This is a genomic window from Phreatobacter stygius (assembly GCF_005144885.1).
GTDB lineage: Bacteria > Pseudomonadota > Alphaproteobacteria > Rhizobiales > Phreatobacteraceae > Phreatobacter > Phreatobacter stygius.
The window spans coordinates 3,057,930-3,170,083 of sequence record NZ_CP039690.1 but is presented as its reverse complement, the minus strand read 5'-3'; the positions used below and the strand labels follow the sequence as shown (position 1 = coordinate 3,170,083).

The window sequence follows — 112,154 nt, the reverse complement described above, 5'->3', positions numbered from 1 at the left end:
CCATCCTCACCCGAGAGCATTCTGGAAGCACATGTCCGACGATCTGAAAGATTGGCAGCCCCGCCCGCGCCCGGTTCGCAACGTTCTGGATGGCCGTTACGTCCGGCTCGAACCGCTCGACGCCCGAAAGCACGGCGACGATCTGTTCGAAGCGTCTGATGTGCCGGATGCGGCCAGCCGCTTCGCCTATCTCTACGAGTCGCCGCCGGAGGACCGCACGTCCTTCCAGGCCTGGCTCGAACGGGTGGAGCGCAGCGAGGACCCGCTGTTTTTTGCGGTCATCGACAAGGCGTCCGGCAAGGCGGCCGGCCGACAGACATTGATGCGCATCGATCCGGCGTCGGGCTCCATCGAGATCGGCAATATCTACTGGGGGCCGTTGATGTCGCGCCGGCCGGCGGCAACCGAGGCCCAGTTCCTGTTCATGCAATATGCCTTCGAAGAGCTGGGCTACCGGCGCTACGAGTGGAAGTGCAACAACCGCAACGAACCGTCCAAGCGGGCGGCAAAACGGTTCGGCTTTCAACACGAGGGCCTGTTCCGCCAGCATCTCATCGTGAAGGGCGAGAACCGCGACACGGCCTGGTTTTCGATCATCGACAAGGAATGGCCGGCGCTTCGCCAGGCTTATGAAGCCTGGCTGGATCCGGCGAATTTCGACGCGGCCGGCCAGCAGAAGCGGCGGCTGGAGGACTGCCGCGTCTGAGCATGACAGCGCCGCCGGCGGCGGCAGGCGTGGTTCACCGCATCGGCAAAAGTGGTCCTGTGAAGGAACCCTTGGACGGTCTGAGATCGTGCGGAGCAGGTCTGCCCCGCACGGAGAGCCACCATGTTAAGCCGTCGCTCACTTCTCTCGATCGCAGCAGCTTCGGTGGCGGCGCCTGCCATCGCCCAGTCGACCAGAGACAAGACCTTGCGCTTCGTGCCGCAGGCGGGCCTGTCCTCGCTCGACCCGATCTGGACCACCGCCGCCGTCGTCCAGAACCACGGCTTTTACGTCTTCGACACGCTCTACGGGCTGGACGCCAGGTTCAACGTCATGCCCCAGATGGCGGCGGGACACAGCGTCTCCGACGACAAGCTGACCTGGACCGTGACGCTACGCGACGGCTTGATGTTCCACGACGGCGTGCCGGTCAGGGCCGTCGATTGCATTGCCAGCCTGAAGCGCTGGGCGGCCCGCGACGTGCTCGGCCAATTGCTCGCGGCATCGGTCGATGAATGGCTCGCCAAGGACGACAAGACCCTCGTCATCCGGCTCAGGCAGCCGTTCCCGCTGATGCTGTTCGCCTTGGCGAAACCCGCCACCAACGTGCCGTTCATCATGCCCGAGCGGCTGGCGATGACGGACCCCCTGAAACAGGTCACCGAGATGGTCGGCTCCGGGCCGTACCGCTTCCTGGCGCAAGATTTCGTGTCCGGCACCCGCGCGGCCTATGCGAAGTTCGCGGGCTACCGTCCGGCCCCGGGAAACCCTGAGCGAACCTCGGGCGGAAAGATCGCACATTTCGACCGGATCGAATGGACTGCCATGCCGGACAGCGCCACGGCGCTCGCGGCGCTGCAGACCGGCGAGATCGACTGGTGGGAGCAGGTGCTCGCCGATACGGTTCCGCTGTTGAAGCGAAACCGCAATATCACCCTCGGCGACGGCGATCCGAACGGCTATATCGGCGTCGTCAGGTTCAACAGTTCCCAGGCGCCCTTCAACAACGTCAAGCTGCGCGAAGCGGTGCTCAGGGCCGTCAACCAGGTCGACTATCTCGGCGCGATCACCAACAACGATCCGAGCGCCTACCAGACCTGCCACACGACCATTCCGTGCGGGACGCCCTATACCGCCACGCCGGCCAATCAAGCGATGTCCGACAAGCCGAATCTGGCCCGCGCCCGGGACCTGGTCAAGGCGTCGGGCTATAACGGCGAAAAGATCGTCATCCTGAACCCTGCCGACTTTCCGACGATCCGGCCGATGGGCCAGATCACCCATGACACATTGCTCAAGCTCGGCCTCAACTCGGAACTGCTCGAGACCGACTGGGGCACGGTGCTGCAGCGCCGCGGCAGCCGGGAACCGGCGGACAAGGGTGGCTGGAGCATTTTCCACACCTGGTTCCAGGCGGTCGGCAATACCTTGCCGCCGATGCTCAGCTACACCCGCGGCCAGGGCGCCGCCGGCTGGTTCGGCTGGTACGAAAGCAAGGCCGCCGAGGCGCTGAACCAGCAATGGCTGACGGCAGCCACCGAGGCGGAGCGGATCAGGCTGGCATTAGACATTCAGACTGTCGCGGCGCAAGAAGCGCCGGTCGTGCCGCTCGGCCTGTTCCGGATCCGCACGGCCTATCGCAACAGCATTACCGGCATGGTCGAGGGGGTCAGCCCGTTCCCGTGGGGCGTTCGTCGCACCTGACCGGTTCGGTCGTCGCCCGTCGCGGAGGAGCGCGATCGTACCCGATGCCGGGCGTCGGCTCTTCCCGGCCGATGGCTGTGCCGAAGGGCGGGTGAGCCACCGACATCGCCGATTACGCGGCTTTCGGCCGCTCTCATCCAGAACCGCCGACCCTGCGCCGTGGGAGCCCCGCGGCGCGCGCCGATCTTGACAGCTTGTTTTGTCTTGTGCGTATATCGCTCTTATGTGCGCTTAGTGCACATTTGACACGACGAGCCACGGACCCGCGATGCAGATCTATTTCCACGAGACGCTCGATCCGGTGCGCGCACTGGGCGCCCATAGCCGCTATCTCGACCAGCTCGGCGAGATCGTCCATCGCGAGGGCAATGCCGAGGGTTCGGCCGGCGGCGAACTGATCGCCATGTGGATTCCGATCTTCCTGACCGGGCACTGGCCGCAAATGGTGTCGTTCTGGCAGGGACCGGGCAGCTGGGCCGGCTTCGGCGCGCATTTCGACAGCCACCAGGACCTGTTCCACAAGCCGCTGGAGCGCTGGTATGGCGAACGCAGCGGCGGCTTCGACCGCGTGCTTGTCGGCACCGACTACACGCCGACACGCGAGGCGCTGATCGGCCGCGGCCAGCGTGCGCCGGTGGTGCTGCACCAGACCATCCGCCTCAAACCCGGCGGCGGCGCCGGCTACCTCGCCCGTCTCGGCGAGGCGCGTCAGGCGATCGGCACGGCCTATGGTTTCAGCTTGCTCGGCGCTTACGAGGTGGCCTTCCGAAATGGCGGCGAAGTCATCCTCGTCTGGTCGTTCCCCAATGTCCTGGCGCTGACCCGGGCCGAATCCCGGCCAGAGGATTTTCCGGAATGGGCAGCCTGGATCCGGCAATCGCGCGAGCATGAACAGGACCATGTCGGCGTGGTCATGCGGCCGACCGCCTGGTCCTTCGTGAAGTGACCTTGATCGACAAACCATCAGCAATCGATAGGGGAGATGATCCGATGAACAGGCGGACTCTGGTTGTCGGCGGCGGCCTCGCCGCCTTTGCGGGCGATGCCGCGGCGCAGCCGGCCCCGGCACGGCGCGCGCCGATCGTGCTGGTTCACGGCGCCTGGCATGGCGGCTGGTGCTGGTCGCGGGTCAAGCCACGGCTGGAGGCCGCCGGCCACCCGGTCAGCGCCCCGACGCTGACCGGGCTCGGCGAAAGGCGGCACCTGATATCGCGGTCGGTCGTGCTCGACACCCATATCCAGGATGTCGTGCAGCATATCGAAAACGAGGAGCTGAACGACGTCGTGCTGGTCGGCCACAGCTATGGCGGCTTCGTCGTCACCGGGGCCGTGGAGTTGCTGGGCAAGCGGGTGTCGCATCTCATCCTGCTCGACGCCTTCTTCCCGCTGAACGGCGAGACGGTGAACCAATATGCCGGCGAACAATCGACCATCGAACGCAACGCCAAGGCGGTCGCCGACCCGAACTGGAACATCCCGGCACTGACCGCGGCCGATTTCGGCGTGACCGACAAGACGGATGCCGCCTGGCTCGACGGCCGCATGAGTGCGCAGCCGTTCGGCACCTATGCCCAGCCGATCCGGATCGAGAAGGGCGTGGCTCACCTGCCGCGTCGTTCCTATATTTCCTGCGACGCCCCGGGCATGGTGTTTTTTGACGGGACGCGCGACCGGATCAAGGCCGACGGGTCATGGCGTTATGTCGGTTTGCAAGCCCCCCATGACGCCATGGTCACCCATCCGCAATTGCTGTCGGATACGCTCTTGCAACTGATCGGCTGAGGGCCGCACATGACACCGTCCCCGACACATCCCTCCGGACGCCGGCTGTCGCTGGCGCACCTGACCGTCATCGATGCCGGGCCGGTCGAACTGATCCGGGCGGCGGCGGCCGGCGGTTTCGACCATGTCGGCCTCAGGATCGTCGCGCCCACCGCATCCGACCGGATCGTGCCGGTCATCGGCGACGAAACGATGATCCGCGCCATCCTGGACGCGATGGCGGCAACCGGCGTCAGCATCCTCGACGTCGAGGCGATCTGGCTGACGCCGGACACCGACCCCGCCGCCTTTACGGCCATCGCCGAAACGGCGGCGCGGCTCGGCGCCACCCAGGTCCTGGCCATCGGTCATGATCCCGAGCCGAGCCGCCAGGTCGAGAATTTCGGCCGGCTGGCGGCGACCGCCCGCCAGCACGGGCTCGGCACCATGCTCGAATTCATTCCCTATTGCGTGGTCAACACGCTCGCCGCGGCCGAGGCCGTGGTCGATGCCGCGGTGGTTGCCGGCAGCGGCATCATGATCGACGCGCTGCATCTGCGGCGCTCGGGCGGCGGGCCCCAGGATCTCGCCGGCATTTCGCCCGATCGCCTGAGCTATATCCAGCTCTGCGACGCAAGGCGCGAGCCCCCCTTCCCGGACGACCTGCGCCGCGAGGCGCGGGGCGACCGGCTCTATCCGGGCGACGGCGAACTCGACATCGCCGGCCTGCTTGACGCGCTGCCGGCCGGCATCCCACTCAGTATCGAAGCGCCCGTCGCCGGCCATGCCGGACTTTCGGCGATGGAGCGCGCCCGGCTCTGCGGAGAACGCACCCGCGCCACGCTGGAAGCCCTCGGCCAGCGCTGAAATACCGCCGAGCGCGTCAGTCGACCCTCAGCCCAAGCTCGCGAATGAGCCCGCCCCAGCGGACCGTCTCGGAGGCGATCAGCGCGCCGAACTGCTGCGGCGTGCCACCGATCGGCTCGATGCCGAGCACGGCGAGTTTCTGGCGGACATCGGGCGCCTGAAGTGCGGCATTGATGGCGGCGTTCAGGCGGCCGACAAAGGCCGGGTCGGTGCCGGCCGGCGCCAGGATGCCGAACCAGCCGGTGACGTCGAAGCCGGGCCTGACCGCCTCCGCCACCGTCGGCACGTCGGGCAGGATGCTCGACCGCCTGGCTGTGCTGACCGCCAGCGCCCGGAGGTCGCCGGAACTCAACAGCCCGACGGCGCCCGAGAGTGTGTCGAACTGAAAATCGATGACATTGCCCATCAAGGCGACATTGGCCGGTCCGGAGCCCGGAAAATTGATGACGACGGCGTCGAAACCCACCTCCTTGCGCAGCAGCATGGCCGATAGCGCGGTCAAGGTGGCGCCGCCGCCGCCGGTGCCGAAATTGAGCTTGCCGGGATTGGCGCGCGCGGCCTCGAGCAGGTCCTGCAAGGTGCGATAGCGCGACTTGCCGTTGACCAGCACGACAATCGGCGACTCGGCGAGCGCGATGACCGGCGCGAAGTCCCTCTGGTTGTCGAAGCTCAGGTTGGGATAGAGCGCCGGCGCGCCGGCATGGCCGCTGGTCACCAGCAAGAGGTTGGCGCCGTCGGGCTGGGCTTTGGCCACTGTCGCCGCCGCCAGCGTGCCGCCGGCGCCGGAGCGGTTGACCACCACGAGGGTTTGCCCGGTCGTCTCGCGCAGCTTTTCGGCGATCACCCGGGCCAGCACGTCGGCCGGGCCGCCGGCGGCAAAACCGACATGGAGATTGATCGGCCGGTTCAGCAGCGGCGGCTGCGCCAGCGCCGCCACGGGCGCGAGAACGAGGCCCAGGAGAGCCGCAACTGTGGAGATGAAACGGGTCATGGCGGGGTTCCTCGTTGGTTTCTTGAGTCTGGTTTCTTGGTGGTCGGTTGTGGGTTTCGAGCTTCAGGTGTTTCGATTGAGAAACGGCATGAGCAGCGCCAGGACCTCGCCGGGCGCCTCCTCGGCCTGCAGATGGCCGGCATCGATCGGACCGCCCTCGACCTCGTCCGCCCAGCCCTGCCAGATATCGGCGAGCGTCTCGCCGCTTTGATGCCGGCCGGCTTCCCAGGTGACCAGCACCGGACAGCCAAGTTTTCGCCCCGCCGCGCGGTCGGCCTTGTCGTGGTCGAGGTCGATGGTCGCGGCGGCCCGGTAATCGTTCATCATGGCATGGCGCACCGCGTCGCGCCGGAACGCCGCACGATAGGCGGCGACCGCTTGCGGGCCGAGCCGGTCGCGGTAGCGTGTCATCTTCCGCAAGGTCCGGTCCAGGAAATCGTCGGGGTCGGCGCCGATGAACCGCTCGGGCAGGTCGAAGGCTTGGGCGAACAGGAACCAGTGCCAGGCACCCATGGCGAAGGCCATGTCGACCCGCTGCCAGACCTCGATGGTCGGCACGACGGTGAGCGAGGCAAAGGCCTTGACCCTTGCCGGATGGTCGAGCGCCAGCCGGTAGCCGACCCGGGCGCCGCGGTCATGCGCGACCACGGCATAACGGTCGAAGCCGAGATGGCTCATGACCGCCACCTGGTCGCGGGCCAGGGCGCGCTTGGCCATGCTGTCCGGGCCGGAGAGATGGATCGCGGCGGTGCTATCGCCATAACCGCGCAGGTCCGGCGCGACCACGGTGAACTCGCGTGCCAGCACGGGGGCGATCCGGTGCCAGGCCATATGGGTCTGCGGATAGCCATGCAGCAGCAGGACCGGTGGGCCGGAGCCCGCGACCGCCACCCGGATCGAGGCTTCGCCGGTCTCCACGGTCTGATAGGTGAAACCATCGAGCATCACGAACCTGCAAGCTCAGAGTTGCGGCGGCGGGCGATAGCCGCGCCGGCTGCCGGGCGTCAGCGCACCGAACTGCGGCCAGCGGATCGGCGCGCCGACATCGCCCATCAGCGCCTGCAGGTCGGCGAGCCGCCCGGCATCGGCGCGCACCGCGCGCGGCGGCACGCCGTGCTTCGCCGCATAGGCGGCGAGCGTTCCGACCGCCTCGCCAATGCTCCATTCGACCACATGGACGCGGTAGGCGCCGCTGGTGATGCGCGTGGTGCCGAGGTTCTTGCAGGCCGGCAGCAGGTTTTCGACGCGCACCGGAATGAGCGCGCCAAGCGGGATCTCGAAGGGATAGCTGTCGATGTCGACGGTATCGCGCGCCCGGCTGGTCGGCGGATGCAGGTCGATGCGATAGGCGCCGATGCCGACGCTGTCGAAGAAGGATTCGGCCGCTGTCGCGCCAGGCCGCGCGGCGACGCCGATATGCTGTTCCTTGACGGTGAACTCGGCCTTGATCCGCCGGCCCTCGCGGTAATAGACCTGCTTGGCGAGGCCATCGGATGTGCCGAGCACATCGCCGCGCAGGCGCAGGCCCGGATAGCCGTAACCCCGGTCGTGGCGGGGCGCCTCGGTCTGCATCCAAAACAGAAAGGCCAGGCTGAACTGGCGGCATTCCGCGAGCGCGGCGTCACGCGCCTCGGGCGAAACGCCAATGACCGGCTTCAGCCAGTAGTCCATCTGCGGCCAGTTCGCGAGCGTGATGTCGCTCGCATAGGCGCCCGGCTCGAAACTGCGCCGGCAGGCAATGCGACGCGCGTGCCAGAGGTCGAACAGATAGTCCTCGTCGCTGTCGCCGGCAAACAAGGCGCGGGTCAGCGGCTGATGGGTGACGTGATTGCTGACCGTCCAGTTGAACTGCCGGTTCGGCCAGAAATCGAGCTTCAGGTCGCGGAATTCGGCATAACGCTCCGGCCGCGCGATGGTGTGGTCCTCGCCGGGCAGGTGATCCATCGCGAAACACCAGGTCAGCGCCTGCTGGTCCATCGGATCGGCCACCGGAAGGGCATGCAGTTCGCCGGTCTCGGCGGCCGATTCGGCGCCAATGACATGTTCCACGCCAGCGAGTTCGAGCAATTCGCCGGTCTCGGTGGCATCGACCACCAGCAGGGCCTCGACATCGACGAGCGCACCGGTCTCGTGGTTGCGCAGCGTCAGGCCGGTGATGCGGTCGCCATCGAGATGGGCCGTCACCGCCGAATGCCGGCGCAACACCCTGAGCCGCCCCGAACTCTCGAACGGCGCCAGCATGTCGTCGATCACCCGGACCGCCACTTTCGGCTCGTGGCAGAGCGTGCCGACATTGCCCATGCCGGGATTGAACGGCACGCGGGCGCGGGCTTTCGCCGTAACCGGGTAATGGGTGAGGTAATAGTCGCGGATCAGCCGGCGGAAACGCGAATAGCTGCGCGAACCGACATCGAGCTCGACCCAGGGGTGTTCGTCCAGCGGCACGCCCTGGGCGGTCAGCTGGCCGCCGAGCCAGTCGAGCTCCTCGACCAGAATGACCCGGCGACCGAGGCGCGCCGCCGCAAGCGTCGCCGAAACGCCGCCGAGCCCGCCGCCGACAACAAGCACGTCCGTATGCATGAAACTGACCTCTGCTTCTCGCCGCCGGCTATCCTGCGCGGCGGTGCATTGTCGTCGCTTCCGCCATCATGCTAGAAGCTGCTTTGTGCGATATATATACAAACGTGCGCTCTACGCACAAGAGGAAATCCAATGACGACTGAGACCGACCTTGCGCCGGCGCCCGCCCTGTCGGGCCGGACGACCGTCCTGACCATTATCGGGCACCCCATTGCCCAGGTCCGCTCGCCAACCACGCTCAATCCGGAATTCCGCCGCAGCGGGGTCGACGCGGTTCTGGTGCCGGTCGATCTGGAACCGGCGGCGCTGCCCGACTTCATCAGAACCCTGCGCGGCTGGCGCAATGCGCCGGGCACGATCGTCACGGTGCCGCACAAGATGCCCTGCGCCAGCCTCGTCGACGACCTGACCGACCGGGCACGCCTGCTCGGCGCGGTCAACCTGATCCGGCGGCGGCCGGATGGCCGGCTCGCCGGTGACATGAGCGACGGCCCGGGATTTCTGAAGGCGCTCGCCGCTGGCGGTTTCGATCCGGCCGGCAAGAACGCCGTGGTGTTCGGCGCCGGCGCGGTCGGCCGGGCTCTGCTGCTCAGCCTCACCGAAGCCGGCGTGAGCCGCATCGCGTTCCATGAGCCCGATGATGCGCGCCGCGAAGCTCTCGCCGCGCTGGCGAAGGCCGCCGGTGTCGCCGACCGCCTCGGCACCGATGTCGGAGCGGATCTCGGCGCCTATCACCTGGCGATCAACGCGAGCCCGGTCGGCATGGGTGAGGACGGGCGCATGCCGTTCGATCCCACGAGCCTGCCGCGGGACGCGCTGGTTGCCGACGTCGTCACCGAGCCGGTCGAGACGCCGCTTCTGAAAGCGGCCCGCGCCCATGGCTGCCGGGTGCAGACCGGGCTTGCCATGTCGGATGCCCAGGTCGCCATGCAGATCGCCTTTTTCGACCTCGGCCGGGCCGGCTGAGCGGGTCGGTCAGGACGGCCGGGCGTCATGCCAATCGGTCGCGGCCTGGATCCGGCCGGCGGCCCGCAGCAGGAGCCGGTCGCCGCCGCGGCGCGCCATTATCTGAAGACCGATCGGCAAGCCATTGCCGGTCAGCCCGCAGGGCAGCGACACGGCGGGCAGCCCGGCGAGATTGGCCGGCGCAGTCAATTGCGGATGATCGAGAAAGCCGAGCGTCGAGAGCGACGACAGGTCCGGCGCCGGTCCCGGCGAGGTCGGCGTGATCAGGACGTCGACCCGATCGAAGGCCCGATCGAGCGCACCACCGAGTGCGGCGCGCATCGCACGCGCCGCGGCCGCCGTGACGCCGAGCCGGGCCGGCCCGTCATGAAGCCGGCTCTTCAGCGTCGCGCCGAACAGGCCCGGCCTGGCGTCCAGTTCGCCGCCGTGGATCGCCAGCGCCTCGTCCATGAGAATGGCGAAACAGGCGGCGTGATAGTCACCGAGCGGCGGCAAGGTGACCTCCTGGACGGATGCACCCAAGGTCTCGAACTGACCGATTGCCCGCGCGAAGGCGGAATGGGTCTCGCGGTCGAGCGGCAGCGTGGCGCCAAGCCAGGGCATCGGCAGGCCGATCCTGAGGCCCGCGCCGGGATCCGGCTCCAGGCGCCGTTCCGCCGCGACGGCTGGATCGGCCAGCACGGCGAACAGCAGCGCGGCATCCTCGGCCGATCGGGTGAACACGCCGCAATGGTCGAGCGAAGGCGCCAGCGGCTCGATGCCGTCGAGCGGGATCCGGCCATAAGACGGCTTGAAGCCGGTGACGCCACAGAACGAGGCCGGGCCGCGAATCGAACCGGCGCTGTCGGTCCCGAGCGCCGCCGGCACCAGGCCGGCCGCCACCGCGACGGCCGAACCGCTCGACGAGGCACCGGTCCAGCGCCTGGGGTTCCACGGATTCACACCCGGCAAGGGACGGTCGGGCTCGATCGTTCCGTAAGCCAGCTCATAGGTCGCGAGCTTGCCGACGATGATCGCCCCGGCCGCCCTCAGCCGCGCGCAGACGACGGCGTCGCGCGCCACGGCAAGGCCGGAACGCGCCAGCGAACCGCTGCGCGTCGGCTGCCCCTGGACGTCGATGATGTCCTTGATGCCGATGGCAATGCCGTGCAGCGGACCGACTGGCGCTCCGCTTCGCAGCCTCTGCCGTGCCGCCATCGCGGCTTGTCTCGCCGCACCCTCGTCCAGATGCACGAAGGCGCCGAGCTCTGGATCGCGCGCGCCGATGCGGGCGAGGCAGGCGTCGATGAGCTCGACCGGATCGAGCGCGCCGGCGGCGATCCGGCGCGCGGACTCGGCAAGGCCGAGATCGGCCACATTGTCGTCGTCGGCCTCGGCAGCTGTCATACCGGTCATTTGACGAAGACCAGCGACAGGCCGGGCACCAGGACGGTGACGGCGAGCACAGCCAGCATGATGGCGACGAACGGCATGACCGACCGGCAGATCAGGCCGAAACTCTCCTTGAAGGCGGCGGTCGCCACGATCAGGTTGATCGCCACCGGCGGCGCGACATAACCGACCTGCAGGTTGACGATGACGATGATCGCGAAGTGCACGGGGTCGAAGCCATAGGCCGCGCCGAGCGGCGCGATCAGGGGAGCGAAGATGACGATGGCCGAGCCCTCGTCCATCATGGCGCCGGCGATCAAGAGCAGGACATTGATGGCCAGGATCATCGCCCAGCGGTCATGGACGACGGTCTGGGCCATGTCGACCAGTGCCTTCGGCACGCCCTCATAATCGAGGATGACGTTGAGGCTGCCGGCGACCGCCAGCAGCGGCAGCATGTTGCCGAGCAGCTTGACGGTTTCGACCGCGATATCCCTGATGTCGCCGAGCCTCACCTCGCGATGGATGGCGAGCTCCACGAGCAGCGCATAGACAACCGACAAGGCTGCCGATTCAGTCACCGTGAAGCGGCCGGTATAGATGCCGCCGAGCAGGATCACCGGCATCAGGATGGCGGTGACCCCGGTCCTGGTCGCGGTCAGGAGCTCGCGCCAGTCGAACGGAGTCGTCTCACGCCGCCAGCCGATGACGACGGTGTAGAGGCAGAGCGCGCCGGTCAGCAGCAGGCCCGGTCCCCAGCCGGCCTTGAACAGGTCGGTGATCGAGACATTGGTGGTGATGCCATAGAGCACCATGAGGATGCTGGGCGGGATGATGATGCCGAGCGTGCCGCCGGCGCAGAGCACGCCGAGCGAATAGTTCTTGCCATAACCGTTGGCGAGCAGCGCCGGATACATCAGCGTGCCGATCGCCAGCATGGTCACCACCGACGAGCCGGAAATGGCCGAGAAGGCGGCCATGGCCAGCACGGTGGCAACGCCGAGGCCCCCGGGAATCCAGGACGTCAGCGCGACCATGACGCGCACCAGGCGGCCGACAATGCTGCCGCGCGACATCAGCACGCCGGCGAACATGAACATCGGGATCGACAGCAGAACCTCGCGGTCGACGGTGAACCAGAGGTCCTGGACGAGATATTCGACCGAACTGCCGCGGGCGAGGAAAGCGTGCACGAAGGCGACCGCCGCGGCGACGGTGAGGATGACGTTCTGGCGCAGCACCAGAAGGCCGAGAATGACGGCGGGAAGGGCCAGGGCCATCATGGCGTCGGCTCCTGTTCGACCGGACGCAGGACCGGCAGCAGGGCGAAGATCAGGTAGCGGATGCCGGCCGAGATGAACATCCAGGGCAGGACGACCTGAAACGGCCAGACCGGTACGCCGAGCGACAGCGCCTGCTCATTTTGCGCGTAGGTCTGGAGGACATAGAGCACCGACCAATAGGCAAAGGCCGCGCAGATGACGAAGGACAGGCCGTCGGCGATGCGTTCGATCGACGGCTCCAGGCGCGCCGGAAGCAATTTGTCGAGCAGGTTGACCCGCATGTGGGCGCCGGCTGCCGTGCACAGGCCGAAACCGATCAGACCGGCAATGGCGGTGGCATAGACCGCGGCGCGCAGCGCGCCGAACAGGCCTTGGCCGAACAGCTCACGGCCGACGACATCGGCGAACAGGATCGCCGCCACCGCCAGAAGAGCCGCGACCGCAATGGCGGATTCAAGCCAGAACAAGGCCGCGAGCATGCGGCGGGCCGTTGCGACCATGACGTCGCCCCCTCTAGATGACGTTGTCGATTGCCTGAGTGGTTTGCGGCGACGCGGCCGGTCAGGACCGGGTTGCCGCAAAATCGCGCCGGCCGCTCTGGACCACCTCGAAAAAGGCTGCCGACGGCGCGCCCAGACCGCCGACAAAGGCCTGCTGGCGCGCCGCGATGGCGCCGATCCAGCCCTGCCGCTCCTCCTGGCTCAAGGCGTGGATGCTGCCGCCGGTGCCGCGGAATTTTTCGGCCAGCGCCGTCTCCGACTGGTCGAACTCGCGGTTCAGCGTCTCGAGTGTCGGCAGGCCCGCCAGGATGGCGGCTTTGCGTGCCGCCGGCAGCTTGTTCCAGGCACCGAGGTTCACGATCACGCCGCTGAAATTGTAGCCGTGACGGGTCAGCGTGTAGTGCGGCGTGCTGACCGCGGCGGGCGAGGCGACATAAAAGGTGAAGGGCAGGTCGGCGCCCTCGACCAGGCCCTGTTCGAGCGCGGAAAACAATTCGCCGATCGGCAATTGCACGGGATTGGCGCCAAGGGTCGACCAGAAAAATTGCGAGGCCGGCGCGGGTGACGCCCGGATCTTGCGGCCGCGCACGTCGGCCGGCGATTTCACGGCGGTCCTGGTCGCCACATTGATCCAGCCGCCGGCGGCAAAGCCGATCAGGGCCAGGCCTTTCGCCTCCAGCAAGGGACGCAGCTTGTCGGCCAGGCGGTTGCGGATCACCCATTCCGCCTCGGCCTCGGATTCGAACAGGAAAGGTGTCAGCAGGACACCGGCCTCGGGCACGATGGCGCCGAGCGCGATCATCGAGATGACGCCGCCCTGCAGACGGCCGCGGGTGATCTGCTGCAGCGCCTCCTGCTCGCTGGAGACATATTGGAAAGCCGACTGGATCCCGCCCTGGCTGGCGGCGCCGATCTGCAGCGCGATGCGCTCGTGATGCTCGCGCAGGATGCCGGTCGGCGGCGCGGCGGAGGCGACCCGCCAGAGGTCCTGGGCCTGGGCCTCGAAGATGCCGGGGACCAGGGCGCCCGCCGCGCCGAGCACGGGCAGGGCGCGCATGATGTCGCGTCTCGATATCGGCATGGATCTTCTCCCGTCTGGACGGACGCTGCTTTGCCGCGTCTCATTGGTTTGAGCGCTTAGCGCTCATTTGTGCGTTATATAGCAAAATGGAATGTGCCGTCAAACGGACGCGGCGCGCTGACGATCCGGCCGAACTCGACTAGGGTCCGCCAGCCAGACGGCCGAAACGGTGGATTCGCCAGCACGAACGCGCCAAAGGGACAAGAATGGCCGAAGCCGACCAGAAGAAGAGCTATCGTTTCGTTTCAGGCTTTGCCCGTGGCCTGTCGGTCATCGAGGCCTTCGGGCCGACGGCCCGGCAATTGACGGTTGCCGATGTCGCCGTCAGGACCGGGCTCGACCGGGCGGTGGCCCGCCGGCTCCTGCTGACGCTGCAGGAGCTCGGCTTTGTCACGGTCGACCGGCGCAAATACGAACTGACGCCGCGCATCCTGCATCTCGGTTATTCCTATCTCGCCACAGTCGGGCTCGACGGCGCGACCCAGCCGTTCCTCGACAGACTGTCGCGCGAGATCGGCGACACGGTGTCGCTGTCGGTCCTGTCCGGCGACCGGGTCGTGTTCATCGCGCGCTCCGATGCCTTTGCCGGCCATGCCGAGGCGGGCCGCATCTCCTACACGATCACGCCGGGGATGACGGTGGCGGCTTACGCCTCGGCCTCCGGGCGCATGCTGTTGAGTGCGCTGCCGCCGGCGGACGCCCAGGCCATCCTGGCGCGCAGCGACCTGACACGCCTGACGCCGCATACCGAAACCGATCCGGCCCGGCTGGCCGCGCTGATCGCCGAGGCCCGCGCGCAGGGTTATGCCCTGAACGAGCAGGAGACCGAGCTCGATCTGCTCGGCGCCTCGGTGCTGGTGCGCAGCCGTTCCGGCCGCCCGGTCGCAGCACTCAACACGAGCTCCTATCTCGGCCGGATCGACAGGCAACGCATGGTCGCCGACGTCATCCCGAAACTGCAGGCCTGCGCCGAGCAGCTCACCGGCATCCTGCTCTAGGCGCCATCCCCGCCGCATCCGGCTTGCCCAAGCGGCGGCTCGCCCATTATGCAAGCAGCGGGGGCGGGCCGCGGTTCGCGCCCCGGGGGGCATCATGACGGACGGCGAAACACGGCAGAGTCAGACCTTCGTGACGGGGTTCGCCCGCGGCCTTTCGGTCATCGAGGCGTTCGGACCCGGCCACCGCAGCATGTCGGTCGCCGAGGTCGCCCAGCGCATCAAGCTCGATCGCGCGGTGACGCGCCGGCTGCTGCTGACGCTGACCGAGCTCGGCTTCGCCAAGGTCAATGGCAAGCAGTTCGAGCTGACCACCCGCGTGCTCCGGCTCGGTTATTCCTTCCTCGCCTCGGTTGGCCTTGGCGCGGCCTTGCAGCCCTATCTCGACGAGCTGTCGCGAACCATCGAAGAAACCGTTTCGATCTCGGTGCTCGACGAGGCCGAGGTGATTTTTGTCGCGCGCTCCGACATGCCCGGGCGCCGCATGGCCTATGTGATCACCATGGGCATGCGGCTGCCGGCCTTCACCGCCGCCTCGGGCCGGGTGCAGTTGGCGGCCCTGCCGCCCGGCGAGCTGGAAGCCCTGCTGGCGCGGAGCAAGGTGGAAAAGCTGACGCCGAGCACCGTCACCAGCCGCGCCGAGCTCTTGAAGATCATCACGGCGGCCGGCGCCGACGGTTATGCGATCAACCGGGAAGAGCTCGAGGAGGGCCTGATCGGTATTTCCGTGCCGGTGCGAAATCGCGGCGGACTGGTGGTCGCCTCCCTCAATGCCAGCGCCAGCGCGCTCAGGACATCGGACGAGCGGCTGCTCAACGAGATCCTGCCACGGCTGAAGGAGGGCGCGGCGCGCATGTCGGCCATGCTGCCCTAGTCGAAGGGCGGGCAGCAGCGATGAAACGCCTGCCGATCAGGCGCGAGCCACACCGGACGCCACACCGGCGCGCCGGCTGAAACTGTTCATGCGGAGAGATTTGGTGGAGCCAGGCGGGATCGAACCGCCGACCTCTTGAATGCCATTCAAGCGCTCTCCCAGCTGAGCTATGGCCCCACACGTCCCTGTCGGACGTTCGGGCGGATCTTGGGGTATCCGCCAGGAGGGCCCCGAGGAGGGCCCTAAGCAGCGCGGGCCAAGGCGGCTCGCGTTGCGGAGCGCGTGTCTCGCACATTTCCTCCGGCGCATCAAGCACCGTTCCGACGAATTTCACCAAGTCGGGAGGGGAACCGCCATGCGGCCCTCCAGGCCGTGGCCGAAGCGCTGCATCCACCGCGAAAACCCGCCATTTCCAGCCAATGGCGCGGTTTTCCACATTACGCAGCGTGAGCGAAACCTCTTCTTAATGGCGCGGCGGCTAGGGTTCCCCAGGGAACAGCATTGCCGAGCAAATCGCAGATTGGGGTGTCGATGGCAGCCGCCGCGACGATCATCGAGGAACTCGAACATGTCATTGCCCGCGGTCCGAGCGACCGGCGGGTCGAGACGCTGCGCAAGGTCACCGATCTCTTTCTCGGCGACGCCGCGCGTTATACCCAGACGCAGATCTCGCTGTTCGACAACGTCATCATGCGCCTGTCCGCGGCGATGGAAAAAGCCGTCCGCCAGGAGCTGTCCGAGCGCCTGGCACCGGTTGAGAACGCCCCGCCGACGGTGCTGCGCAGCCTTGCCCAGGACGACGAGATCGATGTCGCCCGGCCGATCCTGCTTTTGGCCGCCCAGCTCGACGACAGCCTGCTCGCCGATATCGCGGAGACCAAGAGCCAGGACCACATGCAGGCGATTGCCTGCCGCAAGAAGGTCTCGGAAGTGGTGACCGACGTGCTGGTCAAGCGTGGCAACGACAAGGTCGCGCTGACGGTCGCAGCCAATGAGGGCGCCGCCTTCTCCACCGAAGGCTATGGCGCCCTGGTGTCGCGTGCCAAGGACGACGACGTGCTCGCCGAATGCATTGGCCTGCGCAAGGACATTCCGCCCTATCTGTTCCGGGTGATCCTGGCGAGCGCCAAGGAGGGCGTCCAGGAGCGCCTGCTGGCCTCGACCGCCGCCAAGGACCGCGCCCAGGTGCGCACCGCGCTTGCCGGCATCGCCGACCGGATCGCGGTTGGCTCCGGCCCGGAGCGGCGCGACTATACCGCCATTCACCGGGCGATCGTCGGGCTGCACCACAAGGGCAAGCTCGGCGAGGCCGAGCTCAAGGCCTATGCCAAGCAGGACAAGTTCGAGGAAACGGTCTGTGCGCTGTCGGTGCTCTGCGGCGTGCCGGTCGACATGGTCGAACGGCTGTTCCTGGGCGAGCGCGCCGACCCGATCCTGATCCTGGCGCGCGCCGCCGGCCTGTCCTGGTCGGCGCTCAAACATGTGCTGAAAGTGCGTCCGAACGGCGCCAGCATGGCTCCCGCAGCGCTCGAACTGGCGCGCGAGAGCTATGACAAGCTGACCACCAACACGGCACTGCGCGTGTTGCGCTTCTGGCAGGTGCGCGGCAAGTCAGCCAAGATGCACTGACCACCGCACATGGTTCACCCGACGCCGCGGCATGGGCGGCGCGGCCGGCATCATTGCCGGAGATGGGTCGGTCAGTGCAGGCTGACGGTCTCGAGTTCGTTCTGCCAGGCATTGGCCACCGCCTCTTCGCGGCGGTCGGTCACCATGATCGGCGAACCATCGGCAGAAATCAGCGCGAACAGGTCGAGCCCCGGCGGCAGCGGCGGGGCCTGCGGAAACATCCGGGCCATATCGTCGGAGCGGATGGCTTTGACATAAGCGACCTTGGACAGGCCGATCTGGGCAAGCACTTCAGGGGTCATGATCGTATTCATGGTCAAACCTCCTCCATAGGCAGGTCGAACAAGGCTCAGTCGTGAGCCGCTATATCAATGCGCCGCACGATCCGTTCAGGCTCCGGGCGGGCAAGATCAACCGAGAGCAACCCGTTCTTCAGGTCTGCTCCCATCACTTCCATGCCATCCGCCAGCACGAAGACGCGCTGGAATTGCCGTGCCGCAATCCCCCGATGGATGAAGGTCCGACCCTCGCCGTCGTCCTGTTGACGGCCGCGAATGGTCAATTGGCTTTCTTCCACCGTCACATCGAGCTGATCGCGGGTGAAACCCGCAACAGCCAGGGTGATCCGAAGCCGGTCCGGCAGGCCCGCTTCCGCAGCGATCCGCTCGATATTGTAGGGCGGATAGCCGTCGGCTGCCTTGGTGACCCGATCGAGCACCCGCTCGAGCTGATCGAAACCGAGCAGAAACGGCGACGAGAGAGACGGCACACGCGACATGGTCGAGGTCCTCGACTGAGCGACATCGGCCGGGCCCCGAAGGCGCCCAGCGTCACGGAGCGTTCCGCGACCTCTGGAATATGGAGGTCGCGGCGAGCAGGTTCAAGATCGGCGCGGCGTGGGAGCCATCCGGTGGCAGGGCTGCAATCCTACAGCCGCTTGCCGCTGTCGGGATCGAACAGGTGCAGGTGATCGGCGGTCGCCATGACCGAGACCGGCGTGCCGGGGGCCAGCAGCGCCTTGCCCGGCAGCCGGGCGATGATCTCCAAACCGTTGCCGTCGAGCGGGCCGTAGACGAAGGTTTCGGCACCGACCGCCTCGACCGCCGAAACCGGAAAGGTCAGGCCGACCGCGTCGTCCGGCACCGGCCCGGTCACCAGGGTCAGGTGCTCGGGCCGAATGCCGAGCAGCGCACCGCCGGCCGGTACGGCCAGGCCCTTGCCACCGGTGACGCCTGCAAGCACCGGCCCGTTCGGTCCCTGGGCAACCTTGATCAGGTTCATCGGCGGCGCGCCGATGAAGCTCGCGACGAAGGTGGTCGCCGGCCGCTCGTAGAGATCGAGCGGACTGCCGGCCTGCTCGACCTCGCCCCGGTTCATCACCACCAGGATGTCGGCCAGCGTCATGGCCTCGAGCTGGTCATGGGTGACATAGACCGAGGTGGTCCCGAGCGCCCGCTGCAGCTTCTTGATCTCGACCCGCATCTGCATGCGCAGCTTGGCATCGAGATTGGACAGGGGCTCGTCGAACAGGAAAGCCTTGGGCTTGCGCACGATGGCGCGGCCCATGGCGACGCGCTGGCGCTGGCCGCCGGAGAGCGCGCGCGGCTTGCGCTCGAGGAACGGCGTGATTTCCAGGATACGGGCCGCCTCACGGACGCGCGTGTCGATCTCGGGCTTGGGCGTGCCGCGGTTGCGCAGGCCATAGGCCATGTTGTCGTAGACGCTCATATGCGGATAGAGCGCGTAGTTCTGGAACACCATGGCGATGTCGCGTTCGGCCGGCTCCAGCTGGTTGCAGACGACCCCGCCAATGGTGATCGAGCCGCCGGTGATGGTTTCCAGCCCGGCGATCATGCGCAGGAGTGTGGATTTGCCGCAGCCGGACGGTCCGACCAGCACGCAAAACGCGCCGGTCGGCACCTTGATATCGACCCCCTTCACGGCTTCGACGCCGCCGGGATAGACCTTGCGGACCTGGTCGAGAATGACCTCGCTCATCGATATGTCCTCATTTTTCCGTCTCGACGAGGCCCTTCACGAAGAGCTTCTGCATGATCACCACCACCAGGACCGGCGGCAGCATGGCGAGGATCGCGGTCGCCATGGCCAGCTGCCATTCGGTCAGCGCATCCTGGGTGACGATCATCTTCTTGATGCCGATGACGATGGTCTGCATGTCGTCGCGGGTGGTGATCAGGAGCGGCCAGAGATACTGGTTCCAGCCATAGATGAACTGGATCACGAACATCGCCGCGATCGAGGTGATCGACAGCGGCAGCAGTGTGTCCTTGAAGAATTGCATGGCGCTGGCGCCGTCGATCTTCGAGGCCTCGACCAGTTCGTCCGGCACGGTCATGAAGAACTGGCGGAACAAGAGCGTCGCGGTCGCCGAGGCGATCAGCGGGATGGTCAGGCCGGCATAGGTGTCGAGCAGGCCGAGATCGGCGACGATCTTGTAGGTCGGATAGATGCGCACCTCGACCGGCAGCATCAGGGTCATGAAGATCACCCAGAAGGCGGTCATCCGGAACGGAAAGCGGAAATAGACCACGGCGAAGGCCGAAACGATCGAGATCATGATCTTGCCGATGGCAATGGTCAGCGCCATCACCAGGCTGTTCAGCATCATGCCGCCGACCGGCTCGCGGGTCGACGAGGCCGTGCCGACAAAAATGGTCTTGTAGTAGTTCTCCAGGAAATAGGGCCCGGGCCGCAGCGGCATCTGGCCGTTGGAGATGGTCGAGGCGTCCCAGGTCGAGGCGACGAAGGCGACATAGACCGGGAAGGCCACGATCATGATGCCGACGAGCAGCACCAGGTGCGGCAGGAAATCCAGGAAACGCTTGCGCTCGACCATCAGTATTGGACCTTGCGCTCGACATAGCGGAACTGGATGGCGGTGAGCCCGATCACCATGATCATCAAGATCACCGACTGCGCCGCCGAACCGCCGAGATCGCCGCCCAGGCGACCGTCGGAATAGACCTTGTAGACCAGGGTTTCGGTGGCCTTGGCCGGGCCGCCGCTGGTGGTCGCGTCGATGATGCCGAACGTGTCGAAGAAGACGTAGACGATGTTGACCACCAGCAGGAAGAAGGTGGTCGGCGACAATAACGGGAAGATGATGGTCCAGAACCGGCGCATCGGCCCCGCGCCGTCGATCGCGGCGGCCTCGATGACGCTCTTCGGAATCGACTGCAGGCCGGCCAGGAAGAACAGGAAATTATAGCTGATCTGCTTCCAGGTCGCGGCCATGACCACCAGCGTCATGGCGTGATTGCCGTTCAACAGCGGGTTCCAGTCGAAGCCGAGCGAGCGGAGCGCCTGGGCGATCAGGCCGAGCGAGGGCTGGAACATGAACAGCCAGAGCACGCCGGCAATGGCGGGGGCAACCGCATAAGGCCACATCAGGAAGGCCTTGTAGGCGCCGGTGCCGCGGATCTGCTTGTCGGCCTGGATCGCCAGGAACAGCGACAGCGACAGCGACAGGCAGGCGACCAGGGCGGAAAAGATCGCGGTCGTCACCATCGACTTGTAATATTCCGGCTTGGACAACAGGTCGGAATAGTTTTCCAGCCAGACGAATTCCGTCGATAGGCCGAAGGCATCCTGGATCAGGAACGACTGCCAGACCGCCTGGCCCGCCGGCCAATAGAAGAAGACCAGCGTGACGGCGAGCTGCGGCAGAAGCAGCATGTAGGGCAGCAACTTGCCGTCGAAAACGACCCGTTTTTCCATGATCCCCCCGAAGGCACGTTCCGGAGCGGGCCTTAAGCCCGCTCCGGCATCGCCTCGATCAGCGCGTGACGGTACGCTCGAACTGGCGAAGCATGGTGTTGCCGCGCGCCACGGCCGCGTCGAGCGCGGCCTGCGCCGGCTTCTGGCCGGCCAGCGCGGCTTCGATCTCTTCGGCCCAGACGTCGCGCAGCTGCACCATGTTGCCAAGCCGCAGGCCGCGGGAATTCTCGGTCGGCTCCTTGTTGGTCAGCTCCAGAAGCGGCGTCTCGAGATAGGGGTTCTGCACGTAGAAGCCCGAAGCCTTCACTTTCGCGTAAGCCGCCCGGGTGATCGGCAGATAGCCGGAATCGGTATGCAGCTTGGCCTGCCGGTCGACATCGGAAAGGAAGGTGAAGAAGCGCGCCACGCCACGATATTCGGCGGCCGGCCGGCCGCCCATGACCCAGAGCGAGGCGCCGCCCAGCGTCGAGTTCTGCGGCGCGCCGGCGACGTCGGGATAATAGGGCATCGCCGCGTTGGCCCATTCGAACTTCGCATTGGCGCGCACGTTGCCGTAGAAGCCGGACGAGGTCAGCATGATCGGGCATTCGCCCGAGGTGAAGCGGCCCTCACCGGTATTGGTGCGGCCGGAATAGCTGAAGGTATTGTCGCGCTGCAGTTCGACCAGGTTCTGCAGGTGACGGACATGCAGCGGCGAATTGAACCTGAGCTCGGTGTCGAAGCCGTCAATGCCATTGGCCCGGGTCGACAGCGGCACGTTATGCCAGAGCGAGAACTGCTCGATATTGAGCCAGGTGATCCAGGCCGACGAGAAGCCGCATTTGTCGTAACCGGCTGCGCGCAGCTTTTTTGCCGCCTCGAAGACATCAGGCCAGGTGCGCGGCGGCTGATCCGGATTGAGGCCGGCGCGGCGGAAGGCGTCCTTGTTGTACCACATGACCGAGGACGAGGAGTTGAACGGGAAGGACAACATCTCGCCGCGCGAGGTCGAATAATAGCCGGCAACCGCCGGCAGATAGGCTTGCGGGTCGAACGGCTCGTTGGCCTCGCTCATCAACTGGTAGACCGGCTTGATGGCGCCGCGGGCAGCCATCATGGTGGCGGTGCCAACCTCGAAAACCTGCAGGATGTGCGGTGCATTGCCGGCGCGGAAGGCGGCGATGCCGGCATTCATCGTGTCGGGATAGGAGCCCTTATAGGTCGGCACGACCCGGAATTCGCGCTGCGACGCGTTGAACTCCTCGGCCAGCTTGACCACCACCTCGTTGTTGGCGCCGGTCATCGCATGCCACCACTGGATCTCGACCTGGGCCGAGGCGGGGCTGGACACGAGCGCGGCGGCGGCAGCAACCGCCAGCATGAAACGGCGATTCAACATCGATAGACCTCCCAAAGGGCGCGGCTGAGCGCCAATGCGGCTTTGCGGGCGAAACCCGTGCCGTTCTTGGGTCCGCCGAACGACGGACAGATGACACTCTAGTGAAGCTTCGATGACAGAGTAAGAGGCGGTCCGGCAGATTTCCCCGGCCGCGCAACGGCGCTTAAGGCCCGGCGATCCGGGCGCTGGCGGCGACGGCCACCAACAGCCCCGCGACCGCCGCGAAGGCCCAGGGCAGACTGGTCGCGTGGGCCAGGAAACCGATCAGGGCCGGGCCCGCCAGAATGCCGGCATAACCGACCGTGGTGACCGCCGCCACGGCGAGCGGCGGCGGCATCGCGGTTTGCCGCCCGATCGCCGAATAGAGCACCGGCACCACATTGGAGGCGCCGAGCCCGACCATGGTGAAGCCGGCGAGCGCCGCCGCGGACGAAGGAACCAGGATCGCCAGGCCGAACCCCGATGCGGCGCAGATGCCGCCGAAGACCAGAACGGCCGGTCCGCCCAGAGCCTGGACGACGCGGTCGCCATTGAGCCGGCCGAGCGTCATGGCGACGGCAAAACCCGCATAACCGAGCCCGGCATGGGCCGGCGCGACGTCGCGCACCGAGGTCAGGAAGACCGCGCTCCAGTCGAGCATCGAGCCCTCGGCCAGGAAAACGATGAAGCAGAGCCATCCGATCAGGACCACCCGGCCGTGCGGAAGCACGAAAAGTGGCGCGCCGTCAGCCCCGCCATGGGACAGGAGGCCGTGGCCAAAACCCGCCATCAGGCCGAGAATGATCGCCGCGGCCACCAGCATGGCCCATAACGGCGAGGCTCCGAGCCAGAGCAGCAAGCTGACGCCGCCGGCTCCGGCAATGCCGCCGAGGCTGAAGAGGCCATGGAAACCCGACATCAAGGTGCGGCCGGCGGCCCCTTCGACCGTCACCGCCTGGATGTTGGCCGCGACATCGACGGCGCCGACGCCGGCGCCAAAAACCAGCAGCGCCGCGGCCAGCCACAGCGGGCTTGCGCCGATGGCGAGCCATGGCAGTGCCGCGCAGATCATCAGGCTGGCGGCCCAGATGACCGCACGGCAGCCGAGACGGGTCGCCAGGGCGCCGGCCAGCGGCATCGCGATCAGCGAACCCGCGCCCAGGCAAAGCAGCAGCAGGCCGAGCGCACCGTCGTCGAGATGGGCGCGCTCCTTGGCAAAGGGAACCAGTGGCGCCCAGGCCGCCATGCCGAAACCCCCCAGGAAAAAGGCGGCCCGGGTCGATGCCTCGGCCAAGGCAGGCATCGCGCGAGCGCGCCCTGCCCCGGCGGCGGCTGTCATGCGAGGTTCATTCACGAACGGCCTGTCGATCTTTCCCGATCCGTGGCGCCGGTCATGCCCGGTGATAGGGATGGCCGGCGAGGATCGTCATGGCCCGATAGAGCTGCTCGAGCGCCAGGACGCGCACCAATTGGTGCGGCCAGGTCATGGCGCCGAACGAGAGCACCAGATCAGCCTCGGCGTGGAGCGCCGGATCGAGACCGTCGGGACCGCCAATGACCAGGGTCGCCGCCTCCTCGCTCTTGTCCTTCCAGCGGCCGAGCCGCTCGGCGAAGGCTTCGCTGCCGAGGCTCTTTCCCCGTTCGTCGAGCAGGATGAGACGGCCGACGCGCTGGCGGCGAATGGCGCCGGCCTCCTCCGCCTTGCGCTGCGCGCCGTCGGCCGCCCGGCTTTCGTCGAGCGTGACCACGTCGAGGCCGCGAAATCCGAGCGCCTTGCCGGCTTTTGCCGCGCGATCTTGGTAACGCGCGGCCAGTTCCGTCTCCGGGCCGGCTTTCGTCCGCCCGACGGCGACCAGGATCAGCCGCATGAGAATTCCGGCCCGAGCGCTGAGGGCTCAGCCGGCCAGCCGCTCGGCCGGACGCGCCGCCGACCACATCTTCTCGAGATTGTAGAAGCTGCGGACTTCCGGGCGGAACACGTGAATGATCACGTCGCCGGCATCCACCAGCACCCAGTCGCAGGCGGGTACGCCTTCGACCCGGACCTGGACCACGCCGGCATCCTTCAGCGCCTGGACCAGATAGTCCGCGAGCGCGCCGACATGACGGTGCGAACGTCCCGACGACACCACCATCGCGTCGGCGATGGAAGTCTTGCCCTTCAGGTCGATTGTCTGGATTTCCTCGGCCTTGTTGTCTTCAAGGGTCTCGAGAACGATTTTCAGGACCTCGGCAGGAGCGGGGCTCGTCGCGGGGGTCCCGGTCAGCGGCGCACTCTTCGCCGGTCCCGGCAGGTTGGTGGTGGACAGGGGTCCGATCCTCTCTGCTTCGCGCCTCTCGGGCGCACAAACCTCATAATACGCGAAAACATGGCAATTAGACAACGCAGCCTGACGGGCTCACGCGATCAATCGCCAGACCCCGGTCCGTTTGATCTCGAGATCCTCGAGCGCGCGGGTCACCGGAACCTCATATTCGGCAAGCTTTTCAAGCCGCTCCCTCGGCAGATAGGTGCGCCCGGGATCACCGATCAATACGGTCCGGCCGGCCGCGGCGATCGGCCCGAGCCAGCCGAGCATGGCTTGCGTCATGTCGCGCTGATAGCAGATGTCGCCGGCCAGAATCACCTGCCAGCCGTCATCGGTGCCGGTCGGATCGCCGGTTCTGGCTTCGATCGCGACCCCGTTCGCCGCGGCATTGAGCGCCACCGCGACCTCGGCGAAGGCGTCGATATCGACCGCGCTGACGCGGGACGCACCGGCCTTGGCGGCGGCAATGGCGACAAGCCCGGAGCCGGTCGCGACATCGAGCACCGACTTGCCGGCAATGAGGGCCGGCTGATCCAGCACATAGCGGGCCAGCGCCTGGCCACCGGCCCAGGCAAAGGCCCAGAACGGCGGCGGCAGGCCGATCGAACCGAGCTCGTCTTCGGTCTTCTGCCAAAGCGTGGTCGCTTCGTCTGCCAGATGCAGCCGGATCTCGGGCGCATGGGGCACCGCGAGCAGCCGGGTGTTGTCGCGGATGAAGGCCGCGCGATCCAAGATCATGCCGTCACCATCATGCCGTCACCATCGGGCCGTTACCTCAAAAAATGCAAAAAGCCGGGCGCGAAGCCCGGCTTTCCGCGTGTCACGAGATCGTCCAGTCTTGCTGGCTCCGCCAAATCCTAGCGAGCCAAAGCCCTTACTGGGTCAAAGCCGGGCCGGCCGGAGCCTGCGGGTTCTCGGCAATGCGCTGGCGATAGAGCGCGGCGAAATCGACCGGGTCGAGATAGAGCGGCGGGAAGCCGCCGTCGCGGGTCGAATTGGCGATGATCTGGCGCGCGAAGGGAAACAGCAGGCGCGGGCACTCGATCAGCACGATCGGATGGACCGCCTCGGCCGGCACGCCGGCAATGCGGAAGATGCCGCCATAGACCAGCTCGAACTTGAACAGGATCAGATCCTTGGTGCGCGCATCGCCATCGATGGTCAGCTCGATCTGGAACTCCGTCTCGCTCATCGGATTGGCGTTGACGTTGATCTGGATATTGATCGCCGGCTGCTCCTGCTGGGGCATCAGCGAGCGCGGGGCGTTGGGATTCTCGAAGGAGAGATCCTTGATATACTGCGCCAGCACGTTGAGCTGAGGCGCGGCTTCCGTTTCATTGCCGCCGTTGGGGGTCATCAGGGTCGTCTCCGTTCACGCCGCATCGGGCGGCAGAAAATGCGCGATCGGCGCGCTCGCTAGCACGCGCGGCTGGAGCCGGCAAGAACGCTGCTCGATCCGGCGGCGGTCAATCCGACGGCGGTCAGTCCCGATCGATGCGGCGGGTCCGGCGGCGCGACCGCGCCGGTTCGGTCTCCTCGCGCCAGTCGCCCGGATCGAGATCGACCACGCCGGGCGGCGGCGGGGTCCGGCTTGGGCCATGTGGCGTCAGCGCCCGCGTGCCGAACAGCAGCGCCTTGAGCGCCGGCAGCAGCAACGCGACGGCCGCCAGGTCGGTGACGAAGCCGGGAATGGCCAGGAGCAGACCGGCAAGGGCGGTCAGCATGCCGCTGCGCGCCGCACCCTGGTTCAACAGCACGACCCGGCCGGCGGCGAGCTGGGTGAACAAGAGCCGCGCACCGCCCTTCAGGATCATCACGCCGATCATCGAGGTGGCAATGACGCTGATCAGGGCCGTGAAGAAGCCAACACGTCCGGCGACCCACCAGAAGGCGGCAAATTCGACAAAAGGAAGTGCGATCACTCCCAGGATCAGCCAGCGCAACCGGATCATCAAACTCCCCTTATGCCCGGATGTCTCCCAAGGGTTATGGCACGCACCGGCCATGAGCCCCTTTGAGAAAAATCCCGGCGAGCGCCTTAGCTGTGGTGCCGGCGCGCAAGATTCAAGCAGACTTTCGGTCGCACCGTCACCGGTTATGATAGCCCGGACCAGTTTCAGCCGGGAATGAGAACCGCCATGCCCACCACCCGACGCGCCTTCGGCGCCCTTTCCATCGGCCTGGTCGCAGGCCTTGGCCAGGTGCGGGCGGCGGATGCCCCGCCCTGGCGACACGGCCTCTCGCTGGTCGGCGCGCTGCGCTACCCGCCGGACTTCCGGCACACCGGTTATGTCAACCCCGAGGCGCCGAAAGGCGGCGTGGCGCGCCTGTCGATCGACGGCGCCTTCGACAGTTTCAACCAGATCCTGCCGCGCGGCGCGACGCCGCCGATTGCCGGCCTGCTTTATATGCCGCTGTTCGAGGACGCGACGGACGAGATCTCCACCGCTTATGGCGCGGTCGCCGATGCCGTGCGCCATCCCGATGATTTTTCCTCCGCCACCTATCGGATCAATCCGAGCGCCCGCTGGCATGATGGCCGGCCGATCACCCCGGAAGACGTGATCTGGACCATGGAGCAGGTGAAAAAGAACGACCCGCGCATGGGTTTCTATTATCGCAACGTGGTGCGCGTGGAAAAAACCGCCGAGCGCGAGGTGACCTTCAGCTTCGACAGTGCCGGCAACCGGGAAAAACCGCAGATCGTCGGCCAGTTGCAGGTGCTGCCGCGCCATTGGTGGGAAGGCACCGATGCCCAGGGGCGCCGGCGCGACATCTCGCAGACGACGCTGGAACCGCCGCTCGGCTCGGGCCCCTACCGGATCAGGAGCTTCGAGGCCGGCCGCAACGTGGTGATGGAGCGGGTGACCGACTGGTGGGCCAGGGACCTGCCGATCTATGTCGGCCAGCACAATTTCGACGAGCTGCGCTTCGAGGTCTATCGCGACGACACCGTGGAGCTCGAAGGGTTCAAAGCCGACCAGGTCGATTTCCGCAACGAGAACACCGCGCGCTATTGGGCGACCGGTTACGATTTTCCGGCGGTGCGCGACGGCCGGGTGAAGCTGGAAACCTTTCCCGACCGCATGCCGGCAGGCATGCAGGCGATCATCCTCAATCTCAGGCTGGCCAAGTTCGGCGATGTCAGGGTGCGCCGGGCGCTCAACCTGATGTTCGATTTCGAGAGCATGAACGCCAACCTGATGTTCAGCGCCTATCGGCGCACGGCGAGCTTCTTCGAGGATACCGAGCTCGCGGCCCGCGGCCTGCCGACCGGCCAGGAGCTGGCCATTCTGGAAACGGTGCGCGCCCAGGTGCCACCCGAGGTGTTCACCACGCCTTATGCCAATCCGGTCAATGGCAGCCAGGACGCCCAGCGGGCGAACCTGCGCGAGGCCATCCGGCTGATGCGCGAGGCGGGCTACGAGGTTCGCAACCGGCGGATGGTCGAGATCGGCACCGGCCAGCCGCTGAAGATCGAACTCCTGCTGAACGGACCGACCTTCGAACGCCATGCGCTGGCCTATAAGGCGGCGCTCGACCGGCTCGGCATCGAACTGACCCCGCGGCTGGTCGATACCGCGCAATATATCAACCGGCTGAACGAGCGCCGTTTCGACGCGATCATCGGCGGCTATCCGCAGTCCTTGTCGCCGGGCAACGAGCAGCGCGACTTCTTCGGCTCGGAAGCCGCCGACCGGCCCGGCACGCTGAACAGCGCCGGCATCAAGAACCCGGCCGTCGACCAATTGATCAGCCGGGTCATCTTCGCCAAGGACCGGGCCGAGCTGGTGGCGGCGACCAAGGCGCTCGACCGGGTCCTTTTGGCCAACCAATACGTGATCCCGACCTGGTTTTCGGCCGAGACCCGCACCGCCCGCTGGAACCGCTTCGGCCGGCCCGATCGCATGCCCGACTATGGCAGCCCGGCCTTCCCGGCCATCTGGTGGTGGGATGCGGCCTTGGCGCGGAAGACCGGTGCGCGCTGAGACGAGGAGGCTGACGGTCAGACCGGGCACACGGGCCGGCCCGGCAGGCGCCAGCCGAGCCGGACGGCAAAGGTCGCGAGTGCGATCAGCGCCATGCCGACCGCCTGCATCCATCCCAGCGGGTGGCCATAGATGGTCCAGTCGATGATGATCGCGACCAGCGGGTAGATGAAGGTGAGGACGCCGATCACCGGCGTCGTCAGCTGCGGATAGGCCCGGTACATCAGCATATAGGCTATGCCGGTGTGCAGCGTTCCGATGCCGATCAGCCAGCCCCATGACGCCGGCGACACGGGCCGGACAAAGTCGGCAAACGGCGCAAGCATGACGATTCCAGCGGCGGTCTGGCACAGCGTGGTGATGTCCGGGCGCTGGCCATCGAGCCCTTTGGCGAGGATCGTCGCGATCGCGTAGAGCATCGCCCCGCCGAGCGCCGTGGCGATCCCGAGCGCCCATGACGCGCCGACGGCCGTGGAGGAGGCGACAAGACCGCTCGCCAGCACGAGGCCGACAAAGGCCCCGATCATCCAGACGACCTGGTCGAGGGTGACCCGCTCGCCGAGAAAGACGATGCCGAGCAGGACCACGAAAAACGGCTGGACATGATAGACGATCGTCGCCGTCGCGATCGAGGTCATGGCGAAGGCAGCAAAAAAAGCGGTCCAGCTGAGCACCATGCAGACGCCGCCGAGCGTCGCGCGGATGAGCCCCGATGCGGCAAGTGTCGGATCCGGCAGAGAGCGGGCAAGGATGCACCAGGTCGCGAGAAACGCCGTGGCGAAGACGCAGCGCCAGAACACCGTCGTGACCGGATCAAGCCCGGCCTCGGTGGCGAAGGCGCCGACGGTGCCGGTGATCGCCATGGCCAGGGCAAGACCGGCGGCCGGAAACCGGGCGGAAGGTGCGTGTTGCATGAGGCCTCCTGCACGCCGTGCGGGCAGGCAGTGAGCCAGCAGGTTTCACCCCAAGCAAACGAATAGACCTGGATGTTGCCATTCGATATTCTGATAGCGATATGGCCCCGCCCCTCGACCTCGATCTTGTCAAAACCTTCGTTGCCGTCGTCGAGACCGGCAGCTTCTCGAACGCTGCGCCACGGATCGGGCGCAGTCAGTCGGCCGTCAGCATGCAGATGCAGCGGCTGGAGCTGGCGGTCGGCAAACAGCTGCTGATCCGTTCGCCGCGAGCGGTGACCCTCAGCCAGACCGGCGAAGGCTTCCTGACCTATGCCCGCCGGCTGCTCAGACTGTCGGATGAGGCCTGGGCCAGCGTCAGCCGCGCGGAAGAGGCCGGCTCGGTGCGTCTCGGCGTGCCGGATGATTACGCGGCTTTCCTGCTGCCGCCGGTGCTGTCGCGCTTCGCGGCGGAGCATCCCCTGGTGACGGTGGAACTGATCTGCGAACCGTCGACCACGCTGGTGAAAACCATCGGCGAGGGACGGCTCGATCTGGCGATCGTCACACGCTCGCCCGCGCAGCCGCTCGAAGTGATGCGGCGGGAACGCCTGGTCTGGGTTGCCTCGCCGCACCATGTGGCGTGGGAGGACGATCCTCTGCCGGTTGCCCTGTTCGAACCGGGATGCGCCGCCCGCATCCATGTTCTGCGGGCGCTCGAAAATGCCGACCGCGCCTATCGCTGCACCTATTCCAGCGCCAGCCTGCTCGGCCTGATCGCCGTGGTTCAGGCCGGACTTGCCGTTGCAGGCCTTGCCGCGTGCAGCGCACCGCCGTCGCTCAGCATCATTGGCGAGAATGAAGGCTTGCCGCCGCTGGACGATATGGAGATCGGCATCCTGCGCGGCCCGGCCCCAGCCACGGCGGCGGTCGATCGGCTGAACGATTTTCTCCGCCGCGATCTGTCACGGCGATGACCCGGCGCGAATCTCTCACATCGCCTTCGGCGTGCGCCCGCTGAGGATCTCCAGCATCACCGGCCGGTCGATGTTCTGGCCGCTGAGGATCACGGCAGCCTTCAGGCCCTTGAGCGCCGGCGCCTCCTTGGCGAGTGCGGCGAGGGCTGCCGCGCCAGCGCCCTCGGCGGCATTGTGGGTATCGGTCCAATAGGTTCTGACGGCTTCGGCGATCGCGTCCTCGGAGACTTTGACGATGCGCTCGGCGCCATCAATGATGATCGCCAGCGCCTCGGCCGAGGGAATGCGCACGGCGATGCCGTCGGCAAAGGTATTGGTGGCATTGACCTCGACGACGCGACCGGCCTCGACCGACAGGGCATAGGCCGCGGCATCTTCCGAAACCACGCCGACGATACGGGTCTTCAGGCCGAGCAGGTCGCGCGCGCTGATCAGCCCGCAAAGCCCCGAGCCGAGGCCGATCGGCGCGTAGAGAATGTCGATATCCGGATGGGCTAAGAACAGCTCCAGCCCATAGGTCGCCACCCCCATGACCAGGTCGCGGTGGAACGACGGTACGAACTCGAAGCCACGCTCGGCGGCGATCGCGGCGGCGCGCTCGCGCGCCTCGTCGAAGTCGCGGCCATGTTCGATCAGCTCGGCGCCGAAGGCCCTCATCGCGGCGTTCTTCTCGACCGAATTGCCATGGGGCACGACGACGGCGAGCGGCAGCCCGGCATGGCGCGCAGCAAAAGCCAGGCTCTGGCCGTGATTGCCGCGGGTCGCCGAGACGATGCCTTTGACCTCGGGCCGTTCACGCTTCAGCCGGTCGAGATAGACGATGCCGCCGCGCACCTTGAAGGCGCCGATCGGCGTGTGGTTCTCGTGCTTGACGACGACTTGCAGGCCAAAACGCTCGGCCAATAGCGGCCAGGCATAGGCCGGCGTCGGCGGCATGACGGCGTGGACCAGGCGAGCCGCGGCGTCGAGGTCGTCGCGTGAGAACAGGGTCATGGTCAGGCAGCCCGCGGCGGGAACACGCCGGCCCGGCTGAGCGCCGCCGGCAGCGGCTTGCCGAGCACGCCCGACAGCCAATGCGCGGTATCGATCAGCCGGTCGATGTCGAGGCCGGTCGAAATGCCCATGCGGTTGAAGGTGTAGACCAGGTCCTCGGTCGCGACATTGCCGGTCGCATTGGGCGCGAACGGGCAACCGCCGACGCCGCCGACCGAGGCGTCGAGATAGTCGACACCCGCCGCGACCGCAGCGATCGCATTGGCGACGCCGGTGTTGCGGGTGTCGTGAAAGTGGCAGCGCAGCTTGACGGTCGCCGACAAGGCCTTGGCGCGCGCCAGCATGTCGGTGACCTGGCTCGGCACGCCGCAACCGATGGTGTCGGCGAAACCGATCTCATAGGGGTCGAGGCGCAGCACTTCAGCCGCGATCGCCATGACGCGCTCGACCGGCACCTCGCCGTCGAACGGGCAGCCGAAGGCGGTGGCAATGGAAATCGCCAGCGGCTTGCCGGCGGCCTTGACCAGGCGCGCCACCTCGCCGGCGCCGGCCACCAGTTCGGCGGTGCTGGCGTTCTGGTTCTTCCGCGCAAAGGTCTCGCTGGCGACGCAGACATAATTGATCTGGTTGCAGCCGGCGGCCAGGGCCCGCTCGGCGCCCTTCACATTGAGCGCCAGGCCAACCAGCGTGCGGTCGGCATAGCGCGGCAGGATGCCGGCCATGACAGCCTCGGCATCGGCCATTTGCGGCACCCGTTTCGGATTGACGAAGCTGGTCACCTCGACCTTGCGGAAGCCGGCGGCGAAGGAGCGCTCGATCAGCGCGATCTTGTCGGCGGTCGAGACCGGTACCTTCTCGTTCTGCAGGCCGTCGCGCGGCGCGACCTCGATGAGCTCAACCGATCGGGACATGACCACCTCCGGGACAGGCCTCTTTGTCGGAAATGGTCCCGGCGAAAGCAACCCGCCGATCGGGCGAGGCTGCCCTTCGCCGCAGACGCCACCTCGTCATGGCCGTGACAAGCACGGCCATGACGAGGTGGAACCGTCAGCCCACGGCCCTTCTCTCAGGTTCCGTATCTCAAGTCCCGCGTGGCTTGGCCCGGTGGGTCGCCGCCGCGGCCGCCGGGTCGTCCGGCCAGGGATGGCGTGGATAACGCCCCTTCATCTCGCTCTTCACCGCCTGATAGGAGCCTTTCCAGAAGCCCGGCAGGTCGCGTGTCACCTGCACCGGCCGGTGCGCCGGCGACAGGAGCTCGACCACCAGCGGGATCTTGCCGCGGGCGACGCTTGGATGGACGGCGAGCCCGAACAGCTCCTGGACCCGGATCGACAAGGTCGGCTCCCCGCCCTCGTAGTCGATCGGATGGCGCTGGCCCGAGGGCGCATCGAAATGGGATGGCAGGTCGGTCTCGATCCGTCGCTTGACGTCCCAGGGCACCAGCTGGTCGAGCGCCGCGCCGAGATCGTCGGCGCCGATCTGGGCCAGTGCGGTCTTGCCGAGAATATGGTGGGGCAGCCATGCGGCGGCGGTTGCCGCCAGGGTTTCGTCGGAGAGATCGGGAAAGCTCTGGTCGACACGGCGCAGGAAGGCGACACGATGGCGCATGGCGAGCTGGGTCTTCGACCAGGGCAGCCGGCCGATGCCGAGCCCGGCAATGCCTTCGGCGAGCGCCACGGCGCTCGCCTCATTGGCCGGCACGGCCAGCGTATCGACGCCGAGCGCAATGGCGCCGAGGCGGCGCGCCCGGCGCGCCCGCAAGGCGGCCGCCGTCTTGTCGAAGACCACCTCCTCGCGCGTCGCGATGCGGTCGGCGAAATCGGCCTCGATCTCGGCGAGGGTGATCGGCGCGGCCGAGAAGATCCGCGAACGGGCGGCAACGCCGCCGATTTCGGCAATGGCCAGGAACGGCTCGCGCGCCAGGGGCGAGGCGGCATCGACCGCCGCGCCCCGGCCATTGGCCAGCAGGAATTCGCCGTCGCGGCCACGCGCCTTGGCAATGCGATCGGGGAAGGCCAGCGCCAGCACGGCGCCGGCGCGTTCGGGACCGGCGCCTTCGTCCCTGACGGCATTGACGTCGCGGAGCCAGCCGGCGGCCATGCGCCGGCCCTCTTCGGCGCGCTTGCCGCGATCGGAGCGCAGCCGGTCGAGCCGGTGGCCGAGATGGACGTCGTCGCCGCCAAGGCCCCGTTCCGAGACGATGAGCGCGAGATCGGCGGCCAGCCGGCCCTCGCCGCGCCTGGCGGCATCGACCACCATGCGGGCGAGCCTTGGCGCCAGCGGCAGGGCGCGCAGCCTCTCGCCCTCGGCATTGATCCGGCCGTCCGGCTCGAGCGCGCCGAGGCTTTCGAGCAGGACACGCGCCTCGGCCAGAGCCGGTTTCGGCGGCGGATCGAGAAAGGCCAGGGTCAAGGGATCGGTGACACCCCAGGACGCGCAGTCGAGCAGCAGCGACGAGAGATCGGCGGCCAGGATCTCGGGTGCGGCATAGGCCGGGAACGAGCCCTCCTGCGCCTCGTCCCAGAGCCGGTAGCAGACACCCGCCTGCGTGCGGCCGGCGCGGCCGCGGCGCTGGTCGGCTGCGGCGCGCGACACGCGCACGGTTTCGAGCCGGGTCAGGCCGAGGTCCGGTTCGAAGCGCGGCACCCGGGCAAGGCCTGAATCGACCACGATGCGCACGCCCTCGATGGTCAGCGAGGTCTCGGCGATCGAGGTCGCCAGCACCACCTTGCGCCGGCCGCTCGCGGCTGGTTCAACCGCACGGTCCTGCTCGCGCGGTTCGAGCGCGCCATAAAGCGGCACGATGTCGACGGCCGGGTCCTTGATCGTGGCTTTCAACAGGTCGGCGACCCGCCGGATCTCGGCTGTGCCGGGCAGGAAGACCAGGGCCGAGCCCGGTTCCTCGGCCAAGGCGCGTCGCACCACGCGGGTAACCTCGTCCTCGAGCCGGGCGGCCGGATCGCGGCCGGTGAAACGGGTCTCGACGGGATAGGCCCGGCCGGCGCTCTCGACCACCGGCGCGTCGCCGAGCAGCCTTGCGACCCGCGCACCGTCGAGCGTTGCCGACATGACCAGGATGCGCAGGTCCTCGCGCAGGCCGGCCTGGGCGTCGAGCGCCAGGGCAAGGCCGAGATCGGCATCGAGGCTGCGCTCGTGGAATTCGTCGAACAGCACGGCCGACACGCCCGACAGCGCCGGATCGTCCAGGATCATGCGGGTGAAAATGCCTTCGGTGACCACCTCGATGCGGGTGCGGCCCGAGATCTTGGAGCCGAAGCGCACACGCAGGCCGACGGTCGCGCCGACCGGCTCGCCGAGCGTCCTGGCCATCCGGTCGGCGACCGCGCGGGCCGCGATGCGCCGGGGCTCGAGCACCAGGATCTTACCGTCGCCGACCCAGGCCTCGCCCGCCAGCACCAGCGGCACGCGGGTCGATTTGCCGGCGCCGGGCGGCGCCACCAGCACGGCGGACGGCGTGGCGGCGAGCGCCGCCTTCAACCCGGGCAAGGCCTCATCGATGGGGAGCGCTGAAGTGAACACCGAGCGCGTTTACGGTTCCTTCACTGCATCCGCAAGCGCCGTGGTCGAGACCGCTCAAAAACCGGCTGGCAGGCCCCGCCCTTGCGAGATGTCCTGACGAAGACGCCCGCCGTTCCAACCTGGGACAGGGCGTCCCTCAAGGGGAAGGACTGAGACGCGATGACGAGAGATCGAAAGGCCCAAAAACCTGACGATCGCGCCACGCGAAGCCTGCTCGACGTGCTCGTCGCGCAGGACGGCCGCTGCTCCTTCCTGCTCCAGATCCCCGTCCGGGCCACCACCGATGGATCCCTGCCCAGGGAATCCGTCGTCCGGGCGGAGGAGTGACCGCTCCTCGTTCCTCCAGGGTCACTCCGAAGGACGGCCCGCGGCCGCCGCCGCGGGCCGTCTGCGTTTTTGGGCCGAAGCCCAGGACGCCGACGCGCCACGCCTCTTGCGAAGCCGGCATGGCTGTGGCTATGGTCGCGCCCGATCCTGAGCGGGCGTAGTTCAGTGGTAGAACGTCAGCTTCCCAAGCTGAATATGCGGGTTCGATTCCCGCCGCCCGCTCCAATCCTCCCCTGATACGTCAGCCTGCCAAAACCTGGATGCCGGGACTTGCGCGCCGGGATTTGGGCGTCGCTGTCGTCCGGCAACGGTCCACGGCCCGCCTTGATCGTGCGCCTGTGCCAAATCGGCTCACTCGGCCTCCGGCTTTGCGCCGGACCAGTGCCATCATGGCACTCAGGTCTCGCGAAACGGCGTGACCGGATCGGAAAAGCCGCGTCTCCGTCCTGTTGCAGGCCGAAATTGGTTGATCGCCAGGCGGCACAGCGCTGAAACGACCTTGGCCGCAAAAGGCCCAGGCAACGTCAAGCCATAACGTCAAGCCACAACGTCAAGCCATAAAGTCGATCCAAAAGACCAGGCACGGGAACCGAGATGATGAGCTTCGCCCTTTCACTGCTCGTCGCAGGACAGATCGCCGGCGCCACGTTGGCCGCCACGCCGGCGCCGATCGACGGCTATCGCATCGAGCAGGTCCAATATGTCCAGGACAGCCGCGGCAACCTGCGCGGCGAGGGCCGCCGTTTCGGCCGGGGTTATGACGTCGACCGTTCGCGCCACGGCCGCACGACGACCTATCGCGGCACCGGGCGCAATTTTGGCGGCGGTTACGAACAGCGGGGCAATCGAATCACCGGCACGGGCACGCGCTTTGGCGGTGGCTACGATGTCGAGCGCGGCCGCATCGTCGGCACCGGCTCGAACTTCGGAGCCGGCTGGGAGCGCCGTCGCAGCGGCGAGTGGTACGGCACCGGCCGGAACTTCGGCCGGTCCTGCCCACGCGGCAGCCGCCCGCCGGTCGGCTGCAGCTGACCTGAGCGAGGCGGGCCTGCGGGCGATCAGCCGGAGCAAGCCGGCCGGCAATGGCCATGCGCCCCCGCTCCGGCCTGGCGCCGCGACGCCCGGGATCAGGCGGTGATCAGGCGGTGACCCGGTTCTGGTAGACCGACAGATGGGTATAGGCGGTGGCGATCAGCGGCGTGGCAATGCCGGCGCTGCGGGCCCGGGCCAAGAGGTCGCCGATGATCTGATCAGCCTCGACCGCGTTGCCGGCCTGCAGATCCCGATACATGGAGGAAGCCTGGGGCGAGCCGGCGGCGGTCATCTGCGCCCTGACATTGGCGAGGAAATCCGGGTTCGGCGCCTTGCCGACCGTCTTGACGACAGTCACGACCTCATCGAGGAAGCCGTGCACGAAATCAGTGCCGCCGGGCGCCGCGGCGATATCCCCGACCGTGCCGCGCATCAGGCAGGTGATGCCGCCGAGCGTTGCCAGCAGCACCCATTTTTCCCACATCTCGCGCTCGACCGCCGGCGACAGCCGGGCGTCGAAACCGGCACCCTGCATGAAGCCATCGAGCGCCTCGGTGCGCGCCGACGGCTGGCCGTTCAGCTCGCCGTAAACCAGCTCCTGGAACTTGGCGAGCTGAACGATGCGGCCCTGGCCGTCGATCGTCGCGGCGATCTTGCAGACGCCGCCGAGCACCGCCTTTTCGCCGAAACGCGTGGCCAGCACATCGACATGCCTCATGCCGTTCAGCACCGGCAGGATCATGGTTTCGGGCCCGATGGCGGGGATGAGGTCGTCGAGCGCCCGCTCCAGCGCAAAGGCCTTGACGGTGAGCAGGACCGCGTCGAACGGTTGGGTCAGCTGGCCCGCCGTGACGAGTTTCGGCGTCAGCGTCACGTCACCATGGGGGCTGACGATCTGCAGCCCGTTGGCCTCGATCTCAGCTGCCCGCTTCGGCCGGACCAGGAAGGTCACGTCACGGCCGGCCTGAGCCAGACGACCGCCGAAATAGCCGCCGGTCGATCCGGCCCCGACCACCAATAAACGCATTGTTCTCTCCGTTCCGAGGTCGAATGATCCAGCATATCCGCGGCTCGCGGCCATGGCGCCGGACGCATTCGCAATGCCGATAGCGCAATCTATTGGCAAATGCCTTTCTTTGATTGATTGGCATTCGCGCATATCGGTCAATCGCCAGCGGCACAGGTGTGGCGCCCGGCGGTCCGCCGTTCAAGATCGCGGCGCAGCCATCGCCCTGGCGTTGGAGGCGGTCATCAAGGCCTCGCGGATATTGTCGAGATGCCGGGTCATGGCGGCGCTCGCCTTCCTGGCATGTCTGGCGCGCACAGCCTCGTAGATCGCCTCGTGATCCCTGAGCCACATCGGGCGGTAGTCCTCCATCCGCATGTGGACATGGATCTCGCGCCAGATGCGCGACTCGATCTGGCCACGCCACAGCGAATCCGAGATCGACACCAGGGCGCCATTGCCGGACGCCTCCGCCAGCAGGATATGGAAGCGATGGTCCGGGCCGTCGGCTTCGTTTCCCTGCGCATGTTCCCAGCGCATCATGGCGAGCGTCTCGGCAAGCTGGGCGAGGATCGCCTCCGAGGCGCGCTGGGCGGCGATCGCGGCGATCTGCGGCTCGATCAGCCGGCGGGCCTCCAGGTTTTCAAACGGCCCGAAACCCTCCAGCGCCTGGACCTCGGGCGCCTCGTGCCGGCTGATGACATAGGCACCGCTGTTGCTCCGCACTTTCAGCATGCCTGCCATGGCGAGCGACAGGATCGCCTCGCGGATGGTCGGCCGGGACACACCGAAAGATTTGGCCAGATCGCGCTCGGCGGGCAATCGCTGGCCGATCTTGTAGCTGGACTGGACCATGGCGGCGATTTGCCGGGCGACAATCTCGAAACTGCGCGGCGGCGATGGAGGCGGATCAGGCAGCATGGCGGGTTGAACCGTCCGGTTTTTGAGTTTGACAAGCCAGATATAGCCGAGACAATCTGGTCAGGCCAATTTGGTATGACCAAAAAGAGGGCAGCAGCCCCGTCTTCCTCTCGGGATGCGTGACGCCGGTCGCGGCGGCACGAGGAGCTGACCCCATGGCGAACCTGAAGCCGAATTCGGCCGAAGCACGCGACGTGCTGTTTCACCTGCATTCGCAGACCAATCCCGGCCGGCATGCCGAGGTCGGGCCGCTGATCATGGCGCGCGGCGAAGGCGTCTATGTCTTCGACGCCCAGGGCAAGCGTTACCTCGAGGCCATGGCCGGGCTCTGGTGCACGTCGCTCGGCTTTTCGAACGAGCGCCTGAAGGCCGCCGCCGCCGCGGCTTACGACAAGTTCGGCTTCTACCACAGCTTCAACCACAAGACGCCCGACGTCACCATCGACCTCGCCGAACAGCTGGTCGCGATCTCCCCCATTCCGCATGCCCAGGCCTATTTCGCCACGTCCGGGTCGGAAGCGACCGAGACCATGGTCAAGCTCGCCTGGGTCTATCATGCCGCCCGCGGCCATCAGGCCAAACGCAAGATCATCGCCCGCGACCGGGGTTTCCACGGCTCGACCATCGTCGCGGCCTCCATGTGCGGCCTGCCGCGGATGCATCGCGAATACGGCCTGCCGTTGCCGGGTTTCCTGCACACCCATTGTCCGGATGCCTATCATGGCGCCCTGCCCGACGAGACCGACGAGGCTTTCGCCACCCGTCTCGCCGATGATCTCGAGGCAATGATTGTGGCCGAAGGTCCCGACACGATCGCCGCCTTTATCGCCGAGCCGATCAATGCCGGCGGCGGCATCGTCGTGCCGCCCCAGGGTTACTTCGCCAAGATCGAGGCGGTGCTGCGCCGCCATGACATCCTTGTCCTGGCCGACGAGGTGGTCTGCGGTTTCGGCCGCACCGGCAACTGGTTCGGCTGCCAGACGGTGGGCATGCAGCCCGACATGATGGCGCTCGCCAAGGGCCTGTCCTCGTCCTATTTCCCGATCTCCGCCGTGCTGCTCGGCCGGCCGGTCCGCGACGCGCTCGCCGAGATGAACAAGGCCGGCGAACTGTTCGGCCATGGCTTCACCAATTCCGGCCACCCGGTCGGCGCCGCCGTCGCGCTGGAAACGCTGCGCATCTATCACGAGATGGACCTGGTCGAGCATGTCCGCGCCATGGGAACCCGGCTGAAGACCGGCCTGGAGGCGATCGCCAACCGTTCCGCCATTGTCGGGCAGGTGCGCGGCGAAGGCCTGATGATCGGCGTCGAGCTGGTCGCCGACCCCGCGACACGCGCCGCCTTCGATCCCGGCCTGAAGGTCGGCGCGCGGTTCGACGCGTTGGCGCTGCAGAACGGCCTGATCATCCGCGCCATGGGCGACACGATCGGCTTCTGCCCGCCGTTGATCATCACGGCCGCCGAGGTCGACGAGATCCTGGACCTGTTCGCGCGGACGCTCGGCCAGGTCGAAACCCAGGTCGGCGACGCACAGGTCCGCGACGCACAGGTCCGTGAAGCACAGGTCCGCGAAGCACAGCTCCGGCCCAACCCCAGCCAAGCCGCGGAGTAGCACCACCGATCCCTTCCACCCTTGCGAGGAGAGCGTGCATGCACCGTCGAGACCTGCTTCGTTCCACGCTTGGTGGCGCTGTCTGCGCCGCCCTCGGATCCCGCCTCGCAAGCCCCGCCATCGCTCAGGCCCAGGCCGCACGGACGCTGCGCTTCGTGCCGCAGGCGGATGCCGCGATCCTCGACCCGATGATCACCACCGGGCTGGTCAACCGCAATCACGGCTTCCTGGTCTTCGACACGCTTTATGGCGTCGACGAGCAGCTTCGGCCGCAGCCGCAAATGGTCGCGGGCCACACGGTCGACAATGACGGCAAGACCTGGGTGATGACGCTGCGCGAGGGTCTGAAGTTCCACGACAACGAACCGGTCAGGGCGCGCGACGTGGTCGCCAGCCTGCGCCGCTGGGCTTCGCGCGACGCCTTCGGCAATTCGCTGTTCACCGTGGTGGACGAGCTCTCGGCGCCGGACGATCGCACCGTGCGCTGGCGGCTGAAGAGCCCGTTCCCGATGCTGCCGGAGGCGCTCGGCAAGGTCGGCGCGATCATCGCCTTCATCATGCCGGAGCGACTTGCCCTGACCGACAGCAACCTGCCGGTGAAGGAACTGATCGGCAGCGGCCCGTTCCGCTTCCAGGCCGACCAGCATGTTCCGGGGTCGCGTATCGTCTATTCGCGCTTCGACAACTACGTGCCGCGGCCGGAGGGCACCACCAGCCTGCTGGCGGGACCGAAGCAGGTGCATTTCGACCGGGTCGAATGGCAGATCCTGCCGGATGCCGCGACCGCCGCCGCGGCCCTGCAGCGGGGCGAGATCGACTGGTGGGACCAGCCGATCATGGATCTCTTGCCGCCGCTCAAGCGCAACAATGCGCTGAAGGTCGAGCTGCTCGACCCGATCGGCAATGTCGGCGTGCTGCGCTTCAATCATACGCAGGCTCCCTTCGACAATCCGGCGATCCGCCGGGCGGTGCTGTCGGCGATCAGCCAGAGCGATTTCATGTCGGCGATTGCCGGCGACGACAAGAGCCTGTGGCGCGACGGGATCGGCTTCTTTCCGCCCGGCTCCAACATGGCGAGCGACGCGGGCATGTCGGCGCTCACCGGTCCGCGCGATCTGGCCGCCGCCACCAGGGCGATCAAGGAAGCCGGCTACAAAGGCGAGAAGGTGATGCTGATCGCGCCGGGCGATTTCCCGGTCATTGGCGCGATGAGCGAGGTCACCGCCGACCTGTTCCGCAAGATCGGCATCAATGTCGACTATGCTGTCATGGACTGGGGCTCGATGCTGCGCCGCATGGCCAACCGCGAGACCCCGGACAAGGGCGGCTACAACGCCTTCTGCACCTATTCGGCCGGCGTCACCCAGCTCAACCCCTCGGCGCACAACTTCCTGCGCGGATCGGGCGACAAGGCGACCTTCGGCTGGTCGTCGAGCCCCAAGCTCGAGGAATTGCGCGACGCCTGGTTCGTCGCACCCGATGCCGAGGCGCAGCGCAAGATCGGCACGGAGATGCAACGCCAGGCCTTCGTCGACGTGCCCTATGTGCCGCTTGGCGTGTTCTATCAGCCGACGGCCTACAAGAAGGAGCTCTCCGGCATCCTGAAAGGCCTGCCTTTGTTCTGGAACGTCCGCCGCGCCTGAGACACGACCGTATCGAGGACCTCTCACATGCTGCCCATTACTGGTTATGTCGACCGCTGGAGCGTGCGCCCGGGAGAGGAGTTGAGCTTCAAGATCGGCGTGCGTGGCGGCGGGCGCTATTCGGCCCGGATCGCCCGCGTGCTGTGCGGCGACCCCAACCCCAAGGGGCCCGGCTATCGTGAGGTGCCGGTGGCCTGGCAGCTCGAGGGCGAGCACCCTGGCGAAGAACAGCTGATCGCCAGGGGATCCTGGGTCGACGTGCCGAAACTCGACCTCGGCGCCGGCGGACCGCCGGTCGCCTTCGCGGCGACGGTCTGGCCGACGCTCCTCGGCGCCGGCCGGCAGACGGTGCTGAACTGGGCCGGCAACGGCGCCGCGCTGACGCTCGGCATTGGCCCGGCAGGCGCCTTCTGCCGGCTGGCGACCGCCGCCGGTACGACCGAGATCGAGGCCGGCATGCCGCTGACCGAACGGGCCTGGCACGACATCGCCTGCCGCTATGATCCGGCAAGCCACACGCTCGAGCTCGGCCAGGTGCCGCGCAAGCTCCGGCTCGACCGCGACGAGCGGCGAACTCTCAGCCAGGCCACGGCAGCCGGCGCCTTGGCCGGCAACGGCCGCGTCGCCATCGCCGCGGAGCGGGTCGGCACGGCGGTGACGGCTCATTTTAACGGCAAGATCGAGCGGCCGCGTTTGCTCGGCGGCACCGACGGCCTCGAATCCATCCTGGCCTCGCAAGGCTCCGGCATCGCGCTCGCCGCGAGCGGCCTGATTGCCGAATGGGATTTCGCCGTGGATATCCCGACCGACAGGGCGGCCGATATCGGCCCCCACGGGTTTCACGGCCGCTGCGTCAATCTGCCGACACGCGCCATGACCGGCTCGCGCTGGACCGGCGCGCTGCATCGCTGGACCGAGGCGCCGGACCAATGGGCAGCGATTCACTTCCATGACGACGACATTGGCGATGCCGGCTGGAAAACCTCGCTCCGTTTCACCGTGCCGGACGACTGGGTGAGCGGCGTCTATGCCCTGCATCTCGACAAGGACGGCGCACGCGACAATATCGTGTTTTATGTCCGCGCCGCCGTGCCGGGATCCCAGGCGAAGGTCGCCTTCCTGGCGCCGACCTTCAGCTACACCGTCTACAGCCAATATCAGAAGCCCGGCCGGCAGGCGCTGATCACCGAGCGGTCGCTGGCCTGGGGGGCGCTCGCCCAGGCGCCCGACGGCCATCCCGAATATGGCGTGTCACCCTATAATTTCCATTCCGACGGCAGCGGCGTGGTCATGTCGACCACCCGCCGGCCGCTGATCGACAAGCGGGTCAACCAGATCCACCTGGTCGATCCGAGCCCGGACAGCTCCGGCCTCTACTGGATATCGGCGGACAGCTACATCACCGATCTTTTGACCCGGAAAGGCATCGCCTTCGAGGTGATCACCGACCACGATGTCCATGCCGAAGGCGTCGAACTCCTGTCGCAATACCAGGTGGTGCTGACCGGCCAGCATCCGGAATATCACACCACCCAGACGCTCGACGCGCTGGCCACCTATTTCGACGGCGGCGGCCGCTTCGTCTATCTCGGCGGCAACGGTTTCTACTGGAAGGTGGTGCCGCATGCCGACGGTCCCTGGGCGTTCGAGCTGCGCCGGGCCGAGGGCGGCATCCGCCTGTGGGAGACCTTACCCGGAGAGAGCTACCACGCCTTCGACGGCTCTTATGGCGGGCTCTGGCGGCGGCTCGGCCGGCCGCCGCAGGCGCTCGTCGGCGTCGGTTTCAGCACCCAGGGCGAATACAAGGGCTACCCCTATACTTTCCTGGACGGGATCCTGGACCCACGCGTCGCCTTCATGCGCGCGGGCATGGAGGACAAGGCGGTGCCCGGCACGGTGTTCGGCGAACGCGGACTGATGGGCGGCGGCGCGGCGGGCCATGAACTCGACCGGGCCGACGAACGCCTGGGCACGCCAGCCCATGCCATTATCGTCGGCCGTGCCGTGGTCGAGGATCCCTCCTATCAGCCGGTCAACGAAGAACGCCGCGACCATACCTGGCCGGGCCAGCGCGCGGACATCATCCGCTCCGACCTGACCTTCATGGAAACCGCCAATGGCGGCGCGGTGTTCTCGGTCGGCTCGATGAATTTCATCGGTGCCTTGCCGATCGACAACTACGACAACCCGGTGGCCCGGCTGATCACCAATATCGTCAGGCGCTTCGCCGATCCGACCCCCTTCCCTGCGCCGAAAGAGGCGGAGCGGTAGCCCGAACCGCCTTATGGCGCGCCGATGGCGCCAATCACGATACGCTCGCCTGAGCGCGCGGCCGACCGGACGATGGCCTCGAGCAATTCGGAATTGGCAAGGATCTGCGCGGCGGTGAAATCATAGGCAGCGCCGCCGTCGACGGCGGCAGCCCAGGCCTCGAAATTCTCGATCACCGTATCGGTCGCGGCAAACTGGCGAACCAGCCGCGGCTCGCCGGTCGCGGTCGCAACCGTCATGATCGTGGGCTTGCCCTGATCGACATTGCCTTCGCTGACGATCTCGACCCAGCCCGCATCGCCATAAACAGTCACGCGCCCATAAAAGGGCGTCGCGGAGAGACAGGTCAGCGACCCCCTGGCGCCGTTGATGAAGCTGAACCGTGCCGAGACGAAATCCTCCGCCGGCGGCGCAAAGACCAGCGACGCGGTTTCGGCCTGGACTTCGTTCACCGGGCCGGCCAGCCGGACGAACAGATCGGTCACGTGAATGCCGACCGCGGTCATCATGGCGGCCGGCGCATCCTGGGCCTTGAGCCGCCAGTTCGCAGCATCGAGCTTTCGGAACAGATCATGGCTGACATTGGCGTCGAGATGCAAAAGGCGGCCGAGCTTGCCGGCTTCGACCATGGCGACGAGCGCGCGGAACGCCGGCTCGTAACGGCGCTCGTGGCCCACGCCCAGCACCAGGCCCTTGGCCGCGCAGGCGCCGGCGATCCGCCGGGCACCTTCGGCCGACATGGCGACCGGCTTTTCGCAGAACACCTGCTTGCCGGCTGCGATCGCCGCCAGGACCTGTTCTTCATGCAAGGCATGGGGCGTGGCGATCACCACCCCATCGATCACGGGATCGCGCAACATCCGGTCGAATTCCGGCTCCAGCCGGATGCCATGCGCGGCGAGAAATTCGGCTGTCCCGCCAGGGGCCGCGGGGTCGACACCGCAGACGACCGTCAGCCTGGTGCTCGGCGCCAGCGCGGCAATGATCTGCTTGCCCCACCAGCCGAGGCCGACGATCGCGAGTTTCATCGGGCTCATCCTTGCCGGCGCAGGAAGGCGACAATGGTCACCGCGCTCCAGATTCCGGCGGCATGGAACGGGTCGGCCCGGTTGAACGTCTCGACCGTCGCGCGATCGGCTGCCTCGACCAGGAAGAACGATCCCTTGGCGGTGACGCCGTCGTCCTCGACCAGCGGCCCGGACATGACGATCCTGACGCCATGATCCGCGGTGTCGGCGAGGAAGGCCTTGTGCGCGTCGTAATGGGCAAGCCGGGTCGGCAGCGCACCCGGCTTGTCGAGCGCGTGGATGGTGAACAGCATGGCGGCCTCGTCGTTGATGAAAAGCGGGCCGCGGCGAGCCTGCCACGGCCCGGGATCGCCTCAGGACCGTCCTGGCGTCACGACGCTGTCCCAGGCCGGGCAGGTCATTTGATCCGGCGCGATATCGAGGCTCTGGTAGTTGGTATTGTCGACCACGCGGGCCGGGAACACGATCTCGCGGGGCACCGGCAAGCCGCGCAGATTGCGGATCGCCGCCATCATGCCGAAACAGCCATGGAGGAAGGCGCTGTAGTCGCCGCTGGCCAACATCTTGCCGGCCTTGATGGCGTCGATGGCTTCCTTGGTGCCGTTGATGCCAACCACCAGCGACTGGCGTTTGGCGGCCTCCAGCGCTTCGATCGCGCCGGTCGCCATGGCGTCATTGGCGGCGAAAATCCCCTCGATCCTGGGATGGGCCTGGATCAGGTTCTCCATCACCTGAAGCGCCGCGAGCCTTTGAAAGCTCGCGGCTTGTGTCGCCACCACCTTGATATTGGGGAATTCCTTCAGGGCGTCGGTGAAGCCGCGCATGCGCTCGGTCGAGACCAGGGTGCCCTTGATGCCCTCGAGCGCCACGACATTGCCCTGGCCGCCCATCTTCTGGAACAGGTAGCGCGCCGTCGTCAGCGCAAGATCGTAATCGGCCGCGCCGACGAAGGCGACGAAATTGCCGCGCTCGGCCCGGTCGGTCATGTTGACGGCGGGTATGCCGGCTTCGTTGAGCCGGCGAATGGCCGGGGTCAACGCCTTGAAGTCGACGGGCGTGAAGACCACGGCATTCGGACGGCGCACGGTGACGTCCTCGATCTGGCTGATCTGCTCGGGAATGCTGTCGGGGCGGGTTGGAATATAATGGGTGACGGTTGCGCCCATCTGGCGCGCGGCATTGTCGGCGCCGAGCCTGACCACCTGGAAAAAGGGATTGGTCTGGTTCTTGGTGAAGACCGCGATCCGCTCGCCGTCGGCCCTTGCCACGCTGGCAAGGGCAAGGGTCGCCATGGTCGCCGTAATGATCAGTCGCATCGGACGTTCCTCCTTGATGGCTCTCGTTGCGAGAGCTCGTGATGTGGGGCGATCGAGCGCCCTTCTCAGCTTTGCCTTTGGCTTGTCAGCCTATCGACGAGCACCGCCAGAATGACGATCGCGCCCGCCACGAACGGCTGCCAGTTCGAATGGACCGACAGCAGGTTCATTCCATTGATCACCAGGGTCAGGATCAGCGCGCCGACAAAGGTGCCGGACACCGTGCCGAGGCCGCCGAACAGCGAGGTGCCGCCGATCAGCACCGCGGTGATCGCCGGCAAGGTCATGGCCTCGCCAATATCGCCTTCGGCCGAATTGACCCGGGCGAGCAGGACCAACGCGGCGAGGCCGGCCATAGCGCCGCTCAAGGTATAGGTGAGGATCTGGCGCGACCGGATCGGGATCCCCGAGAGGCGGGCGGCCTCCGGATTGGCGCCCATGGCATAGACCTCCTGGCCCCAGCGCGTACGGCTGAGGAACAGCCCGCCGACGCCCAGGAACAGGAACATCAGATAGACCGGCACCGGCACGCCGAAGAGGTGGCCGGAGCCGAGGAAACGGAAGCTGGCCGGAAAGCCGTGGACGCTTTCGCCGGCCATCACCCGATAGGTGATGCCGAGCAGCACCCAAAGCATGCCGTAGGTGGCGATGAAGGGCGGGATGCGCATGACCGCGACCAAAAGGCCGTTGGCAAAGCCGACCAGGGTTCCGATCGCAATGCCCGCGGCCAGGGTCAGGGCGAGCGATCCGGTCGCCTGCAGGACCAGGGCGGAGACGCAGGCGCTCAAGCCGAGATTGGCTCCAACAGACAGATCGATGCCGCCGCCGATCAGCACCAGCGTCAGTCCGGATGCGACCAGGAACAACAGCGCCGTCTGCCGGAGCACGTTGAGGATATTCATCTCGGTCAGGAAGTTCGGCGTCGCGACCGTCAGGCAGGCGCAAAGCAGCAGCACGGTGGCAAGGCGCAGGATGACCGGCGCGGCCAGGATGCCCGCGGCGACACGTGTCATGAAGCGCATGGGCGGCGCGGGTGTGACCTCAGCTCGCCGGTCGAGGCCAAGATCGGTCATGATCCCCTCCTGAAACCGTCGATGAACAGCGCAACCAGAACCAGAAGACCGACGCTGACGACCTGCATGGACGAGGCAAAGCCGAGGAGATTGAGGCCGTTGCGCAAGACCCCGATGGCGAGCACGCCGAGCACCGTGCCGAACAGCCAGCCGTTGCCGCGCTCGAACGACGTGCCGCCAAGAGCAACCGCTGCCAGCGCATCGAACTCCATGCCGAGCGACGCGGTGGGATGGCCGGCGCTCATCCGGGCGGTGAACAGGAAGCCGGCAATGCCAACCATCAATCCGGCAAAACCATAGACCGCAATGAGGCAGCGATCGACATGGCCGCCGGCGAGCTTCCAGGCCTCGCGATTGCCGCCCAGCGCAAAGACCGCGACGCCGAACTGGGTCCGATAGAGCAGGAAATGGGTGACCGCGTAAGCGATGACGGCGACCAGCACCGGCGCCGGCATGCCAAGGACGCGGGCGGAATAGAAGTCGGGAATGGCATCGGCGATATCGACGATGCTCTGGCCATCGGTCATCACGACGGCAAGGCCCTGGGCCATGCCGAGCGTACCGAGCGTGCCGACAAAGGGCGGGATCTGGAGCTTGGCGACCAGGACGCCGTTGAACAGCCCGCCGGCGAAACCAATGGACAGGCCAACCAGGATCGCCACCGGCACGGGATAGCCGAGGCTGGAGGTCAGCGCGATGCCCATACTGACGAGCCCGGTCAGCGCGCCCATCGACAGGTCCAGCCCTTCGGTCAGGATGATCAGGGTCATCGGCAGCGCCAGGATCAACAGGATCGACGACTGCTGGCCGATATTGGTGATGTTGCGCTGGCTGAGAAAGCCCGGCGCGGTCACCGCGAAGACCAGGATCAACAGGGCGAGGATCACCCAGATGCCCGGTGATCGAACATGCAACCGCCTGGACAGGCCGGTCGGCAAGGCGAGATCAGCCATGGTGCACCGCCAGTTTCATCACGCTCTCCTGGCGGAGGTTGGAACGGTCGAGTTCGCCGACGACACGCTTGTCCTTCATGACATAGGCCCGGTCGCAGACATTGATGATCTCGGACAGTTCGGACGAGATCATCAGCACCGCCTTGCCCTGTTTCACCAGGCCGTCGATGAGCGTGAAGATCTCGGCCTTGGCGCCGACATCGATGCCGCGGGTCGGCTCGTCGAAGATGAACAGATCGGAATCGGCATTCAGCCATTTGCCGATCACCACCTTCTGCTGGTTGCCGCCGCTGAGGAGACCAGCGCGACGCGCCGGCGACGGCGTTGCGACCCTCAGGCGTTCGATGAGCGACCTGGCGATCTCGGTGGCGCGGCGCGGCGAGAACCAGCCGGTCGAGAAGGTCTTGCCGAGGCTTGCCGACAGCATGTTGTCGCGCACCGATCGGGCGAGCGCGAGGCCTTGGGTCTTGCGGTTCTCCGGGATCAGGGCGATGCCGAGGTCGCGCGCTTTCGTCGGCGTGCCGCGATAGGTCCCGCCGCAATAGCGGATCTCGCCGGCCGATATCGCATCGGCGCCGAAGATGGCGCGAGCCACCTCGGTGCGGCCGGAGCCGACCAGGCCGCTCAAACCGACGATCTCGCCGCGGCGGACATGGAGCGAGACGTCCTTGATGCCGTTCGTTGACGAGACATTGCGCAATTCGATCACGCACTCGCCCGGATCCTTGCAGAATTCGCGGCCGTAGCTCATGTCGACGGCGCGACCGACCATCATGGTGACGATCTCGTCGGGGCTCGTCTCGGCAGGCATTTTCGTGCCGATGAACTGGCCGTCGCGGATGACCGTGATCCGATTGCCGAGTTCGAAGACCTCGGCCATGCGGTGCGAGATATAGGCCATTGCGACACCCTCGGACTGGAGCGCGCGGATGACCCGGAACAATTGCTCGACCTCGCGATCGGACAGCGCCGATGTCGGCTCGTCGAGCACCAGCACGCGGGCATCCTGGGACAGCGCCTTGGCGATCTCGACCATCTGCTGCTCGGCGACCCGCAGCCTGTGCACCGGCGTCCTGGCATCGATGTCGCTGCCGAGCATGTCGAGATAGCGCTGCGCCTCGGCGTAGAGCGCGCGAAGATCGATCTGGCCGGGCAGAAGCCCCCTGGGTTCGCGGCCGAGCAGAATGTTCTGGGCCACGTCGAGATGCGGAACCAGCGAGAATTCCTGGAAAATGACCGCGATACCGAACCGCCGGGCATCCTGCGGCCCGCTCAAGGTTTCCCTCTGGCCATGGACGAAGAACTCACCGGCATCCGAGGCATAGGCGCCGCACAGGATCTTCATCAGCGTCGATTTGCCGGCGCCGTTCTCGCCCATGATCATGTGGACTTCGCCGGCATAGAGATCGATCGAAACGTCCTGCAGCGCCTTGACGCCGGGGAACGACTTCTCGATGCCTTTCAGCGACACCACGGGTATGGCGACATCATCGGGACTGACATCGCCTGGCCTGACATGAGCATTCATCGGATCCTCCCTGGACGATGGCCATTTTTGGCCCTTCTTGTCTTCGGCATGGGTCAGGCGACGGCGCGCCTCCCGACGGCTTTCAGCCCGAAATCGTATTTCAGATGGCGCCAGCGATCCGGCGACGGCGATCCGTCGGGAAAAATCGGCCCTTCGCGCCCGGGCAGAGCGGCGATAAGGCTTTCCTTGACGCCGAAGACCGCGTCGCTCTCCAGCCACGGGTCGCCCGATATGAAGACATGGGTGACGAGGGTTTCGAAACCTGGCGCGGAGACGTGGAAATGCACATGGGCCGGCCGCATCGGATGGCGCTTGGTCGCCTCCAGGAGCTGGCCGACCGGCCCGTCATGGGGAATGGGATAGCTCGACGGCACGATCGACTTGAAGTGGAAGCGGCCGGCTGCGTCGGAAATGAACCGGGCGCGCAGCGAGGCTTCGTCGGCCTCGCTCTTCTGGGCGTCATAAAAACCGTCATCGTCGGAATGCCAGATGTCGATGACCGCGCCGGCGAGCGGCGCGCCGTCGGCGGTGCTGACCTTGCCCTCGACATACATCGGCTCGCCGTCCAGTCCGGCCGCGATATCGGCGCCATGCGGCGTGACCCGATGCTCGCCGAGGTAGAACGGCCCGAGCACGGTCGTCTCGGTGGCGCCGTCGGGCATCCGGTGATTGATCGCATCGACCAGCATCGACACGCCCATGACATCGGACAGGAGGATGAATTCCTGGCGCTTGTCGTCGCACATGTGGCCGGTGCGGGTGAGATAATCGATGGCGAAGGCCCATTCGTCCTGGGTCAGCTCGACCTCCCTGACGAAGGCATGGCTGTGACGGACCAGCGCCTGGACGATCTGCTTCAGCCGAGGATTGTCGCAGCCGTCGAAGCGCGCCACGACCTCTTCGGACAGGTTGTGCTCATTGAAGCTCAGCATGGGCGCATCTCCTCACATTCACCGCGGGCCGAGGCCGGCGCGTTCTTCCGCACGCTCGACCGCGGCAATGAAATCGGCGTCGCTTCGGCCGCTCTCGATCAGGTCGCGATAGGTCGCTCGTGCGAGGTCGCCATAAGGCAGGGACAGGCCGGCGGCCGAGGCGGCGCCGAGGATCAGATCCAGGTCCTTGGCCATCTGGCCGCAGGAAAAGGTCGATGAATAGTCCCGGGTCTTGAGCGGCGGCACCTTGTATTTGACCATGGGCGAGCCGACCGCGCTCTCCGCCATCAGGTCGAGCATGGCGGCCCAGGGCACTTCGCCCTTTTCGGCCAGCACCAGCGCGTCGGCCATCATTCCCGCGCTGACCGCGATCATCAGGTTGATCGCGAGCTTGGCGTAACGCGCCTGTTCGGCCTCGCCGAGATAGACCTGCGCCTTGGTGAAGGCCTCGAGAACCGGGACGGCGAGATCGAAGGCGGCGCGCGGGCCGGAGGCCATGGCCGTCAGCGTGCCGGCCTCGGCCAGCACCGGATTGCCCGACACGGGCGAGCGAAGATAGCCGACATCGCGGGCTGCGAGTGCTTCGGCGACGCTGGCCGAGGCTTCCGGCGACACCGTCGAGGTTTCGACCAGAATGGCTCCGCCCGCGAGCGCCTGCACCAGGCCGGCGTCGGCAAGAAGCGCGCCCTTCAAGGCGGCGTCGTCGGGCAGCGAGGTGAAGACGAAGGCGGCGCCGGCGACAGCCGCCGGTCCGTCGCCAGCGAGGCCAAGCCCCCGTCCGGCCGCCTCGCCGCGCCGGTCGGCGGACCGGTCGAAGCCGATGACGTCATGGCCGGCCTTGGCGAGGCGCATGGCAACGGGCAGTCCGAGCTTGCCGAGCCCGATGAAGCCGATCCTGGTCATGCCCGAGTCCTCATGTGACCATCCTCATGTGACCATCCTCATGCTGCGCTTGGCCAAGACCGAGCTCGCTCAGGATCCTGCTGCCGGATGCGGCCAGCCGTTCGCGAAGGTTTCGGGTATCGCCGAAGGCCAGCTTGCCGTTGCGCTTGACGAAGCGGCCGGCGATCATGACGCTTTCGACATTGCGGGCGCCGGCCTGCATCACCACGCTGGACACTGGATCGTGTACCGGCCAGAGGTTGAGCTGGCTGGCATCGAGCACCACGAGATCGGCCTGCTTGCCGGGTGTCAGCGACCCGATGCGGTGCGCGAGGCCGAGCATCCGGGCGCCTTCAATGGTGATCCAGGCGAGCGCCTGCCGGGTGGTGACGGTCGATGTTTCCGGGATGGTGCCGTTCTGCGCCCGGCTTTCGGCATTGTCGATCAGCCGCTGGCCCGCCAGCGCCATGCGCATGACGGTGAACAGATCCGACGACACGACACTTTCGATATCGACGCCGAGCGAGGGCGCGACGCCACGGCGAATGAGCCGGCCGGTGATCGGCACGCCATGGCCCTGGGCCATCTCGTTTTCCGGCGCCACCGAAAATGACACGCCCTTGTCGACCAGCCGGTCCAGCAGGGTGTCGCTCAGGTCGTTGCCGTGAACGATATTGACCGCAGGACCGACCAGCTGGTCGTCCAGCAGTGTCTCCCAGCCGCCCGGCGTCCTGGCGGGTCCGCCGCCCTGGTGCATCGACGCGACCAGGCCGAAGTCGCGCGCAAGCTTCAGGTCCCGGCGCGCAACCTCGAGGGTTGAATAATGCGGCCCGAGGATCGCCATGCCGAGCGTGACGCGCTGGTCCGGCCCTGAGAAGCGGGTTCTCGTCAGCCGGTCGATTTCGGCGCGCGGATGCGGCACTTCGGAGAAATGCGGCTCGCCCGGCTTCGGGTCGGGTTTCGGCGAGCCGTGGAAAAAGGCGGCCCGGATGCCGCTCTCGAACAAGGCGTCGACGGCGGCATCGGTATGGGCCGGGGTCGGATTGTTGTGGCACCAGTCGACCAGGGTGGTCGCGCCGGCATCGATCTGGCCGAGCGCGCCGGCCAGCGTCGCGACATGGATGTCGTCGGGCCGGAAGCGGGTCGCCAACCCACGATGAACCCAGGCGAAATATTCGAGCAGCGTCCAGTTCGCGGCAATGCCGCGCAGGCCGGTTTGCCAGGTGTGCATATGGGCGTTGACGAGGCCGGGAATGACGATGCGGTCGCGGGCGTCGACGATCTCGGCATCGGCGGCCTCGATCGACGGAGCCACCGCCGCGATCGTCGTGCCGTCGATCAGGATGTCGCCCTGGCGGAAATCGCCGATGGCGGGATCCATCGAGACGATGATGGCCGAACGGATCAGGGTACGCGTCATCGTCGCGACCTCAGGCCGCCACGGGGCGGTCGCCGGCCCAGGCCCTGGCGATCAGGTCCCGGATCGCCGCGCGGTCGACCGGCCGGGGGTTCCAATAGGGATTCTTGACGGCGAGATCGGCGGCTTGCTCGATGCCGGCTTCCGCCATGCCGAGATCTTTCAGGGCACGCTTGGCGCCCACGCTTCCGGCAAGATCGAACAGCCCTTGGGGTGCATCGGCAACGCCGAGCGCCGTGGCGACGCGGGCGAGAGCCTCGGGCGCGGCGGCGCTGTTATAGGCGGCGGCATGCGGCAGGACGACCGTATGGGTCTCGGCATGCGGCAGGTCGAACGAGCCGCCGAGCGTGTGACAGAGCTTGTGGTGCAGGGCCATGCCGACCGTGCCGAGACAGGAACCGCAGAGCCAGGCGCCATAAAGCGCCTCGGCGCGGGCCTCAGCGTCGGACGGACGCTCGACGATCCGCGGCAGGGCGGCGGCAAGGGCCCGGATGCCCTCCTCGGCCATCAGCGAGACGATCGGATTGCGGTCTTGCGCGTACAAGGCCTCGACGGCATGAGCGATGGCGTTGATGCCGGAGGTGCCGGTCAGCCCGACCGGCAAGGACAGGGTCAGATCGACGTCGTAGATGACCGTTTCCGGCAGCACGTCGAGGGTGCGGACCGTGGTCTTCAGGCCGTCCTTGGTCTCGCCCAGGATCGGCGTCATCTCGGAACCGGCATAGGTCGTCGGCACCGCGATCTGGTTGACGCCGGTGCGCAGGGCCAGCGCCTTGCCGAGCCCGATGGTCGAGCCGCCGCCGAGCGACACGACGCAGTCGGCCCCGGCGCCCTGCAAGGTCTCCATGGCATCGCGGGTGACCTCGGCCGGCGTGTGCATGACCGCGCCGCAATAGACGCCGGCCGCGAGATCGCCGAGCAGGCGCACGACGCGTTCGCCCTCGACCGCCTGGTGCGGCGTGGTCAGGACCAGCACCCGCCGCGCTTCCAGCCGCGCCACCTCGTCCGGCAATCGCGCCAGCGTGCCGCTGCCGAACACCACCCGGGTCGGCAGACCGCCATAGACGAAAGAGCCAACCATGGCGCGTCTCCTCGATCGTTCCGTCCCCTGCCTGCCGGGCGGTTCGCGACAGCGCCCGCCCGTCTTTCTGGTTCAAGCACCCGGAATGTAGTCGACCTGGTGCCGGTCGATGCGCAGGTCGCCGAGCTCGCGCCGGACCCGCAGATGTTCCGGATGGGTCGCATAGCGCTCCAGATCGGCGGCATTGGCAAATTCCGAGACCAGCACGACGTCGCAGGCATAGTCGACATTGCTGATGTCGACGCCGACCTCGATGCAGTTGAGGCCCTCGATCAGGCCGATCAGGCCCTCGAAGGCAGCCTTCACCTTGCGCCGGGCGGCGGCGCGCTCCTCGGGCGTTTCGCCGCGCAGGCGCCACATGACGATATGCTTGATCGGACTGGCCATGATGTCCTGCTGCGACCGTTGATCCGAGTGCAGCATCGGCTTGCGGGAAATGGAAGAAAAGCGTGTAATCGGAAAGATACTTTTCCATCAGATGGAAAAATCATGGACCGCCTCAAACAGGTCGAGATCTTCGTCAAGACCGCCGAACTCGGCAGCCTGTCGAAGGCCGCCGAGTTCCTCGGCATGTCCAATGCCGCGGCCAGCCGGCACCTGAGCGCGCTGGAGGACCGGCTGGCGGCGCGGCTGATCGAACGCAACACCCGCCGGCTGTGGCTGACCGAGGCCGGCCAGGAGTTCTTCCAGCGCTGCACCGGCGTACTGACCGAGCTCGCCGATGCCGAGCAGGCTGTCAACGAACGCGCGGTGGCCCCGGCCGGCCTGCTGCGCGTCACCAGTTCCCTGTCGTTTGCGCTGATCTATCTGGCGCCGATCCTGCCGGCCTTCCGCGCGCTTTATCCGAAACTCGGCGTCCAGATCATCGCCGCCAACCGGTATCCCGACTTCATCGAGGCCGGCATCGACGTCGCGATCCGGACCCGCGAGCACGAACCCGATTCCAACATCATCGTGCGCCGGCTGAGCCGGACGCGGCGCGTGCTGGCGGCCGCGCCGGACTATCTCGCCCGGCGCGGCACGCCAACCGCGCCCGACGAGCTCGCGAGCCACGACATGCTGGTCTACAACCTCGCCAACGACCCCTATGTGCTGCACCTGAAAAAGGGCGCGTCATCCCGGCACGTGCGGATCACCAGCGTGCTCGACAGCAATGACGGGCAGATCATCCGGGCCGCCGCGGTTGCCGGCCACGGCATCCTGATCCAGCCGCTCTATATCGTCCATGACGAGATCGCCGCCGGCCGGCTCAAGGTCATCCTCGACGACTGGGACCTGCCGCCGCTGACCATGAATATCGCCTATCAGGACAAGCGGCGGCTGCCGGTCAAGATCAAGGTGTTCACCGAATTCCTGATCGCCCATATGCGGACGACCGCAGTGGCGCAGATGTGAGCGGCCGTCAGAGCGCCGCGACCAGCCCGTCGCGCCGGCTTTCGGTCGCCGCGACATAACCTGCCCCGGCCTCGCCGAGACGCATGATCAGCTGCGCGGCGCCGGCTTCATGCGACCAGCCCGGCATCGCGACCAGGCGATGGCCCTTGCCAGCCAGCGCTGTCGCGGTCGCCGCCGGCAGGCCGGCCTCGACCATGACCGTGCCGTCGCCGGCGATACGCCAGCGCGGCGCGTCGATGGCTGCCTGCGGGTTCTCGCCATGATCGATCATGCGCGAGACGAGCTGGACATGGCCTTGCGCCTGCATGGTACCACCCATGACCCCGAAGGCGGCCTGCGGCGCGCCGTCGGCCAGGCGTGTCATGAAACCCGGGATGATGGTGTTGAGCGGCCGCTTGCCGGCGCCGGCCTCGTTCGGATGGCCAGGTGTCAGGCAAAAGCCCGAGCCCCGGTTGTTGAGCGCGATGCCGGTACCCGGCACGACCACGCCGGAGCCGAAACCGCGGAAGTTGGATTGGATGACGGAAGCCATCAAGCCGTCGCGATCGGCCGATGCCAGATAGACCGTGCCCTGGGCGCGGCCCGTCTCATGGCCGAGATCCATGGTCCGCGCGAGATCGATCGCGCCGGCCGCTTCAGCCAGACGCGACGGCGCCAGGAGGTCGGCCGGCGTCAGGGTCATCGACCGGGGGTCGCCGACATGGTCGGCGAGGTCGCGCAGGGCGAGGCGGGTCGCCTCGATCATCAGGTGCAGGCGCTCCGGATCGTCGGGCGCAAACCGAGCAAGGTCGAAATGGCCGAGAATGCCGAGTGCTGCCAGCGCCGCGATGCCTTGGCCATTGGGCGGCGGCTCATGCACGACCGCGCCGCGATAGCGCTGGCTGATCGGCGCGACCCAGGCGACCTCATGGGCGGCCAGATCGGCGGCGCCGAGCGGCGCGTCATGGGCCGCGGCGAAAGCGGCCATGGCCTCGGCAAGGCGTCCCTCGTAGAAGTCGCGGCCGTCGCTCGCGGCGATCCGCTCAAGGGTCGTCGCCAGACCGGCATGGCGGAACCGTTCGCCAGGACGCGGCGCCCGCCCGCCGGGCAGGAAGCTGTCGGCAAAGCCCGGCTGGCCGTCAAACCATGACGCCTGCATCTGCCAATGGCGCGCGACCACGACGGGCACCAGGAAACCATCGGCGGCATAACGGATCGCCGGTTCGAGCAGATCGGCGAAAGGCAGCCGGCCGAACGCCCGGGACAGGGCGAGCCAGCCGGACACCGCGCCCGGGGTCATCACGGTGTCCCATCCGGTCAGCGGCATCGCCGCCGCATGGGCGAAACGCCGTCGCTCCAGCCGCAGTGGCGCCCGCCCGGAGGCATTGAGCCCATGCAGGCGCGTGCCGTCCCAGACGATGGCGAAGAGGTCGCTGCCGAGGCCGTTCATGGTCGGCTCGACAACGGTCAGCGCGATCGCCGTCGCAACCGCCGCGTCGATGGCATTGCCGCCGCGCGCCAGCATGGCGAGGCCGGCCTGCGCCGCCAGCGGCTGGCTGGTCGCGACACAGGCATCGCCAAACACCGGCAGGCGGGTCGAGGGATAAGGAAAGCTCCAGTCCATCGAATGGCCCTAGTCCGCCTTGAGGCCGAGACCGTCGACCAGTTGCGACCAGCGGTCGCGGTCGGTCCGCAGCAACGCGGCGAGCTGCTCGGGTCCGCCGCCGAGCGGCTCGAAACCGAGGGTTGCCAGGCGCTCCGCGAAAGCCTGGTCGCGGACGATCGCGGCGACCGCCTGGGTGAGCCTTTGGACGACCGGCCCGGGTGTGCCCTTTGGTGCGAACAGGCCGATCCAGACCTCCGATTGAACGGCGGGAAAGCCTGCCTCCGCCGCTGTCGGCACGTCGGGCAGCGACACCAGACGACGGGTCGCGGTCACCGCGAGCGCCCTGAGCGCGCCGGCCTTGACCTGTTCGACCAGGGCCACGGGCACGTCGACCATGAACTGGACGCGGCCGGACACAAGATCGCCGAAAGCTGCAGCGCCACCACGATAGGGCACGTGCAAGGCCTTGAAACCGGCATGGAAACGCAGGAGCTCGGCGGTCAGATGCGACACCGTGCCGGCCCCGCTGGAGCCGAAGCTCAAGGCCTCCGGCCGGGCCCGCGCGTCGGCCACCAGCGCGGCGAGGCTCACATAGGGCGAATGGCCGGGAACCACGATCAGATTGGGCGTCGTTCCGATGCTGGCGACCGGCATGAAGTCGGCAACCGGATCGAAGGCCGAGCGGCTGCCGGCCAGCACCGGCGCGACCGCTTGCGTGCCGGCGGTACCGACCAACAGGACATGGCCGTCGGCCGGCGCCCGGGCCACTTCGCGCGCCGCGATGGAGCCGGTGGCGCCGGGCCGGTTTTCGACGATGACGCTGCCGCCGAGCGCGGCCTGCAGCCGTTCAGCCAGCAACCGCGCCGCGACATCGGTGCCGCCGCCGGGCGCGAAAGGCACCAGCAGCCGGACCGGTTGCGCCGCAGGCGCCACGGTTTGCGCCGCGACCGGCCGGGCCGCCATTGGCTGGTAGAGCGCGCCGATACAGGCAAGCCCCAGCAGAAATGCGGTGAGCCGTGGGCGCGGCTGGTGCTGGCTGGGGGGTTGGTCGTCGATCGCTGGCACGGCCGGAAGCCTCCCTGTGCAGGTCTTGGTGACGCCGCCTGCAGCATCACATTCGCCCTCTTGGATCTTCTCCTGTACACCGTACAATTACCGCCTGTCCAGTGGACAGGAAACAGCACGCCGACGCCACGTCGCAGGCCGGCGCTGGCGATACCCAAGAAAAATCCCGCCGGCGAAGCCGGCGGGATGGGTCGATGTCAACGCGTGGCGTCAGGCTGCGGCGGATGTCACTCGGCGGGTACGATGACCGCATCTTCGGCCGCTTCCGACACGTCCTCGCCGGCGAGCACCGCGCGCAGCCGGTCCTGGTCGAGTTCGCCTTCCCAGCGGGCAACCACGATGGTCGCGACCGCATTGCCGACAAAATTGGTCAGCGCACGGCATTCCGACATGAACCGGTCGATGCCGAGGATCAGCGCCATGCCGGCGACCGGCACGGCCGGCACCACCGAAAGGGTGGCGGCCAGCGTGATGAAGCCGGCGCCGGTGATGCCGGCGGCGCCCTTGGAGGAGAGCATGGCGACCAGCAGCAGCAGCACCTGGTCCCACAGGCTGAGCTGGATGCCGGTGGCCTGCGCGATGAACAGCGCCGCCATGGTCATGTAGATATTGGTGCCGTCGAGATTGAACGAATAGCCGGTCGGGATGACCAGGCCGACCACAGACTTGCGGCAGCCGGCACGCTCCATCTTTTCCATCAGGCTCGGCAGGGCGGCTTCCGAAGAGCTGGTGCCGAGCACCAGCAGGAGTTCTTCCTTGATGTAGCGGAGCAGGGCGACGATCGAGAAGCCGTTGTAGCGGGCGACCAGGCCGAGCACGACGAAGACGAACAGGAAGGAGGTCAGGTAGAAGGTCGCCACCAGCAGAGCGAGGCTGGCGATCGAGCCGATGCCATATTGGCCAATGGTGAAGGCCATGGCGCCGAAGGCGCCGATCGGGGCCGCCTTCATCAGGATGTGGACCAGCTTGAACATGGCCTGGGAGAGCGACTGCATGAGCTCCAGGACCGGCTCGCCACGGTCGCCGACGGCAGCCAGCGCAATGCCGAACAGCACCGAGAAGAACAGCACCTGCAGCACGTCGCCATTGGCCAGCGCGCTGACCGGCGAGGCCGGGATGATGTTCATCAGGAAGGCGACGAGGCTCTGCTCATGGGCCTTGGCGGTGTAGCCGGCCACCGCCTTGGGATCGAGGGTCGCCGGGTCGATATGCAGGCCGGCGCCAGGCTGGACCAGATTGCCGATGATCAGGCCGATGATCAGCGCCAGCGTCGAGAAGGTGAGGAAATAGATCATCGCCTTGCCGGCGACGCGGCCGACCTTTTCCAGGTCGCGCATGCCGGCAATGCCGGTGACGACGGTCAGGAGATCACCGGGGCGATGATCATCTTGACCAGCTTGATGAAGGCGTCGCCGAGCGGCTTCATCTCGGCGCCGAGCGAGGGATAGAAATGCCCGAGCAGAATGCCGGCGGTGATCGCGGCCAGGACCTGAACGTAGAGATGCTGATGGAATTTCTTGCGCACGGCTTCAGCCGGCGCCTCGAGCGCATAAGCCATCTTGAGTATCCTCACCTCTTGGTCGTCGCGCCTCGTCCTGGGCGTCGTTCGAACCGTCGTTGCGTTTGCTCGTCCCTGGCGCGTTCCGCACCGGGCATGGCAATGTCCGCAAGGCCTGTGCCAGGGTTCGGCGCGCCAGCCCGAAATTCATAAGCCATTGCAATAGCACATGAATCTTTTCTGAGACCAGGCCGCCCGCCGGCACCCTTGTGCGGAAATCCGCACAGCGTGCTAGGCTCGCGGCGGATTTTCGCACGCCCAGGTCCGGCCGCTCCGGCGGCCGGCGCCCGAACCAGACGGCTCGCTGCCATGTCGGCTTTTGTGTCTCCCGGCTTCGGCAAGGTCCGGCGTTGGCTCACCCCGCGCCGGGCGGTCGCCGTGGTGCTGGCGGTCGCGACGCTCGCCGCGCTCGATTTCGCCGCCCGCTATGCCGCCGCGCGCTGGGCCTATGGCAGCGTCCGCGTCGCCGCCGCGACCGCCGCCGAACTGCGCGTCGCCGTGCTGCAGAGCGAGATCGAGAAACACCGCACGCTGCCACTGATCCTGGCCGAGGACCCGGACGTGCGCGCGGCGCTCGCCTCGAAAGATCCGGAGCGCATCGCAGCGCTCAATCCCAAGCTCGAGACCTTGAGCACCAATGCGCGCGTCTCGGTCATCTACCTGCTCGATCCCTTGGGCATGACGATCGCCGCCAGCAACTGGCGCACGCCGACGAGTTTCATCGGCAACAACTATGCCTTCCGCCCCTATTACCGCCTGGCGGTAGCCCATGGCGCGGCCGAACATTTCGCCTTCGGCACGGTGAGCCAGCTGCCCGGCCTGTTCCTGACCCGCCGGCTCGACGGGCCGGACGGCGTCATCGGCATCATCGTGGTCAAGGTCGAAGTCCAGGCGATCGAGACCGAATGGCGGCGCTTCGCCACGCCGACCTTCGTGACCGACGAGCGCAGCATCGTGCTGATCTCCAGCGAGCCGGCCTGGCGTTTCCACGCGACCGCGCCGATCGCCGCCGGCGAACGCGCCGAGATCCGGGCGAGCCTGCAATTCGGCGATGCCTCGCTCGAGCTGCTGCCCTTGGCCACCCGCCTCAGCGGAGCCGATCAGGACGTGGTCAGGGCGCGGCTGCCGGGCGAGGCGCAGGACCGGATGTTCGTCGAACACGCGACCGAGGTGCCGACCACCCAGTGGCGCCTGCACGTGCTGGCGCCGGCCGAGCCGACGCTCGGCCTCGCCGCGGCCGCGGCGCGCGCGGTTGCCTTGCTCGCCGGACTGATCGGCCTCGGCACCGCCGGGCTCTGGCGGCTCAATCACCGGCGGCGCGAGACCGAGCGCGCCCGCCAGGAGCGCGTCAGGCGCGAGCTCGAGACCAATGTCCGGCAGCGCACTGCCGAACTAGAGACCGTCAATGGCCGGCTGGTCGCCGAAATCGACGAGCGGCAGCGCGCCCAGGCCGCCCTCGACAACCTGCAGGACGAGCTCGTCCAGGCGAGCAAGCTCGCGGTGCTCGGCCAGATCTCGGCCAGCGTCGCCCATGAGATCAACCAGCCGGTCGCGGCGATCAGGACCTTCGCCGACAATGCCAGGGAACTGCTCGCCCGCAACGAGGTGACGGTGGCGAGCGGCAATCTCGCGACGATCGCAAGCCTGACGGACAAGATCGGCACCATTACCGGCGAGCTCCGGGCCTTCGCGCGCAAGGCGCCGGCCAAGGTCGAGGCGGTGCGGCTTCAGACCGTCATCGACGGCGCGCTGCTGCTGGTCGGCCACCGCTTGCGGCTGCAGGCCGTCGACCTCGAGGTCGTCATGGCGGAACCGGACCTGATCGTCACGGCGGACCGGATCCGGCTCGAGCAGGTGCTGGTCAATCTGTTGCAGAACGCGCTCGAGGCGCTTTCGAACACCCCGGACGGGCGGATCCGCATCGCCGCAGGAACGGAAGCCGACCGGGTGTCGATCGAGATCGCCGACAACGGTCCGGGCCTGCCGGCCGAGGTCATGGCCTCGCTGTTCATGCCGTTCACCACCACCAAGCCTGGTGGCCTCGGCCTTGGCCTGGTGATCTCCAACGACATCATCACCGAAGCCGGCGGCAGCTTTGCCGTCGAGAACCGCGGCGGCGCCGTGTTCACCATCACCTTGCCGAGGGCTTCCTGATGGATGTCGCCTTCATCGACGACGACGAGGTGCTGCGCGCCGCCAATGTCCAGTCGCTGACACTGGCGGGGCTGACGGTTGCGGCCTATCCCTCGGCGACCGCCGCCCTCGACGAGATCGATGCGGCCTTTGCCGGCGTCGTGGTCAGCGATATCCGCATGCCCCGGATCGACGGGCTCGAACTGTTCCGCCGGCTGAAACGGATCGACCCGGACCTGCCGGTAATCCTGATCACCGGCCATGGCGATATCGCCATGGCGGTCGATGCCATGCGCGAGGGCGCCTATGACTTCGTCGCCAAGCCCTTTGCCGTCGACCGGCTGATCGGCAGCATTCGCCACGCCCTGGAAAAGCGCCGGCTGGTGCTGGAGAACCGGGCGCTCAAGCGCGCCGCGGAAGCGGCCAGCGACGACCTGCCGCTCTTGGGCGTCACCCCGGTCATGGAACGGCTGCGCCAGACGCTGCATCAGGTCGCCGATGCCGATGTCGATGTGCTGGTGGAAGGCGAGACCGGCAGCGGCAAGGACGTGGTGGCCAATGCCCTGCACCGCTGGAGCCACCGGGCCTCGCGCCCCTTCGTCGCGGTCAATTGCGGCGCCCTGCCGGAGACCGTGATCGAAAGCGAATTGTTCGGCCATGAACCCGGCGCCTTCACCGGCGCCCAGCGCAAGCGCATCGGCCGGTTCGAATATGCCCATGGCGGCACCCTGTTCCTCGACGAGATCGAGGCCATGTCGCCGGCCCTGCAGGTCAAGCTGTTGCGCGTCCTGGAGGCGCGCGAGATCACCCCGCTCGGCACCAACGAGGTGCGCCGCGTCGATGTCCGCCTGGTCGCGGCGACCAAGGTCGACCTCCTGGGGCTCGCCAAGCAGGGCGCCTTCCGCGAGGATCTCTATTACCGCCTGCATGTCGTGTCGGTGCGCGTGCCGCCCCTGCGCGAGCGGGCCGACGACATCCCGCTGCTCTTCGGCCATTTCCTGACCCGTGCGGCCAAACGGTTCCGCCGCGACCCGCCGGCGCTCGACGCCGCGGTCCGGCACCGGCTGAGCGCCCATGACTGGCCCGGCAATGTCCGCGAGCTCGCCCATTATGCCGAACGGGTCGCGCTCGGCCTCGTCGCCGACACGCCGGCAAGCGCGGCGTCGCCCGACCAGGGCCGGTCCCTGCCGGAGCGGGTCGAGGCCTATGAGGCGGGCCTCATCCGCGAAGCGCTGGCGGCGAGCCGCGGTGATGTCCGGCTGGCGGTCGAGGCGCTCGGCCTGCCGCGCAAGACCTTCTACGACAAGCTCCGCCGCTACGGCATCGACCAGAACCAGTACCGCACGGCGGGCTGATCTTGGCCGTCCGCGCGCCTGCCGCGATGGCCTCACTGCCCGAGATAGGCCTCGCGCACCTGGTCATTGGCCAAGAGGTCCTGGGCCGGCCCCTGCAGCACGATCTCGCCCTGGCGCAGGACATAGGCATAATCGACCGACCGGAGGCTCAGCTGGACGTTCTGTTCGACCAGCAGCAGGCTGAGCCCGGTCTGGGTCAGCGCGCCCAGCACCTCGAAGATCTCGCCGACGATCCGCGGCGCGAGCCCGATCGACGGCTCGTCCAGGATCAGGAGCTTCGGCCGCGTCATCAGCGCACGGCCGATGGCGACCATCTGCTGTTCGCCGCCGGACAGGGTGCCGGCGAGCTGGCTCGAGCGTTCCTTCAGGCGCGGAAACAGCGCGAAGACCTTGTCGAGGCTTTGCGCGCGATGGGTCTTGGCCTCGCCATAGCTGGTCGCGGCGCAAAGATTTTCGAGCACCGTGCAGGTGGGAAACAAGAGCCGGCCTTCCGGCACCGTCGCGATACCGGCCCTGGTGCGGTGCGAGGCGCGCATCCGGCCGATCGGGCTGCCGTCCCAGGTGATGCCGCCCTGGCCAAGCGGCAACAGGCCGTTGATCGCCTTGACGATCGTGCTCTTGCCGGCGCCGTTCGAGCCGACCAGCGCAATCCGCTTGCCCGCGCCGATCTCGAGGTCGATGCCCCTGATGACATTGACCTTGCCGTAGCCGGCCGAGACCTTCTCCACCGTCAGCGTGCTCATGCTTCCGCCTTGCCGAGATAAGCTTCCTGGACCCTCGGATCGGCGATCACCTGGCGGGTCGGGCCTTCGACCAGAACCTCGCCGAAGGTGATGACCACCGCCCGGCTGCACAGGCTGCTGACGACGGGAATCGAGTGCTCGACGACGATCACCGCGATGCCCTGTTCCGGCAGCCGGCGAATGATGTCGCACATCACCGTCGTCTCGGTGGCGGTCAGGCCGGCGAGCGCCTCGTCGAGCAGCAGCATTTTCGGCTCGGTCGCCAGCGCGCGGGCAATCTCGAGCCGGCGCAGCTGGGCGACGTTCAGCTCGTCGGCATCGACCTCGGCGAGCTCAACCATGTCGAGCCGCTCGATGACGCGGCGGGCGGCGATCTCGGCGGCGCGCGCCGCAGGGTGGCGGGAGAAGGCCGCGACCTTGACGTTTTCCAGCACGGTCATGCCGCGAAACGGCTTGACGATCTGGAAGGTGCGGACAAGCCCCAGGCTGCAGATCTCGTGCGGCCGCCGGCCGTCGATGCGCTGGCCGGCGAAGCGGATCGTCCCGGAGGACGGCGGAATCGCGCCCGCGATGCAATTGAACAGGGTGGTCTTGCCGGCGCCGTTCGGCCCGATGATCGCGAAGATTTCGTTCGCCGCGACGCTGAAGCCGACGTCGCGCAGGGCGTTGAGGCCGCCGAAAGACTTGCTGACCCCTTCGAGGGTAAGAAGCGCCGTCATGACCCAGCCTCCGGCCTGGCCTCGGAAAGGCTGGCGCCCGGACGCACGGCCTGGCGGCGCAGCGCCTGCGACCGGCGCCAGCGGGCGACGAACCAGCCGGCGATGCCCTGCGGCAGGATCAGCGCCAGCACGATCAGCAGGATGGCGTAGACGATGATGTCGCTGCCCTGGATCGAGGTGAAGCCACGCAGGACAATGCTGAACGGCACCAGGATGGCGGCGCCGACGAGCGGCCCCCACAGCAGCGCCATGCCGCCGATGATCGAATAGACCAGCATCTGGATCGACAGGTCGATGCCGAGCACCGAGCGCGGATCGACGAAGGCGACGTAATTGGCATAGAAGGCGCCGCACAGGCTGGAAATGCCGGCACTGATGATGAAGCAGCGCAGTTTCAGGGCGCGCGCATTGATGCCGAGCGCCTCGGCCGCCTCCTCGTTGTCGCGCAGCGCCCGCCAGTAATAGCCGGTGCGCGACTTCATCAGGAGTTCGCCTGTTATCAGCGTGCCGATCAGCACGGTGCCGATGATCAGCCCATAGGGCCATTTCTCGAAGAACTGCAGCCGGGCCAGCGAGTCCTCGGAAGAGATCGGCAGGATGATGCCGTCGGAACGGCCGAGCGCGATGTTTCCCGACACCACGAAGAAGGCGACCTCGTTGAAGGCGAGCGTCGCGATGGCGAAGAAATAACCGCGCAAGCCATAACGGAAACAGAGCAGGCCAATGACGGTGGCGGCGGCGACCGACAGCGCGATGCCCAAGGGCCAGGTGACGATCGGCGGCCAGCCATGGACCGACGCGCCCCAGGCGACACTATAGGCGCCGATGCCGACGAACAGCGCATGGCCGAGCGACATCAGCCCGGTCAGGCCGGCCATCATGTTCCACGACACGGCGAGCGTGCCGTAGAAACAGGTGAGGATGAAGATGTCCATGTAGTAGCGGTCGCCGCTGGCGGCGAAGAAGGCGGCAGCGACCAGGCCGGTGATAACAAGGATGTTGCGCAGGCTGGTCATCAGCGGCTCACCCGGAACATCAGACCCTCGGGGCGCACGAGCAGGATCAGGATCAGGATCGCGAAGGGAACCGCGGCGGCTGCCGAGGCGGAAAACCAGGCGCCGGCGATGCTCTCGGCAAGCCCCACCACCATCGCCCCGAGCAAAGCCCCGCCGAAGCTGCCGAGGCCGCCGACGATGACGATGACAAAGGCCTTCAGGGTGAACAGCGCGCCGACATGGGGATTGGCATAGAGGATCGAGACCAGCAGCGGGCCGGTGACGCCGAGCGTGCCGACGCCGACGGCCATGGCCCATTTGTAGACCGAGGCGATGTCGATGCCGGACAGCGCCGCGCCGTCGCGCGACTGCGACACCGCCCGCATGACCAGGCCGAAATCCGTCCGCTTCATGAACAGATAGAGCAGCCCCAAGAGGGTCAGCGAGGCGCCGCAGGCGATCAGCTGGTTGATCTGCACGACCACCGGGCCCATGACGATGCCGGCGGTCGAGCGCGGCTGGGTGACCAGCATGTTGTCACCGGTGAACAGCACCAGCGCCAGATGCTGGAGCAGCAGCGACAGGCCGAGCGTCACCGCCATCTGGTTGATCTCCGGCACGTTCAGGGCGAAGCGGACGAGCGAGCCGTAGAGCAGCACGCCCGCCAGCATCAGCGCCGGCGTGACGATCAGGATGGACAGGAGCGGATCGATGCCCAACAGGGCCCAGCTGAAATAGCCGGCATACATGGCGATCATCAGGAATTCGCCATGGGCGAAATTGATGATCCGCATGACGCCGAAGACGAGCGTCAGGCCCACCGCGATCAGCGCATAGATCGCACCATTGGCGAGCCCGCTGACGACGGCTTGCAGAAATATCCCGAAGGACATGAGCATCTTTCCAGGCTGGAGCGGCCGGGCCGGGCCGCGGCGCGGCCCGGCACATCGGGAGGCGGTCAGCGCGACGGCAGCCTGATCGGCTGGCTGGCGACGGCTTCCGGCCAGACGGTGACGAACTGCCCGCCGATCACCTGCGACATGACGTTGCCGACGATGTTCTGGCCGTGCTCGTCGAAGGCGAGGGTATCGTTGGGCAGCAGGGACGCCGGGCCGTCGGACAGCCGGAGCTTGCGCAGGGCATCGCGGATCGCGATGGCATTGCGGTTGCCCGCGGCATCCGCGGCGAGCGCCACCGCCCAGGTCGCGGCATAGGCCTGCGCCGCATTGCTCAACGGCGCCTCGTTGTTATAGGCGGCGCGATAGGCCTTCACGAAGGCTTCGGTCGCCGGCTTCTTGATATCGGGCATCCACTCGACGATGCCGAAGGCGCCCTCCACCAGCGGGCCGAGCTGGAGCAGGGTCGGGTGGACATGGCCGCCGCCATAACCGAGCACCAGCGGCTTGTATTGCTGGGCGGCGAGCGCCCGGAGCAGCACGGTTTCATCGTCGACATAGCAGACGATGAGCACGAGGTCGGCGCCGCTCGCCTTGAGCTTGGCAGCCTGGGTTGACAGGTCGGCGGAGCCGGTGCGGAAGGTTTCCTCGGCCGCCAGCTGGATGCCCTGTTCCGGCAGGAAGGCCTTGTAGCCCTTCGACACCGTCTGGCCGAACGGCCCGTCCTCATAGGCGAGAGCCACCTTGTTGACGGCCGCCCCCTTGGTACGCAGGTGGCCAATGAAGTTCACCACGTCCTTGGCCGCCCAGCTCCCCTTGGGCGAGACGCGGAAGACGAACTGCAGTTTCTGCTCGGTGATCGAATCGGTGACCGCGCTGGTCACGATGAAGGGCGTGCGATAGCGCTCGGCCACCTGCATGGACGGGATGGTGACGGCGGAGGCCCAGGCGCCGAGCAAGGCGCTGACGCTGTTGCGCGAGATCAGCCGTTCGGCCTCGCTGCGCCCGACCTCCGGCCGGGATTGGGTATCGCCGACGATCAGTTCGATCTTGGCCCCGCCGAGCCCGGCGAGCCCGCGGGCATTGATCTCCTTGGCCGCGAGTTCATGGGCCTTCAACAGGCGCGCGCCGTCGGAAGCCGTTGCCCCGGTCAGCGGCACCAGGACGCCGATCTTGAGCGGATCGGCCGCATGGGCCGGCGTGACGCCGGCCGCAACCGCGGTCGCGGTGAGCTGCAGCAAGGTGCGTTTGCTGACGATGGTCATATGAAGTCCCTCCCGAGGATCATTGGATGTTGTGATTGGGCATGTGCCGGCCTCTTGCGGGCCGCTTGTCGGATCAGCGTGCGGTGAACCCGCCGTCGACCGGCAGCGCGACGCCGGTCACGAAAGAGGCGTCGTCGGAGGCGAGCCAGAGCACGGCATGGGCAACCTCCTCGGCCTGGCAAAGCCGGCCCATCGGCACCAGGGCCAGCAGGCGCTCCTGGTTTGTCGCGGCTTCCACCGGATCGCCCGAGCGGCCGGTGAAACCGAGCTTCATCGGCGTGTCGGTCAGGCCGGGGCAGACGACGTTGACGCGCACGCCGTCGGCGGCGAAGCGCTGGGCGAGCGACTTGGTCAGGCCGACAATGGCGAACTTGCCGGCCGAATAGACCGGGCTGAACATCGAGCCGACCAGGCCGGAGACCGAGGCGGTGAAGATCAGCGAGCCGCCGCCGCGCTTGCGCATATGGGCGACCACCTCACCGGCGGCGAGCACGGCCGAGGTGACGTTCAGCGCCATCGCTTTTTCGTATTGCGCGAAGTCGAGGTTCTCGACGCCGGCCGGTCCTGGAATGCCGGCATGGGCCCACAACACGTCGATGCCGCCGAGCCTGGCCGCGGCATCGTTGATCGACTGCCGGGCCCCTTCGGGCTGCGACAGGTCGGCCTGGACCGTCTCGATCGGGCTGCCCTTGGCCTTCATCTCGCTCGCGAGACGGTCGAGCGCCTGGGCATCGATGTCGACGGCGGCGACCTTGGCGCCTTCCCTCAGAAACAGCTCGACACCGGCCCGACCCATTCCCGACGCGGCGGCCGTGACGACCGCGAGTTTGCCCGCAAGACGCATGAGCTTCATGTCCTTCGCTTGATGATCACTGAGCGTAGATGTCGGGGAACTGGCCCGACGTGCTGACGATGGTGGTTCGCGTATCGAGATAGTTGTCGAGGGCCTCGACGCCGTTCTCGCGGCCCCAGCCGCTGGCCTTGACGCCGCCATAGGGGGTCGACCAGCGGATGTAGCGATAGGTGTTGACCCAGACCATGCCGGCATCGATGCGGCCGGCGACGCGATGCGCGCGGCCGGTGTCGCGCGTCCACAGGCCGGCGGTGAGGCCGTAGCGGGTGTCGTTGGCAATGCTCACCGCCTCGTCCTCGTCGGCGAAGGGGATGAGCGAGGCGACCGGCCCGAAGATCTCCTCGCGCGCGATCCGCATCCGGTTGTCGACACCGGCAAAGACCGTCGGCTCGACGAAATAGCCGCCCGCCAGTTGGCCCTGGTCGAGCCGCCTGCCGCCGGCGGCGAGCGTCGCGCCCTCGGCCTGGCCAATCGCGATATAAGACAGCGTCTTGTCGAGCTGCTCGGCATGGGCCTGGGGGCCCATATGGGTCGCTTCATCCAAGGGCATGCCGACCCGGACCCGCGCCGCGCGGCGCTGGAACGCTTCGACCACGCGGTCATAGATCGAGCGCTGCACCAGCACGCGCGAGCCGAGTGCGCAGCTCTGGCCGCAGACGACCCAGGCTGACGAGGTGGCGGCGTTCATCGCCTGATCGAAATCGGCATCCTCGAAGATGATGTGGGGCGATTTTCCGCCGAGCTCGAACGAGAAGCGCTTCAGCGTCGCGGCACCGCTGCGCAGGATCTCCTGGGCGGTGCGGCCCTCGCCGGTAAAGGCGATCTTGTCGACGCCGGGATGGGCGACCAGATGCGCGCCGGTGGAATGACCAAGGCCCGGCACGACATTCAGGACGCCCGGCGGTAGCCCCGCCTCCTCGACAATGCGGGCAAGCTCGAAGGCGGTCACCGGGGTCTGCTCGGCCGGCTTCAGCACCACGGTGCAGCCCGCCGCGAGCGCCGGCCCGACCTTCCAGGCGGTCGTCAGCATCGGTGCGTTCCAGGGCGTGATGGCGCCGACCACGCCGACCGGACGCCGCTCGGTATAGGCGTGGACCGAAGGATCGATCGGAATGGTGCGACCGTCGAGCTTGTCGGCCAGCGACGCGAACCAGTGATACCAGCGATGGTGCGCACCGAGATCCGGGCGCGTCTCGCGGATCGGGCGACCGGTGTCGCGCGATTCCAGAACCGCCATGTCGCCGGCGCGCCGCTCATAGAGATCGGCGAAGCGGCGCAGCAGCACGGCGCGTTCCCAGCCCGGCATGCGGCGCCAGGGACCTTCGAAAGCCTCGCGGGCGGCCGCGACCGCCCGGTCGATATCCCCAGGCCCGCCAAAGGCGACGGTCGCCCAGGGCTGACCGGTGGCCGGATCGGTGGTCTCGACGATCGCGCCGTCGAGCGGCGCGACCCATTCGCCGCCAATGAAAAGCCGTTCGTAGCGATTGCGTTCCAACATCTGCCCTCGCGCGCCGCGCACCGACACACCGGCCGTGGATCGGCGGTGTGCGCGGCCAGCGCAAAATTCACGTGTGCGAATTATTGATACTCACTCGCGAACTTTGCTGTCAACTGGCCCGCCATGACGACGGCGACCACGAGCAAGAGCTCATAATCGCTTCATTTTGCTGAGTTTTCTCTGGCATAGCTTGAATTTCGGCGCTACTTTTGCAGCGCAGCAGCGCAATTTTGCGCTGCACCAGGTCAAAAATTTCGCGTGGCGAGACGGAGAAGCACAGCCGTTTGACCGAGGAATTCAAATTAGAAAATATCTTGTCCATGATCATGAACTGATTTATGGCTCGACCATCGGAGGGCCGGCGCCGAATATCGGCCGACCGCCACGCATCGCAGGTACAGCACCCATGGGTCCGATCGCAGGGATCAAGATCATCGACATGACCTCGGTCCTGATGGGCCCCTACGCCACGCAGATGCTGGCGGACATGGGCGCCGACGTGATCAAGGTCGAAGCGCCCGAGGGCGACCTGACCCGTCAGATCGGGCCGTTCCGCCATGACGGCATGGGCGCCATCTATCTCAATGCCAACCGCAACAAGCGCAGCATCTGCCTGGACCTGAAACATCCCGATGGACGCGACGCGCTGAAGCGGCTGGCCGCCGACGCCGACGTGCTGGTCTACAACGTGCGGCCCCAGGCGATGGCACGGCTCGGCCTCGACTACGAGACCATCGCAGCGATCAACCCGCGCATCATCTATGCCGGCGTCTTCGGCTTCGGCCAGGACGGGCCCTATGCCGCCAAGCCGGCTTACGACGACCTGATCCAGGGCGGTTCGACCATGTCGGCGCTGATCGCCAGGTCCGGCGACGGCATACCGCGCTACGTGCCGACAGCGGTCGCCGACCGCGTGGTCGGCCTGACCGCGGTCGGCGCCATCTGCGCCACCCTGGTGCATCGCGAGCGCACCGGGCGCGGCCAGAGGCTGGATGTGCCGATGTTCGAGACCATGGTCGGTTTCGTGCTCGGCGACCATCTCAGCGGGCTGAGCTTCGATCCGCCGCTCGACCGCGGCGGCTATGCCCGGCAATTGTCGCCCGAGCGCCGGCCCTACAAGACCAGCGACGGTCATGTCTGCGCCCTGGTCTATAATGACAAGCAGTGGACGAGCTTTCTCTCAGCCGTCGGGCGTTCCGACCTGCCGGAACGTGATCCGCGCTTCGCAAGCTTTGCCAACCGCTCCGCCAATATCGACTTCGTCTATGGCGCGCTGGCCGAACTGTTCGAGACGAAAACCACCGCCGAATGGCTGGCCCTGCTCGAACAGGCCGATGTCCCGGCCATGCCCATGCATGACGTGGAAAGCGTGCTCGATGATCCACATCTGGTCGCGACCGACTTTTTCCAGATGGTCGACCACCCGACCGAAGGCCGCATGCGCACCATGCGCATGGCCACCACCTGGTCCGAGACCCCGGCCGAAATCGGCAATCTGGCGCCACGCAAGGGCGAGCAGGGTGTCGAGATCCTGGCGGCCGCCGGTTTCGACCCGGCCACCATCCAACGATTGATCGATACTGGTGTCGTCTCGGTTCCGGCGCCGGTTGCCCCTTCAAAGCCTTGACGGAGACGTTCTGAAATGGATTTCGCCCTCACCCCCGAGCAGGAGGCGATCCGCGAAGCGGTCGCCGGCATCTGCGCCCGGTTCGGCGACGACTACTGGCTCAACCTGGACAAGCATGGCGGCTTTCCCGACGCGCTGTTTTCAGCGCTCGCCGCCGACGGCTGGCTCGGCATCTGCATTCCCGAGGAGTATGGCGGCTCCGGCCTCGGCATCACCGAAGCCGCGGTCATGATGCAGGCCATTGCCGAGTCGGGCGCCGGCATGTCCGGGGCGTCGGCCGTGCATATCAACGTCTTCGGGCTCAATCCGGTGGTGGTTTTCGGCACCGCCGAACAGAAGCGGCGCATCCTGCCGCCCATGGTCCAGGGCAAGGAGAAGACCTGTTTCGCGGTGACCGAGCCGAATACCGGGCTCAACACCACCCAGCTCAAGACCCGCGCCGTGCGCAAGGGCGACCGCTATATCGTCGATGGTCAGAAGGTGTGGATCTCGACCGCCCAGGTCGCCGACCGGATGCTGCTGCTCGCCCGCACCACACCACTTGAGGAGGTGACCAAACCGACCTTCGGCCTGTCGCTGTTCTGCACCACCTTCGACCGCTCGAAGATCAAGGTGCACGAGATCGAGAAGATGGGCCGCAAGGCCGTCGATTCGAACGAATTGTTCATCGAGGGGCTGGAGGTGCCGGTCGAAGACCGCATCGGCGAGGAAGGCCGCGGGTTCGAATATATCCTGCACGGCATGAACCCGGAGCGCGTCCTGATCGCGGCGGAAGCGGTCGGGCTCGGCCGGCTCGCCCTGGCGCGGGCCACGGCTTACGCCAAGGAGCGCATCGTCTTCAACCGGCCGATCGGTCAGAACCAGGCGATCCAGCATCCGCTCGCCAAGAACTGGATGGACCTGGAGGCGGCCCGCCTGATGATCATGAAGGCGGCCTGGGAATATGACACCGGCCGGCCGTGCGGCGCCTCCGCCAATGCCGCGAAATATCTCGCCGGCGAAGCCGGTTTCGACGCTTGCCAGCAGGCCATCATGACCCATGGCGGTTTCGGTTATGCCAAGGAGTTTCATGTCGAGCGCTATCTGCGCGAGGTCATGATCCCGCGCATCGCGCCGATCAGCCCGCAACTGGTGCTGAGCTTCATCGCCGAGAAGGTTCTCGGCCTGCCCAAGTCTTATTGACGATCAGGACAAATCCTTGGTTCGACAGATCAATCCCGACGATCTCGATCTGGCCGCGTTCATCCAGCCGGGCGACCGGGTCGTCTGCGGTCAATTGACCGCGGAACCGACCACGCTCACCGAGGCGCTGGTCGACCAGGCGGACCGGATCGGCCGGCTCGAAGTGTTCCTCGGCACGACGTTCTCGAACACGTTCGCGCCGGACCGCGCGCCGGCGCTGAGCTTCCTCAGCTATGGCGCGACCGGCACCAATCCGCGCCTGGCCAAGGCCGGGCGCCTGGCCATCCTGCCGCGCCACTACGGCGCGTTGAACGCGGCCTTCGCGACCGGCGAGATCCGCGCCGATGTCGTGCTGCTGCAGGTTGCCGCGAGCTCCGGCGGCTTCAACCTCGGCCTTGCCAACGACTATGCCGCGCTCGCCGCGCGCCATGCCCGCGCGGTGCTGGTCGAGGTTCATGCCGACGTGCCGGTGACGACCGGGGCTTTCCTGCCCACGGACACCACGATCACCGCGGTGATCGCGGCGCGCCGGGCGCCGATCGAGCTGCAGCCGGGCCGCATCGGCGCAGTCGAGCAAAGCATTGCCGGCCATGTCGCGGGTCTGATCGCCGACCGTTCGACCCTGCAGATCGGCATCGGCTCCATCCCCGATGCCATTCTGAGCGGGCTCGAGGGCCATCGCGACCTCGGGTTTCATTCCGGCGTGATCACCGACCGGGTGCTCGACCTGATCGAACAAGGCGTCATCACCAATGCCTATAAATCGGTCGACCCGGGGGTGACGGTCACCAATACGGTGTGCGGCACGCACCGGCTGAACCGCCATCTGCATCTGAACCCCGAGATCGCCGTGCTGCCGGCGGCCCATACCCATGGCATCGAGGTGCTCAGCCGCCAGGACAATTTCTTGTCGATCAATTCGGCAATCGAAGTCGACCTGACCGGCCAGGTGAATTCCGAAATGGCCGGCGGGGCAGCGGTCGGCGGCGTCGGCGGCCTGGTCGATTTCGCCCGCGGCGGCGTCGCGGCCCGCGGCGGCCGGGCGATCATTGCCCTGCCAGCGACCGCCCGCAACGGCGCGGCGAGCCGCATCGTCCACCGGACCCAGCGGGTGACGCTCGCCCATAGCGACGTCGATGTCGTGGTGACCGAGCATGGCGTCGCGGACCTGCGCAACGTGCCGCTGCATGCCCGCGCCGAACGGCTGATCGCCATTGCCGACCCGCGCTTCCGCGACGATCTCGCCCGCCAGGCCGGGGAGGGCTCGTACGATGCCTGAACCGATACAGACGACAGCCGCCGCCAGCCGGCGGCACGGACCGTTGAGCGGCGTGCGGGTGGTCGAGCTCGCCGGCATTGGGCCAACCCCGATGTGCGCCATGCTGCTGGCCGATCTCGGCGCCGATATCGTCCGGATCGACCGGCTGGCGCCGAGCGGCAACGGCATCGAAAGGCCGGCGCGGTTCGACCTGACCAATCGCGGCCGCCCGTCGGTGGCGGTCGACCTGAAGCGGCCGGAGGGGATCGCCTGCGTGCTCGACCTGGTGGCCGGGGCCGACGCGCTCATCGAGGGCTTCCGGCCCGGCACGATGGAACGGCTGGGGCTCGGGCCGGAGATCTGCCTTGCCAGGAACCCGCGGCTGGTGTTCGGCCGGCTGACCGGCTGGGGCCAGACCGGGCCGCTGGCGCAAGCCGCCGGGCACGACCTGAACTATATCGCGCTGGCCGGCGCGCTCGGCGCCATCGGGCGGCGGGATGCGCCGCCGACGCCGCCTCTGAACCTGATCGGCGATTTCGGCGGCGGCGCCATGCTGATGGCCTTCGGGCTGCTGGCCGCCGTTCTTGAAGCCCGCACCTCCGGCCTCGGCCAGGTGGTCGATGCCGCCATGGTCGATGGCACCGCGACCTTGCTGACCAGCCTCTGCGGGCTCCAAGCGGCCGGCCTGCACAATGGCCCGCGCGGCACGAACCTGCTCGATTCCGGCGCGCCGCATTACGACGTCTACCGATGCGCCGACGGCGAATGGATCAGCATCGCGCCGATCGAAGCGAAATTCCGCAGCCAGTTGATCACCCTGCTCGGCCTCGACGCCGACGCCTTTCCGGATGTCGCGGAACCGGCCAACTGGCCGGCGGCGCGGGACATCCTGGCGGCGCATTTCCGGCGCCGGACGCGGGCTGAATGGCAGGCCCTGCTCGAAGGCACCGACGCCTGTTTCGCTCCGGTCCTGTCGCTGCCGGAAGCCGCCGCCCATCCGCATATGCGCGAGCGCGGCACCTTCGTCGCGATCGACGGCATCACCCAGCCGGCGCCGGCGCCACGCTTCAGCCGGACCCCGCCGGACCTGCCCGCACCGCCGGAAGCGCTCGGGGCGAGCAGCCGGGCGGCGCTGGCGCATTGGGGCATCCCGCCTGAACGGATCGCCGCGCTGGAAGCCGCCGGCACGATCCGCGACACCGGGCCGAAGCCCGGCCAACCCCATCCTTGAGGAGACCCGACATGCCCGGCCTGTATTACGAAGAATTCCAGGAAGGCGCGACCTTCGACCACGTGCTGACCCGCACCGTCACCGAGATGGACAACACCATGTTCAGCCTGATGACGATGAACCCGCAGCCGCTGCATATCGATGCGCATTTTTCGGCCAACACCGAATTCGGCCAGCGCATTTTCAACTCGCTCTACACGCTCGGCATCATGATCGGCATGACCGTCTACGACACGACGCTGGGCACGACGGTGGCCAATCTCGGCATGACCGACGTGGTCTTCCCGAAACCGGTGTTCCATGGCGACACCCTGAAGGCCCATACCAAGGTCGTCTCGAAGCGGCTCAGCAAGTCGCGCCCGGGGGTCGGCATCGTCGAATTGGAGCATAGCTGCACCAACCAGCACGGCGACGTCGTCGCCTCCTGCCGGCGGCAGGCGATGATGCATCGCAAGCAGGCCGCCGCCTGATGCGCTCGCTGCTCTTCGTTCCCGGCGACAGCGCCCGCAAATTCGAGCGGGCCAGGCAAACCGCCGCCGACGCGCTGATTCTCGACCTCGAGGATTCGGTCGGTCCGGAGGCCAAGGCTGAGGCGCGGACCGCGACCTGCGCCATGCTCGGCGCGCGGGCCGGCACGCAAAAGCTGTTCGTCAGGATCAATGCGCTCGACACCGGCCTGGCGCTGGCCGACCTTGCGGCGGTGATGCCGGCCGGGCCCGACGGCATCGTGCTGCCGAAATGCGCTTCCGGCGACGATATCCGCCGGCTGTCGTTTTATCTCGACGCGTTCGAGGCGGCCCATGGCATCGCGCCCGGAACGACCAAGATCATCGCCATCGTCACCGAGACCGCGGCCTCGATCTTCGCGCTCGGCTCCTACCGCGATTGCGGCCCAAGGCTGGCCGGCCTGATGTGGGGGCGGAGGACCTGGCGGCCTCGATCGGCGCCACCGAGAACGGCGGCGCCGGATTTTACCATGGCCCCTATCAGCTGGCGCGCAACCTCTGCCTGATGGCGGCGGCAGCCGCCGGCGTCATCCCGATCGACACGGTTTGCACCGACATCGACGACGTCGAAAGCCTGGCGACGGAGGCGCGCGCCGCGCGCCGCGACGGCTTCCTCGCCAAGGCGGTGATCCACCCCAAACATATCGACGCGGTTCATGCGGCCTTCACGCCGGGAGCCTCCGAACTCGCCTGGGCCGAACGCATCGTCGCGGCATTTGCCAAGGGGCCAAGCGTGGGGGTAGTGAAGCTCGACGGCAAGATGATCGACAAGCCACATCTGCGTGCGGCCGAGCGGGTTCTCAGCTACGCGCGGCCACAGCCATGAGCAGGCAAGACGACGACCCGATGACGGCGGCGCTGGGAACGGACCTGGACGGACAATGCTGGTAAAGCAGGCGGCGAACGTATTGGAGATTCTCGAATATTTCGCCAAGCGCCGGCGGCCGGCGACCTTGTCGGAGGTCGCCGACGAACTCGGCTGGCCGCGCTCCAGCGCATTCAACCTGCTCGGCACGCTGGCCGACAAAGGCTTTCTCTACGAGCCGCGCACGCGCGGCGGCTATTATCCGAGCCCACGCTGGCTGTCGCTGGTCCAGACCATCGCCGACGCCGAGCCGCTGCCCGAGGCAGCCTATTCGCTGGTTGCCGAAATTGCCGAAGAGACCGGCGAGACCACGGCGATCGGCGCGCCCGCCGGCACCTCGGCCCTGTTCATCCATGTGGTCGAATCGAATTCGCCGATCCGCTATTTCGCCCAGGTCGGCCACAAGCTGCCGATCCATGCCAGCTCGACCGGCCGGGCCATCCTGGCGCAATATTCACGCGACGAGCGTTATGCGCTCTACCGCAAGATCAGCTTCCAGCAATATTCGGAGACCACCCCCACCAGCATGGAAGCGGTGGAGGCGGAACTGCGCCGCTCGGCCGAACGCGGCTGGCACCAAAGCCTCGCCGATTTCAGCCCGGACCTGGTTGGCGTGGCCCTGCCGCTGCCGATCCAGTCGCGCCGCCTGTCGCTGGTGGTGGCCGGACCCATGTTCCGCTGCCGCGACCGCATTCCGGAGACCGCGGCAGCGCTGCAGCGCGCGGTGCGCCGGTTCAGCGACCTGCTCGAATTGAGCGAGGCGCCGGCAGCCGAGTGAGGCGGCGGCGACGCTCCGGCATTCCGGCCTGATCAGGCACGCATGCTAAGCCCCCCTCCCGCCTCAGCCCTGCGCCATGACGAATTCGTCGGGCACGATGCCGAACCGGGCCAGGATCTCGGCCTCCTCGAAATCACCGAGCTCGGGATCGCCCGATCGCGCGAATGCGATGGCGCCGCCGTTCTCGTCGGCGCCGGCGAGGCGCGCGGCGGTGCGGGCGGATTCGGCGCTGCGCTTCTCGACCGGTTCGCCGGGCACGACCTCGCCGTCGACGAGCCTGAAGGGTTGCATCACGTAATAGGTGGTCCTGGCCATGATCACCTCCCGGGGACCGACACAAAACGGGGCTTGCGTCCCGCCACAAAATAAGAACATAACAAGAACAGCAGAGTCAAATTGTGGATCTCGATCATGGCCCCCGAGCCAGACGGCGAAGCCTTGCGCAAGATCGATGACGGCCCGACCGAGGGTGAGATCGACGCGGCGATCGCCGAATTCGGCGGCGACGCACGGGAAACCGTGCGTGCGCTGCTGCGCGACATCGCGACGCTGGCCGCGGATGCCGACAGGCTCGTGTCCCACGGCTTCGTCCGGCGCCATCTGAACCTGGTGAAAGGTCGGCAATGAGCAAGCCCGTGGAAGACCTCGCTTATGCCGTCGAGGAATGGGACGAGAAAGACCAAATCCGCAAGGTGCTGGCCCGGGTCAGCCTGCTGCCGATCGGTTTCGGCGCCTATGAGGCGGCGGTCGCCGCGCGCCCGACGCGGCGGATCACCTTGCGCATCGGCCTCAGGGTCATTCGCAAGAACTACCAGGAATGGGGGCCGGATCAGCCCGACCGGTGAGGCGACGGGGCACCGGGGCCAGCACTGCGGCAGCGGTCAGGCCCTAGAGCCCCGCCGCCTTGCGCAAGGCGTCATCGATGCGCGATTGCCAGCCCGGCCCGGCAGCCTTGAAACGGTCGATCACATCCTGGCTCAATCGCAACGAAACCAGCCGCTTGACCGGCGCCTTCTGTGGGCCGCGCGTGCGCCGCACGCTTTCGGCCAGATCCGGAAATGCTTCGGCAAATGGTCGCGCCGCCCTGATCTCCGCCTCGGTGAGCTCCGGGCTGTCCGAGACCTCGTCCCAGTCCTGTTGCGAATAGCCCTGTCCAGGCTTGAAGGCCTTACCCTTCGTCATAGAGAAACCTCCGCTCGCTCGCGCTCGCCGGACGCATGCTGATGACCGAAATGCCTTCAGTGCCCAGGCGAGAGAAAACCACCACGATCGTGCCGTCGTCGAGGCGACCGATCGCCATGGACCGGCCGGCTTTGGCCGGCACGATCGCGGACCTCAGGAAAAAATCACCGTCCAGCACCCTGAAATCCATGCCGTGCTTGGCAAGGTTGGCGAGGCGCTTGGGTTCATCCCAGGTGATTTTCACGATCTTTTTGTAGCTACGATTTGTCTTGCGGTCAATATTTTTGTCGCTGCAAATAGGATGTTTCCGAAGCTGCGAAACGCAAGAACCCGCTTGCCGCGCGCCCGACGCGGCGGATCACCTCGCGCATCGGCCTCAGGGTCACCCGCAAGAACGACCTGGAGTTAGGGGCCGGATCAGCCAGGCCGGTGAGGCGGATGCAACGCCGTTCAGCCGGCGCGGGCTATGCGCTTCGGCCGGCGGGATGGCCGCCGGGGATCGCCCGGCGGCCGTGCCGCTCCGGCCGGGCGTGTGGGCGGCCTCGGCGACACCGCCATTTTCGATCAGACGCCGACGCGGCGGAACTCCCTCCGGGCGCGGAATTTTGTTTCCGGTCGTATCTTGGAGGCCGCGATAAAAGGCCCGCCCCTTGCGGGACGGGCCAGGTCTGGAGGTCATTCAAGGCAGGCACTGCAAGACGTCCAGGCCATCCTTCGCCGCGGGCGGCCCGGCCGCAAGCACCTGCAAGAGGCAGGCGGCGAGCGCCGCAACCAGCCGTGGCAGGGCCACCGGAGCGTGGCCGGGACAGATGGCGGCGGCGCCCGCGCCTGCAACCGAATTGACATATGACGACCCGGTGCGAAACTGGCCGCGCAGCCGGGCCGGCCATCGGTATCGGCAGGCCCGGACCGGGGCGCCAAGGGGTTGGCGGGCCAGGCCCTGCCGCCGTGCAAGCAGGACATGTCGCGTTTCGTCTCGTCACGATGAGAGGGCCTTCATGATCGCCTCGACGCCGGCACGATACCCCCGCTTCGGTTCGCCGCATGGCTAAGGCCGCAACCCGCCACGCCCTTCGCCCGCCGGCACGACAGGCCGGCGCCACGGCACCCGCCCGTGGCCGCGCGCGCGACGGCCGGCCGGGACCAGGACGACACAAAACAAAAAAGCACCGGGATGCCGGCAGGGAGACCAAGCATGGCCAGCCTGAAGACGACGCACCATGCCGAACGGGTTCTGTCGACGCTCCAGACCCTGCCGAGCGTCGGCGCGGAGCCGCGCATCGCCAGTTCCTGGCGCCGCTGCCTGGTCGAGCATAAGCTCGATCCCGCCAGGGACGGCCCGCCGCGCACCCTGACCCAGGCGGAGCTGAAAGATTTCATCCAGCCAATGGACGGCCTGATCCATCTGGCCATGCCGGAAATCGAGACGCTCTACCGGCTGGTGCGCGACGGCGGCTATTGCGTCAATTTCACCGATACCAATGCGGTGATGATCGCCAGCCGGATTCCGCCGGCCGACGAAGCCCTGTTCCGCCAGTGGAAACTCTATACCGGCTCGATTTTCGCCGAGGCGATCGAGGGCACCAACGGGGTTGGCACCTGCCTTGCCGAAGAGCGGCCGATCTCGGTGCATCGGGCCGATCATTTCCGCGAACATTGGGCGACGATGAGCTGCAAGGTGGCGCCGGTCTTCGACCATGCCGGCCGGCTCGCCGGCGCGCTCAACATCACCTCGTGCCGGACCGAGCTGGCGCGGCCGGCCAACGACCTGGCGCTGGCGGTGACAGTGGAAGCCGCCCGGCGCATCGAGGAACGGATTTTCCGCGCGCATTTCGGCACGGCCTGGATCGCTTCGCTCAATGGTGGCGGCGAGGATGGCGGCGGCCAGAATGTCGGCGGTTTCAATGTCGGCGGTTTCCTGGCCTTCGACGACGACCAGAAGATCATTGGCGCCAGCCGCGCGGCAAGGCTCGGCCTCGGCCTGTCGGATGCCGCGATCCAGGCCGGCACCCGGCTGTCGGACGTCGTTGTCATCGACAAGGGTTTCGAACGGGCGGCGCCCGAGACGCCGATCGGCATGCGCCGGCGCGACGGCACCAGGCTCGGCCATGCCCGGATCAGCCAGCCGGCGGCGCAACGCCGGTCCGCGACCACGATCCGGCATCGCCCGGCCCGGCCGCCCCAGGACGGCCAGGCCGCGCTGATGCGTCTTGCCGGCGGCCATGCCGCGCTCGCAAGGGATGTCCGGCGGCTGATCGCGCTTGCCGACCATGACCTGCCGGTGCTGCTGCACGGCGAGACCGGGACGGGCAAAGACCTGTTCGCCCGCACCCTGCACGCCGCCGGCAGCCGGGCGGGGCGCCCCTATGTCGCGCTGAATTGCGCGGCCATGCCGGAGAGCCTGATCGACAGCGAATTGTTCGGTTACGAAGCCGGCGCCTTCACCGGCGCGCGCCGCGAGGGATCGAAGGGGCTGATCGTCCAGGCCGACAAGGGCACCCTGTTCCTCGACGAGATCGGCGACATGCCGCTGGCGCTGCAGACCCGGCTCTTGAGGGTGCTGGAGAACCGCGAGGTGCTGCCGCTCGGCGCCGGCCGGCCGGTGCCGGTCGATTTCCGCCTGATCAGCGCAAGCCACCAGGATCTCGCGGAGCTTACGCGCGACGGCCGGTTCCGCGCCGACCTCTATTACCGGCTGCGCGGCTTGCAAGTCGACCTGCCGGCCTTGCGCGAGCGGACCGACAAAGCCGCGCTGATCGACGCCGTGGCGCGTGAGGAAGCACCCGAGGCCCTGATCTCGCCGGCCGCCCGGGCAGCGCTGCTCGGTTATGGCTGGCCCGGCAATATCCGCCAGTTGCGCCATGTCCTGAGGCTCGCCGCCTGCACCGCCGAAGCCGGTGTGATCGCGGCTGACGATCTCGACCTGCCGGCGCTCGGCCATGGCGGTGGTACGCCGAGCCTTGCCGCCGCCGAGCGCACCGTGATCGACGACGTGCTGCGCAGCCATGCCGGCCGTGTGCCGGAGGCGGCCGGCGCGCTCGGCATCAGCCGGGCGACGCTCTACCGCAAGCTCAAGCGACTGAGGGGTATAACGCCTGGGCTTTAGAGTTGATCATCTGGAGCTGAAAAGATTGTATGGTCTTGCACAAAGCTTTGTGCAGGATGTTTCACCAAGAAGCCATGATGCGCCAAGTTGAGCCGCAGCGCTCAGGCAATGGCGCAGAGGCCGTGGAAGCCGCCGCGGACATAGACCAGAGGCCGCGCCTCGGCCGGGACATGGCCATCACCCAGGTGGGCGTCGCGCAGGTGCACCGCGCGAACCTCGCCGACAAAGACCGAATGGGTCTTGGTCTCGAACTCCTCGCGCAGGTCGCAGTCGAAAGCGACGATCGCATCGGCGAGAACAGGCGTTCCGGTAGCGCGCACCGCCCAGTCGCCGAGCGCGAAACGTGCGTCGCCATTGACCCCCTTCCGGCCGGCGAAGGTCAGCGCCAGCGGCGCATGTTCCTCGCCGAGGAAATTGACCACGAAACAGCCCTCCTCGCGAATGCGCGGATGGGCGCTGGCATTGCGATTGACGCAGACGATGAGCGAGGGCGGATCGTCCGACAGCGAACAGACCGCGGTGACGGTCAGGCCGGTGCGCCGGCCAGCCTCGCGGCCGACCGTCACCAGCGCCACCGCGCCGGCGCAGTGGCGCATGGCCTGTTTGTAGGTCTGAGCGTCCATGATGGCCGGATCCTCTTGGGCTTGCGGCGAGCGGCTTCGCGGCGGCGCGGGACATGTCCCGCGCACCCGTCTGGCCGACCGGCCGGCTGTCTCGAGAAACGGAGCGGCACGGCCGCCCCGTCGCTTGTCTCAGGCGGCGCGAACCATGGCCGGTGTCAGATGCTTCAGCCGCGGCATGACCTCTTTCGCCAGCAGCCTGAGGGAATTGTGCCAGACCTCGGGATTGTCCTTGTAGTCGAAACCGAAGACCAGCAGCGTGCCGAAGCCGCCAACCTGGTTGTAGATCGTCTCGATCTTCTCGGCGACGGTGGCCGGCGAACCGACGATCCAGTTGTGCCGTGCGCAATAGTCGACGGTGACGTCGCTGTCGGGCACGTCGGGAGCGTGCTTGAGATAGTCCTTGAAGCCGAAATGCGCGAGCAGCTGCAGGAAATATTCGCTCATCATGCGGCCCATCATGCCGCCGACCGAGAGTTTCCAGGCCTCCTCGTCGGTCTCAGCGACAAAGACCTCGCGCACCATGCGCCAGTCCTGCCGGTTGGGGGTGCGGCCGGTGCGGGCGGCGCCGATCTCGACCGATTCCCAGTGGCTGGAGACATAGGCCGGGTTGAGATTGAGGCTCATCGGGATGAAACCGCGCTCCCCGGCGAGCTTCAGCGTGTCGGAGCCCTTGCTCAACCCCGCCACCGCGATCGGCGGATGCGGGCTCTGGATCGGCTTGATATGGGGTTTCAGGAAGTCGAACATCACGTCGGGTTTCGACACCGTCCAGAACTTGCCCTGATGGGTGAAGGGTGCATCCTCGGTCCAGAGCCGCAGGATGATCTCCAGCGCCTCGCGGGTCATGTCGCGGTTCTGGCCGGACATGCCGTCGACGTTGAACATGGCCCAGTCGCTCGGCAGGCCGCTCGCCGCCACGCCGAAATTCAGCCGGCCTTCGGACAGGTGATCCAGCATGGCGACACGGTTGGCGAGCTCGGCGGGGTGGTGATAGGGCAAGAGGAAGCCGCCCGGGCCGAGCCTAATAGTCTTGGTCTGCAGGAAGGCCTGGGCGAGCAGGAGATCCGGCGCCGGATGCGGCTCCCAGGGGGCGGTATGGTGTTCGCCGACCCAGGCTTCCTGGTAACCGAGTTCGTCGCACCAGCGCAGGACCTGCAGGTCCCAGTCGTGGCCGTCCTTCAGGCCTCTCTCCGGCGGGTGGGACGGCATGGTGAAATAGCCGATATCCATGGTGTTTCCCTTCTTGATCGTGGCGTCGAAGGCGTCTGCGCGCCCTGCATCGGCTTGGGTCAGCAACCGCCATGCCAGCGCGGGACCGGCGGCACGGATTCCCGGAAAATTCTTCCATATCAAAGGGATGCCATCGTGCGACGAGCGCTGCCCGGCCCATGCCGCTCGCAAGGCTGCGACGGCCCGTCTCAGCTTTGAGACGGGCGCCAAGCGCCGCGCGGCCAGCGCTCCGCTTTGATCAATCTGCTTCATCGATCGCGGAGAACAGATCATTTGCTTCATCAGTGGCGGCGCGCCATCGTGACCACATTCCAATGAGATGCGATCCGATGCAGACAGCCCTTCGATGCATGATGATGCGCGGCGGCACGTCCAAGGGGGCCTATTTCCTGGCTTCCGACCTGCCGGCGGACACGGCCCGACGCGATGCGCTGCTGCTCGCCGTGATGGGCTCGCCCGACCCGCGCCAGATCGACGGCATCGGCGGCGCCCATCCGCTGACCAGCAAGGTCGCCATCGTGTCGCGATCGACCGAAGCCGGTTGCGATATCGACTTCCTGTTCGCCCAGATTCTGGTCGACAGGCCGCGGGTCGACACCAACCAGAACTGCGGCAATATCCTGGCCGGCGTCGCGCCCTTCGCCATCGAGCGCGGGCTGATCCAGGCCGGCGACCCGGTGACCCGGGTGAAGGTGCGGACGATCAATACCGGCACCATTGCCGAACTGCTGATCGAAACCCCCGGCGGCCGGGTGAACTACGCGGGCGATGCCCGTATCGACGGTGTGCCGGGCACGGCGGCCCCCGTCGCCATCGATTTTCTCGACGCGGCGGGCTCCGTCTGCGGCGCCCTGCTGCCGACCGGCCGGGCGGTCGACCAGGTCGCCGGCGTCGAGGTCACGCTGATCGACAATGGCATGCCGGTCATCGTGCTGGCGGCCTCAGCCGTCGGCCGGACCGGCTACGAACCCCATGACCAGTTGAACAAGGATGTGGACCTGAAGGCGCGGCTGGAAGAGATCCGGCTCGCCGCATCGCCTCTGATGAACATCGCCGATGCGGCGAACAAGAACGTGCCGAAGATCTGCCTGGTGGCGCCGCCCGCCGCCGGCGGCCACGTTTCGACCCGCAGCTTCATTCCGCATGAATGCCATGCCGCGATCGGCGTCTTCGCCGCCGTGTCGGTGGCGACCGCCTGCGTGCTGCCGGGCTCGCCCGCGGCCAAGGTGGCGCGGCTTCCCGAAGGCGCGACCAAATTCATTTCGGTCGAGCACCCGACCGGCGAGTTCACTGTCCGGCTCGAGGTCGGCGGCAGCCCGCAAGCCCCGGTCGTCACGCGCGCCGGGCTGTTGCGCACCGCGCGCGCGCTGTTCGACGGCACGGTCTACGCCCGCGCCGATGCGCGCATCGAGGGCGCCACCCTGTTCCCCCGGGCCGCCGAATAGGCCGGCCTGTCCGATCGTCCACGAGGTTTCACCCATGTCCACACAGAAGAGCGGTCTCGTCGTCACCGCCCATCCCGGCGATTTCGTCTGGCGCGCCGGCGGCGCCATCGCACTGCATGCCAAGAAAGGCTATCGGATGAAGATCGCCTGCCTGAGTTATGGCGAGCGCGGCGAGAGCCAATGGGCCTGGAAGAAGGCCGGCGTCGGCATGGCGGAGGTCAAGGCCGGACGGCGCGCCGAGGCCGAGGCGGCGGCAGCCCTGCTCGGCGCCGAGATCGAGTTCTTCGACGCCGGCGATTATCCGCTGCGGCCGAGCGAGGCGATTCTCGACCGGCTGATCGACATCTACCGCGAGGAGAAGCCGGCCTTCGTGCTGACCCATGCGCTGGAAGACCCCTATAATTTCGATCATCCGGTGGCAGCCCACCTCGCCCAGGAGGCGCGCATCGTGGCGCAATCGGCCGGCCACAAGCCGGATCCCGACCGGGTCTATGCGGCGCCGCCGGTGTTCCTGTTCGAGCCGCACCAGCCCGAACAGTGCAATTACAAGCCGAACCTGATCCTCAATATCGACGCGGTCTGGGAGCAGAAGCGCCAGGCCTTCGAGATCCTCGCCGCGCAGAAGCACCTCTGGGACTATTACACCCGCGTGGCGCTCAACCGGGGTGTCCAGGGCGGCCGCAACAGCGGCAAGCCGATGACCTATGGCGAGGCCTATCAGCGGCTGTTCCCCGAGGCCCTGGAGGAACTGGCATGATCGGCGTCGTCGTCCGCAACATTCCGCGCGTCGAGCGCGCCATCGCCGAGCGGCTGGCCAAGGCCGGCGTCTCCACCGTGCACGAGGCCATGGGCCGGCTCGGCCTGATGAAACCCTATATGCGGCCGGTCTGGCCGGGCGCCGCGATCGCCGGCAATGCCGTCACCGTGCTCGGCCAGCCCGGCGACAACTGGATGATCCATGTCGCCGTCGAGCAGTGCCGGCCAGGCGACGTGCTGGTGGTCGGCATGACCACCGATTCGACCGATGGCATGTTCGGCGACCTGCTTGCGACCTCGCTGAAGGCCCGCGGCGTCCTCGGCCTGGTCATCGACGCCGGCGTGCGCGACGTCGCAACCCTGCAGGAGATGGGCTTTCCTGCCTGGTCGCGGGCGGTCTCGGCCAAAGGCACGGTGAAGGCGACGATCGGCTCGGTGAACGTGCCGGTGGTCTGCGCCGGCGCTGCCGTCAATCCCGGCGACGTCATCGTTGCCGATGACGACGGCGTGGTGGTGGTGCCGCACAAGATAGCCGGCAAAATCGCTGATGCCGCCGATGCCCGGCTGGCCAACGAAGAGGACAAGCGGCGCCGGTTGGCCTCCGGTGAGCTCGGGCTCGACCTCTACAAGATGCGCGAGCCGCTGGCCAAGGCGGGCCTGCGTTATGTCGACAGCCTGGATGAGCTGGAGGGGTGATCAGCACTTAGAAAAACAACGACGAATCAACTCTCTCCCATTGGGCTACGACATTCACACATCGTGGGTTGCGAGGAGGATGCGGCTCTGATTCCTTGATCCGCAGCTAGCGGGAGGAAGCAGATGCAGGAGCATGGGCTGGGGCGGTTTGGCGACCGCCGGCTGGAAAAAGGGGGGTCTTTTTGCACCGCCGGCTGGTCGAGTGGGGTGGTCGTGGCATTCGGATTCGGCCGCTGGGCGGCAACCGGCGAGGCGAGATGCGCCTGACCCGTTTGCTGCGCAATCCGGCGGTGACGGTCGAAGAGATGGCGGCGACGGCGCAAGAGCGCACGGCGGAACGGTGTATCGGCCGGCCGGTGCTGGCGATCCAGGACACCACCAGCATCAAGTCGAGCGGCGGCGGTGGGCTTATGTTGCATGCGATGATCGCGGTGGATGCCGAGGACGGCGCCATCCTGGGGTTGGCGCATGCTCAATTCATGAGCCGCGACAAAGGCTTGCGTGGGGAGCGGAAATCCCGCCCATTGGCGGCGAAAGAGAGCCGGCGCTGGCTGGAAGGGGGCGAAGACGCGGCCAGGATCGGGGCGCTGGCTCGTAGCGTGACGGTGATCGCCGATCGCGAGGGCGATATCTTCGAGGCCTTTGCACGACGCCCGAAGGACATCGAGCTTCTGGTCAGGGCGGCCCAAGATCGCAGCCTCGGCGATGGCGGTCTGCTGTTTGCCACCGTGGATGCCTTGCCTGAGGCCGGCCGGACCCTGCTGGACCTGCCGGCCAAGCCCGGCCGCAAGGCGCGCCAGGCGCGACTGGCGGTCCGCTTCATGGCGGCGCAATTGGCACGTCCCAAGGCCGGCACACCAGGACTTGAGGCCCTGCCGGCGAGCGTCGGCATGACGCTGGTCGATATCCGCGAAGTCGATCCACCGGCGGGCGAGCCGGCGGTTCACTGGCGGCTCTTGATCTCGCGCGCGGTCCGCGACATCACCGAAGCCCTGGCGGTGGCCGAGCTCTACCGGCGTCGTTGGGCCATCGAGCAGTTGTTCCGCACCCTGAAGACCCAGGGCTACGACATCGAAGGCCTGCGCATCGCCGAGGATGTGCCCCGTCTCAAGCTGGTCATGGCAGCGCTGGTGGCCGCGGTCAGCGTCCAGCAACTCGTCCATGCTCGTGACGGCGCATCGCCTCAGACCCCGCTCAGGCCGCTCACCGATGCCTTCCAGCCGGAAGATCAGCCCTTGCTCGAGGCGCTCTCGGCCAAGCTGGAGGGCAAGACCCAGCGGCAGAAGAATCCACACCCCAAGGGCTCGCTCGCCTTTGCCGCCTGGGTTTGCGCAAGGCTCGGTGGCTGGACCGGATATTACGGCAAGCCTGGCCCGATGGTCATGCTACAGGGCTGGCTATCCTTCTACGATGCCAAGCAGGGATGGGACGCTCTCGCCCAGGCAAAAGATGTGTGAATCTAGTAGCCCATTGGGAGAGGGTTACCTATCCATCCCCTCAGCGGAACGACTGGCGCTGCAGGCCGGCCTTGTCGATCACAGCGGTCCATTTGGCGATATCGCTCTTGAGCTTGGCGCCGAGCTCTTCGGCAGAGCTGCCGGCGGCCTCGATGCCGAGCTCGAGGAAACGCGCCTTGACGCTCGGCTCGTTCACCGCCTCGCGCAGGCGCTGGTTGAGCAGGGCGACGATCCCGGCGGGCGTGCCCTTGGGCGCGAAGACGGCATTCCAGGAGGTCACGTCATAGTCGGCGACGCCGGCCTCGGCCGCCGTCGGCACGTCGGGCAACGCGGCCGACCGCCGGGCGCCCGACACGGCAAGGGCCTTGAGCTGGTTGCCGGTGATGCTGCCGCCGAGCGACGCATAGCTGTCGATGGCAAGGTCGACATCGCCGCGGATCGCGCCATTGGTCAGGTCGGGGGTCGACCGGTAGGGCACATGGGTGAAATCGATGCCGGTGGCCGACTTGAACAGCGCCGCCGAGAGGTGCTGGGTCGAGCCGTAGAGAATGGTGCCGACATTAAGCTTGCCCGGATTGGCCTTGCCGTAGTCGAGCACCTCTTTGAGCGTCTGGCGTGGCGCGGTGGCGCTGGTGGCGAAGACGAAATCGAACAGGCCGAGCGTCGACACCGGCACGAAGTCGTTGACCGGATCGAACTGCAGATTGGTGTAGAGCGCGGCGCTCACCGCGGTGCCGTTGGTGAGCAGCGCCAGGGTATAGCCGTCGGCATCGGCGGTCAGTACCTGGCGCGCCGCCGACATGCCGCCCGGGCCCGGCTGGTTCATGATGGTGAGCTGCTGGCCGATCAGGCCGGTCAGCTTCTCGCCGACGATGCGGGTGGTGATATCGGCGATACCGCCGGCGGCAAAGGGCACGAAGATGCGGATCGGCCGGTTCGGAAAGCCGCCCTGGGCGAGCGCCGGCGCGGCCAGCGGCACGGCCGCCGCGGCGCCGAGGCCGGCGAGCACCTGTCGGCGCGAGGTGAGAGAGGTGAGATGAGCCATCGTCGGTTCTCCAGCCCGTCTCGGCGGGCATCAGGCCATGGGCATCAGGCGAAGCGGTAGAGCCGCGCGGGATTGTCGACGAGCAGGGCCTGCTGCAGCGCCGGATCGGTCGTGTAATGGGGCACGATGTCGACGAGATCGCCGTCATTGGGCATCAGCTTGACGTTCGGATGCGGCCAGTCGGTGCCCCAGAGCACGCGGTCGGGGGCGGCCGCGATCAAGGCCCGGGCAAAGGGCACGACGTCCCGGAAAGGCGGGCCGGCGGCGCTGATGCGCTCGGGGCCGGTGACCTTCATCCAGCACTGCTCGTCGGTTTTCAGGAGCTCGACCAGCGCCGCGAAGGCGGCCGCGTCGTGGCTCGCGCCGGCCCGGACCCCGCCCATATGATCGATCACATGAGGGACCGGCAGGGCGCGCAGCATGGGCACGAAATCCGGCACGTCCTGCGCCTCGAAATAGAGGTCGACATGCCAGCCGAGCGGCCTGATGCGCTGGACGATGCGCTGGAAGGCAGCGAGATCCGGCACCGCGCCGAGCCGGCGAACGAAGGTGAAGCGGCAGCCACGAATGCCCTGTTCGGTCAGCCGCTCCAGTTCGCGATCGGTGAAGCTCTCGTCGATATTGGCGACGCCGAGATAACGCCCGCCGCTTTCGGCAATGGCATCGGTCACCACGCTGTTGTCGCGGCCGTGGCAGGTGGCGTTGACGATGACCGCGCGCGCGACGCCGAGCTTGCCGTGCAGGGCGCGGAAGGCAGCAAGCGGCGCGTCATGCGGCGTATAGGAGCGGCCGGGTGCATAGGGGTAGCGCGCATGCGGCCCGAAGATGTGGCAATGGCTGTCGCAGGTGCCGGGCGGCAAGCTGAAGGCCGGCGTGCGGGTGTCCGGATCCGGCGCGAGAATGGTCGGTTCGGGCTGGCTCATCGTGGTTGTGCTCATTTCGGCTTGGCACCCCGCTGGTCTCCGGCAAGACGCGCTCCGCGCCGGTCCTCAGCAAGACGCGCTCCGCGCTGGTCTCCGGCAAGACGCGCTCCGCGCCGGTCCTCGGCAAGACGCGCTCCGCGCCGGTCCTCGGCAAGACGCGCTCCGCGCCGGTCCTCAGCAAGACGCGCTCCGCGCTCTTGCGCATCGGCGACCGCCCGGCAGAGCGCCGGATCGATGCCGAGATCGGCGACCATCTCGGCCGCCTCGCGCATTTCGGCGGCACGCCTGACGCCATGCCGTGCGACCCGCTCGGCCATGCTGGCGGCGAGCGCCGGCCAGTCGATCGACGGGAAGGTTTCGGTCAGGCTGCCGAACACCTCGGCCTCGACACTCCATGCCTTGGCTGAAGCAGCGCTTTCGACGATCAGGGCCTCGATGCCCTTGATCATGATCGACCGGCAAAGCTTCATCGCCGAAGCCCGGCCGTGCTCGGTGGCGACCGCCGTGACATCCATGCCAATGGCGTTGAGCCGGCCCGCGACATGCTCGGCTTCGGGGCCGCCGGCGAGGATCGGCACGCGAATGCCATAGGGCGCGACGGGGGCCATCACCGCGCCCTCGACGTAGTGGGCGCCGGTCGCCTGGACGCGTTCGGCGGCACGCCGCTTGGTGGTGGGCGAGGCCGAATTGACGTCGAAGAAGATCTGGCCGGGCTTGAGGAAGGCGGCGGCCTCGGCGGCGACGTCGAGCACCGCGGAAGCGGTCACCGCCGAGACGACGATGTCGGCGCCGGCGGCGGCGAGCGCAGCGGAGGCCGCGGCCTTGACCCCGATGTCGCCGGCGACCGCGCGATGGGTGGCCGCCCTGTCGGCATTGGCGAACAGGATGTCATAGGCCGCGACCGCGATATCGCCACGCGCCAGCCATTGCCGCGCGAAGGTCTGGCCAACCTCGCCGAAACCGATCAGCGCCAAAGACAGCCTATTGGTCAATCAAACCTCGCCCGCTCGCAGGAGCTGCCCGGCCTGGACATCACCTGGCGACACAGAAGCGAAAGCCGACCCATGAATCAAATGAGAGTTTTGGCAGGACTCTCTCAACTGGCTCAGCTATCGGCCGCAGCCCTGGCGCTCTCGCGTAGCTGCGTCACGATCAGCTCAAGCAAGGCCGCCGCCGGCGGCGACGGCGGAATGCCATGTTTGGAGACGATGCCGAGCGTGCGGGTGACGCCGGGATTGCGCAGCGACAACGCGGTGACGCCAGCCGGGTCGACGGTGCCGAGCGCCAGGCGCGGCACGATGGTGAGGCCAATGCCGGCGCGCACCATGCTGACCGCGGTGGCGACATGCTGCACCTCGTAACGCCAGTCGAGGTTCTCCCGGCGCGAGCCGAGCGCGTCGTCGATCAGCACCCGGTTGCCGGTATGCGGCGCGATGCGCACCAGCGGCACGCCTTCGAGCGCCGACCAGTTGACCGCCGCCTCCCTGGCCAGCGCATGCCCGTCCGGGCAAACCAGCATGAAGGGCTCCTTCAGCAGTGGCCGGATTTCCAGGTCCCAGCGGTTGGCGGCGACAATGGTCAGGCCGAATTCGGCGCGGCCAGCCTGGACATGCTCGGCGATCTCGGTGGCGGAATTGTCATAGACCCGGACGCCGACCTGCGGATGAACCCGCCGGAAGGCCGCCAGCACGGCGGGCAGATAGGCGACCGCAATGGTCGGCAGGCAGCCGATGGCAATGCGCTCCAGCCGCTGCCGGCCGCGATCGCGCAGCGCCACGAAGGAGGAGGTCAGCTCGGCCATCACGCCCTGCGCCTTCGGCAAAAGTTCGAGGCCGGCCGGCGTCAGCGTCACCTGGCGGGTGGTGCGGGTGAGCAGCCGGACGCCGAGATCGTCCTCGAGCTTCTTCATGCGATGGCTCAGCGCCGTCTGCGACAGGTTCAGATGGGCGGCTGCCCGGTTGAAACTGCCGCGCTCGGCGATCGCGACGAAAGCCTCCAGCCCCAGAAAGTCGATGCGCATCACAAAAGCTCCCGCCGCGCCGGGCCCTGATGTCGGGGCGCGACGCGGCAGATGCATAGAACTGATCGATCGATCCGAGAATACGTTTCAATTCATATGGGAGCCAGCACCGCGGATCAGGCGGCGCGGACGTTTTCCAGGAATTTGTGGAGCTCGCCCCGCAGCATTTCCGACTGGCGGGACAGATCGGAGGCCGATGCCAGCACCTGGCTGGAGGCGGCGCTGGATTCGGCCGCGGCCTGGGTGACCCCGGCAATATTGGCCGAAACCTCCGAGGTGCCGGCCGAGGCCTGGGCGACATTGCGGGCGATTTCCTGGGTCGCCGCGCCCTGCTCCTCGACCGCCGCCGCGATCGAACTGGCGGTGTCGTTGATCCGCTGGATCACGCCGGTAATGCCTTGGATGGCCGCTTCCGATTCGGCGGTCGAGGCCTGGATATCGGCGACCTGGGTGCTGATCTCGGCGGTCGCCTTGGCGGTCTGGTCGGCCAGCGCCTTGACCTCGGAGGCGACCACCGCGAAACCCCGGCCGGCTTCGCCGGCGCGCGCCGCCTCGATCGTCGCGTTGAGCGCGAGCAGGTTGGTCTGGCCGGCAATATTGCTGATCAGGCCAACGATATCGCCGATCTTCTGGGCCGCCACCGACAGGCGGCGCATCTTCTCGGCGGTCGCGTCGGCGTCGCCCGCGGCTTGCGTGGCGATGCTGGCGGAATCGCTGACCTGCCGGCTGATCTCCAGGACCGAAATCGACAGTTCCTCGGCAGCGGTCGCCACCGTCTGGACATTGGTCGAGGCCTCCTCCGAAGCGCTCGCCACCGCCAGCGACTGGGCCGAGGTCTCTTCCGCCGAGGCGGTCATGGTCTGGGCCGCGGCTTGCAGTTCGGTCGAGGCGGACGAGACCGCCTCGACGATGCCGCCGACCGCCCTTTCGAAGCCATCGGCCAGTTCGGCCATGGCGACGCGCTTGTCGGCTTCGCTCTGCGCCTTGGCGCGCTCCTGTTCCTGCTCCAGGCGGATCTTGTCCAGGCCATTGTCCTTGAACACCAGGGCTGCCTTGGCGACGTCGCCAACCTCGTCGCGCCGTTCCGCACCGGTTACCGTGGCGGCATAGTCGCCGCCGGCGAGACGCTGCAGGATCGTGACGATGGAGCGGATCGGCCGGGCAATGCCGAACTGGCCGACCAGGAAACCGAAGGCCAGGCCCAGCGCGATGCCGACGCCGGCAATCGTGGTCAAGATGGCGGAGGAGCGCTGATACTCGGCGGTCGCCGCGCGCGACACGGCGGCGACGCGGGCATCGAGCTTGTCGCCGAGGGCGCGGACCGCAAGACGCAGTCTCTCAGCCACCGCCTGGCTCGCCATGGCTTCGCTCTGCAGGCGCTGCATTTCTTCCGAAGCCTGGAAATTGCGCACCGCGGCGGCGACGGCGAGCGTGCTCTGCAATTCCTTCTGGTAGGCCTCGAACGTCGCCTCGATCTCACCCAGCGCCGCCATGTCTTCGGCGCCCAGGCCGCGCCGGGTCTCGGCCAGGCGCTGGCGGAACCGGGCGAGGTCCTCCTCCAGAGGCTTGCGGATCTCCTGAAGCACCTGCGGCCGCGGATCGCCGGCAACGCGGAATTCGGCGCGGTTCAGCGACAGGACGATCGAGCCGAGGCGGGTGACGCCCAGTGCGCCGCCGGATGCCGCCTCCATGACATCGGTCGCGTCGCTCAGCGACTTCAGCGAGCTGATGCCGAGGCCGGCGACCACGCAGGCGATCAGCGACAGAAAGCCGACGATCGACAAAACCTTGGTCAAAATGCGGAAACGCGCGAGCAACGACATTCAAGGACACTCCAGCAGCCCAGTTCATGGCACGATGCAATGGACGCCTGGCCAAGGCGCACGCCGTTACTTCTGGGCTAACAAGAAGATCGTTAACGTGACGTGAAGGAGCCGCATTCTTTCCAAAACTGTATTTTAAGTATATTTCATTTCGATGAAAATTTAGGCAGCCTATTCCAGTTCCATCAAATAGATATACCATGCAAACGTCGACGTTGCAGGGATTCCTGCGAGCATTCGCGCAAAATGACACAGTCTCGCCATATTTTCGGCGACCGTCGCCGGGGCGAAACCCTGAGGCAAGGGCGACAAACTGCCGTACCGCGATACCTGAAGACTTGGCCCGACCGGGCCGTAACCGGTGATGGCCGGCATCGATGACGCCGCATGGCGGCTTGTCACCGGCCGCGATCGCTTCTAGCTGTCGGCGAACGGCAAAATGCCGCGGCCACCACCCACGGGACCCATGCGATGATGCTGACCAGAACCCGGATGCTGATCGGCCTCATCGCCTTCGGAGCGCTCAGCATGTCGGCACCGTCAGCCAATGCCGCCAATGCGGCGCTCGACCGGCAACTCTTCCAGGCGGCCGAAGCCGGCGACCTTGCCGCCGTCCAGCGGCTCATCGGCCAGGGCGCCCGGGTCGACGCGCGCGGCCACAATGACGCGACCGCCCTGCTCGCCGCCACCCATGGCAACCATGTCGCGGTGGCCAGCGCGCTGATCGCGGCCGGCGCCAACGTCAATGCCAAGGATGGCATTCAGGACAGTCCCTATCTTTATGCCGGCGCCAGGGGCCATCTCGAGATCCTGAAGCTGACGCTCGCCCACGGCGCGGATCTGAAAAGCACCAACCGCTTCGGCGGCACGGCGCTGATCCCGGCCTGCGAACGCGGCCATGTCGAGACCGTCGCCGAGCTGATCCGCGCCGGCGTCGCCGTCGACCATGTCAACCGGCTCGGCTGGACCGGCCTGATCGAGGCGATCATCCTGTCCGACGGCGGCCCGCGCCATATCGCGATCGTCGGCCTGCTGCTGGCCGCCGGCGCCAATCCCAATATCGCCGACCGCGACGGCGTGACGCCGCTCAAGCACGCCCGGCAAAGGGGCTATCGCGAGATCGCCCGGCTGCTCGAGGAGAAGGGCGCGCGATAACGCCGCCCTCGGGCATCTCACCGAGTGCCATGTCATGCCGTCGGCCGGCCGGCCATCGCGAGGGGATGAAATCGGCGACCCTTGTGATATCTTAGGAGCTGCAATTCTGGTGCACAGCAACCCGGCCAAATCCTGGCCGGACGCCGATAACTGTTGTTGATCTGCTCGGGCCGGCGAGGCAACAAGCACAGGCCCAGGAGGACCCGGAGGTCCGCATGGCCCATTTTTTCAATCCGTACGACGAGTCGGAAAACTATAACGAGGTCGACCTCTACATGAAGATTGGCGACAAGCGGATCATTGCCCTGTGGGGCGGCGGTCCGGGAGGCGCGCAACTCACACCCAAGATCACTCCGGATGGCGTCGTTTCCCGCTCCGGCTTGTGGGACTATCCGCAGATCGATCATACCCGCTGCTTCACTCTCGCGGCATTGACCAAGGGCTCGGTCAAGATCCATGCCATGCTCGGACCGGCGCCCTGGGCCCAGATGAATGTCTTCGTCGTTGGCAAGCGGATCATCAAGCGCGAGCCGCCAAAGGTCGGCCAGACTCTCTCCTGGCTGTGTTGGGCGGCGGCCATGGATTCCTATCTCGCCGCGCTCCTTGATCCACACCCGCAGAGCGAGCTGAAACGGCTTTACGCCACGAACCCTGATACCGGCGCCCAGGAGCCGAACGCCGAACGTGCGATCGCCGCCATGGAGCGGAAAAAGGGACAGCCGCTTACCACCGAGGAGCGCGAGGCGGCAACCAAGCGGAATCTCAAATTCATGCTTGAAGACCTCGACATGGCGCATGAGGTCAAGCCCGGTCATACTCTCAGCTTCAACTATTTCTTCGAAAAGATCAGCGCCCGCGGCCGGCTGTGGATGTGCCTCGACAGCGGCCATTCCTCGCATTGCATGGTCGTCTACGGAGTTGCCGAGACGGGCGACAATGCCGATGCCGCCACGGTCTTCGTCATGGATCCCATGGGCAAGGGCGGCTACGCCGAAAAGACGCTCGGCACGCTGAAGTCCTATCGAACGGTGGTCGTCGCCTGGAACGCGAACGCCGGCAACTGACCGGATGTCACAGCCCGCGCCGCGCCTGGCGATGTCCATTTCGGCCAGCGCCGGCTGGATGTCGCGATCGTCGGCCCGCTGCTGGCCGCCGGCGCCGATCCCAATATCGCCGACCGCGACGGCGTGACGCCGCTCAAGCATGCCCGGCAAAGGGGTTATCGCGAGATCGCCCGGCTGCTCGAGGAGCAGGGCGCGCGACAACGGCCCTCAGGCATCTCACCGAGTGCCATGTCACGCCCTCGTCCGGTCAGGCTGGGCGTTATCGACCGACCTATGACGGGCGAGCCGATCGCGTCGTCGCTGGCTGCATGGCCGGCCAGCGGCTGCCATGTGTTTGCCGTTTCGGCGCGAGTAGGCCGTGTGCCCTGGCGGACGATTCAGCCCCGCGAATAGAAGTCGAAACTGGTGTAGCCTTGACGCTCGAGGATAGCGGGCGAGGACGGCGATGCGAAAACTTCAGTCGCAAGGGGTCCACCACATCACGCTGGTCGGCGCGAACCGGCAGACGTCCATCGACTTCTGGGAAGGCGTGCTCGGCATGCCCTTCGTTTTCGAGCAGCCGAACCTCGACAAGCCGGCCGAAAGCCATCTCTATTTCGATCCGGGCGACGGCCGGCTCATCACGGTCTTCACCGATGAAGCCCGCAAACCCGACACTCAGCGGACGCCGACGGATATCGGCTGCGTCCATCACATCGCCTTCGCCGTCTCGCGGGTGACGTTCCTGCAGGCCGTCGCCCGTCTGGACGAACGCAAGATCAGGCATAGCGGCGTGAAGGACCGCGGCTTCATGGATTCGATCTATTTCGAAGACCCGCTCGGATTGCTGATCGAGCTCGCCTCCTACCGTTTCGAGCCGCCGGCGGGCCTTGGCCATGCCGACGTCTTGATGGAAGCCCACAAGATCAGGGTTGCGCGCGGCGACTACAACATCGCCGAGGTGCATCTGGCCGATGCGATCGAGGCGCTGATGGCGACCCGACCGACGCTGTCGGGCGATCGGGAACCGAAGAATCCGTACTGAACCGGGAAAAGCGATCAAAGGGAGGACGATCATGCCTGCCATCAAGCTCAATGTGATCAAGCCCAGCGTCAACAACATGGCCGTTCGCGTCTTCGTGCGGGCCGCGGGCCTGGATTTCACCGAAAACGACGTCTACGGCCAGACGCGCACGCCCGACTACCTGGCGCGGTGTCCGTCGCATCTGACGCCGATGATCGAAGCCGATGATTTGCCCAAGGGCGCTTTGTGGGAGAGCTGCGCGATCATGCAGTATCTCTGCAACAAGCACGGGCTCGAGGCGTTTTACCCGAAAGATCCGGCCAGACGCGCGATGATCGACAGTGCCATGTTCTACCTGATCGGCACCTTCTATCCCTATCTCGCGCGGGCCACTTATCCCGCCCTCGGCTTCCCGCAATATCCAGGCGAAGTCGGCCACGGCGATGCCGATGCCGGGACCAAGGAGAAGGCGCGTCAGGCGGCCGCCGAGGCTCTCGCCGAACCGCTGGAGGTCTTCCACGCGTTCTACCTGGACGACAAGCCGTTCATCGGCGGGGCCAAGCCGTCGATCGCCGACATCAGGCTTGCGGCGACGCTCGAATTTCTCGCCGCGATCGACTATGCGCTGCCGGATTGGGCCAAGACCTATGTGACGGCGATGGAGACATCGCTCGGCGGCGCCTATGCCGAACCGGCCGCCGATGTGCGCGGCTATATCGCTTATGTCGAGTCCCAGAAGAAATAGCGCTCAACGCGACCGCGAAGCGTATCGATCAGGCGTGGCGCGATCCCGCCCTCACGGGCTCTCAAGGATCTCTTTCAGGGCCACGGCCTGATTGGGCACCCCCTCGACCGATGCGCTCGAACAATGTTAGCGCGCGTTCTGACTTGATAACCTTTCAGCCAAAGGCCGCGATCACCGTTTCGATAGGCAGAAATAGTGTGCGGCTCTCGGCCGGGTATTCGTTGAACTCTGCGCAGGCCATGTAGAAGCGCTTCGCATCGTCGTCCTTGGCCTGCACCAGCACGGCACCGATCCCGATGCTCTGGGATGCGACGGCGATGCGGCGCAGCGCGTCCGACAGGATGTCGGCACCCAGTCCACGACCGGCATAGGCGCGGCTTACGGCCAGCCGTCCGATCACCGACACTGGAATCGTGTCGGGCGCATTGCGCCGGACCTTGCCAGGCGCACTCATCCGCCCTACCGCGCCGGCGGCGATGCAGAAGTAAGCAACGACCTTGCTCCCATCGCAAACAACATAGGTCCGGGAGAACCGGCTCTCGTTTTTCAGCGCGCGCTGCGTGAGCCAATCGTTCAAGGCCGCCTCGCCGCAATCGAAATCCGCAAGATCATGGCTCGCCGTCAGCGGGACCGGGACAGAGAGCTTCGTGTACGGAGACGCAGGATCAAGCGTCACGTTGCCATGCCGGAACTCGACGCAGCAGCGCGCGTAGCTTGGGTCCAGGAGCCGGGGGATTGTCGAGCGCATGGATGAAGGCGTCGTAGCGCTCGGAATCGAGCACAAACAGACGCTGGTCCAGCAGCACGTCGATCGCTCGCGAGCGGGCGCTATCGATCATGAACTCGGTGCGCGTCTTGCCCAGGATCGCCGCCGCATCGTCGATGAGCTGACGGGTGTTTGCCTCGATGCGCAGATTGATGCTGCCCTTGGGCTCGGCAGCCGGAGGCCGTTCCGCAACCGCTACGGTCTCGGGGTGCAAGATTTCCGAAGAGGATGAGCGACCTTTGATCATGGGCGCAATATGATAAAACGTATCTACATTGTCAACACGCCGACCGGATTGGACGGGCCGATGGCGAGCCTGCGCATTGCCATCCGGGCCACGCTTCCGGCCGCGTCGAGACCCCGTCAAAGGTGCGTTTCCGCCATTCGGCTTCAATCGTCAACGCCAAGAGCGGCAGTCAGCGACCGGCGCCGCCGCCTTCGCCCTACCCGCCACTACAGCACCCGAAATCGTCCCGACAATCGGAATTTCTCGCGAACAGGGCCGACGACCTAAGCTCAGGTACCCAGATCGTGCTGACGTAGCCTCTCGATGAACCTCTGCTTTCGCGCGTGCTGCTCGACGAGCCCGGCGAGGCGACGATGGAAATCGGTCGCGGTTCCGCGCTCCTCGGCCAAAGTCTTGAGGTCGAGGAGCGTGGCCGCGGCCCTGTCATAGGCTGGACCGTTGGAGCGGGTAATTTCGGCTTGCACCTGGTGCCACACGGCCTCGCCTTGCTGCGCCAGGGCATCAAGCCTCGCGCGGCGGGCCTTTGCGGCCTCAGCGTCCCGGCGCTTCTGATCTGCGGCGGCCTTTTTCGCGGCGGCGCGCATTCAGATCGGATGGAGAAGCTCGTCGCTTTCGAGCGCGGCGAGGGCGCGGCTCAAGCTCAGGCCGGCATAGAGCGGCCACCATTTCCCGGTATGGCGCATCCATTGGATATCGAAGCGGCCCGGACCCATATAGTCGAGCCGCGCGAAGGGTGCTTCGAATTCGTCTCCAAGGTTCTCGACAAAACCGGACCGGTAGAGCTGGATGAAGCGATAGCGCCCACCGGCCCATTTGCCGAAAATGTCGACGCAATAATTGAATTCCGTCGGGCGGATTGCCGGCAGAAAGCGCGGCTTCAGGACATCGCGGATGAAGCCTTCGCAGGCCGCGATGATCCGATCCTTCTCCGGACCGGCCAATGGCGCCGGCCTCGGCTTGCCGGAACTCCACGTCGACTGCCGTCCCGCCATGGACCTCGTCCCTGCCAGTGGCCTTGATTCTCGCGCGCACAAGAAGAGTGAGAAGCCGGCAGGTCCGTCAAGTCCCCTCAGGCGGAATGCGACCTGACGTCTGGCGTCGCTCAGCCGTAGATCGGGAAGGCCCTGGTCAGGTCGGCCACCTTGGCCCTGACCGCGGCTTCCGCGCCCGAGGCGGTGCCGTCATTGGAGATCGCAACCGCGTCCAGCACCTCGGCGATCAGCTGGCCGACGGCCGCGAACTCCGCCGTGCCGAAGCCGCGCGTGGTGGCCGCCGCGCTACCCAGGCGAATGCCCGAGGTGACGGTCGGCTTTTCCGGATCGAAGGGAATGCCGTTCTTGTTGCAGGTGATATGGGCACGGCCGAGCGCCGCCTCGGCGATCTTGCCGTTCAAGCCCTTGGCGCTGAGATCGACCAGCATCAGGTGGTTGTCGGTGCCACCGGAGACGATGGCATAACCGGCTTCGCTCAGGGTTGCCGCCAGCACCCGGGCATTGTCGACGACATCGCCGGCATAACGGCGGAAGGCCGGCGTCAGCGCCTCGCCGAAGGCCACCGCCTTGGCGGCGATCACATGCATCAGCGGACCGCCCTGAAGGCCGGGGAAGATCGCCGAATTCAGCTTCTTCGCCAGCGCCTCGTCATTGGTCAGGATCAGCCCGCCGCGCGGCCCGCGCAAGGTCTTGTGGGTGGTCGAGGTGACGACATGGGCATGCGGGAAGGGCGAGGGATGGACGCCGCCCGCCACCAGCCCGGCGAAATGCGCCATGTCGACGAAGAGCGAGGCGCCGACCGCGTCGGCGATCCGGCGGAAGCCGGCGAAATCCCAGAAGCGCGAATAGGCCGAGCCGCCGGCGACGATGACCTTGGGCCGGTGCTCATGGGCCAGGCACTCGACCATCTCCATGTCGATGAGCTGGTCGTCCGGCCTGACGCCATAACTGACGACGTTGAACCATTTGCCCGACATGTTCGGCTTGGCGCCATGGGTGAGATGGCCGCCGGCGGCGAGGTCGAGCCCCATGAAGGTGTCGCCCGGCTGCATCAGCGCCATGAACACCGCCTGGTTGGCCTGGCTGCCGGAATTCGGCTGGACGTTGGCGAAACCGCAGCCGAACAGCTCTTTGGCGCGCGCTATGGCGATCTCCTCGGCGATGTCGACGAACTGGCAGCCGCCGTAATAACGGCGGCCCGGATAACCCTCGGCATATTTGTTGGTCAGCACCGAGCCCTGCGCCTGCAGCACGGCATGAGAGACGATGTTCTCCGAGGCGATCAGCTCGATCTCGTCGCGCTGCCGGCCGAGTTCGCTGGCGATGGCCTCGGCGATGGCGGGATCAGCTTGCGCGATGTCGGCGCTGAAGAAGCTGGCACGTTCGATCCTGGTCATGGCGGTCCCTTCAGCATTCGGCGAGATTGACGGCGAGACCTCCAAGCGAGGTCTCCTTGTATTTCGACTGCATGTCGCGGCCGGTTTCCCGCATGGTGACGATGACCTTGTCGAGCGAGACGACATGGGTGCCGTCGCCCTGCAAAGCCAGCGAAGCCGCGTTGATGGCGCTAACCGTTCCGAAGGCGTTGCGTTCGATGCAGGGCACCTGCACCAGCCCGCCGATCGGATCGCAGGTCATGCCGAGATGATGTTCCATGCCGATTTCGGCGGCATTCTCGATCTGCTCGTTGGAGCCGCCGAGCACCGCCGCGAGGCCCGCCGCGGCCATGGAACAGGCCACGCCGACCTCGCCCTGGCAGCCGACCTCGGCGCCGGAGATCGAGGCGTTCATCTTGAACAGCGCGCCGATCGCGGCGGCGGTCAAAAGGAAGCGCCTGATGCCCTCGGCATCGGCGCCACGGCAATGGTCGCGATAATAACGCAGCGCCGCCGGCACGATGCCGGCCGCGCCATTGGTCGGCGCCGTGACGACCCGGCTGCCGGCGGCATTTTCCTCGTTGACGGCAATGGCATAGAGGCTGAGCCAGTCCATCACCTCATGCGGCGAGCGCGCGTTGGAACCGGCGGCGGCGTCGAGCTTGCGCTTGAGCGCGGGCGCGCGGCGCCGGACATGCAGGCCACCGGGCAATTCGCCCTCGGTCACCATGCCGCGATCGATGCAGGCCATCATGACGCTGGCGACCCGGTCGAGATAGTGCTCGACCTCGGCGGCCGGACGCCGGCTGACCTCATTGGCCATGACCATCTCGGCGATCGACAGGCCGGCGCCGGCCCCCAGCGCCAAGAGGTCCCGGCCCGAACGGAAGGGAAAAGGGATCGGCCCGCCGGTTTCGACCTGCGGTTCGCCGATCGCCTCCTCGCGGATGACGAAGCCGCCGCCGACCGAGCACCAGCGTTCGCTCGCCAGCTCCACGCCCGCGGCGTCCAGCACGGTGAAGGCCAAAGTGTTGGGATGCTGCGGCGTGGCGCCGACCCCGTCGAAGACGATGTCGCTTACCGCATCGAAACGGATGGCCCGGCGGCCGGCAAAGCGCAGCTCATGCTTTTCGCGAACGCTCAAGACAATGCCGTCGGCGGCGTCTGGGTCGATGGTATCGGGCGCTTCGCCCGCCAGCCCCAGGATCACCGCCTTGTCGGTGCCATGGCCCTTGCCGGTCCAGGCCAGCGAACCGAAGAGGTCGGCGCGCACCCGGGCGACGCGCGGCAACAGGCCCGCGGCCGCCACCGCCGCGGCGAAGGCGGCCGCCGCCTTCATCGGGCCGACCGTATGCGAAGATGACGGACCGATGCCGATCTTGAACAACTCGAAGACGCCGATCATCGTGCTGCCCGCTGTCTGGAGAAAGAGCCGTCAGACGAGTTCACCGCGCGCCTCGTCCAGCAATTGCCAGACATAGGGTGCGAAGGAGCGCCAGACATCGACATGGAACCTATCAGGCTCCGGCCGCGACAGCATGACCGTCGCCTTGCCGATCAGCGTGCGCGTGCACATGCCGACCGGGAAGGCCGCGGCCGACAGGTCGAGCGGGCAGCCATGGTTCAGCACATAGGCGCTTTTCGAGCCGGACAGGCTGAAGGCATCCGAGCGGTGGCTGACATCGACGAGCGAATGGCGCGCGCCCAGGAGCGCCTGGCCGAGGCCGTCGAACAGCACCGCCGGATCTTCGCCGGCCGCCTGCAACAGCCATTCGTCCGGGCCGAGCCAGAAGGCCGTGCGGCCGCCCTTGGCGTTGAAACGGCAAGCCTCGCGCGGCAAGGCGAGGCCGAAGGCCTGGTCCGCCGTGGCCACCGCCGGGGGACGGCCGCGGAACACCAGTTTCGCCGCATCCGGCAGCACGTCGAGCATGGCGGCCGGAATGACCCGGGCGCCGGTGGCCAGGTGATCGAGCGCACCGGCACGCAGCGTCGATTGGTCAAGCATCGAGGCGCTCTCCTTTGGCGTCGTAGAACACCGGCTCGACCACTTCGACGGTGATCGGCCCGCCCGGCATCGGCACCGACAGGCGCTGGCCCATGCGCGCCCGGCCGCCGCGCAGCAAGGCCAGCGCAATGGAGCGGTCGAGCGTCGCGCTCCAATAGGACGAGGTGACGTGGCCGATCATGGTCATCGGGATCGGCTGGTTGGCATCGGCGACGATCTGCGCGCCCTCTTCCAGCACACACTTGGGATCGACGGTCAGAAGCCCGACCAGCTGCTTGCGGTCGTCGCGGATCATGGCGGGGCGGGCGAGCGATCGTTTGCCGACGAAATCCTTCTTCGCCTTGCCGATCGCCCAGCCGAGACCGGCGTCGTCAGGGGTCACCGTGCCGTCGGTCTCCTGGCCGACAATGATAAAACCCTTCTCGGCGCGCAGCACATGCATGGTCTCGGTGCCATAAGGCGTGATGCCATGGGGCTTGCCTTCGGCGACGATGGCCTCCCAGACCGCGCGGCCGTGACCGGCCGGCACATTGACCTCGAAGCCGAGTTCGCCGGTGAAGGAGACGCGAAACAGGCGGGTCGGCACGCCACAGATCCGACCCTCGCGCACGCTCATATGCGGCATGGCCTCGCGTGAGAGATCGATGCCCTCGACCAGCGGCTCCAGCACCTCGCGGGCGTTCGGCCCCTGCACCGCGATGACCGCCCATTGCTCGGTCGTCGAGGTCAGCCAGACGTCGAGATCGGGCCATTCGGTCTGGAGATAGTCCTCCATCATGGCCAGCACGCGGGCGGCGCCGCCGGTCGTGGTGGTGACGTGGAAGCGGTCGGGCGCCATGCGGCCGACCACACCGTCATCCATGACGAAGCCGTCCTCGCGCAGCATCACGCCATAGCGCAGCCGGCCGGGCTCCAGCTTGGTCCAGGCATTGGTGTACATGCGGTTCATGAACTCGGCGGCGTCGGCGCCGACGATCTCGATCTTGCCGAGCGTGGACGCATCAAAAATGCCGACCGCGCGGCGCACCGCCAGGCATTCGCGCGCCACCGCCTGATGCATGTCCTCGCCGGGGCGCGGGAAATAGTGGGCGCGTTTCCACAGGCTGACTTCCTCGAAGGCCGCGCCCTCGGCTTCGGCCCAGCCATGGATCGCCGTGCGGCGCACCGGATCGAACAGCTCGCCGCGCGACTGCCCGGCGAAAATGCCGAAAGTGGTCGGCGTATAGGGCGGCCGGAAGGTGGTCAGGCCGATCTTCGGCACCGGCAGCTTCAAGGCATCCGAGACGACACCCAGCGCATTCATGTTCGAGGTCTTGCCCTGGTCGGTGGCCATGCCGGTCGTGGTGTAGCGCTTGACGTGCTCGATCGAACGGAAGCCCTCGCGGGTCGCCAGCCTGACGTCCTTCTCGGTCACGTCGTTCTGGAAATCGATCCAGGCGCGCGTCTTCAGCGGATCGCGGCCATGCGGGGTCGCGCCGATGAACCCGTCGGTCCCGGTGCTTTCGGCTTCGACGGCAAAAACCTGCTGGCCGCTGTCGCCAAATCCCGCGGCCGCGGCCGCGGCGGTTCCGCCGGCAAAGCCGTCGGCCAGCACCCGGTCGAGATCGTAGAGGCCGCGACAGGCGCCGGCCGATCGCTCGCGCTCGGCCGAGGCGCCGGGCAGATAGGCCTGCAGCGCCTCGTCATAGACGAGCTTGCCGCGTGATTGCGAGAACAGGTGGACGCTCGGCGTGAAGCCGCCGGACATCAGCACGAGATCGCAGGCGATGGTCTCGGACTGGCCGAGGCGGCCGCCCGCGCCGAGCCGGGCAAGGCTTGCGGACGCGACGCGCAGGCGCCCGCCGGTTCCGGTGACCACGGTGGCGGCGCGCACGTCGATGCCGGCGGCCTTGGCGCGCGCGACCCAGGGCCCCGCCGGCGCCGGTCTGAGGTCGGCGATGACAGCGATGGTGACACCGGCGGCCTTGAGATCGAGGGCGGCGCGATAGGCGCTGTCGCAGGCGGTGAAGACCACGGCCCGGTCGCCCGGCTTGACGCCGTAACGATTGGCGTAGGTGCGGGCGGCTTCCGCCATCATCACGCCCGGCCGGTCATTGTCGGGGAAGGCCAGCGGCCGCTCGATGGCACCCGTCGCCAGCACCACTTCCCTGGCGCGCAGCTGCCAGAGCCGTTCGCGCGGCAGTTTCGGATCGGCGCTGGCGAGATGATCGGTGACGCGCTCGCTGAGCCCGAGGAAATTATGCGGATACCAGCCGAAGGCGGTGGTCCGCGGCATCAGCGTGACATTGGCGCGCCCGGCGAGATCGGCGAGCGTTTCGGTGAGCCAGCCGGCAGCGGAGCGGCCATCGATCGTCGCCGCGGTCTCGGACAGCAGCGAGCCGCCGAGTTCCGCCTGTTCGTCGCAGAGGATGACCTTGGCGCCGGCCTTGGCCGCGGCGAGTGCTGCGGCGAGACCGGCCGGGCCCGAACCGACCACCAGCACGTCGCAATGGGCATGGACCTGGGTATAGCGGTCGGCATCGGGCCTGGTCGGCGCCCGCCCGAGGCCGGCGGCCCGGCGGATCATCGGCTCGTAGAGCTTTTTCCAGGCGGCCCGCGGCCACATGAAGGTCTTGTAGTAGAAACCGGCCGGCAGGAAGGCCGAGACCAGCTCATTGGCGGCGCCCAGATCGAAGCCGAGCGAGGGCCAGCGGTTCTGGCTCTCGGCGACCAGGCCGTCATGGAGCTCGACCTGGGTGGCGCGCAGGTTGGGAGTATAGCGCGCCTCGTCCGCGCCAATGCCGACCAGCGCATTGGGTTCGTCCGAGCCCGCCGTCATGATGCCGCGCGGCCGGTGATATTTGAACGACCGGCCGACCAGGTGGACGCCGTTGGCGATCAGCGCCGAGGCCAGCGTATCGCCGGCAAAACCCTGATAGGTCCGGCCGTCGAAGCTGAACCGGATCGGCCTGCCGCGATCGATGCGGCCGCCGGAGGGCAGGCGGAAAGGCGCGTTCATCGGCCGGCCTCCTCGGATGCGGCATCCGGCCCGGGCCGTGGTGTGCCGGCCGGATAGGTGGCGGCGATCGCATCGCTCACCGTGTCGCGCAGCACGTTGAAGAAGCGGCCGCAGCCATGGGCATGGCGCCAGCGCTCGGCATGCTCGCCCTTCGGATTGGCGCGCATGTAGAGGAAGCTCGCCCAGGCCTCGTCGTCGAGGCTCATCGGGTCGACGGGCCGCGCGATGTGAGCCTCGCCGCCATAAGCGAACTCGGTCTCGGGGCGCTGGCCGCAATAGGGGCAGGTGATGAGAAGCATGATGGCTCGAACTCCAGCGCTCAGTGGGCGACGGCGGCGGCGGCGGCCTCGTCGATGAGGACGCCGTCGCGGAAGCGTTCGATGGTGAAAGGCGCATTGATCGGATGCGGCTCGTCCCGGGCGATGGTCCAGGCAAAGACATGGCCCGCGCCCGGCGTCGCCTTGAAGCCGCCGGTGCCCCAGCCGCAATTGACGTAGAGGCCGGGCACCGGCGTCTTGGCGATGATCGGCGAGCGATCCGGGGTGACGTCGACGATGCCGCCCCAGTTGCGCAGCATGCGAAGCCGGCGGAACATCGGCACGAGCTCGCAGATGGCGTCCAGCGTATGGGTGGTGATGTGCAGCGCGCCGCGCTGCGAATAGGAGGTATAGGCGTCGGTGCCGGCGCCGATGACCATCTCGCCCTTGTCCGACTGCGAGATATAGGCGTGGATGGTGTTGGACATGACCACGCAGGGAAAGGCCGGCTTGACCGGTTCGGACACCAGCGCCTGCAGCGGATAGCTTTCCAGCGGCAGGCGAACGCCGGCCCGGTCCATGACGACGCTGGTATGGCCGGCGGCGGAGACGCCGACCTTCTTCGTCCGGATGAAGCCGCGGCTGGTCTCGACGCCTTCGACCGCGCCGCCGGGACCGCGCCGGATGCCGGTGACCTCGCAATTCTCGATGATGTCGACGCCGCGCGCATCGGCGCCGCGGGCATAACCCCAGGCGACCGCATCGTGCCGCGCCGTGCCGCCGCGCCGCTGCAGCGCGCCGCCGAGGATCGGATAGCGCATGCCCGAACCGATATTGAGCGCCGGGCAGAATTCCTTGCACTCTTCCGTCGTCAGCCACTCATTGTCGATGCCGTTCAGCCGGTTGGCATGGACATGGCGCCTGAAGCTCTGCACGTCGTGAATGTTATGGGCGAGCATCAGCACGCCGCGTGGCGAGTACATGACGTTGTAGTTCAGGTCCTGCGACAGGCCTTCCCACAGCTTCAGTGCGTGCTCGTAGAGCGCCGCGCTCTCGTCGAACAGGTAGTTGGAGCGGATGATCGTGGTGTTGCGGCCGGTATTGCCGCCGCCGAGCCAGCCGCGCTCGACCACCGCGACATTGGTGATGCCGTGTTGCTTGGCAAGATAATAGGCGCAGGCCAGGCCGTGGCCGCCGGCGCCGACGATGACGACGTCATATTCGGCCTTCGGCTCCGGCGAGCGCCATTGCCGCTGCCAGCCGGCATGGCCGCCGAGCGCGCGGCGGAACAGGGACAAGGCCGAATAATTCTGCATCGGAGCGGTTCCGGTGAGGATGGATCTTGGCTGAGACCATGCTTGCCTGGCGCACCGCCTTCGCGCGAGCACGAGACGGCCTTGGCGCTGGAACGGAAGCGACATGTCGATCCGACCGGCGGCCGTTTCGTTCAAGCCCGCTCCGGCCTCAGGATTGCGGCGATTGCGGCACGACCTCGAACAGGCAGTGATCGTGCTGGCCTTCGGCCGCGCAATAGACCTCGCGCGCCGTCAGCCGCTGCTTGCGGCCGGCATTGGCCGCGACATATTCGAGCGAGCCTTCGAGCCAGGCCGCGAACATGTAGCAAACCTTGCGGCCGCTGTGCCGGTGCGCCTCGTCGACCATGGCGGAATTGTTCAGGCGGACATGGGCCGTGCCGGCCTCGGGGGTCAGGTCGAGCACCTCGAACTGGCCCCAGCCGCGCTGGGTGATCCGCCGCATATAGTGGTGGAACACCTCGACGCCGCCCATGCCGTGATGGGCGGCTTCCTTCTCGCACCAGAAATAGGCCGAGCGGTGGCCGGCCGGACGCAGGATTTCCTCGAGCTTGTCAGGGCCCAGCGCCGCCTCGACGGCATAGTGGTTGTTCAGGAAGAAGTGCTGCGGCACCAGGATCATCGGCAGCGCGTCGACCGACCAGCGGCCGGTGGCATCGTCGACCTCGATGTCGATCGCGGGCTTGCCCATGGCTCAGGCTCCCCAGACATTGTGCAGGAGGTTGAACCAGTTCTTGCCGATGACCGCCTCGATGCGGCCGGTCGACCAGCCGCGACGCTCCATGGCCTCGGTCAGGTTCGGCCAGTCGCCGATGGTGCGCAGACCCTCGGGGTTGATGACCTCGCCGAAATTGGTCAGGCGACGGGCATAACCCTTGTCATGGGTGATCCAGTCGAAGAATTCCTGGCCGTAGCCTTGCGTGAAGTCGGTGCCGATGCCGACATTGGCCTCGCCGCAGATGTCGATGACATATTCGATCGCCTCGACATAATCGTCGACATTGGCTGCCGGCCCGCGCTTCAGGAAGGGCGGGAACATGGTGACGCCAACGAAACCGCCGTGATCGACGATGAATTTCAGCTGCTCGTCGGTCTTGTTGCGCGGATGCGCCTTCAGGCCGGCCGGCAGGCAGTGCGAATAGGCGACCGGCTGCTTGGAGGCGAGGATGACATCCGTGCTGGTCTGGGCCCCGACATGGGAGAGGTCGCAGAGGATGCCGAGCCGGTTCATCTCGGCGACCACCTCGCGGCCGAAATCGGACAGGCCGCCGTCCTTGGATTCATAACAGCCGGTGCCGACCAGGTTCTGGGTGTTATAGGCCATCTGAATGATGCCGATGCCGAGTTCCTTGAACAGGCCGAGATAGCCGATCTGGTCCTCGATGCCGGTGATGTTCTGCCAGCCGAGGATGATGCCGGTCTTGCCCTCGGCCTTGGCCTTCAGGATGTCGGCCGTGGTGTAGATCTGGCTGATGATGTCGCCATGCTCGCGGAACCAGGCTTTCCAGCGCATCACGTTGCGCATGGTCTCGGTGAAGCCTTCCCAGACGCAGCAGGTGCAGTTGGCAGCGGTCAGGCCGCCCCGCCGCATGTCCTCGAACACCGGCCGGCCGAAATCGGAAATGATCAGGCCATCGATGACAACAGACTTCTGGTGCAGATCCGAGGACATGGCCTTTTTCCTTCTTGCTGGCTCCGGCATCGGCGGTGGCTGCGCGCGCAGCCCGTCCCATGCGGCTCGATTTCGAATGATCCGACTTGGAACAGTCCGACTTGGAATGGTCCGATTGTTCGGCCGGAGCAGCCAAAGCCGATAGGACGATTGCGCCATGACACTGGGACAGGCGCGGCGCGCAGCGGCAATCTTCTCGCCGCGCGCCCGATCGGAGATGACGCATTCGTTCAAGCCCGAGCGCCCATGCGTCCTAGCTTGGCATTTCGCCCGCCGCCTAACGTTCGAGGAGAACAATAACTTCCGGAGATGAACCATGGCGACGATGACGAAGCGGACCTTCACCGCGCTTGCAGCATCCGGCGTGCTGCAGCTCGCCCGCGGCGGTGCCGACCAGGCTTATGCGAAAGACAAGGTCAAGATCGCCTTTGTCGGGCCGCTGACCGGCGCCTTGTCGCCGCACGGCATCGGCGGACGCAATTCAGCCGAGCTTGCGGTCAAGCTGATGAACGCCGATCCGACGACCAAATACGATTATGAGCTGGTGGTGCTCGACGACGAGTGCAAACCGAATGTCGGCGTGCAGGTGGTGACCAAGATCGCCTCCGACCGCTCGATCATCGCGGCGATCCCGCATTATTGCTCGGCGACCGCGATCGCCACGGTCGACATCTTCAACCGCTTCAAGCTGCCGATGGTGGTCTGGGCGGCGGTGCTGCCGGAGATCACCTATGCCAGGAAATATCCCGAGGTGCACCGGGTCAGCGGCATCCTGATCGGCCAGAACCGGGTCGGCGCGCAGTTCATGAGGGAGCGCGGCTACAGGAAGTTCGTCTCCTTCGTCGACTCCACCGACTACGGCAAGTCGATGAACAAGTACTTCGCCCAGTTCACTCTGGAGAACGGCAACGAGATCCTCGGCACCTTCGCCGTGCCGCCGGACCAGCAGGATCTTTCCGCCGAGCTGACCAAGATCAAGGAACTGAAACCCGAGGTGATCTATTTCGGCGGCCTGACGCCGCTCGGCGCGCGCCTGCGCACGCAAATGGAGAAGCTCGGCATCGTCGCCCAGTTCGAGGGCAATTCCGGCATCATGGGCGATGCCTTCATCGCAGCGGTCGGGCCGGAGCTTGCCGAGGGCACGCTGACCTTCTTCGACAGCCCGCCGATCTCGCGCATGCCGGGCGGCAAGTTCTTCACCGACAATTACGCCGCCGCCGGCTATCGCGATCCGCCGGAAGCCTATGGCCCCTTCGCCTATGTGGCGACCCGGCTGGTGCTGGAGACCATCGAGAAGACCGGCCCGGACCGCGCCAAGGTGACCGCCGCGCTCGGCGACGTGAAGGACCGCCCGTCCATCGTCGGCCCGATCAATTTCGACGATCACGGGCAGAACATCACGCCGCTCACCACCAAATATGTCGTGCAGGACGGCAAGTGGGTGGTCTGGGAAGACAGCGAATATGCCAGCGGCAAGCGCAAGCTGAAAAACCTGCCCTGAGCCCCGTGGGACATCTGAAGCGAAGGACGCTCCCATGGGCATGATCGGCCAACACCTGCTCAACGGCCTGATGCAGGGAACAATCTATGGCCTGGTGGCCATGGGGTTCACCATCTTCTTCGGGGTGATGAACGTCATCAAGTTCTCCCATGGCGACGTGCTGACGCTCGGCGCCTTCGGCGGCCTGGTCGCCGCCTGGGCGACCCATGCGCTGGGATTGCCGGTCGGCATCCAGCTGATCGCGGTATTCGCGGCGGCCATGCTGCTGTCGGCCGTGGTCGGCGCCGGCATCTCGCATTTCCTGATCATGCCGCTGCGCAATGCGCCGCCGCTCAACATGCTCTTGATGACCATGATGGTCGGCACCCTCATTCGCGAGGCGATCCGGCTGTTCTTTCCGAACGGCACGAATCCGCAGCGCTTTCCCGAACTGCTGCCCTCGGGCGGCTTCAACCTCGGCAATGTCTTCGTCCGCAATGACGGGCTGATCCTGATGGTCGCCGGCATCGCCTCGATCGCGGTGGTGCATTGGATCATCAACCGCACGCGCTTCGGCCTCGCCATGCGGGCGGTGGCCGAGGATGTCGAGACGGCCCGGACCATGGGCATCAACTATGCGCGGGTCATTCCGCTCACCTTCGCGCTGGGATCGATCACCGCCGGCTTCGCCGGCACGATCTACGGGCTCTATTACAGCGAGATCAATTACGGCATGGGCCTGCTGCTCGCGGTCATCGGCTTCAGCGCGGCGATTGTCGGCGGCCTCGGCAATATCTGGGGCGCCATCATCGGCGGTTATCTGTTCGCCGGCCTGCAGACCTTCGTGGTCGCGGCGATCCCGTCGATGAGCGACTACAAGAACGTCTTCGCCTTCGTCCTGGTCATCGTGCTCATCACCTGGCGGCCGACCGGGCTGCTCGCCGAGCGGGGGAGCGAGCGGGTATGACCGATCTGTCCGACATGAGCCGCGTCGGCCAACTGGCCGGCGATTCCCCGGTCCGCACCGGCGCCGGCACCTTGCCCCGGTCCGGCCAGCGCGCCCATCGGTGGCCGCTGGTGGCGGCGGTCGCCTTCGCGGCGACAGCACTGACCGTCCTGGTGCTGATCGAGAACCAGAAAC

General features: G+C 67.0%; 106 protein-coding genes, 2 tRNA genes and 2 pseudogenes (1 of these 110 only partly in view). 40 read left to right on the top strand and 70 right to left on the bottom strand.

The features are described from left to right. The first annotated feature begins 31 nt into the window (after nt 1-31). The 5 genes from E8M01_RS14765 to E8M01_RS14745 all read left to right on the top strand — a co-directional run bounded on the left by E8M01_RS14765 (nt 32) and on the right by E8M01_RS14745 (nt 5,038). Complete coding sequence (locus tag E8M01_RS14765; protein WP_136960808.1) at nt 32-706, top strand: GNAT family N-acetyltransferase; 675 nt, start codon at nt 32-34, stop codon at nt 704-706. 123 nt (nt 707-829) lie between these two features. Then, nucleotides 830-2,410: an ABC transporter substrate-binding protein gene (locus tag E8M01_RS14760; RefSeq protein ID WP_136960807.1), complete on the top strand. Its 1,581-nt coding sequence runs from the start codon at nt 830-832 to the stop codon at nt 2,408-2,410. Nucleotides 2,411-2,678: 268 nt separating this feature from the next. Further along, on the top strand, nt 2,679-3,356 hold the full coding sequence (locus E8M01_RS14755; RefSeq protein ID WP_136960806.1) for a hypothetical protein: 678 nt from the start codon (nt 2,679-2,681) through the stop codon (nt 3,354-3,356). Between the two features lie 44 nt (nt 3,357-3,400). Next, nucleotides 3,401-4,192: an alpha/beta fold hydrolase gene (locus E8M01_RS14750; RefSeq protein WP_136960805.1), complete on the top strand. Its 792-nt coding sequence runs from the start codon at nt 3,401-3,403 to the stop codon at nt 4,190-4,192. A gap of 9 nt (nt 4,193-4,201) precedes the next feature. Then, complete coding sequence (locus E8M01_RS14745) at nt 4,202-5,038, top strand: sugar phosphate isomerase/epimerase family protein (RefSeq protein WP_136960804.1); 837 nt, start codon at nt 4,202-4,204, stop codon at nt 5,036-5,038. Between the two features lie 16 nt (nt 5,039-5,054). On the opposite strand, the gene E8M01_RS14740 is transcribed toward E8M01_RS14745, so the two are convergent. The 3 genes from E8M01_RS14740 to E8M01_RS14730 form a co-directional block, all read right to left on the bottom strand. Beyond that, entirely contained in the window at nt 5,055-6,029 is a 975-nt protein-coding gene (locus E8M01_RS14740) for a Bug family tripartite tricarboxylate transporter substrate binding protein (RefSeq protein WP_136960803.1), read from the bottom strand. 63 nt (nt 6,030-6,092) lie between these two features. Then, entirely contained in the window at nt 6,093-6,974 is an 882-nt protein-coding gene (locus tag E8M01_RS14735) for an alpha/beta fold hydrolase (RefSeq protein WP_136960802.1), read from the bottom strand. Nucleotides 6,975-6,989: 15 nt separating this feature from the next. Continuing rightward, entirely contained in the window at nt 6,990-8,609 is a 1,620-nt protein-coding gene (locus E8M01_RS14730) for an FAD-dependent oxidoreductase (RefSeq protein WP_136960801.1), read from the bottom strand. Nucleotides 8,610-8,741: 132 nt separating this feature from the next. Between E8M01_RS14730 and E8M01_RS14725 the strand changes: the two genes are divergently transcribed. Beyond that, a complete protein-coding gene (locus E8M01_RS14725) occupies nt 8,742-9,575 on the top strand; it encodes a shikimate dehydrogenase family protein (RefSeq protein ID WP_136960800.1) in 834 nt (277 codons plus the stop codon). 9 nt (nt 9,576-9,584) lie between these two features. On the opposite strand, the gene E8M01_RS14720 is transcribed toward E8M01_RS14725, so the two are convergent. From E8M01_RS14720 to E8M01_RS14705, 4 genes are all read right to left on the bottom strand, one after another. Then, the gene (locus E8M01_RS14720) at nt 9,585-10,970 is read right to left on the bottom strand and encodes an amidase (protein ID WP_136960799.1); all 1,386 of its coding nucleotides are present in this window, start codon (nt 10,968-10,970) and stop codon (nt 9,585-9,587) included. Beyond that, complete coding sequence (locus tag E8M01_RS14715) at nt 10,967-12,229, bottom strand: TRAP transporter large permease (protein WP_136960798.1); 1,263 nt, start codon at nt 12,227-12,229, stop codon at nt 10,967-10,969. The genes E8M01_RS14720 and E8M01_RS14715 overlap by 4 nt, the downstream gene beginning before the upstream one ends. After that, nucleotides 12,226-12,729, bottom strand: a complete 504-nt coding sequence (locus tag E8M01_RS14710; protein ID WP_136960797.1) for a TRAP transporter small permease — start codon at nt 12,727-12,729, stop codon at nt 12,226-12,228. The genes E8M01_RS14715 and E8M01_RS14710 overlap by 4 nt, the downstream gene beginning before the upstream one ends. A gap of 61 nt (nt 12,730-12,790) precedes the next feature. Then, nucleotides 12,791-13,810, bottom strand: coding sequence for a TRAP transporter substrate-binding protein (locus E8M01_RS14705; RefSeq protein WP_136960796.1), 1,020 nt, complete (start codon nt 13,808-13,810; stop codon nt 12,791-12,793). Nucleotides 13,811-14,016: 206 nt separating this feature from the next. Between E8M01_RS14705 and E8M01_RS14700 the strand changes: the two genes are divergently transcribed. Beyond that, complete coding sequence (locus tag E8M01_RS14700; RefSeq protein WP_136960795.1) at nt 14,017-14,808, top strand: IclR family transcriptional regulator domain-containing protein; 792 nt, start codon at nt 14,017-14,019, stop codon at nt 14,806-14,808. Nucleotides 14,809-14,902: 94 nt separating this feature from the next. Then, nucleotides 14,903-15,679, top strand: coding sequence for an IclR family transcriptional regulator domain-containing protein (locus tag E8M01_RS14695; RefSeq protein WP_136960794.1), 777 nt, complete (start codon nt 14,903-14,905; stop codon nt 15,677-15,679). A gap of 101 nt (nt 15,680-15,780) precedes the next feature. Here E8M01_RS14695 and E8M01_RS14690 read toward each other — a convergent pair. After that, nucleotides 15,781-15,856, bottom strand: a tRNA-Ala gene (locus tag E8M01_RS14690). Nucleotides 15,857-16,210: 354 nt separating this feature from the next. Between E8M01_RS14690 and E8M01_RS14685 the strand changes: the two genes are divergently transcribed. Next, on the top strand, nt 16,211-17,308 hold the full coding sequence (locus E8M01_RS14685) for a DUF2336 domain-containing protein (RefSeq protein WP_246088810.1): 1,098 nt from the start codon (nt 16,211-16,213) through the stop codon (nt 17,306-17,308). A 71-nt stretch (nt 17,309-17,379) separates the two neighbouring features. Here the strand turns inward: E8M01_RS14685 and E8M01_RS14680 are convergent, their stop codons facing one another. From E8M01_RS14680 to E8M01_RS14625, 12 genes are all read right to left on the bottom strand, one after another. After that, on the bottom strand, nt 17,380-17,622 hold the full coding sequence (locus E8M01_RS14680) for a BQ00720 family protein (RefSeq protein ID WP_136960792.1): 243 nt from the start codon (nt 17,620-17,622) through the stop codon (nt 17,380-17,382). 35 nt (nt 17,623-17,657) lie between these two features. Next, nucleotides 17,658-18,086, bottom strand: coding sequence for an Hsp20 family protein (locus tag E8M01_RS14675; RefSeq protein ID WP_136960791.1), 429 nt, complete (start codon nt 18,084-18,086; stop codon nt 17,658-17,660). A 149-nt stretch (nt 18,087-18,235) separates the two neighbouring features. Beyond that, nucleotides 18,236-19,306: a sn-glycerol-3-phosphate import ATP-binding protein UgpC gene (locus E8M01_RS14670; protein WP_136960790.1), complete on the bottom strand. Its 1,071-nt coding sequence runs from the start codon at nt 19,304-19,306 to the stop codon at nt 18,236-18,238. 10 nt (nt 19,307-19,316) lie between these two features. Beyond that, on the bottom strand, nt 19,317-20,165 hold the full coding sequence (gene ugpE, locus E8M01_RS14665; protein WP_136960789.1) for a sn-glycerol-3-phosphate ABC transporter permease UgpE: 849 nt from the start codon (nt 20,163-20,165) through the stop codon (nt 19,317-19,319). Continuing rightward, the gene (ugpA, locus tag E8M01_RS14660; protein WP_136960788.1) at nt 20,165-21,046 is read right to left on the bottom strand and encodes a sn-glycerol-3-phosphate ABC transporter permease UgpA; all 882 of its coding nucleotides are present in this window, start codon (nt 21,044-21,046) and stop codon (nt 20,165-20,167) included. The genes ugpE and ugpA overlap by 1 nt, the downstream gene beginning before the upstream one ends. 58 nt (nt 21,047-21,104) lie before the next feature. Next, nucleotides 21,105-22,424, bottom strand: a complete 1,320-nt coding sequence (gene ugpB, locus E8M01_RS14655) for a sn-glycerol-3-phosphate ABC transporter substrate-binding protein UgpB (protein WP_136960787.1) — start codon at nt 22,422-22,424, stop codon at nt 21,105-21,107. Between the two features lie 163 nt (nt 22,425-22,587). Beyond that, complete coding sequence (locus tag E8M01_RS14650) at nt 22,588-23,706, bottom strand: MFS transporter (protein WP_215908890.1); 1,119 nt, start codon at nt 23,704-23,706, stop codon at nt 22,588-22,590. An 88-nt stretch (nt 23,707-23,794) separates the two neighbouring features. Further along, nucleotides 23,795-24,271 carry a 23S rRNA (pseudouridine(1915)-N(3))-methyltransferase RlmH gene (gene rlmH, locus E8M01_RS14645; RefSeq protein WP_136960785.1) on the bottom strand — a complete coding sequence of 159 codons (477 nt, stop codon included), beginning with the start codon at nt 24,269-24,271 and terminating at the stop codon, nt 23,795-23,797. A gap of 27 nt (nt 24,272-24,298) precedes the next feature. Then, on the bottom strand, nt 24,299-24,670 hold the full coding sequence (rsfS, locus tag E8M01_RS14640) for a ribosome silencing factor (protein WP_136964640.1): 372 nt from the start codon (nt 24,668-24,670) through the stop codon (nt 24,299-24,301). Between the two features lie 132 nt (nt 24,671-24,802). Further along, entirely contained in the window at nt 24,803-25,450 is a 648-nt protein-coding gene (locus tag E8M01_RS14635; protein WP_136960784.1) for a class I SAM-dependent methyltransferase, read from the bottom strand. A gap of 136 nt (nt 25,451-25,586) precedes the next feature. Continuing rightward, nucleotides 25,587-26,069, bottom strand: a complete 483-nt coding sequence (gene secB, locus E8M01_RS14630) for a protein-export chaperone SecB (protein WP_136960783.1) — start codon at nt 26,067-26,069, stop codon at nt 25,587-25,589. 124 nt (nt 26,070-26,193) lie between these two features. After that, nucleotides 26,194-26,664, bottom strand: coding sequence for an FxsA family protein (locus E8M01_RS14625; protein WP_170181902.1), 471 nt, complete (start codon nt 26,662-26,664; stop codon nt 26,194-26,196). Between the two features lie 186 nt (nt 26,665-26,850). On the opposite strand from E8M01_RS14625, the gene E8M01_RS14620 reads away from it, so the two are divergent. Continuing rightward, nucleotides 26,851-28,701 carry an extracellular solute-binding protein gene (locus E8M01_RS14620; protein WP_246088738.1) on the top strand — a complete coding sequence of 617 codons (1,851 nt, stop codon included), beginning with the start codon at nt 26,851-26,853 and terminating at the stop codon, nt 28,699-28,701. Nucleotides 28,702-28,718: 17 nt separating this feature from the next. On the opposite strand, the gene E8M01_RS14615 is transcribed toward E8M01_RS14620, so the two are convergent. Beyond that, nucleotides 28,719-29,615, bottom strand: a complete 897-nt coding sequence (locus E8M01_RS14615; protein ID WP_136960780.1) for a DMT family transporter — start codon at nt 29,613-29,615, stop codon at nt 28,719-28,721. A gap of 101 nt (nt 29,616-29,716) precedes the next feature. Here E8M01_RS14615 and E8M01_RS14610 point away from each other — a divergent pair, with 101 nt between their 5' ends. Next, nucleotides 29,717-30,571 (top strand): LysR substrate-binding domain-containing protein, encoded by an 855-nt coding sequence (locus E8M01_RS14610; RefSeq protein ID WP_136964639.1) that lies wholly within the window; start codon nt 29,717-29,719, stop codon nt 30,569-30,571. Between the two features lie 15 nt (nt 30,572-30,586). Here E8M01_RS14610 and E8M01_RS14605 read toward each other — a convergent pair whose 3' ends face one another. From E8M01_RS14605 to hrpB, 3 genes are all read right to left on the bottom strand, one after another. Further along, nucleotides 30,587-31,558, bottom strand: a complete 972-nt coding sequence (locus E8M01_RS14605) for a threonine dehydratase (RefSeq protein WP_425467738.1) — start codon at nt 31,556-31,558, stop codon at nt 30,587-30,589. Between the two features lie 8 nt (nt 31,559-31,566). Further along, the gene (locus tag E8M01_RS14600; RefSeq protein WP_136960778.1) at nt 31,567-32,475 is read right to left on the bottom strand and encodes a hydroxymethylglutaryl-CoA lyase; all 909 of its coding nucleotides are present in this window, start codon (nt 32,473-32,475) and stop codon (nt 31,567-31,569) included. Between the two features lie 169 nt (nt 32,476-32,644). Beyond that, nucleotides 32,645-35,104, bottom strand: a complete 2,460-nt coding sequence (gene hrpB, locus E8M01_RS14595) for an ATP-dependent helicase HrpB (protein WP_136960777.1) — start codon at nt 35,102-35,104, stop codon at nt 32,645-32,647. Nucleotides 35,105-35,582: 478 nt separating this feature from the next. Between hrpB and E8M01_RS14590 the strand changes: the two genes are divergently transcribed. Beyond that, nucleotides 35,583-35,656: transfer RNA gene (locus E8M01_RS14590), tRNA-Gly, on the top strand. A gap of 372 nt (nt 35,657-36,028) precedes the next feature. Next, complete coding sequence (locus E8M01_RS14585) at nt 36,029-36,463, top strand: hypothetical protein (RefSeq protein WP_136960776.1); 435 nt, start codon at nt 36,029-36,031, stop codon at nt 36,461-36,463. Between the two features lie 106 nt (nt 36,464-36,569). On the opposite strand, the gene panE is transcribed toward E8M01_RS14585, so the two are convergent. Further along, nucleotides 36,570-37,490, bottom strand: a complete 921-nt coding sequence (gene panE / locus E8M01_RS14580) for a 2-dehydropantoate 2-reductase (protein WP_136960775.1) — start codon at nt 37,488-37,490, stop codon at nt 36,570-36,572. Nucleotides 37,491-37,670: 180 nt separating this feature from the next. Next, nucleotides 37,671-38,390, bottom strand: a complete 720-nt coding sequence (locus E8M01_RS14575) for a FadR/GntR family transcriptional regulator (RefSeq protein WP_136960774.1) — start codon at nt 38,388-38,390, stop codon at nt 37,671-37,673. A gap of 155 nt (nt 38,391-38,545) precedes the next feature. Here E8M01_RS14575 and E8M01_RS14570 point away from each other — a divergent pair, with 155 nt between their 5' ends. Genes E8M01_RS14570 through E8M01_RS14560 form a run of 3 tightly spaced genes read left to right on the top strand, consistent with a single transcriptional unit; the run spans nt 38,546 to nt 43,917 of the window. Next, nucleotides 38,546-40,003 carry an aminotransferase gene (locus tag E8M01_RS14570; RefSeq protein ID WP_136960773.1) on the top strand — a complete coding sequence of 486 codons (1,458 nt, stop codon included), beginning with the start codon at nt 38,546-38,548 and terminating at the stop codon, nt 40,001-40,003. Between the two features lie 38 nt (nt 40,004-40,041). Next, nucleotides 40,042-41,646, top strand: coding sequence for an ABC transporter substrate-binding protein (locus E8M01_RS14565; RefSeq protein WP_136960772.1), 1,605 nt, complete (start codon nt 40,042-40,044; stop codon nt 41,644-41,646). A 27-nt stretch (nt 41,647-41,673) separates the two neighbouring features. Continuing rightward, the gene (locus E8M01_RS14560; protein ID WP_136960771.1) at nt 41,674-43,917 is read left to right on the top strand and encodes a N,N-dimethylformamidase beta subunit family domain-containing protein; all 2,244 of its coding nucleotides are present in this window, start codon (nt 41,674-41,676) and stop codon (nt 43,915-43,917) included. Nucleotides 43,918-43,928: 11 nt separating this feature from the next. Here E8M01_RS14560 and E8M01_RS14555 read toward each other — a convergent pair whose 3' ends face one another. From E8M01_RS14555 to E8M01_RS14505, 11 genes are all read right to left on the bottom strand, one after another. Beyond that, on the bottom strand, nt 43,929-44,945 hold the full coding sequence (locus E8M01_RS14555) for a Gfo/Idh/MocA family protein (protein ID WP_170181901.1): 1,017 nt from the start codon (nt 44,943-44,945) through the stop codon (nt 43,929-43,931). 5 nt (nt 44,946-44,950) lie between these two features. Continuing rightward, nucleotides 44,951-45,238 carry a YciI family protein gene (locus tag E8M01_RS14550; protein WP_136960769.1) on the bottom strand — a complete coding sequence of 96 codons (288 nt, stop codon included), beginning with the start codon at nt 45,236-45,238 and terminating at the stop codon, nt 44,951-44,953. A 60-nt stretch (nt 45,239-45,298) separates the two neighbouring features. Beyond that, nucleotides 45,299-46,261 (bottom strand): sugar ABC transporter substrate-binding protein, encoded by a 963-nt coding sequence (locus tag E8M01_RS14545; RefSeq protein ID WP_136960768.1) that lies wholly within the window; start codon nt 46,259-46,261, stop codon nt 45,299-45,301. A 65-nt stretch (nt 46,262-46,326) separates the two neighbouring features. After that, nucleotides 46,327-47,334 (bottom strand): ABC transporter permease, encoded by a 1,008-nt coding sequence (locus E8M01_RS14540; RefSeq protein ID WP_246088736.1) that lies wholly within the window; start codon nt 47,332-47,334, stop codon nt 46,327-46,329. Beyond that, on the bottom strand, nt 47,331-48,287 hold the full coding sequence (locus tag E8M01_RS14535) for an ABC transporter permease (RefSeq protein ID WP_136960767.1): 957 nt from the start codon (nt 48,285-48,287) through the stop codon (nt 47,331-47,333). Before E8M01_RS14535 ends, E8M01_RS14540 begins: the two co-directional genes overlap by 4 nt. Beyond that, nucleotides 48,280-49,815, bottom strand: coding sequence for a sugar ABC transporter ATP-binding protein (locus E8M01_RS14530; protein WP_136960766.1), 1,536 nt, complete (start codon nt 49,813-49,815; stop codon nt 48,280-48,282). The genes E8M01_RS14535 and E8M01_RS14530 overlap by 8 nt, the downstream gene beginning before the upstream one ends. Nucleotides 49,816-49,868: 53 nt before the next feature. Further along, nucleotides 49,869-50,747 (bottom strand): intradiol ring-cleavage dioxygenase, encoded by an 879-nt coding sequence (locus tag E8M01_RS14525; RefSeq protein WP_136960765.1) that lies wholly within the window; start codon nt 50,745-50,747, stop codon nt 49,869-49,871. An 18-nt stretch (nt 50,748-50,765) separates the two neighbouring features. Then, nucleotides 50,766-51,650: an NAD(P)-dependent oxidoreductase gene (locus E8M01_RS14520; RefSeq protein WP_136960764.1), complete on the bottom strand. Its 885-nt coding sequence runs from the start codon at nt 51,648-51,650 to the stop codon at nt 50,766-50,768. Nucleotides 51,651-51,660: 10 nt separating this feature from the next. Beyond that, the gene (locus E8M01_RS14515) at nt 51,661-53,049 is read right to left on the bottom strand and encodes an amidohydrolase family protein (RefSeq protein ID WP_136960763.1); all 1,389 of its coding nucleotides are present in this window, start codon (nt 53,047-53,049) and stop codon (nt 51,661-51,663) included. Nucleotides 53,050-53,059: 10 nt separating this feature from the next. Then, nucleotides 53,060-54,127 (bottom strand): maleylacetate reductase, encoded by a 1,068-nt coding sequence (locus E8M01_RS14510; protein WP_136960762.1) that lies wholly within the window; start codon nt 54,125-54,127, stop codon nt 53,060-53,062. A gap of 72 nt (nt 54,128-54,199) precedes the next feature. After that, nucleotides 54,200-54,514 (bottom strand): Dabb family protein, encoded by a 315-nt coding sequence (locus tag E8M01_RS14505; protein WP_136960761.1) that lies wholly within the window; start codon nt 54,512-54,514, stop codon nt 54,200-54,202. Nucleotides 54,515-54,616: 102 nt separating this feature from the next. On the opposite strand from E8M01_RS14505, the gene E8M01_RS14500 reads away from it, so the two are divergent. Next, entirely contained in the window at nt 54,617-55,522 is a 906-nt protein-coding gene (locus E8M01_RS14500; protein ID WP_136960760.1) for a LysR family transcriptional regulator, read from the top strand. Nucleotides 55,523-55,529: 7 nt separating this feature from the next. Here E8M01_RS14500 and E8M01_RS14495 read toward each other — a convergent pair whose 3' ends face one another. The 3 genes and pseudogenes from E8M01_RS14495 to E8M01_RS14485 form a co-directional block, all read right to left on the bottom strand. Continuing rightward, a complete protein-coding gene (locus E8M01_RS14495) occupies nt 55,530-57,125 on the bottom strand; it encodes a gamma-glutamyltransferase family protein (RefSeq protein WP_136960759.1) in 1,596 nt (531 codons plus the stop codon). A gap of 9 nt (nt 57,126-57,134) precedes the next feature. Then, nucleotides 57,135-58,172 carry a Bug family tripartite tricarboxylate transporter substrate binding protein gene (locus tag E8M01_RS14490; protein ID WP_136960758.1) on the bottom strand — a complete coding sequence of 346 codons (1,038 nt, stop codon included), beginning with the start codon at nt 58,170-58,172 and terminating at the stop codon, nt 57,135-57,137. A gap of 227 nt (nt 58,173-58,399) precedes the next feature. Further along, nucleotides 58,400-59,730 (bottom strand): annotated as a pseudogene (locus tag E8M01_RS14485) (dicarboxylate/amino acid:cation symporter). Between the two features lie 309 nt (nt 59,731-60,039). Between E8M01_RS14485 and E8M01_RS14480 the strand changes: the two are divergent. Together E8M01_RS14480 and E8M01_RS14475 are read left to right on the top strand one after the other, a co-directional pair. Then, on the top strand, nt 60,040-61,884 hold the full coding sequence (locus E8M01_RS14480) for an ATP-binding protein (RefSeq protein WP_136960757.1): 1,845 nt from the start codon (nt 60,040-60,042) through the stop codon (nt 61,882-61,884). Beyond that, a complete protein-coding gene (locus E8M01_RS14475; RefSeq protein WP_136960756.1) occupies nt 61,884-63,218 on the top strand; it encodes a sigma-54-dependent transcriptional regulator in 1,335 nt (444 codons plus the stop codon). Before E8M01_RS14480 ends, E8M01_RS14475 begins: the two co-directional genes overlap by 1 nt. Before the next feature lie 32 nt (nt 63,219-63,250). Here E8M01_RS14475 and E8M01_RS14470 read toward each other — a convergent pair whose 3' ends face one another. The 8 genes from E8M01_RS14470 to E8M01_RS14435 all read right to left on the bottom strand — a co-directional run bounded on the left by E8M01_RS14470 (nt 63,251) and on the right by E8M01_RS14435 (nt 70,515). Beyond that, nucleotides 63,251-63,961 carry an ABC transporter ATP-binding protein gene (locus E8M01_RS14470; RefSeq protein WP_136960755.1) on the bottom strand — a complete coding sequence of 237 codons (711 nt, stop codon included), beginning with the start codon at nt 63,959-63,961 and terminating at the stop codon, nt 63,251-63,253. Continuing rightward, the gene (locus E8M01_RS14465) at nt 63,958-64,680 is read right to left on the bottom strand and encodes an ABC transporter ATP-binding protein (RefSeq protein WP_136960754.1); all 723 of its coding nucleotides are present in this window, start codon (nt 64,678-64,680) and stop codon (nt 63,958-63,960) included. The genes E8M01_RS14470 and E8M01_RS14465 overlap by 4 nt, the downstream gene beginning before the upstream one ends. After that, the gene (locus E8M01_RS14460; RefSeq protein ID WP_136960753.1) at nt 64,677-65,696 is read right to left on the bottom strand and encodes a branched-chain amino acid ABC transporter permease; all 1,020 of its coding nucleotides are present in this window, start codon (nt 65,694-65,696) and stop codon (nt 64,677-64,679) included. Before E8M01_RS14460 ends, E8M01_RS14465 begins: the two co-directional genes overlap by 4 nt. Next, the gene (locus tag E8M01_RS14455; protein WP_170181900.1) at nt 65,696-66,568 is read right to left on the bottom strand and encodes a branched-chain amino acid ABC transporter permease; all 873 of its coding nucleotides are present in this window, start codon (nt 66,566-66,568) and stop codon (nt 65,696-65,698) included. Before E8M01_RS14455 ends, E8M01_RS14460 begins: the two co-directional genes overlap by 1 nt. 65 nt (nt 66,569-66,633) lie before the next feature. Beyond that, nucleotides 66,634-67,836, bottom strand: coding sequence for an ABC transporter substrate-binding protein (locus E8M01_RS14450; protein ID WP_136960751.1), 1,203 nt, complete (start codon nt 67,834-67,836; stop codon nt 66,634-66,636). Nucleotides 67,837-67,909: 73 nt separating this feature from the next. Continuing rightward, nucleotides 67,910-68,689 (bottom strand): SDR family NAD(P)-dependent oxidoreductase, encoded by a 780-nt coding sequence (locus tag E8M01_RS14445; RefSeq protein ID WP_215908889.1) that lies wholly within the window; start codon nt 68,687-68,689, stop codon nt 67,910-67,912. Between the two features lie 16 nt (nt 68,690-68,705). After that, nucleotides 68,706-70,187 (bottom strand): aldehyde dehydrogenase, encoded by a 1,482-nt coding sequence (locus E8M01_RS14440; protein ID WP_136960750.1) that lies wholly within the window; start codon nt 70,185-70,187, stop codon nt 68,706-68,708. A gap of 109 nt (nt 70,188-70,296) precedes the next feature. Then, the gene (locus E8M01_RS14435; RefSeq protein WP_136960749.1) at nt 70,297-70,515 is read right to left on the bottom strand and encodes a hypothetical protein; all 219 of its coding nucleotides are present in this window, start codon (nt 70,513-70,515) and stop codon (nt 70,297-70,299) included. A gap of 78 nt (nt 70,516-70,593) precedes the next feature. On the opposite strand from E8M01_RS14435, the gene E8M01_RS14430 reads away from it, so the two are divergent. The 7 genes and pseudogenes from E8M01_RS14430 (at nt 70,594) to E8M01_RS14400 (ending at nt 77,634) form a co-directional block, all read left to right on the top strand. Beyond that, nucleotides 70,594-71,814, top strand: coding sequence for a CaiB/BaiF CoA transferase family protein (locus E8M01_RS14430; RefSeq protein WP_136960748.1), 1,221 nt, complete (start codon nt 70,594-70,596; stop codon nt 71,812-71,814). A 15-nt stretch (nt 71,815-71,829) separates the two neighbouring features. Further along, complete coding sequence (locus tag E8M01_RS14425; RefSeq protein WP_136960747.1) at nt 71,830-72,996, top strand: acyl-CoA dehydrogenase family protein; 1,167 nt, start codon at nt 71,830-71,832, stop codon at nt 72,994-72,996. 16 nt (nt 72,997-73,012) lie between these two features. Continuing rightward, nucleotides 73,013-74,275, top strand: a complete 1,263-nt coding sequence (locus E8M01_RS14420; protein WP_246088735.1) for an acetyl-CoA hydrolase/transferase family protein — start codon at nt 73,013-73,015, stop codon at nt 74,273-74,275. Beyond that, the gene (locus tag E8M01_RS14415; RefSeq protein ID WP_136960746.1) at nt 74,268-75,485 is read left to right on the top strand and encodes a CaiB/BaiF CoA transferase family protein; all 1,218 of its coding nucleotides are present in this window, start codon (nt 74,268-74,270) and stop codon (nt 75,483-75,485) included. The genes E8M01_RS14420 and E8M01_RS14415 overlap by 8 nt, the downstream gene beginning before the upstream one ends. 11 nt (nt 75,486-75,496) lie before the next feature. Next, the gene (locus tag E8M01_RS14410) at nt 75,497-75,955 is read left to right on the top strand and encodes a MaoC family dehydratase (RefSeq protein ID WP_136960745.1); all 459 of its coding nucleotides are present in this window, start codon (nt 75,497-75,499) and stop codon (nt 75,953-75,955) included. Then, nucleotides 75,955-76,817, top strand: a pseudogene (locus tag E8M01_RS14405) (HpcH/HpaI aldolase/citrate lyase family protein). The gene E8M01_RS14410 and the pseudogene E8M01_RS14405 overlap by 1 nt, the downstream one beginning before the upstream one ends. Before the next feature lie 55 nt (nt 76,818-76,872). Continuing rightward, nucleotides 76,873-77,634 carry an IclR family transcriptional regulator gene (locus E8M01_RS14400; RefSeq protein WP_136960744.1) on the top strand — a complete coding sequence of 254 codons (762 nt, stop codon included), beginning with the start codon at nt 76,873-76,875 and terminating at the stop codon, nt 77,632-77,634. 63 nt (nt 77,635-77,697) lie between these two features. Here the strand turns inward: E8M01_RS14400 and E8M01_RS14395 are convergent, their stop codons facing one another. Then, the gene (locus tag E8M01_RS14395) at nt 77,698-77,949 is read right to left on the bottom strand and encodes a hypothetical protein (protein ID WP_136960743.1); all 252 of its coding nucleotides are present in this window, start codon (nt 77,947-77,949) and stop codon (nt 77,698-77,700) included. A 96-nt stretch (nt 77,950-78,045) separates the two neighbouring features. Here E8M01_RS14395 and E8M01_RS14390 point away from each other — a divergent pair, with 96 nt between their 5' ends. Both E8M01_RS14390 and E8M01_RS14385 read left to right on the top strand, forming a co-directional pair. Further along, the gene (locus tag E8M01_RS14390) at nt 78,046-78,261 is read left to right on the top strand and encodes a hypothetical protein (RefSeq protein ID WP_136960742.1); all 216 of its coding nucleotides are present in this window, start codon (nt 78,046-78,048) and stop codon (nt 78,259-78,261) included. Further along, complete coding sequence (locus E8M01_RS14385; RefSeq protein ID WP_136960741.1) at nt 78,258-78,479, top strand: hypothetical protein; 222 nt, start codon at nt 78,258-78,260, stop codon at nt 78,477-78,479. The genes E8M01_RS14390 and E8M01_RS14385 overlap by 4 nt, the downstream gene beginning before the upstream one ends. 43 nt (nt 78,480-78,522) lie before the next feature. Here the strand turns inward: E8M01_RS14385 and E8M01_RS14380 are convergent, their stop codons facing one another. Both E8M01_RS14380 and E8M01_RS14375 read right to left on the bottom strand, forming a co-directional pair. Then, the gene (locus tag E8M01_RS14380) at nt 78,523-78,816 is read right to left on the bottom strand and encodes a BrnA antitoxin family protein (protein ID WP_136960740.1); all 294 of its coding nucleotides are present in this window, start codon (nt 78,814-78,816) and stop codon (nt 78,523-78,525) included. Next, nucleotides 78,803-79,060 carry a BrnT family toxin gene (locus E8M01_RS14375; protein WP_211596725.1) on the bottom strand — a complete coding sequence of 86 codons (258 nt, stop codon included), beginning with the start codon at nt 79,058-79,060 and terminating at the stop codon, nt 78,803-78,805. Before E8M01_RS14375 ends, E8M01_RS14380 begins: the two co-directional genes overlap by 14 nt. 951 nt (nt 79,061-80,011) lie before the next feature. Between E8M01_RS14375 and E8M01_RS14370 the strand changes: the two genes are divergently transcribed. Then, on the top strand, nt 80,012-81,922 hold the full coding sequence (locus E8M01_RS14370) for a sigma-54-dependent Fis family transcriptional regulator (RefSeq protein WP_136960738.1): 1,911 nt from the start codon (nt 80,012-80,014) through the stop codon (nt 81,920-81,922). A 101-nt stretch (nt 81,923-82,023) separates the two neighbouring features. On the opposite strand, the gene E8M01_RS14365 is transcribed toward E8M01_RS14370, so the two are convergent. Continuing rightward, nucleotides 82,024-82,545: a flavin reductase family protein gene (locus E8M01_RS14365; protein ID WP_136960737.1), complete on the bottom strand. Its 522-nt coding sequence runs from the start codon at nt 82,543-82,545 to the stop codon at nt 82,024-82,026. A 129-nt stretch (nt 82,546-82,674) separates the two neighbouring features. Next, on the bottom strand, nt 82,675-83,775 hold the full coding sequence (locus E8M01_RS14360) for an LLM class flavin-dependent oxidoreductase (RefSeq protein WP_136960736.1): 1,101 nt from the start codon (nt 83,773-83,775) through the stop codon (nt 82,675-82,677). A gap of 329 nt (nt 83,776-84,104) precedes the next feature. Here E8M01_RS14360 and E8M01_RS14355 point away from each other — a divergent pair, with 329 nt between their 5' ends. The 4 genes from E8M01_RS14355 (at nt 84,105) to E8M01_RS14340 (ending at nt 88,129) form a co-directional block, all read left to right on the top strand. Continuing rightward, complete coding sequence (locus tag E8M01_RS14355; protein WP_136960735.1) at nt 84,105-85,220, top strand: 4-oxalomesaconate tautomerase; 1,116 nt, start codon at nt 84,105-84,107, stop codon at nt 85,218-85,220. Nucleotides 85,221-85,254: 34 nt separating this feature from the next. Continuing rightward, nucleotides 85,255-85,977, top strand: coding sequence for a PIG-L deacetylase family protein (locus tag E8M01_RS14350; RefSeq protein ID WP_136960734.1), 723 nt, complete (start codon nt 85,255-85,257; stop codon nt 85,975-85,977). Next, the gene (locus E8M01_RS14345) at nt 85,974-86,672 is read left to right on the top strand and encodes a 4-carboxy-4-hydroxy-2-oxoadipate aldolase/oxaloacetate decarboxylase (RefSeq protein ID WP_136960733.1); all 699 of its coding nucleotides are present in this window, start codon (nt 85,974-85,976) and stop codon (nt 86,670-86,672) included. The genes E8M01_RS14350 and E8M01_RS14345 overlap by 4 nt, the downstream gene beginning before the upstream one ends. A gap of 257 nt (nt 86,673-86,929) precedes the next feature. Continuing rightward, nucleotides 86,930-88,129, top strand: coding sequence for an IS4 family transposase (locus E8M01_RS14340; RefSeq protein WP_136958680.1), 1,200 nt, complete (start codon nt 86,930-86,932; stop codon nt 88,127-88,129). A 40-nt stretch (nt 88,130-88,169) separates the two neighbouring features. Here E8M01_RS14340 and E8M01_RS14335 read toward each other — a convergent pair whose 3' ends face one another. The 5 genes from E8M01_RS14335 to E8M01_RS14315 form a co-directional block, all read right to left on the bottom strand. After that, a complete protein-coding gene (locus E8M01_RS14335) occupies nt 88,170-89,174 on the bottom strand; it encodes a Bug family tripartite tricarboxylate transporter substrate binding protein (protein WP_136960732.1) in 1,005 nt (334 codons plus the stop codon). Between the two features lie 44 nt (nt 89,175-89,218). Continuing rightward, the gene (locus tag E8M01_RS14330; RefSeq protein WP_246088734.1) at nt 89,219-90,097 is read right to left on the bottom strand and encodes an amidohydrolase family protein; all 879 of its coding nucleotides are present in this window, start codon (nt 90,095-90,097) and stop codon (nt 89,219-89,221) included. An 11-nt stretch (nt 90,098-90,108) separates the two neighbouring features. After that, entirely contained in the window at nt 90,109-91,089 is a 981-nt protein-coding gene (locus E8M01_RS14325; RefSeq protein WP_136960730.1) for an NAD(P)-dependent oxidoreductase, read from the bottom strand. 113 nt (nt 91,090-91,202) lie between these two features. Further along, a complete protein-coding gene (locus tag E8M01_RS14320) occupies nt 91,203-92,117 on the bottom strand; it encodes a LysR family transcriptional regulator (protein ID WP_170181899.1) in 915 nt (304 codons plus the stop codon). Between the two features lie 116 nt (nt 92,118-92,233). Next, nucleotides 92,234-93,940 (bottom strand): methyl-accepting chemotaxis protein, encoded by a 1,707-nt coding sequence (locus E8M01_RS14315; RefSeq protein ID WP_136960728.1) that lies wholly within the window; start codon nt 93,938-93,940, stop codon nt 92,234-92,236. A gap of 471 nt (nt 93,941-94,411) precedes the next feature. Here E8M01_RS14315 and E8M01_RS14310 point away from each other — a divergent pair, with 471 nt between their 5' ends. The 4 genes from E8M01_RS14310 (at nt 94,412) to E8M01_RS14290 (ending at nt 97,907) form a co-directional block, all read left to right on the top strand. After that, nucleotides 94,412-95,095, top strand: coding sequence for an ankyrin repeat domain-containing protein (locus E8M01_RS14310; RefSeq protein ID WP_136960727.1), 684 nt, complete (start codon nt 94,412-94,414; stop codon nt 95,093-95,095). Between the two features lie 215 nt (nt 95,096-95,310). Then, on the top strand, nt 95,311-96,159 hold the full coding sequence (locus E8M01_RS14305; protein ID WP_136960726.1) for a hypothetical protein: 849 nt from the start codon (nt 95,311-95,313) through the stop codon (nt 96,157-96,159). A gap of 445 nt (nt 96,160-96,604) precedes the next feature. Then, nucleotides 96,605-97,183: a VOC family protein gene (locus E8M01_RS14295; protein ID WP_136960725.1), complete on the top strand. Its 579-nt coding sequence runs from the start codon at nt 96,605-96,607 to the stop codon at nt 97,181-97,183. 31 nt (nt 97,184-97,214) lie between these two features. Then, a complete protein-coding gene (locus E8M01_RS14290) occupies nt 97,215-97,907 on the top strand; it encodes a glutathione S-transferase family protein (RefSeq protein ID WP_136960724.1) in 693 nt (230 codons plus the stop codon). A gap of 154 nt (nt 97,908-98,061) precedes the next feature. On the opposite strand, the gene E8M01_RS14285 is transcribed toward E8M01_RS14290, so the two are convergent. The 12 genes from E8M01_RS14285 to E8M01_RS14230 all read right to left on the bottom strand — a co-directional run bounded on the left by E8M01_RS14285 (nt 98,062) and on the right by E8M01_RS14230 (nt 109,533). Continuing rightward, nucleotides 98,062-98,583, bottom strand: a complete 522-nt coding sequence (locus tag E8M01_RS14285) for a GNAT family N-acetyltransferase (RefSeq protein ID WP_246088733.1) — start codon at nt 98,581-98,583, stop codon at nt 98,062-98,064. After that, nucleotides 98,573-98,920 carry a type II toxin-antitoxin system TacA family antitoxin gene (locus E8M01_RS14280; protein ID WP_136960722.1) on the bottom strand — a complete coding sequence of 116 codons (348 nt, stop codon included), beginning with the start codon at nt 98,918-98,920 and terminating at the stop codon, nt 98,573-98,575. The genes E8M01_RS14285 and E8M01_RS14280 overlap by 11 nt, the downstream gene beginning before the upstream one ends. A 269-nt stretch (nt 98,921-99,189) precedes the next feature. Beyond that, nucleotides 99,190-99,504 carry a hypothetical protein gene (locus E8M01_RS14275; RefSeq protein ID WP_136960721.1) on the bottom strand — a complete coding sequence of 105 codons (315 nt, stop codon included), beginning with the start codon at nt 99,502-99,504 and terminating at the stop codon, nt 99,190-99,192. After that, the gene (locus E8M01_RS14270; RefSeq protein WP_136960720.1) at nt 99,505-99,912 is read right to left on the bottom strand and encodes a DUF3024 domain-containing protein; all 408 of its coding nucleotides are present in this window, start codon (nt 99,910-99,912) and stop codon (nt 99,505-99,507) included. Between the two features lie 110 nt (nt 99,913-100,022). Next, nucleotides 100,023-101,309 carry a serine hydroxymethyltransferase gene (glyA, locus tag E8M01_RS14265; protein ID WP_136960719.1) on the bottom strand — a complete coding sequence of 429 codons (1,287 nt, stop codon included), beginning with the start codon at nt 101,307-101,309 and terminating at the stop codon, nt 100,023-100,025. Nucleotides 101,310-101,319: 10 nt separating this feature from the next. Next, complete coding sequence (locus E8M01_RS14260; protein ID WP_136960718.1) at nt 101,320-102,693, bottom strand: L-serine ammonia-lyase; 1,374 nt, start codon at nt 102,691-102,693, stop codon at nt 101,320-101,322. A 30-nt stretch (nt 102,694-102,723) separates the two neighbouring features. Then, nucleotides 102,724-103,293, bottom strand: coding sequence for a sarcosine oxidase subunit gamma (locus tag E8M01_RS14255; protein ID WP_136960717.1), 570 nt, complete (start codon nt 103,291-103,293; stop codon nt 102,724-102,726). Continuing rightward, nucleotides 103,286-106,291: a sarcosine oxidase subunit alpha gene (locus E8M01_RS14250; RefSeq protein WP_136960716.1), complete on the bottom strand. Its 3,006-nt coding sequence runs from the start codon at nt 106,289-106,291 to the stop codon at nt 103,286-103,288. The genes E8M01_RS14255 and E8M01_RS14250 overlap by 8 nt, the downstream gene beginning before the upstream one ends. Next, complete coding sequence (locus E8M01_RS14245; RefSeq protein WP_136960715.1) at nt 106,288-106,590, bottom strand: sarcosine oxidase subunit delta; 303 nt, start codon at nt 106,588-106,590, stop codon at nt 106,288-106,290. Before E8M01_RS14245 ends, E8M01_RS14250 begins: the two co-directional genes overlap by 4 nt. Before the next feature lie 20 nt (nt 106,591-106,610). Then, a complete protein-coding gene (locus tag E8M01_RS14240) occupies nt 106,611-107,864 on the bottom strand; it encodes a sarcosine oxidase subunit beta family protein (RefSeq protein ID WP_136960714.1) in 1,254 nt (417 codons plus the stop codon). A gap of 148 nt (nt 107,865-108,012) precedes the next feature. Next, nucleotides 108,013-108,552, bottom strand: coding sequence for a 4-vinyl reductase (locus E8M01_RS14235; RefSeq protein ID WP_136960713.1), 540 nt, complete (start codon nt 108,550-108,552; stop codon nt 108,013-108,015). Between the two features lie 3 nt (nt 108,553-108,555). Then, nucleotides 108,556-109,533, bottom strand: a complete 978-nt coding sequence (locus E8M01_RS14230; protein WP_136960712.1) for a dipeptidase — start codon at nt 109,531-109,533, stop codon at nt 108,556-108,558. Nucleotides 109,534-109,849: 316 nt separating this feature from the next. Here E8M01_RS14230 and E8M01_RS14225 point away from each other — a divergent pair, with 316 nt between their 5' ends. The 3 genes in view from E8M01_RS14225 to E8M01_RS14215 are tightly spaced (at most 34 nt apart) and all read left to right on the top strand, a layout consistent with a single transcriptional unit that may run on beyond the window. After that, entirely contained in the window at nt 109,850-111,034 is a 1,185-nt protein-coding gene (locus tag E8M01_RS14225) for a branched-chain amino acid ABC transporter substrate-binding protein (RefSeq protein WP_246088731.1), read from the top strand. Between the two features lie 34 nt (nt 111,035-111,068). Next, nucleotides 111,069-111,980, top strand: a complete 912-nt coding sequence (locus tag E8M01_RS14220) for a branched-chain amino acid ABC transporter permease (RefSeq protein ID WP_136960711.1) — start codon at nt 111,069-111,071, stop codon at nt 111,978-111,980. Further along, nucleotides 111,977-112,154, top strand: partial view of a branched-chain amino acid ABC transporter permease gene (locus tag E8M01_RS14215; RefSeq protein ID WP_215908888.1) — the 5' portion only. Its footprint extends 1,055 nt past the window's final position; 178 of the gene's 1,233 nt are visible here — the first part of the coding sequence; the start codon lies at nt 111,977-111,979; its stop codon lies beyond the right edge, outside the window. The genes E8M01_RS14220 and E8M01_RS14215 overlap by 4 nt, the downstream gene beginning before the upstream one ends.

Bases quoted from the DNA above. Each gene is read 5' to 3' on its own strand.
- E8M01_RS14765 (WP_136960808.1), top strand. From the start codon at position 32: ATGTCCGACGATCTGAAAGATTGGCAGCCCCGCCCGCGCCCGGTTCGC.
- E8M01_RS14760 (WP_136960807.1), top strand. From the start codon at position 830: ATGTTAAGCCGTCGCTCACTTCTCTCGATCGCAGCAGCTTCGGTGGCG.
- E8M01_RS14755 (WP_136960806.1), top strand. From the start codon at position 2,679: ATGCAGATCTATTTCCACGAGACGCTCGATCCGGTGCGCGCACTGGGC.
- E8M01_RS14750 (WP_136960805.1), top strand. From the start codon at position 3,401: ATGAACAGGCGGACTCTGGTTGTCGGCGGCGGCCTCGCCGCCTTTGCG.
- E8M01_RS14745 (WP_136960804.1), top strand. From the start codon at position 4,202: ATGACACCGTCCCCGACACATCCCTCCGGACGCCGGCTGTCGCTGGCG.
- E8M01_RS14740 (WP_136960803.1), bottom strand. From the start codon at position 6,029: ATGACCCGTTTCATCTCCACAGTTGCGGCTCTCCTGGGCCTCGTTCTC.
- E8M01_RS14735 (WP_136960802.1), bottom strand. From the start codon at position 6,974: ATGCTCGATGGTTTCACCTATCAGACCGTGGAGACCGGCGAAGCCTCG.
- E8M01_RS14730 (WP_136960801.1), bottom strand. From the start codon at position 8,609: ATGCATACGGACGTGCTTGTTGTCGGCGGCGGGCTCGGCGGCGTTTCG.
- E8M01_RS14725 (WP_136960800.1), top strand. From the start codon at position 8,742: ATGACGACTGAGACCGACCTTGCGCCGGCGCCCGCCCTGTCGGGCCGG.
- E8M01_RS14720 (WP_136960799.1), bottom strand. From the start codon at position 10,970: ATGACCGGTATGACAGCTGCCGAGGCCGACGACGACAATGTGGCCGAT.
- E8M01_RS14715 (WP_136960798.1), bottom strand. From the start codon at position 12,229: ATGATGGCCCTGGCCCTTCCCGCCGTCATTCTCGGCCTTCTGGTGCTG.
- E8M01_RS14710 (WP_136960797.1), bottom strand. From the start codon at position 12,729: ATGGTCGCAACGGCCCGCCGCATGCTCGCGGCCTTGTTCTGGCTTGAA.
- E8M01_RS14705 (WP_136960796.1), bottom strand. From the start codon at position 13,810: ATGCCGATATCGAGACGCGACATCATGCGCGCCCTGCCCGTGCTCGGC.
- E8M01_RS14700 (WP_136960795.1), top strand. From the start codon at position 14,017: ATGGCCGAAGCCGACCAGAAGAAGAGCTATCGTTTCGTTTCAGGCTTT.
- E8M01_RS14695 (WP_136960794.1), top strand. From the start codon at position 14,903: ATGACGGACGGCGAAACACGGCAGAGTCAGACCTTCGTGACGGGGTTC.
- E8M01_RS14685 (WP_246088810.1), top strand. From the start codon at position 16,211: ATGGCAGCCGCCGCGACGATCATCGAGGAACTCGAACATGTCATTGCC.
- E8M01_RS14680 (WP_136960792.1), bottom strand. From the start codon at position 17,622: ATGAATACGATCATGACCCCTGAAGTGCTTGCCCAGATCGGCCTGTCC.
- E8M01_RS14675 (WP_136960791.1), bottom strand. From the start codon at position 18,086: ATGTCGCGTGTGCCGTCTCTCTCGTCGCCGTTTCTGCTCGGTTTCGAT.
- E8M01_RS14670 (WP_136960790.1), bottom strand. From the start codon at position 19,306: ATGAGCGAGGTCATTCTCGACCAGGTCCGCAAGGTCTATCCCGGCGGC.
- ugpE (WP_136960789.1), bottom strand. From the start codon at position 20,165: ATGGTCGAGCGCAAGCGTTTCCTGGATTTCCTGCCGCACCTGGTGCTG.
- ugpA (WP_136960788.1), bottom strand. From the start codon at position 21,046: ATGGAAAAACGGGTCGTTTTCGACGGCAAGTTGCTGCCCTACATGCTG.
- ugpB (WP_136960787.1), bottom strand. From the start codon at position 22,424: ATGTTGAATCGCCGTTTCATGCTGGCGGTTGCTGCCGCCGCCGCGCTC.
- E8M01_RS14650 (WP_215908890.1), bottom strand. From the start codon at position 23,706: ATGCCTGCCTTGGCCGAGGCATCGACCCGGGCCGCCTTTTTCCTGGGG.
- rlmH (WP_136960785.1), bottom strand. From the start codon at position 24,271: ATGCGGCTGATCCTGGTCGCCGTCGGGCGGACGAAAGCCGGCCCGGAG.
- E8M01_RS14635 (WP_136960784.1), bottom strand. From the start codon at position 25,450: ATGATCTTGGATCGCGCGGCCTTCATCCGCGACAACACCCGGCTGCTC.
- secB (WP_136960783.1), bottom strand. From the start codon at position 26,069: ATGACCCCCAACGGCGGCAATGAAACGGAAGCCGCGCCTCAGCTCAAC.
- E8M01_RS14625 (WP_170181902.1), bottom strand. From the start codon at position 26,664: ATGATCCGGTTGCGCTGGCTGATCCTGGGAGTGATCGCACTTCCTTTT.
- E8M01_RS14620 (WP_246088738.1), top strand. From the start codon at position 26,851: ATGCCCACCACCCGACGCGCCTTCGGCGCCCTTTCCATCGGCCTGGTC.
- E8M01_RS14615 (WP_136960780.1), bottom strand. From the start codon at position 29,615: ATGCAACACGCACCTTCCGCCCGGTTTCCGGCCGCCGGTCTTGCCCTG.
- E8M01_RS14610 (WP_136964639.1), top strand. From the start codon at position 29,717: ATGGCCCCGCCCCTCGACCTCGATCTTGTCAAAACCTTCGTTGCCGTC.
- E8M01_RS14600 (WP_136960778.1), bottom strand. From the start codon at position 32,475: ATGTCCCGATCGGTTGAGCTCATCGAGGTCGCGCCGCGCGACGGCCTG.
- E8M01_RS14585 (WP_136960776.1), top strand. From the start codon at position 36,029: ATGAGCTTCGCCCTTTCACTGCTCGTCGCAGGACAGATCGCCGGCGCC.
- panE (WP_136960775.1), bottom strand. From the start codon at position 37,490: ATGCGTTTATTGGTGGTCGGGGCCGGATCGACCGGCGGCTATTTCGGC.
- E8M01_RS14575 (WP_136960774.1), bottom strand. From the start codon at position 38,390: ATGCTGCCTGATCCGCCTCCATCGCCGCCGCGCAGTTTCGAGATTGTC.
- E8M01_RS14570 (WP_136960773.1), top strand. From the start codon at position 38,546: ATGGCGAACCTGAAGCCGAATTCGGCCGAAGCACGCGACGTGCTGTTT.
- E8M01_RS14565 (WP_136960772.1), top strand. From the start codon at position 40,042: ATGCACCGTCGAGACCTGCTTCGTTCCACGCTTGGTGGCGCTGTCTGC.
- E8M01_RS14560 (WP_136960771.1), top strand. From the start codon at position 41,674: ATGCTGCCCATTACTGGTTATGTCGACCGCTGGAGCGTGCGCCCGGGA.
- E8M01_RS14555 (WP_170181901.1), bottom strand. From the start codon at position 44,945: ATGAAACTCGCGATCGTCGGCCTCGGCTGGTGGGGCAAGCAGATCATT.
- E8M01_RS14550 (WP_136960769.1), bottom strand. From the start codon at position 45,238: ATGCTGTTCACCATCCACGCGCTCGACAAGCCGGGTGCGCTGCCGACC.
- E8M01_RS14545 (WP_136960768.1), bottom strand. From the start codon at position 46,261: ATGCGACTGATCATTACGGCGACCATGGCGACCCTTGCCCTTGCCAGC.
- E8M01_RS14540 (WP_246088736.1), bottom strand. From the start codon at position 47,334: ATGACCGATCTTGGCCTCGACCGGCGAGCTGAGGTCACACCCGCGCCG.
- E8M01_RS14535 (WP_136960767.1), bottom strand. From the start codon at position 48,287: ATGGCTGATCTCGCCTTGCCGACCGGCCTGTCCAGGCGGTTGCATGTT.
- E8M01_RS14530 (WP_136960766.1), bottom strand. From the start codon at position 49,815: ATGAATGCTCATGTCAGGCCAGGCGATGTCAGTCCCGATGATGTCGCC.
- E8M01_RS14525 (WP_136960765.1), bottom strand. From the start codon at position 50,747: ATGCTGAGCTTCAATGAGCACAACCTGTCCGAAGAGGTCGTGGCGCGC.
- E8M01_RS14520 (WP_136960764.1), bottom strand. From the start codon at position 51,650: ATGACCAGGATCGGCTTCATCGGGCTCGGCAAGCTCGGACTGCCCGTT.
- E8M01_RS14515 (WP_136960763.1), bottom strand. From the start codon at position 53,049: ATGACGCGTACCCTGATCCGTTCGGCCATCATCGTCTCGATGGATCCC.
- E8M01_RS14510 (WP_136960762.1), bottom strand. From the start codon at position 54,127: ATGGTTGGCTCTTTCGTCTATGGCGGTCTGCCGACCCGGGTGGTGTTC.
- E8M01_RS14505 (WP_136960761.1), bottom strand. From the start codon at position 54,514: ATGGCCAGTCCGATCAAGCATATCGTCATGTGGCGCCTGCGCGGCGAA.
- E8M01_RS14500 (WP_136960760.1), top strand. From the start codon at position 54,617: ATGGACCGCCTCAAACAGGTCGAGATCTTCGTCAAGACCGCCGAACTC.
- E8M01_RS14495 (WP_136960759.1), bottom strand. From the start codon at position 57,125: ATGGACTGGAGCTTTCCTTATCCCTCGACCCGCCTGCCGGTGTTTGGC.
- E8M01_RS14480 (WP_136960757.1), top strand. From the start codon at position 60,040: ATGTCGGCTTTTGTGTCTCCCGGCTTCGGCAAGGTCCGGCGTTGGCTC.
- E8M01_RS14475 (WP_136960756.1), top strand. From the start codon at position 61,884: ATGGATGTCGCCTTCATCGACGACGACGAGGTGCTGCGCGCCGCCAAT.
- E8M01_RS14470 (WP_136960755.1), bottom strand. From the start codon at position 63,961: ATGAGCACGCTGACGGTGGAGAAGGTCTCGGCCGGCTACGGCAAGGTC.
- E8M01_RS14465 (WP_136960754.1), bottom strand. From the start codon at position 64,680: ATGACGGCGCTTCTTACCCTCGAAGGGGTCAGCAAGTCTTTCGGCGGC.
- E8M01_RS14460 (WP_136960753.1), bottom strand. From the start codon at position 65,696: ATGACCAGCCTGCGCAACATCCTTGTTATCACCGGCCTGGTCGCTGCC.
- E8M01_RS14455 (WP_170181900.1), bottom strand. From the start codon at position 66,568: ATGTCCTTCGGGATATTTCTGCAAGCCGTCGTCAGCGGGCTCGCCAAT.
- E8M01_RS14450 (WP_136960751.1), bottom strand. From the start codon at position 67,836: ATGACCATCGTCAGCAAACGCACCTTGCTGCAGCTCACCGCGACCGCG.
- E8M01_RS14445 (WP_215908889.1), bottom strand. From the start codon at position 68,689: ATGAAGCTCATGCGTCTTGCGGGCAAACTCGCGGTCGTCACGGCCGCC.
- E8M01_RS14440 (WP_136960750.1), bottom strand. From the start codon at position 70,187: ATGTTGGAACGCAATCGCTACGAACGGCTTTTCATTGGCGGCGAATGG.
- E8M01_RS14435 (WP_136960749.1), bottom strand. From the start codon at position 70,515: ATGATCATGGACAAGATATTTTCTAATTTGAATTCCTCGGTCAAACGG.
- E8M01_RS14430 (WP_136960748.1), top strand. From the start codon at position 70,594: ATGGGTCCGATCGCAGGGATCAAGATCATCGACATGACCTCGGTCCTG.
- E8M01_RS14425 (WP_136960747.1), top strand. From the start codon at position 71,830: ATGGATTTCGCCCTCACCCCCGAGCAGGAGGCGATCCGCGAAGCGGTC.
- E8M01_RS14415 (WP_136960746.1), top strand. From the start codon at position 74,268: ATGCCTGAACCGATACAGACGACAGCCGCCGCCAGCCGGCGGCACGGA.
- E8M01_RS14410 (WP_136960745.1), top strand. From the start codon at position 75,497: ATGCCCGGCCTGTATTACGAAGAATTCCAGGAAGGCGCGACCTTCGAC.
- E8M01_RS14400 (WP_136960744.1), top strand. From the start codon at position 76,873: ATGCTGGTAAAGCAGGCGGCGAACGTATTGGAGATTCTCGAATATTTC.
- E8M01_RS14395 (WP_136960743.1), bottom strand. From the start codon at position 77,949: ATGGCCAGGACCACCTATTACGTGATGCAACCCTTCAGGCTCGTCGAC.
- E8M01_RS14390 (WP_136960742.1), top strand. From the start codon at position 78,046: ATGGCCCCCGAGCCAGACGGCGAAGCCTTGCGCAAGATCGATGACGGC.
- E8M01_RS14385 (WP_136960741.1), top strand. From the start codon at position 78,258: ATGAGCAAGCCCGTGGAAGACCTCGCTTATGCCGTCGAGGAATGGGAC.
- E8M01_RS14380 (WP_136960740.1), bottom strand. From the start codon at position 78,816: ATGACGAAGGGTAAGGCCTTCAAGCCTGGACAGGGCTATTCGCAACAG.
- E8M01_RS14370 (WP_136960738.1), top strand. From the start codon at position 80,012: ATGGCCAGCCTGAAGACGACGCACCATGCCGAACGGGTTCTGTCGACG.
- E8M01_RS14365 (WP_136960737.1), bottom strand. From the start codon at position 82,545: ATGGACGCTCAGACCTACAAACAGGCCATGCGCCACTGCGCCGGCGCG.
- E8M01_RS14360 (WP_136960736.1), bottom strand. From the start codon at position 83,775: ATGGATATCGGCTATTTCACCATGCCGTCCCACCCGCCGGAGAGAGGC.
- E8M01_RS14355 (WP_136960735.1), top strand. From the start codon at position 84,105: ATGCAGACAGCCCTTCGATGCATGATGATGCGCGGCGGCACGTCCAAG.
- E8M01_RS14350 (WP_136960734.1), top strand. From the start codon at position 85,255: ATGTCCACACAGAAGAGCGGTCTCGTCGTCACCGCCCATCCCGGCGAT.
- E8M01_RS14345 (WP_136960733.1), top strand. From the start codon at position 85,974: ATGATCGGCGTCGTCGTCCGCAACATTCCGCGCGTCGAGCGCGCCATC.
- E8M01_RS14340 (WP_136958680.1), top strand. From the start codon at position 86,930: ATGCGCCTGACCCGTTTGCTGCGCAATCCGGCGGTGACGGTCGAAGAG.
- E8M01_RS14335 (WP_136960732.1), bottom strand. From the start codon at position 89,174: ATGGCTCATCTCACCTCTCTCACCTCGCGCCGACAGGTGCTCGCCGGC.
- E8M01_RS14330 (WP_246088734.1), bottom strand. From the start codon at position 90,097: ATGAGCCAGCCCGAACCGACCATTCTCGCGCCGGATCCGGACACCCGC.
- E8M01_RS14320 (WP_170181899.1), bottom strand. From the start codon at position 92,117: ATGCGCATCGACTTTCTGGGGCTGGAGGCTTTCGTCGCGATCGCCGAG.
- E8M01_RS14315 (WP_136960728.1), bottom strand. From the start codon at position 93,940: ATGTCGTTGCTCGCGCGTTTCCGCATTTTGACCAAGGTTTTGTCGATC.
- E8M01_RS14310 (WP_136960727.1), top strand. From the start codon at position 94,412: ATGATGCTGACCAGAACCCGGATGCTGATCGGCCTCATCGCCTTCGGA.
- E8M01_RS14305 (WP_136960726.1), top strand. From the start codon at position 95,311: ATGGCCCATTTTTTCAATCCGTACGACGAGTCGGAAAACTATAACGAG.
- E8M01_RS14295 (WP_136960725.1), top strand. From the start codon at position 96,605: ATGCGAAAACTTCAGTCGCAAGGGGTCCACCACATCACGCTGGTCGGC.
- E8M01_RS14290 (WP_136960724.1), top strand. From the start codon at position 97,215: ATGCCTGCCATCAAGCTCAATGTGATCAAGCCCAGCGTCAACAACATG.
- E8M01_RS14280 (WP_136960722.1), bottom strand. From the start codon at position 98,920: ATGATCAAAGGTCGCTCATCCTCTTCGGAAATCTTGCACCCCGAGACC.
- E8M01_RS14275 (WP_136960721.1), bottom strand. From the start codon at position 99,504: ATGCGCGCCGCCGCGAAAAAGGCCGCCGCAGATCAGAAGCGCCGGGAC.
- E8M01_RS14270 (WP_136960720.1), bottom strand. From the start codon at position 99,912: ATGGCGGGACGGCAGTCGACGTGGAGTTCCGGCAAGCCGAGGCCGGCG.
- glyA (WP_136960719.1), bottom strand. From the start codon at position 101,309: ATGACCAGGATCGAACGTGCCAGCTTCTTCAGCGCCGACATCGCGCAA.
- E8M01_RS14260 (WP_136960718.1), bottom strand. From the start codon at position 102,693: ATGATCGGCGTCTTCGAGTTGTTCAAGATCGGCATCGGTCCGTCATCT.
- E8M01_RS14255 (WP_136960717.1), bottom strand. From the start codon at position 103,293: ATGCTTGACCAATCGACGCTGCGTGCCGGTGCGCTCGATCACCTGGCC.
- E8M01_RS14250 (WP_136960716.1), bottom strand. From the start codon at position 106,291: ATGAACGCGCCTTTCCGCCTGCCCTCCGGCGGCCGCATCGATCGCGGC.
- E8M01_RS14245 (WP_136960715.1), bottom strand. From the start codon at position 106,590: ATGCTTCTCATCACCTGCCCCTATTGCGGCCAGCGCCCCGAGACCGAG.
- E8M01_RS14240 (WP_136960714.1), bottom strand. From the start codon at position 107,864: ATGCAGAATTATTCGGCCTTGTCCCTGTTCCGCCGCGCGCTCGGCGGC.
- E8M01_RS14235 (WP_136960713.1), bottom strand. From the start codon at position 108,552: ATGGGCAAGCCCGCGATCGACATCGAGGTCGACGATGCCACCGGCCGC.
- E8M01_RS14230 (WP_136960712.1), bottom strand. From the start codon at position 109,533: ATGTCCTCGGATCTGCACCAGAAGTCTGTTGTCATCGATGGCCTGATC.
- E8M01_RS14225 (WP_246088731.1), top strand. From the start codon at position 109,850: ATGGCGACGATGACGAAGCGGACCTTCACCGCGCTTGCAGCATCCGGC.
- E8M01_RS14220 (WP_136960711.1), top strand. From the start codon at position 111,069: ATGGGCATGATCGGCCAACACCTGCTCAACGGCCTGATGCAGGGAACA.